Origin of the sequence: Actinomycetospora sp. CA-053990 (genome assembly GCF_050948445.1) — a bacterium.
Lineage (GTDB): Bacteria > Actinomycetota > Actinomycetes > Mycobacteriales > Pseudonocardiaceae > Actinomycetospora > Actinomycetospora callitridis.
The window spans coordinates 2,295,244-2,406,598 of sequence record NZ_CP192043.1; the positions used below are offsets into that span (position 1 = coordinate 2,295,244).

Sequence of the window (111,355 nt, forward strand, 5' to 3'; positions counted from 1 at the left end):
TCGCTCGGCGGTCGACCCGGCGCACGTGCCCTGAGGCGGGTCCTGCTCGTCCTGCTGGTGGCCGCGGGCCTCCTCGTCCCGGGGGTGGCTCTGGCGGACCCCCAGGTCCGCTGCACGCTCGACGACGAACGGCTGGCCGAGACGTCCGGGCTCGTCGCCGAACCCGGGGGCACCTACGAGGTGGTGAACGACAGCGGCAACGCGAGCACCGTGTACGTGCTCGACGACCGCTGCGCCGTGATCGGCGAGCGCGAGGTGCCCGAGCAGGGCCGTGACGTCGAGGACCTGGCCCGCGGCGCCGACGGCACCCTCTGGATCGCCGACATCGGGGACAACGGCCGGCGCCGCAGCTCGGTGGCCGTGCTGCGGCTGGCGCCCGGCGGGGACGAGACCGTCACGCGGTTCACCTACCCCGACGGCGCCCACGACGCCGAGTCCCTGCTCGTGCCCGGCGACGACCGCCCGGTGATCGTCACCAAGGACCTCAGCGGGCGCAGCGGGGTGTACGTGGCCGAGCGGGCACCGGGCGACTCCGAGGAGCCGCAGCCGCTGCGGCGGGCCGGCGAGGTCGTGGTGCCCGGCGAGGCGATCACCAGCGTGGGCTCGGGCACCTACACCGGCGGCGCGATCTCCGCCGACGGCCGGGTCGTCGCGCTGCGCACCTACACCGACGCCTGGCTCTACCCGGCCCCGGGCGGCACCGCGACCGCCGAGGACGTCGTCACAGCGCTGGCGTCGCCGCCGGTGCGGGTCCCGCTCGCCGGCGAGGTCCAGGGCGAGGCGCTGGCCTTCGCGCCGGACGGGACGCTGCTGGCGACGGGGAGACGCCGTCGGGCGAGCGGCCGGCGCCCCTGCTCGCCGTGCCCGGGGCGACCACGCTGGCGACCGAGGGCACCCCGGCCACGTCCGCCGGCAGGCCGGCCCCGGAGCGTGCGGGCCTCCCGGAGCCGCTCACCACCATCGGCGTGGTCGTCGCCGTCGCCCTCGGGGTGTTCGCGCTCGTCGCCGTCGTCGCGGTGGTGCGCCGGCGTCGCTCGCCCTGACGCAGCGAACGGCCTGTTCGCTGCTTCTACGCGCGCGAACTCCCCGTTCGCTCGTCCGGATCCGTGAGCGGGAGGGTGAGCAGCCCCGCCAGCAGCGGGCAGGCGAGCAGGACGGCGAGGGCGACGGTGGTGCCCGCGTGGTCGGCGAGGGCCCCGAGCGCGGGGGACGCGAGGCCGCCGGCGCTCACCGCGAGCCCCAGCGTCACCGACGCGGCGAGGCCCAGGTGGTGCGGCAGGTAGGCCTGCCCGAGGGTCGTGTGCACCGGGACGGGCACCCCGAGCGCCGCACCCAGGAGGCCGGTCGCGACGAGGGCGAGCACCGGGGACGGCGCCAGCAGCGTCGCCGCCAGCAGCGGGAGCGCGGCGACGTACGACCCGCGCAGTACCGCGGTGCGCCCGAAGCGCCTGGTCAGGGCGCTGCTCGTGATCGTCGCGACGGCGCCCGCCCCGGTGAAGATGCCGAGCGTGATCGCCGCGAGCCCGGGGGAGAGGGCGAACCGGATCGTCAGGTGCACCGCGAGGAAGGCGGAGAGCCCGTAGAAGAGCACCGAGCGGGACACGACGACACCGGTCAGCCACCCGAAGCGCGGCCAGTCGTCGCGGCCCGTCGCGGTCGCCGACGCCGCCGGGACCCGACCGGGATCGACCGGGCCCGGACGCCGCCGGGGAACGAGCGCCACGACGGCGGCACCGACGGCCGGGACGGCGAGCAGGGGCGTGGCGCCCAGCCCGAGGCCGCCGACCACCAGGCCGACCGCCGCCGGGCCGACCGCGAACCCCGTGAGCCCGCCGACCGTGAACCAGCCCATCCCGCGGTCGCCCGTGCCCGTCGCGTGCACCGCGCGGGCGGCCTCCGGGTGGTACGCCGCGGTCCCGAGCCCGGAGAGCAGCACGACCGCCCAGGTCGCGACATAGGAGTCGACGATGCCGACGGCGGCGACGCCGCCCGCGGCCGTGAGCAGGCCCGCGACCCGCAGACCGGGCACGCGGATCCGGTCGGCCAGGACGCCGAACAGCGGCTGGGCCACCGACGACAGCACGGTCGCGGCGAGCACGATGCCCCCCGCGCCGGTGAGGTCCCAGCCGCGGGCGGCGACGAGCGCGGGGAGCAGCGCGGGCACCGCTCCTGGTACAGATCGTCGACGCCGTGCTCGACGGCCAGGGCGAGCGCGCGACGGCGCGCCGTCACCGGGCGCCCAGGAGCGTGCGCAGCTCCGCCTCGCAGGCGTCGAGGTAGGCGCGGGTGGCGGTCGCGGCGCCCTCGGGGTCGCGGCGGGCGATGGCGTCGACCAGGGCGTCGTGGTCGTCGGCGGTGTCGACGCCGCTGCCGGGGTCGGCACTCTGGTGGTGGAACGTGGCGTGCACCCCGTCGGCGAGGGCGTCGAAGAGCCGCACGAGCACCGGGTTCTGGGTGGCCGTGACGACGGCGCGGTGCAGGGCGAGGTCGGCGGCGGCCCACTCGCCGACGGCGCCGCAGGTCCGCGCGGCACGCCGGTCGGCGACGGCCGCCTCGATCGCCGCGAGGTCGTCGCCGGTGCGCCGGAGGGCGGCCAGCCGCGCGGCCTCGATCTCGGGGCCGCGCCGGGCCTCGTAGACGTCGAGCGCCTCGCTGCGCTGCAGGCGCAAGGTCCAGGCGCCCGCGCCGGGATCGGCGACGAACGTGCCCCGCCCTTGGGCGACCTCGAGCACCCCGCGGTGGGCCAGCGCCTGCACGGCCTCGCGCACCGTCGAGCGACCGACGTCCAGCTCCACGGCCAGCTCGGTCACGGCCGGGAGACGATGGCCGGGCGGCCACGCGCCGCTGCGGATCGACGCCGTGAGCGCGTCGATCACCTGGTCCACCAGCCCACCCCGTCGCACCGGACGCATGCGCACCCCTCAGGTCATCAGATGACCTGAAGAGTACGGGACGGTCCGGGGTGGCGCCTCAGGGTGCGTGTCAGCCGTAGGGTCGCTGGGTGCGGTACGACCTCCTCGACCTGCGGCTGTTCCGGGCCGTGGTCGCCGAGGGGTCGATCACCGCCGGCGGCGAGCGACTGCACCTCAGCCTCCCGTCGGCCAGCGCACGGATCCGGGCGCTGGAGCACCATGCCGGCGTCGCCCTGCTCGAGCGCGGACGCCGCGGGGTGCGGCCCACGCCGGCCGGCACCGCCCTCGCCCGCCACGCCGGTGAGGTCCTCGACGACCTGGTCCGGCTCGAGGGGCGGTCGCCGGGTACCGGCGGCCGGCCGGGACGCCCCTCGTTCTGCTGGCCGGCAGCTCCCCGATGCGACGCCTGGTGCCCCGGGCGCTGGTCACCTTCCTCGTCGCGTACCCCGACGTCGACGTCGTGACCCGCGAGCGCCGCAGCGCCGACTCGGTCCGCACGCTCGCCGACGGGGAGGCCGACCTGGGGGTGGTCATCGCCGACGCGCGCCACGCCCCGCCCCGGGCGGAGGACCGGCTCGCCGACGATTCGCTGGTGGTCGTGGGCCCGGCCGGTGGCGTGCCGGCCGGCCGCGAGGCGATGACCTTCCGGGAGGTGGCCGAGCACCCGCTCGTCGGGCTCGAACCGGACGCGCCCCTGGCGCGCACGTTCGAGGCGAACCTCGGCGAGCACGCCCCGGCGGCCCGCTACCGCGGCCGCGCCGTCGACCTCGGGACGGTCGTCGACCTGGCCGAGGCCGGGTCGGGCTCGCCGTCGTCCCGCGCCACGTCGTCGACCCCGCGCGGGCGCTCGCGGTGTGTGAGCTCGCGGAACCCTTCGCCCGGCGGACGCTCGTGCTGCAGCGCGGTGCCCGCCCGGGCCCGGGCGTCGACGAGCTCGCCGAGCACCTGCGCCGTGCGGCGCAGCAGCCTCTGCCTCCGACGTAGGCAGGCCTTCGCGATCGCGCATGGTGCGGGGCCGACTGTGGGACGACGCTCGGGGCCATGTCGTCGCGATCCCCGGAACCGAGCCGGTTCGTCCTCGAGCCTGCCGTCCTCGCCGCCGTCCGCGGGGCGCTGCCGGCGCTGCTCGTGCCGGTGGTCGTCCTCAGCGGCCTGGCGGCGTCGCGCGGCGGCTCGGCCGAGCGGTTCTGGGGGCTCGGCGTGTGCGTGGTGGTGCTCCTCGTCGCTGCGGTGCTCGTGGCGGCGGGTGTCCGGCGAGGATGGCGGCCATGCCCGCATCGCGCGCCGGATCCCTCGTCTCCGGACCGGCCCACGGACCACTCCCCGCCCTGCTGCTCGCCATGACGGCGGCCACCGGGCTCGTCGACGCCGTGAGCGTGCTCGGTCTCGGCCGCGTCTTCGTCGCCAACATGACCGGCAACATCGTCTTCCTCGGCTTCGCGGTGGCCGGGGCGCCCGGCTTCGCCCTGGCGGCGTCGCTCGCCGCACTGGGCGGGTTCCTGGTCGGGGCGCTGGCCGGCGGTGCACTCGCGACGTCCCGGGCACACCGGCGGGGCCATCTGCTGCGCGACGCGGCGCTCATCGAGACGGTGCTCCTGCTCGTCTCGGTCGTCCTGCTCGTCGGCGTGAGCGGGACACCGTCCAGCGGGCTCGCCTCGGCGGTCGCCGCGCTCGCCGCCATCGCCCTCGGCCTGCAGAACTCCGCCGTCCGCCGCCTCGCTGTCCCCGACCTCACGACGACGGTGCTCACCATGACCCTCACCGGGATCGCGGCGGACGTGCGCAGCTCGGGGCGGCCCGTGGTCACCCGGCGGGTGCTCTCGGTCGCGATGATGTTCGGCGGCGCGCTGATCGGCGCCGTCCTCGTCCTGCACACCGGGCTCGCGTGGGCGCTCCTGCCGGCCCCGGTGATCCTCCTGCTGATCGTCCTCGTGCTCGCCGTCGTGGTCCGCCGCCCCGCGCCCTGGCAGGAGGGAGCGGCGGGCTGATCGGCGGTCAGGGGCGGCTCAGAGGCGGCGCAGGACCGCCACGACCTTGCCGAGCACCGTGGCGTCCTCGCCCGGGATCGGCTCGAAGTTCACGTTGTGGGGCATCAGCCAGACCCGGCCGTCCTTGCGCTTGAAGGTCTTGACCGTGGCCTCGCCGTCGATCATCGCGGCCACGATCTCGCCGTTGTCGGCGACGGGCTGCTGGCGGACGACCACCCAGTCGCCGTCGGTGATCGCGGCGTCGACCATCGAGTCGCCGGCGACGCGCAGGAGGAACAGCGACCCCTCGCCGACGAGCTCGCGCGGCAGGGGGAAGACGTCCTCGACGGCCTGCTCGGCGAGGATCGGCCCACCGGCGGCGATGCGGCCGACGACGGGCACGAACGTCGGGGCGGGCCGGTCCGCGCGGATCTCCTCGGTGTGGTCGGCCGTGTCGGCGCCCTCGAGCTCCTCCGGCAGGCGCACGTCGAGCGCGCGCGGACGGTTGGGGTCGCGGCGCAGGTAGCCCTTCTTCTCCAGCGTGCGCATCTGGTGCGCGACCGAGGAGGTGGACGTCAGCCCGACCGCGTCGCCGATCTCGCGCACGCTCGGCGGGTAGCCCTGACGCTCGACGTGGTCGCGGATGACCTCGAGGACCTTGCGCTGCCGCGGCGTCAGGCCGGGCGACGCGTCGGCGTCGGCGGGCTCGGGGAACGGGTGCACCCGCGCGGCGACGACGGCGTCGGCCGTGGCCCCCGACTCCTCGGGCCCGCGGGGGCCCTGGGGCGTACGTGCCATGACCGTGTCCTTTCCGATGTCGTGTCCGGCGTCGAACGGACGCCGCGCCCGCGTGGCGGGGTTGCGCTGCGAAGTTAGCGCCGAGGACCGACGGGATCAAACACGTGTTCGAACGACACGCCGGGCGATCCGTCGACGTTGTCGGGGGTCGATGCTAGACATCGCACAGGCGTTCGATCGAACGCGTGTGCGAGGCGAGGAGGTCGACATGTCCGTGGGGACCACCGGTGCGCGGGGCCGTTGCGACGTCGAGGGGTCGGGTCAGGGGACGGGGTCCGCAGGGCTCGGCGGGCCCGTCGGGCGGTCCGCGGCGCGCCCGCAGCCCGCGGGGACGCGCCCGGCGCGCCCCGAGGACGCCCGGGGCGCGGTGCGCCCGGCCGGTCGGCGCGGTCCGGCGGTGCTGCCGCCCGCCCGCCCGCGGGTCGCCGGTGGCGGGGCCACGCCCGCCCGCGCCGCGCGTGCGGTCGAGGCGCCGGTCGCCCCGGCGGTGCTGCGGCGCCGGCGGATCGTCGCCGTCGCGGTCCTCGGTGTCGTGCTGGGGGTGCTGCTCGGCGTGCTCGTCGGGTTCGTGGTGCCGCTCGCCGGGGCCGCTGCTCCGCCCCGTCCGGCACCACGGTCACGGTCGTCGGTGCCGGCGAGTCGCTGTCCGACGTCGCCGGCCGCGTCGCGCCCGGGTCCGACGCGGATGCGGTCGCCGGCCGGATCCGCGAGCTCAACGAGCTCGACGGTTCCGCCCTCACGCCCGGGCGCCCCTCGTCGTGCCGGCCGCCGCGGCCGCGGGGTGAGGCCGGTCGCCGCCGGGCCTCCGTGCGCCCGGCGACCTGCGGCGACGTGCCCCGTCGCCCTCCGGTGGGCCCGGGTGTCCGCGTGATCAGGCCGTCCTCGCGGTCGTCGTCGGTGTCTCCGACGGCCGTCAGCGCGTCCTGATCGCACGCCGACCCGACCATGTCCGGGGGCGCCGCGCCCCGTCATCACCCACTCGGGCACCGGCCGTCCCGCCTCCGCCCGCCCGTCCGAACCCGACGTCCGCTCGGCGCCCGGGGCCGCGTGGGCGGTCCGGGGAGTTGCGTGGCACATCCGCGCGTCGCTACCGTCCCACCCCAACATCTAGTGGTTACATTGGTGTAGTTAGTCCACAGCTTGTGCACACGGTGGTCAGACGCTCCACAGGGTCATCCACCGCACGACGGTGGTCGATCCACGGGTGAGGGCCGTCGATCCACGGATCGGGCCCGGTGATCCCCAGTTCCGTCCCCAGGGACGGGCCGGGGGCCGGGTCCCGGCACGGGGGTTGGGGACAACTCGGCCGGTGGCCGCGCGCGACGAGGGAGGGGGTGTCGGCATGCGGTGTCCGTTCTGCCGGAACACCGACTCCCGCGTCGTCGACTCGCGGGAGGCGGACGAGGGCCAGGTGATCCGGCGCCGCCGGTCGTGCTCGTCGTGCGGCAAGCGCTTCACCACGGTCGAGGAGCCGGTGCTCGCGGTGGTCAAGCGCAGCGGGGTCACCGAGCCCTTCAGTCGGGACAAGGTCGTGCGCGGCGTGGCCCGCGCCTGCCAGGGGCGCCCGGTCGACACCGACGCCCTCGCGCAGCTGGCGCACCGGGTCGAGGAGTCGGTCCGCGCGTCGGGCACCGCCGAGGTGCCCAGCCAGGAGGTCGGCATGGCGATCCTGGGCCCGTTGCGCGAGCTCGACGAGGTCGCCTACTTGCGGTTCGCCAGCGTCTACCGGAACTTCTCGTCGGCGGCCGACTTCGAGGCCGAGATCGCGGACCTGCGCGCCACGCGGGCCGGCGGTGTCGGGGGTCGGGGAGACACTGCCGACGAGGCCGTGGAGACCCCCGGGGGAGCACCGGTGACGACGGAGGACGGGGCGGGAGCAGGGGCCGGCGCACGAGCCGGGGACTAGCGGTCGCACGAACAGGGACGGGTCGGAGCGTGGGGAAGCGCCGCCGGAACGTCGGGGAACGAACAGAGGGATGACATCGATGACCGAGACCGTCGGCACCACGTCCGAGGAGTCGGGCACAGCTGCGCCCCGGCGCGGCCTGACGATCGAGCGTGTCCACACCACCGCGGGGGTCCATCCCTACGACGACGTGGTCTGGGAACGCCGTGACGTGGTGATGACGAACTGGCGCGACGGCTCGGTCAACTTCGAGCAGCGCGGCGTCGAGTTCCCGCAGTCCTGGTCGCTCAACGCGGTCAACATCGTCACCAGCAAGTACTTCCGCGGCGCGCTGGGCACCGAGGGGCGCGAGTCGAGCCTGCGCCAGCTCATCGACCGCGTGGTGGGCACCTACACCGAGGCGGGCACCCGGCACGGGTACTTCGCCACCCCCGCCGACGCCGAGGTGTTCTCCCACGAGCTCACCTGGATGCTGCTGCACCAGTACTTCAGCTTCAACTCGCCGGTGTGGTTCAACGTCGGCACCAGCTCGCCGCAGCAGGTCAGCGCCTGCTTCATCCTCTCGGTCGACGACACCATGGAGTCGATCCTCAACTGGTACCGCGAGGAGGGGCTGATCTTCAAGGGCGGCTCCGGCGCCGGCCTCAACCTCTCGCGCATCCGGTCGTCGAAGGAGCTGCTCTCCTCGGGCGGCACCGCGTCGGGCCCGGTCTCGTTCATGCGGGGTGCCGACGCGTCGGCGGGCACCATCAAGTCCGGCGGCGCCACCCGCCGCGCGGCGAAGATGGTCGTCCTCGACGTCGACCACCCCGACGTCGCCGAGTTCGTCGCCACCAAGCGCGACGAGGAGCGCAAGATCCGCGTGCTGCGCGACGCCGGGTTCGACATGGACCTCGGCGGGTCCGACATCGCCTCGGTGCAGTACCAGAACGCGAACAACTCGGTGCGCGTCTCCGACGAGTTCATGCGCGCGGTGCAGTCCGGCTCGGAGTTCGGCCTGCGGGCGCGGATGACCAACGAGGTGATCGACACCGTCGACGCCAAGCAGCTGTTCCGCAGCATGGCCGAGGCCGCGTGGGAGTGCGCGGACCCGGGCCTGCAGTACGACGACACGATCAACGACTGGCACACCTCGCCGGAGTCGGGCCGCATCACCGCGTCCAACCCGTGCTCGGAGTACCTGCACCTGGACAACTCCAGCTGCAACCTCGCGTCGCTGAACCTCATGAAGTTCCTCGGCGACGACGACACGTTCCGCGTGGACGACTTCGTGCGCTCGGTCGAGCTGGTCATCACCGCGATGGACATCTCGATCTGCTTCGCCGACTTCCCGACGGAGGCGATCGGCGACACCACCCGCGCGTTCCGCCAGCTGGGCATCGGCTACGCCAACCTCGGCGCGCTGCTGATGGCCACCGGCCGGGCCTACGACTCCGAGGGCGGCCGCGCGCTCGCGGCGTCGATCACCTCGCTGATGACCGGCGCGGCCTACCGGCGCTCGGCCGAGCTCGCCGGCGCGGTCGGCCCCTACGAGGGCTACGCCCGCAACGCCGACGCCCACCGCCGGGTCATGCGCAAGCACGCCGCGGCCAACGACGCGATCCGCACGGTGCACCGTGAGGACGCCCGCCTCCGCGACGCGGCCACCCGCGAGTGGCAGCAGGGCCTCGAGGTCGGGGCGCGCGACGGCTGGCGCAACGCCCAGGCCAGCGTGCTCGCCCCCACCGGCACCATCGGCTTCATGATGGACTGCGACACCACCGGGGTGGAGCCGGACTTCTCGCTGGTCAAGTTCAAGAAGCTGGTCGGCGGCGGCTCGATGCAGATCGTCAACCAGACCATCCCGCGCGCGCTCGACCTGCTGGGCTACCAGCCCGAGCAGAGCGAGGCGATCGTCGAGTACATCGCCGAGCACGGCCACGTCATCGACGCCCCGGGCCTGCGCCCCGAGCACTACGAGGTGTTCGACTGCGCGATGGGCACGCGCTCGATCGCCCCGATGGGCCATGTGCGGATGATGGCCGCGGTCCAGCCGTTCATCTCCGGCGCGATCTCCAAGACCGTCAACATGCCCGAGCAGGCGACGGTGGCGGACATCGAGGAGATCTACTTCGAGTCCTGGAAGCTGGGGCTCAAGGCGCTCGCGATCTACCGCGACAACTGCAAGGTCGGCCAGCCGCTGTCCAGCGGCACGTCCGGGAGCAAGAGCTCCGAGTCGACCGCGGTCAAGGAGGTCGCGGCCGCCGACCACCGCCCGGTCCGCCGGCGGCTGCCCAAGAAGCGGCCGAGCCAGACGGTGTCGTTCACCGTCGCCGGTGCCGAGGGCTACATGACCGCCGGCAGCTACCCCGACGACGGTCTCGGCGAGATCTTCGTCAAGATGTCCAAGCAGGGCTCGACGCTGGCCGGCGTCATGGACGCGTTCTCGATGGCCATCTCGATCGCGCTGCAGTACGGCGTCCCGCTGGAGACCTACGTCTCCAAGTTCGTCAACATGCGCTTCGAGCCGGCGGGCATGACCGACGACCCGGACGTCCGCATCGCCACGAGCGTCGTCGACTACCTGTTCCGCCGGGTCGCGCTCGACCACCTGCCCTACGAGAAGCGCGCCCAGCTGGGCATCTTCTCGGCGGACGAGCGCTCGGCCCAGGTTGCGAACACCGACTACGGCACCGGCGCCCCCGCGGCCCCGGCGGCGGACCCGGTGGACGTCGAGTCGCTGCGGACGTCGCTCGACATCTCGACGGAGAAGGCCGAGGCCCCGGACCGCCGCCGGGCCGACGTCTCCGTCGGCAGCTCCACCGAGCTGCTCGAGCTGCAGCAGGGCAAGGCGGCCGACGCGCCGCTCTGCCTCACCTGCGGCACGAAGATGCGGCCCGCCGGCTCCTGCTACGTCTGCGAGGGCTGCGGCTCCACCAGCGGCTGCAGCTAGACCGTCCGCACCAGTCCAGCCCGCTCTCCGGTCCCGCCAGGGGCGCCCGGCCGCAAGGCTGCCGGGCGCCCCTCGCGGCGGGGCCCTCAGCCCGCAGGCACCACGGTCGCCGAGAGGGCGCGGTGGTCGGAGAGCGGCGGGTGGTGGACGCGCGGCGCGGAGGCGACGACGCCCCGGCCGAGCAGGTGGTCGATCTGGCGGCGGGGGAGGTCGGCGGGGAACGTCTCCCCGCGGACGAGGCCCTGGAGCCCGCTGCCGAGGCGGGCCCGCCGGACGCCGAGGTTGAGGTCGCCGGTGACCACCAGCGGCTCCTCGTCGCGCAGCGCGCGCACGAGGTGGCGCAGCTGCACGAGGTTCCAGCCCGGGATGAACGTCAGGTGCGTCGTCACCACCGTCACCGGCCCGTGCGGCCCGACGACGCGGGCGGCGACGGCGACGCGTGGCTCGTCGCGGACGACGACGACGCGGCGCGGGTGCCCGACCACCAGGGGAACGCGGTGGGCGAGCCGCGGCAGGGGCACCACCCGCCAGTCGACCACCGGCAGGCGCGAGAGCAGGGCGATCCCGTAGGCGGGGGAGTCGGCCGTGCCGTCCGGCCCCCACGCGCCCGGGACGCCGTGCAGCGTCGGCGCGAAGCGGTGCTCGACCGCCCCCATGGCCTCCGCCGCGACCGTCGTGAGGTCCGCGCCGCCGGAGCGTGGCTGGGCACGATCGACCTCCTGCAGGCCCAGCACGTCGACGTCGAGGCCGGCGACCGCGGAGGCGAAGCGGTCGAGGTCGACCGGCCCCTCGGCGGTCGCGGCGCCGTGCAGCACGTTCCAGCTCCCCAGTCGCACGGGTCCCAGGTTCCCTGGTTCGACCAACATCACCTCGGGTAGGGGGCCGGAGTGACCGATCCGGACGGTGTGGCGCGCCGCGAGGCCCTCAAACGCGTCGCCGTCTCGCTGCGCGCGGGCGGGCTGCGGTTCGCGCTCGCCGGCGGGTACGCCGCGTGGGCGCTCGGCGGGCCCGAGCCGTCGAACGACGTGGACTTCGTCGTCGCGGAGGCCGACGCGGGGGACGCGATGGCGGCGCTCGCCGAGGCCGGTCTCGAGGTGCGCCGGCCGCCGGAGGACTGGCTGTTCAAGGTCGTCAGCGACGGCGCCCTCGTCGACGTCCTCTTCCGCATCGCCGGGGTGCCGGTCGGCGACGCCATGCTCGGGCGGGCCGTGGAGCAGGAGGTCCTCTCGGTGTCGATGCCGGTGGTCGACGCGACCGACCTGCTCGTCGGCAAGCTCGCCGCGCTCAACGAGCACGCCTCGGACCTGTCCAAGGTGCTGCCGACCGCCCGCGCCCTGCGGGAGAAGATCGACTGGGAGCGCGCCGCGGACGAGACGGCCTGGAACGACATCGCCGTGGCCTGCCTGTTCCTCCTGCGCCGGATCGGGGTGGCTCCTGATGGCGGAGCCCAGAGAGGATGAGCGGGTGTGCGACCTGCGCCGGGTCACCGCCACCCGGTACGTGACCCCGCTGCGCGAGGGCGGGTCGCTGCCGGGGCTGGTGGAGGCCGACGACCTCGGCACCTACGTCGCGAAGTTCACCGGGGCGGGGCAGGGCCCGAAGGCGCTCGTCGCCGAGGTCGTGGCCGGCGAGATCGCCCGGCGCCTCGGGCTGCGGGTGCCCGAGCTCGTCGTCCTCGACGTCGACCCCGTCATCGCCCGCGCGGAGCCCGACTGGGAGGTCCAGGAGCTGCTCGCCCGCAGCGGCGGGCCCAACCTCGGCATGGACTTCCTCCCCGGTGCCCTCGGGTTCGACCCCGTCGCGCACCGCGTCGACGCGCTCGAGGCGTCGCGGGTGCTGTGGTTCGACGCGTTCGTCGAGAACGTCGACCGCTCCTGGCGCAACCCGAACCTCCTGCGCTGGCACCGCGAGATGTGGCTGATCGACCACGGCGCCTGCCTGTACTTCCACCACTCCTGGGCGCGGGCCGCGTCGGTCGTCGCGCGCCCCTACGACCTGGGAGACCACGTCCTCGCCCCCGCCGCGACGGCCCGCGCCGAGGCCGACGCCGAGCTGGCCGAGCGCGTCGACGAGGCGATGCTCACCGACGCGGCCGCTCTCATCCCCGAGGAGTGGCTGGACGACGTGGCGCCCGAGGACTACGTCGAGCACCTGCTCGCCCGGCTCGCGGCGCGCGAAGCGTGGGTGCCGCGATGAGCGAGCGCGACACCTTCGAGTACGCGCTGCTGCGCGTGGTGCCCGACATCGAGCGCGGCGAGCTGGTCAACGTCGGCGTGCTGCTCTACTGCCGGCACCGCGAGCACCTCGCCGTCCGGACGCACCTCGACGCCGACCGTCTGCACGCCCTCGCCCCGTCGGCCGACCTGGAGGCGGTGCGCGACGCGATCGCCGCCTGGGAGGGCGCCGTGCGCGGGGAGGGCCCGGCCGGCGTGCTGTCGGCGGGGGAGCGCTTCCGCTGGCTCATCGCCCCGCGCAGCACCGTCCTGCAACCGGGGCCGGTGCACACGGGGCTGACCGCGGACCCGGACGCGGAGATCGAACGGCTCGTCGCCCGGCTGGTCCGCGCGCCGTCCTGAATCGCTCCGTTGTTTCTCGGGGTGCCCCGACGGGGGACTACCCCCGACGATCGGTCGTGCGCTGCCGTTACGGGAACGGTGGCGCACCCGGCCGCGACGGAGGAGGACACGGTGGCGGACGAGGTCCGGTGGCTGGAGACGGTGGGATCCGGCGACGTCGAGGAGGTCGGGGGCAAGAACGCCTCGCTCGGTGAGCTGATCGGCAACCTCGCCGAGGTGGGCATCCGCGTGCCCGGTGGCTTCGCGACCACGGCGTCGGCGTACCGCTCGTTCCTGGCGGCCAACGGCCTCGACGAGCAGATCGCGACCGTCCTCGGCGAGCTCTCGGACGGGAAGCGCGAGCTCGCGGACGCCGGGGCGGCGATCCGCGGGCTCTTCGACACCGCCGAGTTCCCCGAGGCGACCGCCGACGCGATCCGGTCGGCCTACGCCGAGCTGGGCAAGCGCCACGAGACCGACGACGTCGACGTGGCCGTGCGCTCGAGCGCCACCGCCGAGGACCTGCCCGACGCCAGCTTCGCCGGCCAGCAGGACACGTACCTCAACATCACCGGGGCGGACGCGCTGCTCGCGGCCTGCAAGGACTGCTACGCGTCGCTGTTCACCGACCGCGCCATCAGCTACCGCGTCGAGCAGGGGTTCGAGCACACCGACGTCGCGCTCTCGATCGGCGTGCAGAAGATGGTGCGCTCCGACCTCGGGTCCGCCGGCGTCATGTTCACGATCGACTCCGACACCGGCTTCCCCGACACCGCGATCATCAACGGCGCCTGGGGCCTCGGCGAGAACGTCGTCGGCGGCGAGGTCACCCCGGACCAGTGGACCGTCTACAAGCCGTTCCTCGACCGCGAGGAGCTGACGCCGATCCTCGCCCGCACCGTCGGGGCGAAGGAGCGCAAGCTCGTCTACACCGACTCGGGAGACGAGCCGACCACCAACGTCGACACCGACGACGAGGAGCGCCGCGCGCTCGTCCTCGACGACGACGAGGTGCTCACGCTGGCCCGCTGGGGCGTGACCATCGAGCAGCACTACGAGCGCCCCATGGACGTCGAGTGGGCCAAGGACGGGCGCACCGGCGAGCTGTACGTCGTCCAGGCCCGCCCCGAGACCGTGCAGTCGCGCGCCGGCGCCGGGACGCTCTCGACGTTCCACCTCGACGAGACCGGAGAGGTGCTCGTCTCCGGGCTCGCGATCGGCCAGGCGATCGCCGCGGGCGAGGTCCAGGTGATCGCCTCGGCCGACGACGTGGACTCGTTCGAGGACGGCAAGGTGCTGGTCACCGAGATGACCGACCCGGACTGGGTGCCGATCATGAAGCGCGCCGCCGGCATCGTCACCGACCGCGGCGGCCGCACCTCGCACGCCGCCATCGTCAGCCGCGAGCTCGGGGTGCCCGCCATCGTCGGCACCCAGGACGCCACCGAGCGGCTCGCCGCGGGCCGCGAGGTCACGCTGTCGTGCGTCGAGGGCGACGAGGGGCACGTCTACGACGGGACCCTCGCGTTCTCCGAGCGCGAGCTGGACCTCGAGTCGGTGCCCGGCACGAGCACGCGCGTGATGATGAACATCGGCAGCCCCGCCGCGGCGATGCAGTGGTGGCGACTGCCGGCGCACGGCATCGGGCTCGCGCGCATGGAGTACCTGGTCAACAACGTCATCCAGGCGCACCCGCTGGCGCTGCTGCACCTCGACGACGTGGAGGACGACGACGCGCGGCAGCAGATCGAGGAGCTGACCGCGGGCTGGCCGGACAAGGCCGAGTACTTCGTCGACCACCTCGCCCGCGGGATCGCGACGATCGCCGCGTCGCAGTACCCCGAGCCGGTGGTCGTGCGCCTCTCGGACTTCAAGACCAACGAGTACGCAGGGCTCCTCGGCGGCACGCAGTTCGAGCCCGAGGAGGAGAACCCGATGCTCGGGTGGCGCGGGGCGTCGCGCTACTACAGCGACGACTACAAGGAGGCGTTCGCGCTGGAGTGCCGCGCCCTGGACCGCGTGCGCACGTCCATGGGCTTCTCCAACGTCATCGTCATGGTCCCGTTCTGCCGCACGCCGGAGGAGGCCGACCGCGTCCTGGAGACCATGGCGGAGTTCGGGCTCGAGCGGGGCCGAGACGGCCTGCAGGTCTACGTGATGGCGGAGATCCCGTCGAACATCCTCCAGGCCGACGAGTTCGCCGACCGCTTCGACGGCTTCTCCATCGGCTCGAACGACCTCACCCAGCTCACGCTCGGGATCGGCCGCGACGACGACCGGCTCACGCACCTGTTCGACGAGCGCAGCCCCGCGGTCAAAAAGATGATCACGATGCTGATCGAGGCCGCCCACGCCAAGGACCGCTACGTCGGCATCTGCGGCCAGGGCCCGAGCGACCACCCCGACCTCGCCGAGTTCCTCGTCGAGCAGGGCATCGACTCCATGTCGCTCAACCCCGACAGCGTCCTGACGGTGATCGAGCGCGTCGCGGAGGCGGAGTCGCGGCGGGACGGCTGAGAGATGTCAGCGGCGTGGCGCCGCAGACATCCAGTGTCCGTATCGCCACGCACTCGAGTGCGGGAACGTGGTCCGCATGCTCAAGGTGGTGGCGGCCCTGCTCGTCGCTCTGGCCACCGCGACGGCCTGCGCCGGAGCTCCGGACGTCCAGGTCGCCCCGCAACCCTGCTCGCCCGCCGTCGCGATCACCGGCTTCTCCGACGCCCTCGACGGCGCGACCTACGGCGCCCGGCGGACCTACCCGCTCACCGGGCTCTCCGGGCTGGCGGTCGACCCGGACGGCTCGCTGCTCGCCCTGAGCGACCGCTCGGTGCTGTTCACGCTCGATCCGCGCTCCCGGGAGCCGCGCGCCGCCACCCCGCTGGCGGACGGGGCGGGCGAGGCCCTCGACGCCGAGGCCCTCGCCGTCGACGCCGACGGCACGCGCCTCGTCGCGTCGGAGGCGCCGCCGGCGGTCCTCCGGTTCGACACCGACGGCCGGCTGGTCGGCCGCCTCGACGTTCCCCGGACCTCGCCGCCCGGGCCGCGCGCAACGAGGCCCTCGAAGGCGTCGCCGTCCTCGCCCCCGACCGGGTGGTCGCCGCGATGGAGGGCCCGCTCGCCGGCGACGACCCGGGCGTACGCCGGTTCCCGACCTGGACGGGCGGGGCGCCCGGCCCCGCGTACTCCTACCGACCGGACCCCGGCCTCGACGTCGCGGAGCTCGCGGCCACCGGCGACGGCCGGCTGCTCGTCGTCGAACGGGCCTTCACCCCGGGTGTCGGCAACACCGTGCACCTCGCCCTGGCCGATCCACGCGGTGACGGCACGCTCGCCCGGACGCCGCTCGCCGACCTCGGCGCCTGCCCGGACCTCGGGGCCACGACCCAGCAGGCGCAGGCGAACCCCCTGCTCGACAACGTCGAGGGGATGACGGTGCTCGGGCGCACGCCGGACGGGGCCCTGCGGGTGCTCCTGGTCAGCGACGACAACCAGGATGCCGAGCAGACGACCCGGCTCTACGACCTCGAGGTGCGCCTGCCGCCGGCGTGATCTCCGGAACCCGCCCGTGCGCGTCGGCGCCGAGCGGTGGAGGGTGTCGCCGTGACCGACGATGCTCACCCCGGCCCCATCCGCGCCCTCGTCCTCGGGGGAGGGGGACTCGCCGGCATCGCCTGGGAGGTGGGCGTCCTCGTCGGCCTCGCCGAGGGCGGCGTCGACCTGTCGCTGGCCGACCGCGTCGTCGGCACCTCCGCCGGCTCCGTCGTCGGCACCCTCCTGACCACGGGCGTGGACCTCGCCGCCGTGCACGAGGAGCACCTCAACGGCGCGGCGTCCGACAACCCCGGCCCGCCCGCGACGCTGGACATGGAGGCCCTCGGCGCCCAGCTTGCGGCCGCGATGGACGGCGCCCGCGACGCGGGGGTGATGCGGGCGCGCCTCGGCGCCTGGGCGCTCGCGGCGGACACCCCGCCCGAGTCCGAGCGGCGCGCCATCATCGACGCCCGCCTGCCGGTGAAGGAGTGGCCGAAGACGGACCTGCGGATCTCCGCGGTCGACGCGGAGACCGGGGAGCTGGCGGTGTTCACCCGGGACGCGCGTGTCGACCTGGTCGACGCCGTCGCGGCGAGCTGCGCCGTACCCGGCGTGTGGCCGCCGATGACGGCGGCGAAGCGCCGCTACATCGACGGGGGCGTCGCGTCGGTCGTGCACGTGGCCCGTGCCGACGACGACGGCTTCGAGAACCAGGGCGCGGCCGACCGCGTGCTCGTCGTCGCCCCGCTCGACCCGCCGGCGGGCGGGCCGTTCCCCTCGGTGACCCAGGAGATCGAGCGCCGGCAGGAGAGCCACCCGGACACCGACGCGCTCGCGATCCTCGCCGACGAGACGTCCCTGGCGGCGTTCGGCACCAACGTCCTCGACCCGTCGACCATGCCGGCCTCGGCGCGGGCCGGACGGGCGCAGGGCCGGGCGTGGGCCGACGAGGTCGCCCGGCGCTGGTCGTGAGCGCACCGGTCGCCACCGCGACGACGGCGCGGCGCGGCGGCGCCTTCGCGGCGTTCGCCGTCCTCCTGCTCGCGGCCAACCTCCGTCCCCCCGTCGTCGGGGTCGCGCCGCTGGTGGACCAGGCGCGCGACGACCTCGGCGTCTCGAGCGGCGTCGCCGGTCTGCTGACCAGCCTCCCGGTGCTCTGCTTCGGGCTGCTCGCGCCGATTGCGCCGCGCCTCGCGCGTCGCTGGGGACTCGAGCGCCTGATGGTGGCGGCGCTGCTCGTGCTCACCGCCGGCATCGCGCTGCGCCTGGTGGACGCGCTGGCGGTCATCCTCGTCGGGAGCGTGCTCGTCGGGACGGCCATCGCGGTGGGCAACGTGTCGCTGCCGACGCTGGTCAAGCGCGACTTCCCGCACCGCACCGGCGCGATGACCGGCGCGTACTCGATGGTGCTGACCGGCGGCGGCGCCCTGGCCGCGGCCGTCACCGTCCCCCTGCAGCGGGTCACCGGCCTCGACTGGCGGCTCACGCTCGGCCTCTGGGGGCTGCTCGCGCTCGTGACGCTGGCGGTCTGGGTCCCCCGCGCGCGCCGTCGCACGGTGCCGTCGAGCCCGGTGGGGGAGGCCGCGGCGATGCGACGCGGGCTGCTGCGCGACCCGCTGGCCTGGCAGGTCACGCTGTTCATGGGCCTGCAGTCGCTGCAGTTCTACGCGACGTCGGCGTGGATCCCCACGATCTACACCGACGCCGGGCGCAGCCCCGCCGAGGCCGGGCTGCTGCTCTCGCTGGCCGGGATCGTGGGCCTCGTGTTCTCGGCGACGATGCCGTCGCTGGCGATGCGCCGCCCCAGCCAGAGCGCGCTCGTCACCGTCACCTGCCTGTTCTACGTCGCCGGCTACGCGGGGCTGATCCTCGCGCCGGGCACGCTCCCCGCGCTCTGGATGGTGCTGCTCGGGGTCGCGCAGGGCTCGAACATCGCCCTGGGGCTGCTCCTGATCACCCTGCGCTCCCCGGACACCGCGCACACCGCCGAGCTCTCCGCCATGGCCCAGGGCATCGGCTACACGCTCGCGGCCGTCGGTCCCTTCGGTCTGGGCGCACTCCACGACCTCACCGACGGCTGGACGGTCCCGCTCGTGGTGATGGCGGTGCTCGTGGTGCCGACCATCCTCATGGGTATCGGCGCCGGCCGGGACCGGCACGTGCTCACCCCCTGAGCCCGGTCACTCGATCACGGCGGCCAGCCCGTCGAGCGCCCGCGCGAGCCCGAAGCGCCACGCGCGGTCGGGGTCGCGGGCCGAGCCCTGCGCGGCACCGGCGGCGGTGCCGACCCGGGTGGCGCGGGGGTAGCGCTCGGGGTCGAGCACCTCGGCGAGCACCGGGGCCCGCGCGGCCCACCAGGCGGCGTCGTCGGCCGTTCCGTCGTCGGGCAGCGCCGCGGCGCGGGTGACGTCGAGCAGGAAGGTCAGGGCGGCGTCGCGGTCGACGTCGTCGAGGTCCTCCAGGTCGTCGAAGGCCGCCAGCTCGTGCTCGTACTTCGCAGTCTCGCCGGGGCCCAGCACGGGACGCCGCGGGTCGACGCGCGCCACCCACGGGTGCGCGCGGTAGAGGGCTCGGTTCTCCTCGGCCACCGCCGTGAGGCGCTCGCGCCAGGGGCGGCCCGCGGTGTCCTCGCGCGGCATGGCGGCGTAAGCGGCGTCGACGACGAGGTCGGCGAGCTCGTCGCGCCCGGGGACATAGGTGTAGAGGGTCATCGGGGCGACGCCGAGTGCGGTGGCCAGCGCGCGGACCGTCAGGCGCGCCAGCCCGTCCGCGCCGCCGGCGTCGGCGAGCGCCGTGGCGGCGCGCACGACCGCGTCGAGGTCCAGGCCGCGCCGGGGACCGCGGGTCGCCGTGGGCTGGGTGCGCCACAGGAGCGCGAGCGTGCGGGCGGGGTCGGCGCTCATCGGCGACACCCTCTCATTTTTTCGTGTACAACGTACGGTGTACAGCGTACGGAGAAAGAGGGTCCATGAAGATCAGTGCGTCCGCCGTCTCCCTCAACGTCGCCGATCCCGAGGCCTCGGGGACCTTCCTCGTCGAGCACTTCGGTTTCGAGCAGGCCATGGCCGCCGACGGCTTCGTGTCGCTGGCCCGTGAGGACGCCGGCATGTCCGTCGTCTTCCTGCGCACCGGGCTGGAGTCCCTGCCCTCCGATCAGCGTGACGAGCACGCCGCGGGGCTGATCCTCGCGTTCGTCGTCGACGACCTCGAGGGTGAGCTCGCCCGGCTGGAGTCCGAGGGCGTGGCGATCACCATGCCGCTCACCGTCGAGCCGTGGGGCGAGCGCGCGTTCCAGGTGCGCGACCCCAACCGGGTGATCGTGCAGCTGGTCGACTGGGAGGGCTGACGCCACGTGAGTGATCCGGGTCGCCGGGACGACCCGGCTCATGCACGTGCGGAAGCATGGGGACGTGGAGATCGTCCTGACCGCCGTGCGCCCCGACTCGCCCGACGGGCTGACCGCCCTGCGCGCCTACGCCGGCGAGCTCGCGCGCCGCTGGCCGGAGAAGGCGCCCGAGCCGTCGTGGTCGCAGCAGTTCCTCGCCGACGACCCGCTCGCCCTCGTCCCGCCGGCCGGCGTCCTCGTCGTCGCGAAGCAGGGCGAGCGGGTGGTCGGGTGCGCGGGCCTGCGGTTCGAGGGGGCCGACGTCCCGCCGGGCGCGGGCGAGATCAAGCGCATGTGGGTCGACCCCGAGGTGCGGGGCCAGGGCCTGGCCACGCGCCTGCTGCACCACCTCACCGAGCTCGCCCGCGAGGCCGGGCTGCGCCGCCTGGTGCTCGACACCGCCGACGACCTCCTCGAGGCCCGCGCGCTCTACGCCCGCGAGGGCTTCGTCGAGACCGAGCCCTACAACGCCAACCCCTACGCCGCCCACTGGTACACGCGCGACCTCTGGTGATAGGCGGCCTCAGCCCACCTGCCGCCAGCAGAACTCGAAGACGAGCGCCCACTGGAACGCGCGCTGGGCGTTGTCGGCCGCGCCGCCGTGGCCCCCCTCGATGTTCTCGTAGTACTCGACGTCGTGGCCCTGCTCGCGCATCCGGGCCACGGCCTTGCGGGCGTGGGCGGGGTGGACGCGGTCGTCGCGGGTCGAGGTCGTCACGAGCACCGGCGGGTAGGCCTCGTCGGCGCGCAGGTTCTGGTACGGCGAGTACTGCGCGATCCACGCCCATTCCTCGGGCTTGTCGGGGTCGCCGTACTCGGCCATCCACGACGCCCCGGCCAGGAGCAGGTGGAACCGGCGCATGTCGAACAGCGGCACCATCACCACGATGGCCCCGAACAGCTCCGGGTAGCGGGTGAGCATCACGCCCATGAGCAGGCCGCCGTTGCTGCCGCCGTGGATCGCCAGCTGCGACGCCGTCGTGATCCCGCGCTCGACGAGGTCGCGGGCGACCGCCGCGAAGTCCTCGTACGCGCGGTGGCGGTGCTCGCCGAGCGCCGAGGTGTGCCACGTCGGCCCGTACTCCCCGCCGCCGCGGATGTTCGCGACGACGTAGGTGCCGCCCCGGGCGAGCCAGCCCCGTCCGATGATCCCGCTGTAGCCCGGGGTCAGGGCGATCTCGAAGCCGCCGTAGCCGGTCATGAGCGCGGGGCCCGGGGTGTCGGCGACCCGGCCGACCACGAAGTAGGGCACCCGGGTGCCGTCGTCGGAGGTCGCGAAGAACTGCCGGACCTCGAGGCCGCTCGCGTCGAAGCGCGCGGGCGCCGTGCGCAGGACCTCGGGCTCCGGGTCGGTGTCGGGGCCGAGCTCGCCGCGCAGGAACGTCGAGGGCTGCGTGTAGCCGTCGGTGTCGAGGAAGTACTCGTCGCTCTGGTCGGGGTCGACGCCGATGAGGTCGACGGAGCCGAGGTCGGGCCCGGCGGGCAGCTCGCGGCGCGCCCAGTCCTGGTCGGGGGTGAGCACCTCGAGGCGCGTGACGACGTCGGAGAGGACGGCGAGGACGAGGTGGTTCTTCGTCCAGGCGTGGTAGCTCAGCGAGCGGCTGGGGGTGGGCGCGAAGAGCACCCGCGCCGACCGGTCGCCGGCCAGGTAGGTCTCGAAGTCGAAGCACAGCAGTGAGCCGGCGGCGTGCTCGACGCCCTCCACGGTCCAGGGCGAGCGCGTGCGCACCAGCAGCCAGCGGCGCTCCACGTCGGTGTCGGAGTCCGGCGGCACGTCGAGGAGCACCTGCGTCCCGTCCGGGCGCAGGAGGTACTCCTCGGTCGTGTGGAAGTCCGGGCTGCGCCCGACGAAGTCACGCTCGAAGCCCGGGGTGTGGTCGTGCGAGGCGAACGCCGACACGTCGGTCTCGTCGGCGGTGAACACGACCTCGGCCTCGGCGACGGGCTGACCGCGTCGCCAGCGGCGCATCACCCGCGGGTAGCCCGACGTCGTCTGCGAGCCGGGCCCGAGATCGGTGCCGACGAAGACGGTGTCGGCGTCGATCCAGCCCACCCGGCTCTTCGCCTCCGGCAGCGTGAACCCGTCGGTGACCCAGGTCCTCGAGGCGAGGTCGAACTCGCGCACCACCGTCGCGTCCGCGCCGCCGCGGGAGAGCTGGACGAGGGCGCGGTCGTAGTCGGGGTAGCGGACGGCGGCGCCCGCCCAGACCCAGTTCTCGTCCTCCTCCGCCGCGAGGGCGTCGAGGTCGAGCAGCAGCTCCCAGTCGGGGTCACCGGTGCGGTAGCTCTCGAGCGTGGTGCGTCGCCAGAGCCCGCGGGTGTGCTCGGCGTCCTGCCAGAAGTTGTAGAGCAGCGCGCCCCGGCGTCGCACGTAGGGGATGCGGTCGTCGGCGTCGAGCACCGCGCGCAGACCGTCGCGGAGCTCGGTGAAGCGCTCGCCCCCGGTGAGGACGTCCAGCGACTCGGCGTTGCGCTCCTTCACCCAGGTCAGGGCCTCGTCGCCGGTGACCTCCTCGAGCCAGAGGTAGGGGTCGTCCGGGCCGGCGGTGGTCGCGGGGGAGCTCACCCGACCATCCTCACCCATCGCCGGACCCCGACGCTCGTGGGTGATCGGGTGTTCGCCCACGGAGGACGGGGAGGCGGCCGGCCCGCAGCGGATGGTCCGGGAACCGAAGCATCTCCACGGACGACTCCGTGAGCGCGACGACCGGAGGCCGGCCGCTCACCGCACGTGGCACGACACCTAGTCCTCCCGCCCGTGGCGCAGGAGCTCGCGCCACTCGGCGGCGCTCCAGTGCGCGGGGGCGGTGCCGGCGAGGAAGGTGCGCAGCGCGCGCAGGACCTCGCCGGGATGGGTGTGGAACGGGAAGTGCCCGGCGCCCTCGAACACCTGCAGCTCGCTGCCGGGCATGGCGTCGTGGGCGAGCTGTGCGTGCTCGACCGGGACGATCATGTCGTCGGAACCCCACAGCAGGAGCGTCGGCATCCCCGCGGTGAGGTAGCAGCGGTCGAGCATGGTGACCACCTGGCCGCGCCAGTCGACGACGGCCCGCAGGGTGCGCAGGAACGCGTTGCGGCTGGTGGCGTCGGGGAGGGCGTCGACGAGCCGGAGGAGGTCCTCGGCGTCGCGGCCCAGCGGGTGGTCGAGGCGGATGAGCGCCCACATCACCGCCTCGGTCTGCGTGCGCATGCCGGGCAGCCCCAGCATCCCGAGCACGAGCTGCGCGCCCGGCAGCGAGGCCGCGCGCAGGGCCGGGCTCACGGACTGGGAGACCCCGCCGGCGCCGATGAGCACGATCCGTGCGGTGCGCTCGGGGTACTGGTAGGCGAACTGCATCGCCACGCCCCCGCCGAGCGAGTGTCCGACGAGGGTGGCGCGGTCGACGTCGAGGACGCCGAGCAGGTCGCGCATCCCGTTCGCGTACGCGGCGACCGAGTAGTCACCGCGCGGCTTGTCCGAGCCGCCGTGCCCGAGCAGGTCGGGCGCGAGGACGGTGTGGTCGCGCGCGAGGTCGTCGAGCAGGGGACCCCACGTCGACGAGTCGTCGCCGATCCCGTGGATGAGCAGCAGTACCGGACCGGAGCCGGCCATCCGGAACGCACGGCGGTACCCGTGCACGGTCCGGTACTGCAGGGCCCACCGCTCGCCCGGCACGTCCCGCAGGACGGGGCCGGGCGAGGGGGGTCCGGACGGCGGGCGGCGGAGCAACACGGCCGGTCCTCCGACCTCCTCGGTCTCGTCGTCAGCGGGACCGGAAGCCTAGGGGCGCGGTGTGACGCGAGGTCAACCCCGTGTTGCCGCCACGTGACGGTCACCCGGCCGTGCCCGTCTCGCTCCCGCTCGGGTCGGCGTCGCCGCCCGTGGTGGTCGGCTCGCCCGCCGGCTCGCCGGCGAGGAGCAGGTAGAGCCGGCGACGGGTGTCGTCGAGCAGGCGGACCGCCTCGGTCACCTGCTCCTCACGCCCGACCTGGGCGACCTGCGAGACGGCGCCCATGACGAGGCCGACCGACTCGCGCAACGCGCCGAAGCCGTCCTCGGCCGCGGCGGTGTTCCACACGGCGTCGAGCTCCTCGCGGTGCTCGTCGACGTAGGTGCGGCCGGCGTCGGTCAGGTGGATCACCGACCGGCCCTCGGCCTTCTCGGTGCGCACCAGGCCTTCGTCGGCCAGCTGCGACACCGTCGGGTACACCGAGCCCGGGCTGGGGCGCCAGGCCCCGCCGGAACGCTCGGCGATCTCCTGGATGATCTGGTAGCCGTGCATCGACTCCTCGGCGAGCAGCGCGAGGACCGCCGTGCGCACGTCACCGCGCGCCCGTCGTCCACGGCCGCCGCCGCGCGGGCCGCCGAAGCCGCCCGGACCGCCGAAGCCACCACCCGGTCCGCCACCGGGGCCTCCGAAGCCCCCGGGGCCGCCGAAGCCCGGCCGGCCGAAGGGGCCGCCCGCTTCCCGCGGCGGAACCGCTCGCGGGGATCGCCCGCGTCTCCACCGAACATCGCCGCGCGGGCGAACCCGCCGTGGCGACGCCGCTCGCGGCCGTGGGGGCCCTGTCCACCACGGCTCCGGTGTCCGTGCGGGCCGTGCCCGCGTTCTCCCTCGTCCCGGCGCTCGCCGGGCGTCTCGTGGGTAGTCATGTCGCTCCTCCTTCGTAGTTCGATCGCGACACGTCAACGATATATCGCGACTGTCGTCAGCGCAAGGCGCTCGAGGAGGAGCGGGAGGTCCTAGTGGTCGGCCGCGCGCTCCACCGTGACCGCGAGGGCGGCGAGCAGCTCCTTCGCCGAGTCCAGGCTCAGCTCCACCGCGACCCGGGCGCCCGGGCCCCGGCCGGGGTTGAGGAAGTCGATGTTCACGGTGTGCTCGTCGGGCGCGTGGACGGGGTGGTCGTAGTAGACGGTGGCGGTCTCGAGCGGAAACCAGCCGTCGGGCCCCTTGCCGCTGGACTTCGCCAGCGCGAGCTTCTCGGTGCTGTAGGTGCACATGCGGCTCACGCCCCCAGGTGTCGTGCGAGGAAGGCGCGGATGCGCTCCCAGCCGTCGACGGCGGCAGCGACCCGGTAGCTGGGCCGGTCGACAGAGAAGAACGCGTGCCCGGCGTCGTCGTAGCGGTGGAACTCGTAGGTCTTGCCCGCCTCCCGGAGCAGCTTCTCGAGCTCGTCGACCTGGTCGGGGGAGGGGTGCGCGTCCTCGTTTCCGAAGAGGCCGAGCAGCGGGGCGCGCAGCTCGGGGATGCGGTGACCGAACGGGCTGACCTGCAACGGGAACCCCTCGGGCGGCGCGCCGACGACGAAGGCGCCGTAGCAGTCGACCGCGGCCTGGAGATCGATCTCGATGCCCGCGAGGACGGCCTGGCGCCCGCCGGAGCAGAACCCGATCGCGCCGACCCTCCCGTTGCTCGTGGGCAGCGAGCGCAGCCAGCGCGCGGCGCCGGCGGCGTCGCCGACGAAGCGCTCGTCGGGCACCCCGCCCTGGGCGCGCGCGGTGGCGGCGGCGTCGTCGGGCGCGGCGCCCGGGGCCTCGCGTGTGTAGAGGTTCGGGCAGATCGCGTGGTAGCCCATGGTCGCGAACCGCCGCGTGATCTCCTTGGTCGCGGGGTCGTAGCCGGGCATGTGGTGGATGACGATCATGCCGCCGCGGGGCGTGCCGTCCATCGGCCGCGCGGTGTAGGCCTCGATCTCGTCGTCACCGTGGCCCCGGATGCCGATCGTCTCGGCCAGGACCGCGTCGTGCTGCATGTGAGCTCCGCTCTCGTGGGTGCTTGCCGTCCTACCGCCTCACCGGGTGGCGTGCACGAGGTAGCCGTCGGGCCCACCGGGCGGGGCGAGCGAGGACCGCCCGGACGCGACCGCCACCTCGCCGAACAGGTGCACCTCGCTCGTCCAGCCCCGCCCCGCGACGAGGCCCGCCGGGTCGTCGCTGCCGAACACCCACGGCATCCCGAGGCGGGCGAAGCGCGCGAGCATCGGCGTCGGGGCGAGCAGATCGAGCAGCGCCTGCCCGACGACGTCGATCAGCAGGTGGCTCCCGGGCGCCGAGAGCGCGGTGATCCGGTCGAGCAGCCGGTCGACGTCGTCGGCCGCCAGGTACTGCAGGAGGCCCTCGACGACCCAGCAGACCGGTCGCGCCGGGTCGATGCCCGCGGCGAGCACGTCGTCGTCCCACGCGGTGGTGAGGTCCGCGCCGACCGGCACCCGGGTGGCGTCCGGGGGCGGCGCGGTGGCCAGCAGGTCGGCCTTCAGCGCGAGCAGCTCGGGACGGTCCACCTCGACCAGCAGCGTCGTCGGACCGAGGCCGAGCCGCCAGGCCCGGGTGTCCATCCCGGCCGCGACGAGCACGACCTGGTCGACGCCGGACGCGACGGCCGCGCGGAGCCGGTCGTCGAACCAGCGGGTGCGGACGGGGATGACGTCGCCCGCCTCCGCCTGCGCGAGCATCTCCTCGCCCTGCGCCCCGGCCAGGACGGACGCCAGGGGATCGTCGACCAGACGGTCGGCGCGCCGGGAGTCCCGGGCCCGCGAGGCCGCGGTCAGGCGGGCGGTGGTGGCGACGGGATCGATCCTCGCCGACAGGTCGGGGTGGGTCACGGCGGTGCTCCGCTTCGGGGTCGAGGGTTGCCGGGTCGAGCACTGACCCACCGACCCTGCGGCCGTCCGTCCCGGGAGGTCACGAGTGAGGCCCGCGCCGCGCGATGACGACGTGCGACCCTGGCCCGATGGTGGATTCGGCCGTCCTCGACGAGATCGACCTCCAGATCGTGCACGCGCTCCACCTCGACGGCCGCGTCCCGTTCGCCGACGTGGCCCCGCTCGTCGGGGTCTCCGCGCGGACGCTGACCCGCCGCTACGGGCACCTGCGCTCGACCGGTGCGGTGCGGGTCGTCGGGGTGGCGGACCCCCGGGCGCTCGACCTGATCGACTGGTTGGTGCGGCTGCGCGGCGACCCGGCGGCCTGCCGGCGGACGGCCGACGCCCTGGCCCGGCGTGACGACGTGCGATGGGTCGGCCTCGCGTCCGGCGGCACCGAGGTGACCGCCGTCGTCCGGGTCTCCGCGGGCGTCGCACCCCTGACGCCCACGATGCCCGGGGCCCGCGGTGTCACCGCGGTCACGGCGGTCACGGCCCAGTGCCTGCTGCGCCCGCTCGCCGGGGTCGGCGGCTGGCCGGGTCACCGGCACGCCCTGCCCGAGGACGGGGCGGCCGGCCTCGCCCGTCCGACGCCGCCGCGACCGGCAGCTCGCCGGCTCGACGACCCCGAGCTCCGGCTCCTCGCCGCGCTGGCCCGCGACGGACGCGCCCCCGCGCCGGCGCTGGCGTCGGTCACCGGGTGGTCGGAGTCGTCGGTCCGGCGGCGCCTGGACCGGCTGCGCGACGAAGGCGTGCTGCGGTTCGAGGTGGACGTCGAGCCCCGTGCGGTCGGCATGGGCTGTGAGGCCGTGCTGTGGCTCGGCGTCACGCCCTCGCGGATCCCGCAGGTCGCGAAGGCGCTCGACGAGCACCCGGCCGTCGCCTTCGCCGCGTCGACCTCCGGCGCGACGAACGTGGTCGCCTTCGTGCTCTGCGCCGACATCGACGGCCTCCACGACCTGCTCGTCGGCGGGCTCGGGGTCATGACGGGGATCGACCGCGTGGACACGGCCCCGATCGCCCGGCACGTCAAGCGCGCCGGTGCCCTGGTGCTCCCGCCGGTCGCCGGCAGCGCACCGCTCACCCCCTCGTCACGCATGCGCGAAGGGACGAGAGGGTAGGTCGAACGATAAGGAAGTCGACGTTCCCGTCCCACCCCGGGACGGGGTGGAGCAGGAGGAACACCGGATGGACCTGTCGCGTACTCGAGACATCTTCGAGCGGCCGGGGCCGTTCGCGACGGTCTACCTGGAGGCCGTGCAGGCCGGCGAGAACTCGGACAAGCAGGTCGAGCTGCGCTGGCGTGATCTGTCGAAGCAGCTCCAGCAGGCCGGCGCCGACGACAAGACCCTCGCCGCGTTGGACGAGGAGCTCGGCGGCGAGCGCGCCGGCTCGATCACCGAGGTCGGCCGCGTCCTCGTGGCCTCGGCGGACGGCATCCTCTTCGACGACGAGGTCGAGGCCGTCGACGCGGCGGGCGACATCGCCGTGTGGTCGCCGCTGCCCGAGCTCGGGCGGTACTACCGCAGCCAGACCGGCTCGGTGCGCGTGCTGCTCGCCGTGGTCGACCAGACCGGCGGCGACATCTACCAGGTGATCGCCGACAACAGCGAGGGCGCGCGCGAGCTCTCCGAGGAGACGGTCAAGGGCCAGGCGATCGAGACCGTCCACAAGGCCCGCGGCGGCGGCCCCGGCAACCGGACCCGCCAGAACCGCCACGAGATGGCCTCCTACGAGAACGCGGACGCCGTCGTGAAGGGGCTGCGCAGCGCCGCCTCGCAGTTCCGGCCCGAGGTCATCGTCATCGCCGGCGAGATCCAGGGCCGCTCGTCGGTGCGCCAGGAGCTGACCGGCGACCTCGCCGACATCACCCGCGAGATCGAGGCCGGCAGCCGCGCCGCCGGCGCGTCGGAGAGCGCGCTCGAGGACGCCCTGCTCACCGTCACCGGGGAGATCGCCACCGAGCGCGAGTCGGGCGTGCGCCAGCGCTTCGAGGAGGGCAAGGGCCACGCCAACGCCGTCGAGGGCCTCGAGCCGGTGCTCGAGGCCGCGCGGACCGGCGCGGTCGACACGCTCCTGCTGGTCGACGGCCAGGAGGTGCCCGGCGAGCTCTACGCGGGGTCGTCGCCGGAGGCCATCTCCACCGACCCGGCGAACCTCGCCGAGATCTCCGACACCGAGCCCGTCGCCCGGCCCGCGGAGCAGGTCCTGCTGCGCGCCGTCGGTGCCCTGGGTGGGCAGGTGCAGGTCCTCGGCGGCGGCACGACGCTGCAGGACGGCGTCGGCGCCATCCTTCGGTTCCCGACCGGGAGCTGATCGGGCCCCGAGTACGAAACGAACGCCCTATCGGCGTGTTGAGCACGCCGATAGGGCGTTCGTTGCGTTTCGGGGACGCGCTCAGCCCAGCAGCGCCGCGAGCTCCCGGGCCGCGACGCGGGCGTCGTCGAGCGTGACGTACGGGGCGGCGAAGCCGAAGCGCAGGAGGTCCGGCGGGCGGGCGTCGACGACGACCCCCCGCCCGGCCAGCGCCGCGCACAGGCCCTCGGCGTCCGGGACGCGCACGGCGACGTGCCCGCCCCGACGTCCGTGCTCGCGCGGGGTCACGACCTCGACCCCGGCCGGCAGCGCCTCGAGGAAGGCGTCGCCGAGCGCCAGGGACGCCGCGAGGACGTCGGCGAGGGCGACGCCGTCGAAGACCGACAGCGCGCCGTCGAGGGCGAGCATCGACAGCATCGGCGGTGTGCCGACGCGCAGGCGACCGACGCCGGGCGCCGGGGTCCACGCCTCGGTCATCGCGAAGGGCTCGGCGTGGCCGGTCCAGCCGGTGAGCGGCGGGTCGAGGACGGCGTGGTGGCGGGCGGCGACGGAGATGAACGCGGGCGCGCCCGGGCCGCCGTTGAGGTACTTGTAGGTGCAGCCGACGGCCAGGTCGACGCCGAGGCCGTCGAGGTCGACGGGCAGGACGCCGACGCCGTGCGACAGGTCGGCCACCACCACCGCGCCGGCCGCGTGCGCACGCTCGACGATCGCGGCGAGGTCCCACCGCTCGCCGGTGCGGAAGTCGACGGCGGGCACGGCCACGACGGCGGTGTCGGCGTCCGGGGCCATCGCGTCCGGCGCCGCGGTGACGAGTGTCAGGCCCGTCAGGCGCGCCACGGACGCGGCGAGGTAGCGGTCGGTGGGGAAGTGGCCGGCGTCGGAGAGCAGCACCGAGCGCCCCGGCCGGAGCCGGGACGCGGCGATCAACGCCCCGAAGAGCTGGACCGACGTCGAGTCGCCGACCACCGTCTGCCCGGGTGCGGCGCCGACCAGCGCGCCCACCCGGTCGCCGAGACGCTGCGGCGTCGCCCACCAGCCGCTGTCCTCCCAGCCCGCGACCCCGACCCTCGCCCACTGCTCGTCCACCGCGGCGAGCACCGCGTCCCGCGCGGCGCGGGGCTGGGCGCCCAGGGAGTTGCCGGCGAGGTAGACCGCGTCGCCGCCGTCGGGGGCGCGGGGGAGGACGAACGCGTCGCGCGCGAACCCGGGCTCAGGCGAACTGTTCGAGGGCACGGATCTTGTTCGTGGCGTCGAGGGCGGCGACCTTGTAGGCCTCCGAGAGCGTCGGGAAGTTCAGCACCGCGTCGACGAGGTAGTCGACCGTGCCGCCACAGCCCATGATCGCCTGGCCGATGTGGATGAGCTCGGTGGCCGAGGTCCCGAACACGTGCACGCCGAGCAGCGCGTGGGTGTCGGGGGAGACCAGCAGCTTCAGCATCCCGTAGTCGTCGCCGACGATCTGGCCGCGCGCGAGCTCGCGGTAGCGCGAGATGCCCACCTCGTAGGGGACGGCCTGCTCGGTGAGCTCGGCCTCGGTGGCGCCGCAGTAGCTGACCTCCGGGATGGTGTAGATCCCGAACGGCGAGACCGCGGTCATCGACTGCACGGGCTCGCCGAACGCGTGGTACGCCGCCTGCCGGCCCTGCTCCATCGACGTCGCGGCGAGCGCGGGGAAGCCGATGACGTCGCCGACGGCGTAGATGTGCGGCACCGCGGTGCGGAAGTGCTCGTCGACCTTGAGGCGGCCGCGGTCGTCCACCTCGAGCCCGGCGCGCTCCACCGAGAGCTGGTCGGTGACGCCCTGGCGGCCCGCCGAGTACATGACCGTCTCGGCCGGGATCTTCTTGCCGCTCGCGAGCGTCGTCACGGTGCCGCGCTCGGACACCGCGACGCCGGAGACCTCCTCGCCGAACCGGAAGGTGACCGCGAGGTCGCGCAGGTGGAACTTCAGCGACTCGATGACCTCGGCGTCGCAGAAGTCGAGCATCTGGGGCCGGCGCTCGACGACGGTCACGCGGGTGCCGAGGGCGGCGAACATCGAGGCGTACTCGATGCCGATCACCCCGGCGCCGACGACGACCATGCTGGCCGGGATCTGCTCCATCGCGAGGATGCCGTCGGAGTCGACGACGCGGCGGTCGTCGAACTCGACCTGCGGCGGCCGGGCGGGCCGGGTGCCGGTGGCGACGACGATCTTCGAGGCGGTGACCGTCTGGTGCTCCCCGCGGCGGTCGCCGACCACCTCGACGGCGTGCTCGTCGACGAACCGGGCGGCCCCGCTGAGCAGGTCGACCCGGTTGCGCTGCAGCTGCGCGCGGATCACCTCCTCCTCGCGGCCGATGACGAAGTTGGTGCGCGCGAGCAGGTCCTGGACGGTGATGTCCTGCTTGACCCGGTAGCTCTCGCCGTAGAGCCCGCGCATCGCGTAGCCGGTGAGGTAGAGGACGGCCTCGCGCAGGGTCTTCGACGGGATCGTGCCGGTCTGCGTGCAGACGCCCCCGATCATGCCGCGCCGTTCGACGATCGCGACCCGCTTGCCGAGCTTGGCGGCCGCGATCGCCGCCTTCTGCCCGCCGGGACCCGAGCCGATCACGAGCAGGTCGTAGTCGTGGGACGTCTCGGCGCCCCCGGTTGAACCGTCAGCGACGGCAGCCGTGACGTCAGCGGCTGAGGCGTCCGTCGGGGGTTCCACGGGGTGCACGGCCCCACCCTCGCCGCCGCCGGGGGCCCCGGCAAGCGGATCGCGTGACGGTCGGGAGAACAGGGGTTGTCCACAGGCTCCGGAACCCGATGGATCCGGGGGAACGACCGCTGCGTCCGAACCCGTGTGAGCACCGACCACCGCCGATCCGACGCCCCGCCCGACGCCCCGGGCCCCCTCCGACTCCGCCTGCACGAACCCGGCGAGCTCATCGCTGCCGTCCCGCACCTGCTCGGCTTCCGCCCCGTCGAGTCCGTCGTGATCGTCGCCGTCCACGGTGGCGGACGGCGTCGACGGCTCGGCGTCGTCGCGCGGGCCGACCTGCCCGCCCCCGACGACGTCGAGGCCGTCGTCGAGGGGTGCGCGGCCCGGGTGGTGCCCACCCGGCCCGCCGAGATCGCGGCGATCGTCGTCGCCTCCGGCCCGGACGACGGCGGGCCGCCCCGGCTCGACGTCGCCGACGCCGTCCGCGAGGCGTTCACGCGGCGCGGCGTCGCCGTGCCGTCACGGCTGTGGGTGCCGCAGATCGCCACCGGGGCGCCGTGGCGGTGCTACCCGCCGTGCGACTGCCGGGGCGCGGTCGCCCCCACCGAGGACTCCCCGCTCGCGGCCGCGGCGGCGTGGCTCGGGCAGGTCACCTACGCGTCGCGCGACGAGCTCGAGGCGTCGCTGGCGCCGGCGGGGTCGCACCACCGGATGCCCGAGCTGCTCGCCGCGGAGTTCGAGGCCGCCGCGCTCGACCGGGAGCTGGGCGGGCCGGCGGCCGCGCGCCGGGATCTCGACGCGGTCGTCGCCGCGCGCGGCGAGGTGGCCGCCGGCCGGGTGCTCGGCGACGCGGAGATGGCGCGCGTCGCGGTGGCGCTCACCGACCCGGACGTCCGGGACACCGTGATGGGCTGGGCGCTCGATCCCGATGAGGCGGTCGCGACGGCCGCCGAGCAGCTCTGGACGCTGCTGGTGCGGGCCGTCCCGGCGCCCGAGGTCGCCGAGCCCGCGATCCTGCTGGCCTGCGGGCTCCTCGTGCGCGGCGGCTCGGCGCTCGTGGGGGTGGCGCTCGAGCGGGCGCGCCGCGCCGACCCGGGCCACCGGCTCACCGGGCTCGTCGAGGCCCTGCTCGCGTCGGGCGCCGGGCCGGACGCGGTGCGCACGATCATCCGCGAGGCCAGCGCCGAGTCGGGGGCGCGGCTGAGAGGCCGGACGAGGTGAGGGCTCAGGCCCGCGCGCGGGCGAAGGCCCAGGCGTCGGCGACGATGCCGTCGAGCTCGGTGTGGGTGGGCTTCCAGCCCAGCTCGGCGCGGGCCCGAGCCGACGACGCGACGAGTACGCCCGGGTCGCCGGCGCGCCGCGGCGCCACGCGCGCCGGGATGGCGTGGCCGGTCACCCGACGGCAGGCCTCGATCACCTCGAGCACCGAGAAGCCCTGCCCGTTCCCCAGGTTGCACACGAGGTGCCCGCCCGCCTCGCCGAGCGACCCGGCGTCGCCGCGGGCCAGCAGGTCGAGCGCGAGCACGTGGGCCTCGGCGAGGTCGTCGACGTGGATGTAGTCGCGCACGCAGGTGCCGTCGGGGGTGGGCCAGTCGTCGCCGTAGATCGCGATCTCGTCGCGCTGCCCGAGGGCGACCTGGAGGACCAGGGGGATGAGGTGGGTCTCGACCGTGTGCCGCTCGCCCAGCGCGGCGGTGCCGCCGGTGCCGTGCGCCCCGGCGACGTTGAAGTAGCGCAGGCTCACCGCGCCGAGCGCGCCGCCCGAGGCCGCGGTGTAGTTGCCGATCGCGAGGTCGACGGCGAGCTTCGTCGCGCCGTAGGTGTTGGTCGGGCGCGTCGGCGCGTCCTCGGTGATCGGGGAGCCCTCGGGCTCGCCGTAGGTGGCCGCGCTCGAGGAGAACACCAGCCGCGGCACGTCGTGGCGCCGCAGGGCGTCGAGCAGCGCGACGGTGGTGACGACGTTGCCGTGCCAGTACTTCGCGGGCTTCTCGGCCGACTCGCCCACCAGCGAGCGCGCCGCGCAGTGCACGACGCCGTCGACATCCCCGGCGCCGAGCACCTCGTCGGCGACCTCCGCGACGTCGCCCACCACGAGCCGCGCACCCTCGGGCACCGCGTCCCGGTGCCCGGTCGACAGGTCGTCGACCACCACCACGTCGTTGCCCGCGTCCAGCAGGTACCGGGCGCACACGCTGCCCACGTACCCGGCGCCCCCCGTGACCACCAGCGTCATGACGGCCAGTGTGCCGGGCCCACGTCGTGGGCCCGGCGGGGGGAGGAGCTACTGGGCGCGCACCAGCACGGCGTGGGCCACCAGCGGGTCGACCTGCGCGCTCGAGCCCTTGTGCCCGACCCCCACCGCGTCGCCGAAGCGGGGGATGGCCACGACGTCGACGTCGCTGCCCGGCAGCACGCCGGCGCTCTTGAGGTCCGCCATGAGCTGCTCGTTGAGCTGGATGTGCTCGGCGATGCGGCGCACCTCGACCTTGCCGCCGCCGCCGCGCGCGAACTCGTCGAGCCGCACGAGGCCCGCCTCGTCGGGCGTGGGCGTGCGCGTCGGGGCCGCGGGCTCCTCGCCGTCGCTGTTGCGGAGGGTCTCGAGACCGGGGATCGGGTTGCCGTACGGCGACACCGAGGGCTCGCCGAGCAGCGTGAACAGCTTGCGCTCGACGGCGTCGCTCATGACGTGCTCCCAGCGGCACGCCTCGACGTGCACGTGCTCCCACTCGAGCCCGATGACGTTGACGAGCAGCAGCTCGGCGAGGCGGTGCTTCCGCATGACGGCCACCGCCTTGGCGCGCCCGCCCGGGGTGAGCTCGAGATGGCGGTCGCCCGCGACGTGGACCAGGCCGTCACGCTCCATACGGGCGACGGTCTGGCTGACGGTGGGACCGCTCTGCTCCAGACGCTCGGCGATGCGGGCCCGGAGGGGGACGACCCCTTCCTCCTCGAGCTCGTAGATCGTCCGGAGGTACATCTCGGTGGTGTCGATGAGGTCGTTCATGCACACCCCTTTCCGCTCACCAATAGTACCGACGCTGTCCGACACCGATACGGCGGCGAGGTGGTGCCACAGGGCACGATCGACGCATGGACACCGAGTCGGGTCCCCTGCCCACCCCCGTCGTGCCCGTCGACTGGCTCCGGGACGCCCTCGGGCGCCCCGAGGGACGCCCGGTGGTGCTCGACGTGCGGTGGACGCTGCGGCCGCCGCCCCGCAACGCCAAGGAGCGCAAGGCCGCCGCCCGTGAGGACCCGCCGGGCCTCGTCGAGCACGACGCCGGGCACATCCCCGGCGCCGTCTACGTCGACCTCGACACCGAGCTCGCCGGCCCGCCGGGCCCCGCGGGCCGCCATCCGCTGCCCGACCCCGACGTGCTCGAGGAGACCCTGCAGCGCGCCGGCGCCGTGGACGACTCCGAGATCGTCGTCTACGACGGCGGCGACGGGATGGCGTCGTCGCGGGCCTGGTGGGTGCTGCGCTGGGCGGGCATCCGGCCCGACCGGGTCGCGGTGCTCGACGGCGGCTGGCCGGCGTGGGTGGCCGCGGGCGGCGAGGTCTCCACGGTCGGGGGCGGCGTGCGCCGCCCGGCACCCTGCGCGTCGACGCCGGCGCGATGCCGGTCCTCACCGCGTCCGGCGCGGCCGACGTCGCCTCGGCGCGCGACGCCGTCCTGCTCGACGGGCGCGCCGCCGAGCGCTTCCGGGGCGAGACCGAGCCGATTGACCCGGTCGCGGGCCACGTGCCCGGCGCCGAGAACCTGCCGGCCGCCACCCTCATCGGCGACGACGGCCACTGGCGCGCCGCCGACGACGCGGCGTCGGTGCTGCGCCCGTTGGTCGAGGAGGCGGGGGCGGTCGGCGCCTACTGCGGCTCCGGGGTCAGCGCGGCGATGCTCGTGCTCGGGCTGGAGCACGCCGGCCTGCGGACACCCGGGGATCCCGCCGGGCTCTACGTCGGGAGCTGGTCACACTGGTGCGGGACGGGACGGCCGGTGGAGACCGGCCCCGGTACCGTCGCCACGTGACCAGCTCCGGAGCCCCGACGGTGGACCCGGCCCGCGTGGCCGTGGTGTGGGACGAGAGCCTGCTGGGCTACAAGCTCTCCGAGTCGCACCCGCTGCACCCGGTCCGCCTCGACCTCACGATGCGCCTCGCGCGCTCGCTGGGCGTGCTCGACGGCGTCGACCTGCTGACCCCGACGATGGCGCCCGACGAGGAGCTGCGCCGTGTACACGTGGCCAGCTACCTCGAGGCGGTGCGGGTCGCGCCGGAGCGCGGCGACGACATGGCCCACCAGCTCGGGACGTCCGACAACCCGATCTTCGAGGGCATGCACGAGGCGAGTGCCCTGGCCACCGGGGCCTCGATCGCCGCGGCCCGGGAGATCGCCGAGGGCCGGGCCGACCGCGCGGTCAACATCGCCGGTGGGCTGCACCACGCCATGGCCGACCACGCCTGGGGCTTCTGCGTCTACAACGACTGCGCGGTGGCGATCTCCTGGCTGCTCGACCACGGCTACGACCGGATCGCCTACCTGGACACCGACGTCCACCACGGCGACGGCGTCCAGGCCGCGTTCTACGACGACGACCGCGTGCTGACGATCTCGATGCACCAGCACCCGCGCACGCTGTGGCCCGGTACCGGCTTCGCCTCCGAGCTCGGCAGCGGCCGGGCGTCGGGCACGGCGGTCAACCTCGCGCTGCCGCCCGGCACGCGCGACCAGGGCTGGCTGCGGGCGTTCAGCGCCGTCGTCCCGTCGCTGCTGGGCGCCTTCCGGCCGCAGATCCTCGTCACCCAGTGCGGGGTGGACACCCACCACGAGGACCCGCTGGCCGAGCTGTCGCTCACCGTCGACGGCCACCGCGCGATCTACAGCAGGCTGCGGGAGCTGGCGGCCGAGTACTCGGACGGCAAGTGGCTCGCCCTCGGCGGGGGCGGCTACGGGCTGTTCCGCGCGGTGCCCCGGTCCTGGACCCACCTGCTGGCCACCGTCCTCGACCGCGACGTCGAGCCGCACCGCCCGATCCCCGCGGACTGGACGTCGTACGCCACCGGGAAGACCCGGCGCCCGCTGCCGACGTCGATGACCGAGGACGCCCCCACCGACTTCGAGCGCTGGGGCGGCTTCACCGAGGTCGAGGTCGACCCGTTCCTGCTCGAGACCCGCCGCGCGGTGTTCCCCCTGCACGGCCTGGACCCGGCGGACACCCGCGACTGACACCCCGACGAGGGCGAGGATGACCGAGATCGCCGACCCCGACGCCACGACCGCAGAGGTCCGGGCGGTGCCCGACGCGCCCTATCCCGCGCACTGGGAGGCCGACGTCGTGGCCTCCGACGGCGCGACGGCCCACCTGCGCCCGATCTCGGCCGACGACGCGGACGACGTGATCGCGTTCCACAGCCGGCTGTCGGACCGCACCCGCTACTTCCGGTACTTCAGCCCCTACCCGCACATCCCCGAGCGCGACCTGAAGAACTTCGTCGAGGTCGACCACCACGACCGCGTCGCCCTCGTGCTCTGGCTCGGCCGCGAGATCATCGCCATCGGGCGCTACGTGCGGCTCGCGCAGACCACGGCGGCCGAGGTCGCGTTCGTGGTGCGCGACGACCACCAGGGCCGGGGTCTCGGCTCGATCCTGCTCGAGCACCTCGCCGCGGCCGCCCGCGAGTGCGGGCTCACGCGCTTCGTCGCCGAGGTGCTCACCGAGAACCACCAGATGGTCCGGGTCTTCCGCGACGCCGGGTTCGAGGTCAGCCGTGCGCTCGAGGGCTCGACGCTGCACCTGGAGTTCGACGTCGCGTCGACCTCGCGGGCCCGTGAGGTGCAGCTCGCACGGGAGCAGCGCGCCGAGGCCCGCAGCGTCGCCAACGTGCTCTCGCCGCGCTCGGTGGCCGTCGTGGGCGCCTCGCCGGACGAGACGAAGATCGGCCACGTCGTCCTCGCGAACCTGCTGCGCGGCGGGTTCACCGGCCCCGTCTACCCGGTGCACCCCGAGGCGCGGTCGGTGCGCGGGGTGCGCGCGTACCCGAGCGTCACCGAGATCCCCGACGACGTGGACCTGGCCGTCCTGGCCGTCCCGCCCGACGAGGTCCCGGGCGTCTTCGACGCGTGCCTCGAGAAGGGGGTGCGGGGGCTCGTCGTCATCACCTCGGGATTCGGCGAGACCGGCCCGAGCGGGCTCGCCGCGCAGCGCGAGCTGGTCACCGCCGCCCGGGCGAACGGCATGCGGGTGGTGGGTCCGAGCGCGCTCGGCGTCGTCAACCTCGACGCGGACGTGTCGCTCAACGCCTCGCTCGCGCCGCGGCTGCCCCCGCCGGGCCGGGTGGGCTTCTTCTGCCAGTCCGGGGCGCTCGGCATCCAGATCCTCGCCGCTGCGGCCGAGCGCCGCCTCGGGCTCTCGTCGTTCGTCTCGGCCGGCAACCGCGCCGACCTCTCGGGCAACGACCTCATGCAGTACTGGGACACCGACCCCGACACCGACGTCGTCCTGCTCTACCTCGAGACCTTCGGCAACCCGCGCAAGTTCGCCCGGGTCGCCCGCCGGCTCGCCCGGCAGAAGCCCGTGATCGCGGTGAAGAGCGGGCGCCACGTCGCCGCCGCGCCGGGTCTCGCGGGCAGCGCGCAGCCGATCGACGAGGCCGCCGTGGGCGCGGTGTTCGACCAGTCCGGGGTGATCCGGGTGGACTCGGTCGACGAGCTCTTCGACGCCGCCCAGCTGCTCGCCCACCAGCCCCTGCCACCCGGCCCGCGGATCGGGATCGTCGGCAACTCCACGGCGCTGGGCGTGCTGGCCGCGGACGTCGTGCTCGCCCAGGGCCTGTTCCTCGCCCGGGACCCCGTCGACCTGGGCACGTCCAGCGGCGCCGAGGAGCTGCGCGCGGCGGTGGCCGATCTCCTCGCCGACGACCAGTGCGACGCCCTCGTCGTCGTCTACGTGCCCGCCATCACCACCGACGCCACCGAGCACGCCCGGGCCCTCTTCGATGCCGTGCGCGGCGCGGAGAAGCCGGTGGTCTCGACGTTCCTCGCCTCGGAGGGCGTCCCCGAGGTGCTCACCGTGTACGACGGCGAGCACGGCGGACCGCAGCGCGGCAGCATCCCGTCGTACCCGAGCCCCGAGCGCGCGGTGCTCGCGCTCTCCCGTGCGGTGCGCTACACGCAGTGGCGCTCGCGGCCGGTCGGCGACTTCGTCGTCCCGTCCGGCGTCGACGTCGAGGCGGCGCGCACGCTCGTCGCGGCCATCGAGCCCGGCCCGCGCACCCTGCTCACCGACGAGCAGGCCGACGCGCTGCTGCGCTGTGTCGGGGTGGTCGTGGCGCCGTTCCGCCGGGTGCGCTCGGCCGACGACGCGGTGGCCGTGGCGCGGGAGCTGGGCGGCGCGGTGGTGCTCAAGACCGCCGACCGCGGCTGGCGGCACCGCACCGACCTGCGCGGGGTGCACGTGGGGCTCACCGAGTCCACCGCGATCGCGAGCGCCTACGAGCAGCTCGTCGAGCTCTCGGGCTCCGACGAGGTGTACGTCCAGGTGCAGGCCCCGCCGGGGATCCCGTGCGTGGTCGAGGTGCGCGACGACCCGTCGTTCGGCTCGCTCGTGTCGTTCGGGCTCGCCGGGGTGGTGGGGGAGCTGCTGGGCGACCGCGCCTACCGCGCCACGCCGCTGTCGACGATGGACGCGGCGACACTGGTGCGCGCGCCCCGGGCTGCTCCGCTGCTCGACGGCTACCGCGGCGCCCGCCGGGCGGACCTGCCCGCGCTCGAGGACCTCGTGCTGCGGATCGGTGTGCTCGCCGACGCCGTCCCCGAGATCCGCTCGCTCGTGCTCGACCCGGTGCTCGCCGCCGAGCGCGGGGCGCACGCCACCGGCGTCACGGTGGTGCTCGGCCCGCCGCCGGGTCCCAGCGACGCCGGTCCGCGCCGTCTGCGGTAGCTCGTTCGCGGTCAGAGCACCCGAAAGTGCTCACAATGGCGCGCCACACGGCGGACGGCGGCGTCCTACCGTCGGACGCACCATGCGCCACGCACCCGCGATCCCGACGGCCCTGCGCCTCGGTCTGCTCGCCGCCGTCGTCCTGCTCGCCGCCGGCTGCGGTGAGGCGGGGGAGACGCCCGCACCCCCGACCGCGGCCACGATCCCCACCGGGGCGCCGCCGGTGAACCGCCCGGTCCCGGCGGTCCCGGACCCGCTCGTCGCGACACCGCCCGCGGGCACGACGGTGCTGCCCGTCGAGCGGGTCGACGCCGGGGCGCTGCCGGCGGGGCTGCCGACGCTCGTGTGGACCCGCGGGGACCGCACCGTCGGGGTCTACGGGCGCGCGGGCGGGTGCACGGATGCGCGACTGGAGGTCGTCGAGCAGGGCACGGAGCGTGTCGTCCTGCACGTCGTCCAGTTCACGACCGGCCCCGGGCCGTGCACCCGGGAGGTGCTCTACCCGCCGTTGGAGGTCACCCTCGACGCCCCGTTGGACCGGCGTCCGGTGGTGCTGACCGGGCAGGTGCCCTGAGGGCGGAGATCACCAGGGGCGGGGAACAAGACCCCGGAAAGTCGGAAGACCGGGCCGGCCCCCGACCGTCCCGGTCTCCCGTCGCGAGGCGAGGTCGGGTTGCGACCTGCCGTCGTGGATTTGGCCGAGCCGGTGGACCCCACGTGAGTGGGGTCACACCCGGCCCGTGCACCTCAGACTGCCGTTACTGACGAGTCACCGTCAATGCGCAGTTCGGGCGGCACCGTCCGGAACGATCCCGACACGGTGCGTTCCCGAACGCGCGGTCGGGGCCCGTCGGCCCGCGGCTCAGCTGGCCTCTCAGCTCGCCGCGTAGGCCCTGAGCCGGCTGGCGCGGTCGCCGTCGCGGAGCTTGACCATGACCTCGCGCTCGATCTGGCGCACCCGCTCGCGGGAGAGCCCGAACTGCCGGCCGATCTGGTCGAGCGTGCGCGGCTGGCCGTCGTCCAGGCCGTAGCGCAGCCGGATGACGTTCTGCTCCCGCTCGTCGAGCGTCGCGATGACGCGGCGCATGTCGTCGTGGAGCAGGCCGGAGATGACCGTCGACTCGGCGTCGGTGGCCTCGGCGTCCTCGATGAAGTCCCCGAGCGGGGCCTCCTCCTCGGAGCCGACCGGCATGTCCAGGCTCACCGGGTCGCGGCTGTGGTCGAGGAGGTCCGAGACCTTCTCCACCGCGATGCCCGACTCCTCGGCCAGCTCCTCGTGGGTGGCCTCGCGGCCGAGGGTCTGGTGGAGGTCGCGCTTGATGCGGGCGAGCTTGTTGACCTGCTCGACCAGGTGGACGGGCAGGCGGATGGTGCGGGCCTGGTCGGCCATGCCGCGGGTGATGGCCTGGCGGATCCACCACGTCGCGTACGTCGAGAACTTGAAGCCCTTGGCGTAGTCGAACTTCTCGACGGCACGGATCAGGCCGAGGTTGCCCTCCTGGATGAGGTCCAGCAGCGGCATGCCGCGGCCCGTGTAGCGCTTGGCCAGCGAGACGACCAGGCGCAGGTTCGCCTCGAGCAGGTGCGCGCGGGCCCGACGACCGTCGCGGGCGACGGCCCGGAGGTCGGTGGCGCGCTGCGGGTCGAGGTCCTCGGACTGCTCGAGCAGGTGCGCCGCGTAGACGCCCGCCTCGATGCGGCGCGCCAGGTCCACCTCGTCGGCGGCCGTCAGCAGCGCGGTTTTTCCGATACCGTTGAGGTAGACGCGGACGAGGTCCGCCGCAGGGCCCTGGGCGTCGAGGTCGCTCTCGGCAGACCCGGTCGGCATGGCCGCCTCGGGGCCGGTCTGCGGTGCGAGTGTCGCCGTCATTGCTTCCTCCCTGCGCGGCGCGAAGGTGCTGTGGCGCCGCTACATCTGGTCGAACGCGTCGGGGACGGCGTTCGTTCCCGTACTGGGATACAACAGTGGGGTGCCCGGTGTGGCGTGCCCGACGCATGGCGCGCGCCACCCGCGGGCAACTTCTTCCGGATCTCCATCCGACGGCCGGAGCGCGGCTGCGCTAGGTCTCCACGAGCACCGTGAAGGGGCCGTCGTTGCTTGATACAACGCGCATGTCGGCCCCGAACTTCCCCTCCTCGACGGGCGCTCCGCGCCGGCGTAGCGCCACGACCACCTCGGCGACCGCCGCGCGCGCCACCGCCGGCGGTGCGGCCGCCGACCACGACGGGCGGCGCCCCTTGCGGGTGTCCCCGTAGAGGGTGAACTGGCTGACGACGAGCAGGCCCGCTCCGGTCTCGGCGCAGGAGCGCTCGTCGCCTCTCCCTTCCCCGTCGCTGCGCTCGCCCCTGAGCAGGCGGAGCTCGTGGAGCTTGCGCGCCATGGTCTCCGGGGCCTCGGGACCGTCGTCGCGGTGGACGCCGAGCAGCACGAGAAGCCCGGGGGCGTCGAGCTCGCCGACGACCTCGTCGCCGTCGGGACCCTCCACGGTGACGCGGGCTCGGACCACGCGGCTCACGACGGCGCGCACGTCACCCTCACCCGCACACCAGCATCCCGTGCCGGATCAGGTCCCGGACGACGGGCAGGGTGGCCTCGGCGAGCTCGTCGGCGTCGCGGCCGTGGGCCAGCGCGAGCAGCTCGAGGAGGTCGCGCAGCGGGAGGTACCCGCGGCACCCGGCCAGCAGGGCGGCGCCGAGCTCGTCGACGTCGTGGCGCCACTGCGGGCCGTCGAGGCGCACCAGCGTCGCGGCCACCTCCGACCAGCCCTCGTCGGTGGGGACGAGGCCGCGCTCGAGGGCGACGGTGTCCGGCACCCGGGGCCGCGTGTCGAGCAGCGCGTCACCGGGGTGCCGGGCGAGCCACGCCGTGCGGTCGAGCCACGCCTCGATCTCGGGGCCCAGGGGGTCGTCGTGGGACTGGCGGAGGTCCTCGCAGACGACCGTGCCCTCGACGTCCGGCGCGGTGCGGCGCAGGGTCACGAACCCGAACCCGATCGCGTGGACGCCCTCGCCCGCCAGGAAGTCCAGCCACCGCTCCGAGAGCGCGGTGCCCTCGGGCGAGGCCGGGTCGACGCCCGCGTCGCGCAGCCAGGTGCCGACGTGCAGCGCGGGGTCCGCGACGTCGCGCTGCACCACCCACGCGTCCAGCCCGCCCGGCGCGGCGGCCTCGGCCGCCTCCGCGAGCCAGGTGCGCGGGCGCTCCGTCCAGTCGTCGGAGGTGATCAGCCAGGAGGCGAGCAGCTGGGCGACGCCGCCCTCGGTCAGGAAGCCGGGCAGCCGTCCCACCAGCAGCGCGCTCGCCCCGTCGCCGCCGAGCCCGGAGTCGCGGTAGACGTGGTCCACCTGCGGCGGCCCGGGCACGAACGGCGGGTTGCTGACGATCTGGTCGAACCGGCGCCCGGCCACGGGCTCGAGCCACGGTCCGTCGAGGAGCTCGGCGTCGACCCCGGAGAGCGCGAGCGTCACCCGGGCCATGTGCAGCGCGCGGGTCGAGACGTCCGTCGCCGTCATCCGGCGGGCGTGCCCGGAGCAGTGCAGCACCTGCACCCCGCACCCGGTGCCCAGGTCCAGGAGCGTGTCGACGGGGCGGCGGACCGTCGCGCGCGCCAGCGACAGCGACGCCGCACCGGTGCCCAGCACGTGCTCGCGGTCGGCGGTCCGGCCGCCGGGGTCGACCTCGAGGTCGGAGAGCACCCACCACGGCGCCGCGTCCGGGACGGCCGCGTCGCCGTGCGGGCGCAGGTCCAGCACGGCGGAGACCTGCCCGTCGCGGTCGGCGAGCAGCCCCGCGGACACGGCCTCGTCGACGTCCACCGGCTCCAGCGCCGCCGCCACCTCGTCCCGCGGTACGGGGTCGCCCAGCAGGAACAACCGGATCAGCGTGCCCGCCCCGCCGGTGTCCCGCACCGCCCGACGGGCCGGCGTGGTCTCGCCGCGGTCGAGCGCGGCGCGCGCCGCCGGACCGAGGAGTGCGGCCACACGGTCCACCGTGAACCCCATCCGTACCAATGTGGTGCGTAAGCCACGCCACATTCGGGCATCAGGAACGACGACACCCTCCGTGACAGCGATGTCCGGATCGGGGAGGTCGGGTCGGGGCACGCACGTGATGGTCACACTGCAGCAGCAGTCGATCATCGCCGCCCTGTCCGCGCCCCCTCCGATCGCACCGTTGCCTCGGGCAGGGAAGTGCGTGACGGTACGCACACAGCAAGGGGCACCAGGCGTCGACGGCGCCCACCGGTGCCCGTGACGACGACCGGGAGGCACACGCGGATGTCGGAAGCGACCACCAGCCAGGAGGGGAAGACCTACCCGCCGGACTCGGAGCTGTCGAAGACGGCCAACGTGCGGCCGGAGATGCTCGAGCAGGACCTCCAGGAGTTCTGGAGCGAGCAGGCCAAGGACAAGATCAGCTGGTTCGAGCCCTTCGACACGGTCCTCGACTGGAACCTGCCCTACGCGAAGTGGTTCGTCGGCGGGAAGCTCAACGCCTGCTACAACTGCGTCGATCGGCACGTCGAGAACGGCAAGGGCGACAAGGTGGCCCTGCACGTCGTGCCCGACGACGGCCCGGACTCGTCCGAGGCGCGGGACATAACGTTCTCGCAGCTGCAGGAGCAGGTGGTCAAGTTCGCCAACGGGCTCAAGAAGCTCGGGGTCGGCAAGGGCGTCCCCGTCGGCATCTACATGCAGATGATCCCCGAGGCCGTCGTGGCCATGCTGGCGTGCGCCCGCCTGGGCGCGCCGCACACCGTGGTGTTCGGCGGGTTCAGCGGCAAGGCCGTGGCCGAGCGCTGCAACGACCTCGAGTGCAAGGTCCTCATCACCCAGGACGAGGCGATGCGCGGCGGCAAGTCCGGCGCGCAGAAGACCAACGCCGACGAGGGTCTCGACGCCGGCCCGACCACCGTCGAGAAGGTCGTCGTCGTCAAGCGCTCCGGCGCGGACATCCCGATGGGCGACCGTGACGTCTACCTCGACGACCTCGTCGCGGACGTCTCCGGCGACGCGTCGGACTGCCCGTGCGAGCCGATGGAGTCCGAGGACCTGCTCTTCCTGCTCTACACGTCGGGCTCCACCGGGAAGCCGAAGGGCGTCGTCCACACCACGGGCGGCTACCTCGTCGGAACAGCGACGACCCACAACCTGGTCTTCGACGTCAAGGACGACTCGGTCTACTGGTGCGCGGCCGACATCGGCTGGATCACCGGCCACAGCTACATCGTGTACGGGCCGCTGGCCAACGGGTGCACCTCGGTGCTCTTCGAGGGCGTCCCCGGCTACCCGGACAAGGACGTCTGGTGGCGGACCATCGACAAGTACGGGGTGACGATCCTCTACACCTCGCCGACGGCGATCAAGTCGCACATGAAGGCCGGCGAGCAGCACATCGAGGGTCACGACCTGAGCTCGATCAAGATCCTCGGGAGCGTCGGTGAGCCGATCAACCCGGACGTCTGGGAGTGGTACCGCGAGCACGTCGGCGGCGGCAAGGCGCCGATCATGGACACCTGGTGGCAGACCGAGACGGGGCACATCCTGATCACGCCGCTCCCCGGGATCACCACGTTGAAGCCGGGCATGGCCCAGCAGCCGTTCCCGGGTGTGCGTCCGGAGGTCCGCGACGACGAGGGCAACCAGCTCGGCGTCGAGCAGACCGGCAACCTCGTGCTCACCCAGCCCTGGCCGGGCATGATGCGCACGCTCTACAACGACGACCAGCGCTTCAAGGACACCTACTGGTCGAAGTACTCCGACGCGTACTTCGCCGGCGACGGCGCCAAGTACGACGCCGACGGCGACATCCAGCTCATGGGTCGCATCGACGACGTCGTCAACGTGTCCGGCCACCGTCTCTCGACCTTCGAGGTCGAGAGCGCCCTGGTCGAGCACGCCGACGTCGCCGAGGCCGCCGTCGCGGCGCGCAAGGACGACGACACCGGACAGGCGATCGTCGCCTTCGTGTCGCTCAAGGGCGACAAGGAGGGCACCGAGGAGCTGGAGCAGGCGCTGCGCGAGCAGGTCGCCCAGTCGATCGGCAAGCTCGCCCGTCCCGCGACGGTGATCTTCGCCAGCGACCTCCCGAAGACGCGGTCGGGGAAGATCATGCGGCGGCTCCTCAAGAACCTCGCGGAGGGTGAAGAGCTGGGCGACACGTCCACGCTCGTCGACCCGACCGTCGTGGAGGAGATGCAGAAGCAGATGAACGGCTAGGTGCGCTTCGCGCATGTGAGCACTTCGAGGTGCTCCGGCACCTCGAAGTGCTCACATGCCGGAGGCACACGGCGCTCTCGTTGCAGTCGATGCAGCGGGAGCGCCGTTCGTGCGTCCGGGGCCGGCGCGCGCGGTCGGCACCGAAGATCAGGGGCGCCAGAAGCACCTCGCGCGCGTTCGTGAGGTGGACGGCGCGCCCGTGATCTTCCGGGTAGCCGGGGGAGCGGTCAGCTCACGGCGGGCGGCTGGAGGTCGGCCGCGGGCTGCGGGTCCTGGGTCTCGGGCTCCTGCGGCGGCTCCTCGCGACGCAGCACCGCGAGCTGCTCGGTGATCCGACCCATGATCCGGTCGGTGGCCTCCTGCAGGGCGGTGCGCCCGATCCGTCCCTCGCGCAGGTCGTCGAGCGCGACCGGCGGGCCCGCGAGCACGCGCAGGGTCGCGCGCGGGTAGAGCGTGCCGAACTTCGCGGTCGGCGGGAGCAGGTGGTTGGAGCCCCACTGGGCCACCGGGATCACCGGCGCGCCGGTCTCCAGGGCCATGCGTGCGACGCCGGTGCGCGCCGGGCGGGGCCAGCCGTCGGAGTGCTCGGCGAAGCCGCCCTCGGGGTAGACGACGACGACCTCGCCCTGCCGGACCGCCTCGACCGCTGCGCGGAAGGCCTCGATGCCGGAGGCGCCCCGGTCGACGGGGATGTGCCGACCCCCGCGCAGCGGCGCGCCGACCACCGTCTGGCCCCACAGCTCCTTCATCGCGAGGAAGCGGGGCACGCGGCCCTGGGCCATGCAGTACGAGACCAGGACGATCGGGTCGACGTGCGAGAGGTGGTTCACCGCGAGCAGCGCCCCGCCGGACGCGGGCACCTGGCGCCCGCCGCGGAAGTCCCAGCGCGCCACGGCCATGAGCACCGGCCAGAGCAGGTCGATCGCGAAGCCGTACCAGAAGCCGCGGTCGGTGCGGGGGTAGAGCGCCAGGATCGCGAGCTTGCGCCACAGACGCATCGGCCGCCCCGGACGACGCCGATCGTGGGCCTGGGAGATCCGGCGGAGCCGGTCCTGACGCGCCATGCCGCAGATCATGTCTCCCGTCCTCCGCGGCCGCATGGGTGGAGTCCCCTAGCCGATGTCGTAGCCGGGCCGGAGGAGGAGCTGACCGCCGACGATGAGGGCGACGACGGCGATGAAGATCCACACGAGCGACCACACGAAGTTGGGGATCAGAGTTCTCCCGGCCAGGTTGGCTCCGTCTTGAGACGGTTCCTGCAGAAGGCTGACGTTCTTGACGAGGCCGCCGATGAGGAGAACCCACGCGAGGCCGACGGCGATGGCCGCCTGCAGGGTGTCGGAGCCGGCCAGGAGCAACCAGGTGAACCCGAGAGCGATCAGCGCCGGGATGAGGAACGCGAGACCGTTCTTGGAGAGGGCGACGGCGAGTACGGAGAAGACGATCGACGCCAGGAGGACCGCCCACGGGTTGCCTGCGGCGATGAGCGCCGCCCCCGCCAGGCCCAGGAGCGATGGCGTCGCGTACCCCACGAAGGACCCGATGTTCTTCCTGATCCAGCCACCGACGTTCTTCGGCATCGTTCCGCCGTCGGCGTTGTCCTCGAGCTCCCAGTACTCCGTACCCCGCAGGGTGACGAGGTTGGCGAGCATGTGGCCGCCCTCGTGGGCCAGGGTGTTCACATAGGCGATGACGTAACGCGAGAACAGCACGAGCAGCAGTGCGATGAACCCCGTCCCGAATGCGATCGGTTCCCCCACGATCGGGACGTCGTTCACCGCCAGGTCCACCCCCACCATGGAGTGAATCGCAGCACGTTCCGTATTCGGATCACCCGGACGACACGCCGTCTACACCCGATCGCGACGAGGCAACTGTGACGGATGCGAAGCGGGTGAACCGATCGCCGGTGCCGTCCGATCCATGTGACGTCGCGACGGAGGGAGAACACGGTGGGCGCAGGGGCAGCACAGCGGGTGGCGGGGGCGGTCGGGGCGTTCCTCGAGGGCCCGGTGCCGGTGCGCATCCGGGCGTGGGACGGCAGCGAGGCCGGGGCGGCGCCCGGACCCGGCGTGCCGACGGTGGTGCTGCGCTCGCGGCGGGCGCTGCGTCGGCTCCTGTGGGAGCCGGGTGAGATGGGCCTGGCGCACGCCTACGTCTCGGGCGACCTCGACGTCGACGGTGACCTCGCCGAGGGGCTCTCGGCGATGTGGGCCCTGGTGGAGTCGGGGACGATCACGAAGCGCCGGCCCGGCGCCCGCGAGCTGCCCGGACTCGGCGCGGCAGCCCTGAGACTCGGTCTCCTCGGCAGCAAGCCGGCGCCGCCGCCCGAGGCCATCAAGATCAAGGGCCGGCTGCACAGCAGGCGCCGCGACCGGGCCGTCATCGCCCACCACTACGACGCCGGCAACGCGTTCTACAGCCTGCTGCTCGACGACTCGATGGCCTACTCGTCGGGCTACTGGACGTCGGAGGACAGCACCCTCGAGCAGGCGCAGCGCGACAAGCTCGACCTGGTCTGCCGCAAGCTCGACCTCGCGCCCGGGCGCCGGCTGCTCGACATCGGCTGCGGCTGGGGCTCGCTCGCCGTGCACGCCGCGCGCGAGTTCGGCGCCCAGGTGCGCGCGGTGACGATCTCGCGCGAGCAGCGCGACCAGGTCAACGCCCGGATCCGCGCCGAGGGCCTCGCCGGGCAGGTGCAGGTCGACCTGCTCGACTACCGCGACGTCGCCGAGAAGATCACCGCGGTCGACGGCCCGTTCGACGCCGTGAGCGCGATCGAGATGGGCGAGCACGTCGGCGACGCGCACTACCCGGTCTTCGCCGCGACCCTCCACGGCGCGCTCCGGCCGGGCGGGCGGGCGCTGGTCCAGCAGATGTCGCGCGGGGCGAACGCGCCCGGCGGCGGCGCGTTCATCGAGACCTACGTGACCCCGGACATGGTGATGCGCCCCGTCGGCGACACCCTGACGTTCCTGCAGCGCTCGGGCCTCGAGGTCCGCGACGTCCACGTCATGCGCGAGCACTACGTCCCGACGATCCGGGCCTGGCTCGCGACGCTCGAGGAGCGCTTCGACGAGGCCCTCGGGCTCCTCGGCGAGCGCGGCGCCCGGATGTGGCGCCTCTACCTCGCGGGAGGCGCGCTGGCGTTCGAGGAGAACCGCATGGGCGTCGACCAGATCCTCCTCGCCCGCCCGACCGACCGCGGCCGCAGCGGCATGCCCGCCACCCGCGACGACTGGTCGGTGCGAACGCGGTCGGTCGCGGGTACGACGGACTCGTGAGTCCCGCCTTCGACCTGGCCGCCTTCGGCCTCCTGCTCGCGGCCGCGGTGGCCGGCGTCGTCGTGGTGTTCGCGGCGACGCTGGTCGTCGCGCGCCTCGCCGGGCGGCACAGCGTCGTGGACGTGGCGTGGGGCCTGGGTTTCGTGGTCGTCGCCGTGATCGCGTACGTGACCTCGGGTGTGCTGGGCGTCGGCGACACCGTGGTGCGCACCGTCGTCCTCGCGCTCGTGGCGATCTGGGGCCTTCGCCTGGCGATCTACATCGGCTGGCGCAACCACGGGAAGGGCGAGGACCCGCGCTACGCGGAGATGCTCGGCGACGACCACCCGCCGGGCGCGGTGACCGCGTACGTCCTGCGCAAGGTCTACCTGCCGCAGGCCGGCGTCATGCTCGTCGTCTCCCTCCCGGTGCTGGCCGCGATGGTGCGGGCGTCGACGGTGCTGCCCGTGGTGATCGTCGGCGCGCTGCTGTGGCTGGTCGGGTTCACCTTCGAGTCCGTCGGCGACGCCCAGCTCGCGTCCTTCAAGGCCGACCCGGACAACAAGGGCAAGGTCATGGATTCGGGGCTCTGGCGCTACACCCGCCACCCGAACTACTTCGGCGACGCCTGCGTCTGGTGGGGCGTCTTCGTCGTCGCCGCGGGCCATCCGCTCGCCCTGGTCACCGTCGTCGGGCCGCTGCTGATGACGTACCTGCTCACGTCCGTGACCGGCAAGGAGCTCACCGAGAAGTCGATGTCGCAGCGCCCGGGCTACGACGAGTACGTCCGTCGCACCTCCGGCTTCCTGCCGTTGCCCCCCGGCTCCCGCCCGGCCCGCGCCACCTGAGGGCGGCGCGAGCCGGGTCGGTGTCACGCGCCCTGGCGCTCGCGCAGGGTCGTGAGGGCGTCGTCGGCGTGCAGGTCGAACTTCATCTCACTGCCGATCACCTCGAGCACCGTGCGGTCGGTGTCGATGACGAAGGTCTTGCGCTTCACCGGCAGCGCCGGCAGCCACGACCGCTTCGCGCCGAACTGCTTGGCGACGGCGCCGTCGGGGTCCGAGAGCAGGGGGTAGTCGAAGGAGTTCGCGGTCGAGAACGTGTGCTGCCTCTCCACCGAGTCGGCGCTGATGCCGACCCGCTGGGCCCCCAGCGCGGCGAACTCGGAGGCGAGGTCGCGGAAGTGGCAGCTCTCCTGGGTGCAGCCGCCCGAGGAGGCCAGGGGGTAGAAGAACAGCACCACCGGACCGTCGGCGAGCAGCCCGGACAGCGTCCGGCGGGTGCCGGTGTCGTCGGCGAGCTCGAAGTCGGGGGCGATGTCTCCGGCCTTCATGGGGGTTCCTTCCGCGGGTGGGGATGTGTCGGGACGCGTACGTCCCCGGCGCGCGGGGAGTTCGGCGGCCGTGACACAGGCTCTTCTGCAGCCGATGATGGGGCCGTGGGCACGGTGACCTCGCACCCGGTCGAGCGGCACCTGCTGCGGGCGCGCGACCTGGCCGACCGGGCCTACGCCGAACCCCTCGAGGTGCCCGATCTCGCGCGCGCCGCCGGGCTCAGCACCGCCCACTTCAGCGACCGGTTCGCCGCGGCGTTCGGCGTCACCCCCCACGCCTACCTGCTCACGCGCCGGCTGGAACGGGCCGCGGCGCTGCTGCGCCAGACCGACCACACGGTGGCCCGGATCTGCGCCGAGGTGGGCCTGAGCAGCGTCGGCAGCTTCACCGTCAGCTTCCGGCGCATGTTCGGGCGTACGCCGACCGCCTACCGGAGGGCGTTCCCGCCCGCGCACGACCACGCGCTCGTGCCGGAGTGCGTGACGCGCCTGCACGGACGTCCGCAGAACCGGAGTTCTCGAGAGGACCCGCGCGCCGCGGATCCCTAACGTCGGCGCCGTGCTCGCCATCCACCGCATCAACGTCTGGGTCCACGACCAGCGGGTCGCCCTGGAGTTCTGGACGCGCAAGGTCGGGTTCGAGCTCCGGGCGGACGCGACCTTCCCCGAGCTCGGCGGCTTCCGCTGGCTGACCGTCGGGCCCCCGGGGCAGGCCGATCTGGAGCTCGTCCTGATGGCGGTCCCGGAGCCGCCGGTGCTCCCGCGCGAGCAGACCGAGCTCATCCGCTCGGTGATGTCCCAGGGCCTGGCCGGCGCGATCTTCCTGGCGACCGACGACGTGCGGCGCGACCACGAGCTGCTCACGGCCCGGGGGGTCGAGTTCACCGAGCCCCCCGAGGCGCGGCCCTACGGGATCGACGCCGGGTTCCGCGATCCCTCGGGCAACCAGGTGCGGTTGACCCAGGCCCTCACGGACGGGGCTCCGGCATGAGCACGCCCGAGGCCCTCGTCGCGGCCGAGTTCGCGGCGCTGGCGGACGCGCTCGAGCCGCTCGACTCCGACTGCTGGTCGGCGGACTCGCTGTGCGCGGGGTGGACGGTCGCCCACGTCGTCGCCCACCTGACGATGGCGGCGCGCTACCCGGCCGACCGTTTCGGGGCCGAGCTCGCCGCCGACGGGTACGACTTCACCCGCACCTCCGACCGCCTCGCGGCCGCCGACGCGACGCTGCCGCCCGCCGCGCTGGTCGCGGACCTGCGCAGCGACACGATGGCCTCCTTCGCCCAGCCCGGCGGCGGGATGGCCGGCTCGCTGAGCCACGTGGTGATCCACGGCCTCGACGTGACGGTGCCGCTGGCCCTCGGGCGGGTCGGTGCCGACGAGGCCGCCGCGGCGGTCCTCGATCAGCTCGTCGCCCCGGGCGAGCGCACCGTCTTCGGGGTCGACACGGCGGGTCTCGCCCTGACCGCGACCGACCTCGACCGGACCTACGGGCGGGGGACGCCGGTGGCCGCGAGCGCCGCCGAGCTGATCCTCGCGCTCGCCGGCCGGGAGGGTGGTGCGCGCCTCGGCCGATGAGGTGGCTCCCGGACCGCGTCCCCACGCCGCAGGCCGCAGGATGGAGAGGTGACGCTCCCGCGCCTCGACCGCGTCCGTCCCGCCACACGGCGTCCCGTCACCGGGGCCGTGGTCGTGCTGCACGGCGGGAGCCCGGACAACCGGGAGGCCGCCGACGGCCTGCGGCTGCCCTACCTGCGGATGGTGCCGTTCGCGCGGAGCCTGGCGTCGGCCGGAGCCCGCCGCGGGGTGGACGTCGGCCTGCTGCGCTACCGCTACCGCGGCTGGAACGCCCCCGACCTCGACCCCGTGCAGGACGCGCGCTGGGCCCTGCGCGACCTGCGGCAGCGCCACGGCGACGTCCCGGTCGTGCTGGTCGGGCACTCGATGGGCGGGCGCGCCGCGCTGCGCGTCGGCGGCGACGAGGGCGTGGTCGGTGTCGCCGGGCTGGCGCCGTGGATCGAGCGCGGCGAGCCCTGGGAGCACCTCGCCGGCCAGACGGTGCTGATCGCCCACGGCGACCGCGAGCGCATGACCTCGCCGCAGGCGTCGCGGTGGTTCGCCGGACGCGTAGCGACGATCTCCGATCGCGTCGCCCGCTTCGACGTCCTCGGCGACGGCCACACGATGCTGCGGCGGGCCTCCGCCTGGCACGACCTCGTCACACACTTCGCCCTCGGTGCCCTCGGACTCGAACCGTTCACCGAGCCCGTCGCGAAAGCGATGGCGGCAGGGGATCCGGACGGACTGGAGGTCCCCCTGGAGAATCCGTAGGGATTCGGGTGAGGAGCAGAGTCATGCGGGAGCGGGTCGCGGTCATCGGGGCGGGGGTCTCGGGACTCACCGCGGCCTACCTGCTGCAGCGTCGGTACGACGTCACCCTGTTCGAGGCGGAGGGCCGTCTCGGCGGGCACGCGCACACCCACGAGCTCGACACCGTCGCGGTCGACTCCGGGTTCATCGTCCACAACGACGTCACGTACCCGAACCTGCTGCGACTGTTCGCCGAGCTCGGGGTCGCGACGCAGGACTCCGAGATGAGCATGAGCGTCCGCGACGAGGCCACCGGACTCGAGTACGCCGGCGCCCGCGGGCTCACGGGCCTGTTCGCCCAGCCGCGCAACCTCGCGAACCCCCGCTACCTGCGGATGCTCGGCGAGGTCCTGCGGTTCCACCGCCAGGCCCGCGCGGTGGTGGCCGGGACGTCGCCGCTCGCCGAGGACGTCACCTTCGGCGAGTTCCTCGACGCCGGCGGCTACTCGCCCTACTTCGTCGAGACCTTCGGCCTGCCCGTGGTGTCCGCGGTCTGGTCGTCGGGGCCGGAGCTCTCGCGGCAGTACCCGGCGCGCTACCTGTTCACGTTCCTCGCGAACCACGGGATGCTCTCGATCGGCGGCTCGCACCGCTGGCGCACCGTCGTCGGCGGCTCGCGCACCTACGTCGAGCGCGCCGCGAAGGGCCTGTCGGCGGTGGAGGTGTCGACGCCCGTGCGCGCCGTGGTGCGCTCCGGAGACGAGGTGCGTGTCCGCGACGACGCCGACGTCGAGCGCCGCTTCGACCGCGTCGTCGTCGCCACCCACGCCCCGGACGCGCTGCGCCTGCTCTTCGCGCCGACCGCCGAGCAGGTGTCGGTGCTCGGGGCCTTCCGCTACTCGCCCAACGAGACCGTGCTGCACACCGACACCTCGGTGCTCCCGCGGGCCGAGGGGGCCCGGGCGTCGTGGAACCTGCTGCGCGTGCCGGGGGAGTCGAAGGTGCTGGTCAGCTACGACATGACGCGGCTGATGCGGTTGCCCGGCTCGGAGACCTACGTCGTCACGCTCAACGCGACCGACCGGATCGACCCGAGCACGGTCATCGCCCGCATGGACTACGAGCACCCCGCCTACACCCCGGAGTCGGTCGCGGCCCAGCACCGGCTGCCGGAGCTGAACGACGATCGGCTCGCCTTCGCCGGCGCGTACCACGGCTGGGGCTTCCACGAGGACGGCTGCGCCTCGGGGGTGCGCGCCGCCGCCGCCCTCGGCGTGACGTGGTGAGCTGGCTCTACGAGGCCGAGGTCGGCCACCGGCGACTCGAGAGCCTCGACGACGCCTTCACCCACCGGCTCTACCTGTGGCTCGTCGACCTCGACGACCTGCCCCGGCTGCCGGCTCCGCTGCGGCCGTTCGCGCGGTTCCGGGCCGCCGACCACATCGGGCACCCCGACCGCACGATCCGCGAGAACCTCGATGAGTTCCTCGCCGCGCGGGGGATGGAGCGGCCCGCGCGGGTCCTCATGCTCGCCCACGCCCGGGTGCTCGGCTGGGTGTTCAACCCGATCACGCTCTACTGGTGCCGCGACGCCGCCGGCGCACTCGTCGCCGTCGTCGCCGAGGTGCACAACACCTACGGCGGCCGCCACCACTACCTGCTCGACGTCTCCGACGACCCGGAGGCAGGCCGCGCCCGCGTCGACAAGGACTTCTACGTCTCGCCGTTCTTCCCCGTCGACGGCGAGTACCGGATGCGCGTGCCGGAGCCGGGGGAGACGCTCTCGGCGACGATCGTGCTGCGCCGCGAGGGCGGGACGGCGTTCGTCGCCACGCTGCGCGGCCGGCGGCGGCCCGCCACGGCGCGCAGGGTGCTCGCCGCCGTCCTGCGGCACCCGGCGGTGACGCTGCGCGTGTCGGCGGCCATCCGGCACCGGGGCATCCGGTTGTGGGCGCGCGGCCTGCCGGTGATCGCCCGCCGTCCCGTCGACACCGGGCGCGGGCTCGATCAGCTCGAGTCGACCGGGGCCGGGTCGTCCCGGCACACTGGGCGCCCGTGACCGCTCCGCTCACCATCCGCGTCGCCGAGGCCGCCGACGTGGACTCCCTGCTCGCCCTCGTGCACAGCGCCTACCGGGGTCCGTCGGGCCGCGAGGGCTGGACGTCCGAGGCCGACCTCATCGACGGCCCGCGCACCACCCGCGAACTGCTGGCCGCCGACGTCGCCGACCCGTCGATCTCCGTGCTCGTCGCCGGCGACCTGCTCGGCTGCGCCGCCGTCACGCACGAGGCCGGCGCGTCGACGGCGTCGTTCGGCCTGTTCGCGGTGCGGCCGGGGCTCCAGGGCGGGGGCGTCGGGTCGGCGCTCCTCGCCGCGGCCGAGGACCACGCCCGCGAGCGGGGGGCGACGGTCATGGAGATGCTCGTCATCGACCGCCGCGAGGAGCTCATCGCCTGGTACGAGCGGCGGGGCTACGCGCGGACGGGGGAGAGCCGCCCGTTCCCCTACGGCGCCGAGGGCGTGGGCGAGCCGCGGGACGACGACTTCAGGTTCGCCGTGCTCGCGAAGAATCTGGGACGCTGAGCCGGTGCCCGACCTGACCCTCGCGCAGGACGCCGACGCCGACGCGGTCCTGAGCTCGAACTCGCTCGCGCTGCTCATCGGCATGCTGCTCGACCAGCAGTTCCCGATGGAGCGCGCGTTCGCCTCGCCCGCCCTGCTCACCGAGCGCCTCGGCGGCCCGCTCACGGCCGCCGGGATCGCCGAGTACGACACCGAGGCCCTCGTCGCCGCGTTCACCGGCCCGCCGGCGCTGCACCGCTACCCGCGCTCGATGGCCGAGCGGGTGCAGGCGCTGTGCCGGACGATCGTCGCCGACTGGGGCGGCGAGGTCGAACGCCTCTGGAGCGACGCCACCGACGGCCGCACGGTGCTGGCGAACCTGCAGTCGCTGCCCGGCTTCGGCAAGCAGAAGGCGCAGATCTTCACGGCGCTGCTCGGCAAGCAGTGCGACGTGCGCCCCGAGGGCTGGCGCGAGGCCGCGGGCTCGTACGGCGACGACGGCTCGCGCCGCTCGATCGCCGACGTCGTCGACCCCGTCACGCTCGGCGAGGTGCGCGAGTTCAAGCAGGCGCAGAAGAAGGCGGCCAAGGCCGCGAAGGCCGACGCACCCTCCTGATCACCCCAGGTGGCGCCCGGCGCGTCCAGGGTTGAGTCTGGTGGGTGCGGGCACCCGCGCAAGAGCGGTGCCGAGGAGGCGACGAACGTGAACCGACGTCACGACGACGACGGGCCGATCCTGATCACTCAGGCCCAGGTCTCGTACGACGAGGAGTTCGCGGCGCGCAAGAAGCGCTACTCGCTGATCATGGCGTGCCGCATCCCGTGCCTCATCCTCGCCGGGGTCTTCGGCATCTATTTCCAGTGGCCGTTGGTCGCGGTGGCGTTCATCGTGCTGTCGGTGCCGCTGCCGTGGGTCGCGGTGCTCATCGCGAACGACCGCCCGCCGAAGAAGGCCGAGAAGGCCAACCGCTACCGCAAGAGCCACCGCGCGCTCGACAGCGTCCCCGACGCGCAGATCATCGAGGCCGCCGAGGTGCTCGACCGGCGCGACCAGCGCACCGAGTGGCCCCGCCAGTCCCAGCAGGACGAGCCCGCCCACGAGCCGCCGCGCACGGGCACCGGGGGCTGAGCTCGCCCCGGGCGGGACCGAACGGACGGTGACCCCGCCTCAGACGCCCCGCAGCACCGGGGTGCGCAGGGGCGCCATCTGCGGGGCGCTGCGCGGCAGGGGCGTGACGCCCGGCAGCGGACCCAGCCCGTCCGCGGGAGCCGGGAGGCGCGGCGCGGTCGGGCGCTGCTCCGGCGCAGCCTGGCCGTGACCGGAGGCCGTGTCGCCGTGGACGGCGCCGTCGTGTGCCGTGCTGTGGTGTTCGGCGCCGCCGTGCGCCGGGACCGCGGGCCGCGGCTGGTGGGCGTTCGCGTGGGTGGCGAGGGCGTGCACGAACGTCCGTGAGCGTGGGACCCGGTCGGCGATGTCGGTGGACCCCGCGCCCGCGGCATCCTGCGAGGGACCCTGCACGCAGCGCCGAGCGCTGTTGATGCAGTCCGCGCCCTCCTCGGCGCGGCGCTCGGAGGACAGGTACTCCAGCAGCGCGTGGTCGGTGATCGGGTTGTGGCGCTGCTCGGGGAAGCTGTCGATGGCGAACTGACGGCCGGGCGGCGGGTCCTCGTAGGTCACCGTGATCCGCAGCGCCGGCACGGGGATGAGCTCCTCGTCGCACTCGCCGTCCTCATCGGGGTACCGGATGTGGGTGGCGTGGTCCTCGGAGTCGAGGTCCTGGCCGTTCCAGCAGCTCGGGAAGTCGTAGACCCGCTGCAGCGACGACCCGCCGGGGCACATCGGGTAGAGGTCGGTCATGCGCTGGCCGGACCCTGTGCAGGTGAACTTGGCGTTGCTGCCCTCGCCGCCCTTGGTGGCCGCCTTCGCCGAGCCCGTGACGAGCGCGATGTTGAGCGGCATGGCCTCGGTGCGCCGGGTGCCGTGCCCGTGGAACGTGTAGTCGACCGACGACGGCTCGATGAACGACCCGACGTTGCCGTCGAGGCTGCCCCCGTCGGCCCCGACGTCGGGCCCGACGCCGCGGAGATCCCGCAGCACCGGCCAGAAGATGGGGGAGCGGTCGCCGTTCGTGCACGTCGTCGAGGACTCCTCGAGCGTCTCGTCCTCCGAGGCGAAGTTGGTGCCCTCGTTGCCGGCGTAGTCGTGGGTGTGCTGGGCGCCGTTGCGCACGCCCGGGGCGATGATGAAGTTGTCGGAGTTGTGGTGCGCGCTCATCGCGCAGCGGATGCTGTAGCTGCCGCCGGAGAACACGCCGCCCTCGCCGCGCTGCCCCACCGAGCGGACGTTCTGGATGTTCACGAACTCCTCGGCGCTGGGACGGCCCGCCTTGTCGCGATCGGGGAACTGCTCGGCGTCCTCCCCGCCCGCGCCTCCGCCCTGACCACCGCCGGCCCGGCCCCCGCCGCCCTGCTCCTCGTCCTGCCCGCCCTGCTCCTGATCGGAGCCACCGCCGGAACCCGAGCGCGAGTCCTCCTCGGAGCCGGAGTCACCCGAGTCCGACTCGGAGTCCGAGTCCCCCGAGCCCGAGCCCTCGTCGTCCTCCGCGATCGCGACCAGACCCCCGTGGGATACCAGTGGCGTCCCGGCGCCGGCCGCGACGCCGATGACCAGACCAGCGACGGCGAGCACAGCGAGCAGGAGCACAGGGACGCGGCGCGGACCGCGGGCGGGGCGTTCGAGCGCGTCCCACGGGCTCGCGGGCGTCTCCGCGCCCGCCTCCGCCCGCGCCGGCCCGCCCCGCCGCACCCGGGGCGAGCGCCCCCACCGCGACCCGCTCATGACCCTCCGTCCGACACCCCGGCCTCCGCGTCGCGGACGCTAGCCGCGGCCCGCGCGGCCCGGTGGCGCTTTCGTGGAACTCGTGACCCGGGACCGGACCGGGCCCGACCAGGGGTCGGCACCCGGGGGCGCGGGGTGCGGCCACGGCCCGGTGCCCGGGCGGGCCTGGCCGGCGATCGGCACGGGTCCCGACCGGCGCCCCGTCCCGGCCCGGACCACGGGCGCCGGGCCGGGCGGCATGTCGAGCACGCGCACCGGCCCCGACGCCGGATCGAGCGGGCGTGCACCACCGCGGCGCGCGCCCGCGGGCCGTGGCGGGGCCAGGGGGCGGATCTCGGTGCGCTCGGGGTCGTCGCCGCCGGCGGTCACGAGGGCCGGCGGGCCCCAGCCGTCGCTCCGCGCGGGCCGGACCAGGGGCGGCACCGCCGGGGCGCCCCGCCGCAGGTCGAGCAGGGGCGTCCAGGGCCAGTACTCCTCGAGGCGGCGGCAGCGGGCGCACCCCAGCCCCAGCACGAGGCCGAACACGAGGTGCCCGACGAGCGAGAGGAGCACGGTGGCCGGCGTCAGCGGGAACATCTGCTGCTGCCCGCGCGGGGCGAGGGCCACCGTGGCGACGAGGCCCGTCCACACGGGGAAGACCGCGAACGTCACCGACGCCGCGACGGTGGCGCGCTCGCCCCACCGGCGCAGCCCGGTGGCGGCGACGAGCACGAAGAACGCGACGCCGATGCCGCCGCCATCGCCGACGTAGCGCCACAGGTAGCCCACGACCGCGCCGACCACCGGGGACCCGGCGTCGGCGGCGGCACCGGAGCCGAGGATCCAGGTGCCCACGCGCGGGATGAAGTCGCCCCACCAGCCGAGCAGGTAGACGGTGTCCAGGCGCACCGCGTCGTAGACCAGCGTCGCCAGCACCCCCCACATCGCCCCGGAGAGCAGCAGCCGCTCCTCGCCGGACGGGGAGAACACGCCGAGCAGCAGGGTGACCAGCGTCAGCGGCACCACGAGCAGGCCCGCCGTGACGTTCATCGGGGCGATGCCGAACACGTGCGCGGAGATCGCGAGCAGCGGCAGCGCGGCCACGAGGAGGTGCAGGCCCAGCCGGAGCAGGCGCGCACGGTGCTCGCCGACGAAGACGCGGACGGCCTCGCACCGTGAGCCCGGGCCGTCGGGCAGCTCGTCGGGCGGCACCGCGGACGGCCAGGCGGGCGGACCGACGAACGGGCGCGCGACGCCGGGGCGACCGAGGGGATGGGCCGACCGGGCCGGCTCGGCCATGAGCACTCCTCCTCGATCGGGGACGGGTGCGCTCACCGTGACAGCCCGGTCGGCGGTGTGGGTGCCGTTCGGTGGGATCCGCCCCGGGTGGCCGGGGCCTCGGCGCGACGGGCCTCCCGGCGTGCCCCCACCGTCGGGGTCGTGGGGCATCATGGAGTCCATGAGCCAGACCACCGTGCTTCCCGACACCCGGCCCCAGGGGACCGACCGCACGGGTGACGACGACCCGAAGATGTTCCACTACGTCCGGAAGAACAAGGTCGCCGAGTCGGCGGTCACCGGGTCGATGGTGGTGGCCCTCTGCGGTGAGACCTTCCCGGTCACGCGCTCGCCCAAGCCGGGCTCGCCCGTCTGCCCGGCCTGCAAGGAGATCTTCAGCAAGATGCGTCCCGGCGACGACGGCGAGTAGGTCCCTGGAGGACCTCTCCGACGGCCGCCCGAGCACCGGGCCGCCGTCGTCCCCGTCCGACGTCTGCCCGGAGGGCCCTTGACCACCCGTACGACCGGTAGCCCGACCAGTACGGACACGGCGGCGGCACGGCCGCTGCGCACCTGGCAGCGCCGCGCGCTGACCCGGTACCTCACCGACCGTCCCAAGGACTTCCTGGCGGTCGCGACGCCCGGCGCGGGCAAGACCACCTTCGCCCTGAAGGTGGCGGCCGAGCTGCTCGGCGACCGCTCCGTCGACACCGTCACGATCGTCTGTCCCACCGAGCACCTCAAGCACCAGTGGGCCGAGGCCGCCGGTGCCGCGGGCCTCGCGATCGACCCCGAGTTCTCCAACGCCGTCGGGCGCACCTCGACCGACTTCCGCGGCGTCGCCGTCACGTACGCGCAGGTGGCCGCGCACCCCGTGCTGCACATGAACCGCACCGAGGGCCGGCGCACGCTGGTGATCTTCGACGAGATCCACCACGCGGGCGACGCCAAGTCGTGGGGCGAGGCGACGCGCGAGGCGTTCGCGGGCGCGACGCGCCGCCTGGCGCTGACCGGGACGCCCTTCCGGTCCGACGACAACCCGATCCCGTTCATCGCCTACGAGCCCGACAGCGCCGGCGTGCTGCGCTCGCGCGCCGACCACTCCTACGGCTACGCCGACGCGCTGGCCGACGGGGTCGTCCGCCCGGTCGTCTTCCTCGCGTACTCGGGCCAGGCGAGCTGGCGCACCAGCGCGGGCGAGGAGATGACGGCCCGTCTCGGCGAGCCCCTCACCGCCGAGCAGAACGCCCGCGCCTGGAAGACCGCGCTCGACCCCAAGGGCGAGTGGATGCCGGCCGTCCTCCAGGCCGCCGACACCCGGCTGACGCAGCTGCGCGGCGGGGGCGTCCCCGACGCCGGCGGGCTCGTCATCGCCACCGACCACACCACGGCCAAGGCCTACGCCGCGCTGCTGCGCCGCATCGCGGGCGAGGAGCCGGTCGTCGTGCTCTCGGACGACCCGAAGGCCTCCGGGCGCATCGCGGAGTTCGGGCGCACGAACGAGCGCTGGCTCGTCGCCGTCCGCATGGTGTCCGAGGGCGTCGACGTCCCGCGGCTGGCCGTCGGCGTCTACGCCACCAGCGCCTCGACGCCGCTGTTCTTCGCCCAGGCCGTCGGCCGCTTCGTCCGGTCGCGGCGGCCGGGGGAGACCGCGAGCGTCTTCCTCCCGAGCGTGCCCTCGCTGCTGACGCTGGCCAGCGAGCTGGAGGTGCAGCGCGACCACGTCCTCGGCCAGCCCCACCGGCCGAAGGAGGGCTGGGAGGACGACCTCCTCGAGGCGGCCAACCGCACCGAGGACGAACCGGGCGAGCAGGAGAAGGCGTTCGAGTCGCTGTCCGCCGAGGCGGAGCTCGACCAGCTGATCTACGACGGGTCGTCGTTCGGCACCGCGGCGGGCGCGGGCTCGGCCGAGGAGCAGGACTACCTCGGGCTGCCCGGGCTCCTCGAGCCCGACCAGGTGCGGGCGCTCCTGCGCCGGCGTCAGAGCGAGCAGCTGGACCGCGAGGAGGAGGCGCCCGCCCCCGCGGCGGCGGCCCCGGAGCCGTCCCCGTCGCCGGTCCGCGAGTTCCGCCGCGACGTCGGTGTGGCCGAGCGGCTCAAGGAGCTGCGGCGCGAGCTCAACGCCCTCGTCGCCGCGCACCACCACCGCACGGGCAAGCCGCACGGCGCCATCCACGGCGATCTGCGGAAGTACTGCGGGGGGCCCGCGACGCCCATGGCCTCGCTCGAGCAGATCGAGGAGCGCATCGCCACGCTGCGGTCCTGGCGCTGATCTCTACGCAGAGTGTCTGATCCTTAACCTGTGGTACACATCACACTCCGTGGTGCGTCGGTGCTGTCGCGGTCGTCGCGGTCCGACATCCCGGCGTCATGGTGTTCACCGGAGCGTCACGATGCGCACCATCCCGCCGGCGCCGGGTGGGGCGGGCGCGGAGCGAAGCGACTGGACCGGGAACGCGGACCGGACGCCGGGTTCTCCCGACGACGGATCGGAGCGCATGATCGCGGCCCGGAGCGCAGGTCCGTAGCGGTCGAGGAGCCGCCGCCGGCAGGCGGGAGCACGACCTCCGACCCCGCACACGACGACGGGCGAGGACCCTGAGGTCCTCGCCCGTCGTGGTCTCGATCTGCGGCTGTGGTCTTCTGCGAAGAAGTCGCTGGTCAGCTGGCCGTCATGCGCTCTCACCGGCCTGGACGTCCACCGACAGCTCCTTCAACTTGGCCTCGTGGGCCCGGGCGTGGTGCCCGCAGAAGAGGAGTTCTCCACCGGAGGGCAGTACGGCGCGGACCTTGGCCGCTGCACCGCAGCGGTCGCAACGGTCCGAGGCGGTGAGTTCTGGCCGGGTCAGGGTGCCGGGCATCGTCATCTCCCTCCGTCGGGGTCCGTGACTCTCGTCCCGGGCCCGCGAGATCCGGTCATGCGACCGTCCCTCCACTGTGTCAGACGCTGCCCGCGACCGCTCGTGTTCACGCGCCGCTTTGTCATCCGTCACGAACCGCTCATCGGAGGTGGAGAACCGTTCGTTCCGGGGTAGGGGCGACAACCACCCGTTGGTGAGTCGATCTCGAGCGACGAGTGGTGACGGGGGCCCACGAGCCCCGCCTGCCCCCGCCGGTCACGGCGGGACCGTCGGGGTCGCCCACTAGCCTGTGGCCACCACACCGGGACGGTGACAGGAGACTGCGGTGGCCGACACGGCGGAGCGGGCGCGCGAGCTCGTCGAACAGCTGCGGGGCGTGGGCGTCGCCGGCGTCACCGTGGCGTGGTGCGACAACAACGGCATCCCGCGGTCCCGGACGGTGCCGCTCGCGTCGCTGCCCCAGGTCGCCGAGACCGGCATCGGCGTGAGCACCGTGTTCGCGATCTTCGACACGAACGACGGCATCCAGTACGGCGCGCCGGGCCGCGAGACGCCGTCGGGCGACGTGCGCCTGGTGCCCGACCTCGACCGCCTGACGCCGCTCGCGGGCCAGCCGGGCATGGCGTGGGCCCCGGGCACCCAGGTCGACGTCGACGGCTCGCCGTGGCCGTGGGACCAGCGCTCCCTGCTGGCGGCGACGGTCGACGGGCTCGCCGAGCGCGGCTACACCGCGCTGGTCGGCTACGAGATGGAGTTCGTGGTCTCCGCGCCGAGCCCCGACGGCGCCGTGGTGCCCGCCTACCGCGGTCCGGCGTACAGCCCGCACGGCCTGCTCGAGATCGACGCGTTCGCCACCGACCTCCTGCGCGACGCCGAGGCCAACGGGCTGCGCATCGGCCAGTTCCACGCCGAGTACGGGCCGGGGCAGGTCGAGCTCTCGCTCGGCGCCACCGACCCCGTCCGGGCCGCCGACGAGCAGCTCCTGGCGCGCCAGACCGTCCTGGCCGCCGCTGCGCGCCACGGACTGCGCATCAGCTTCGCGCCGCTGCCGTCGCTGCAGCTCGCGGGCAACGGCTGGCACGTCCACAGCTCGCTGTGGCGCGACGGCGTCAACCTGCTCGCCGGCGGCCCCGAGGGGCCCGGCACGGCCGGCAGCGGCTACATCGCGGGCCTCCTGCGCGACCTGCCGGCGCTCGCGGCCGTCACCGCGCCCTCGGTCGGCTCCATGGCGCGGCTGCGGCCGGGCTTCTTCGCGGGCGCCTACGGCTTCTGGGGCATCGAGAACCGCGAGGCCCCCGTCCGGTACGTCGTCGGCTCCCCGCTGCTGGGTGCCGACCACGCCAACGTCGAGCTCAAGGTCTCCGACGCCTCGGCGAACCCGTACCTCGCCCTCACCGCGCTGCTGACCTCCGGCGTGGCCGGCGTCGAGGAGAACCTCGTCCCGCCGTCCCCGATCGCCGCGGACCCCGGCACCTGGAAGAAGAAGGAGCGGGCCGCCGCGGGCGTCGAGAAGCTGCCGACGACCCAGGCCGACCAGGAGGCCGCGCTCGTCGCGAACCCCCGCATCACCGAGGCCCTGGGTGCCGAACGGCTCGGGGCGTTCCTCGCGGTCCGGCGCGCGGACGCCGCCTGGGCGGCCGAGCGCGAGCCCGAGGACGTCCTCGCCGCCTGGCGCTGGCGCTACTAGACGGACCGCTGCTCCACGGACCCGCTACCGGCCGCGCAGGACGTCCAGGATCGCCTGGTGCGCGGCCGGGCGGGCGATGAGCAGGTCGGGGGAGTACGGGTCGTCGGCGCCGAAGGGCAGCGGCGAGCCGTCGAGGCGGGTGACGCGCACGCCCGCGCCCTCGGCGACCGCGGCCGGCGCCGCGTTGTCCCACTCGTACTGCCCGCCCGAGTGCAGGTAGGCGTCGACGAGGCCGTCGACGACGGCCAGGGTCTTCACGCCCGCCGCGGACATCGCGACCGTCCGCACGGGGAAGGCCGCCGCCAGCCGGCGCAGCTCCATGGGTGGCCGTGAGCGGCTGACGGTGACCGACAGCCCGGCCTCGGGGTCGACGGGTGTGTCGGGCAGCGGCCGGACGGTGGCGGAGTCCGCGAGCTCGCCGCGGGCGGGCAGGGAGACCGCCCCGGCGACCAGCGTGCCGTCCACCACGAGCGCGACGTGCACGCCCCACTCGTCCCCGCCGCGGCCGTAGCCGCTGGAGCCGTCCAACGGGTCGACGATCCACAGCCGGTGCGCTCCGCGGCGCGGCGCGGGGTCCTGGGTGCCCTCCTCGGAGAGCACCGCGTCCTCGGGCCGGTGGCGGGCGAGCGCGCCGATCAGGTAGTCGTGCGCCTCGGCGTCGCCGCGGTACTCCCGCTCGCGGCCCGTCGAGGTGTCGTCGCGCAACGTCATCAGCAGCTCGCCGGTGGTTTCGGCGAGCTGTCGGGCCAGCGCGGCGTCCTCGGCGACGGTGGGCTCGTCACCCGACGCCGACGGACGAGCTCCCCCCTCGGCGTGCTCCCCCGGATGCTGCGTCCCCGGCTCCGGCGGCAGATCCCTCGCGGCACTCACCCCCCGATCCTGCCCGACGCCGCGCGGCGTCACCCGGTGGGGATCAGCCGCCCTCGGCGGCGGTGAGGACACCGGCCAGTTCGTGCAGCACCGCGGCCCGCGCCTCGTCGGACCCCGGGGCCGTGTCGTCGCGCTGGTCGAGCAGGAGGCGGGCGAGGCTCGCGAGGCTGATGACCTGCGCGGCGAACTCCTCGGGCCCGGCCAGCTCGCCGAGGAGGGCGCCGACCGCCGGGAGGTCGTTCGCGTCCATGCCCTGGATCAGGGCCACCGAGCGGCGGTGGATCTCGGCGGGATCGGGGGCGGGCAGGCCGTCGGCGGCGGGATCGGGATGCACGCCGCCAGCATCCCAGCCGTGGGCGGGCGCCCGCGGAGGGCTCAGCCCTTCCCGCGGAACTCCCGCCACTTCTCCTGGCCGGCGTCGAGGACGCCCTTGGTGATCCCCTTCGCCGCGCCCTGGGTGACGCCCTCGGTCATCTTCTTCGGCAGCTCGTCGAGGCCCACACCGCCCTTCGCGTGCAGGTCGAGGCGGTTGGTGGCCTCGGCGAAGCGCAGGTAGGTGTCGACGCTGGCCACGACGATGCGGGCGTCGATCGTGACGATCTCGATGCCCACGAGCGAGATCTTGGCGAAGACGTCGATGACCAGGCCCTTGTCGAGGATCAGGTCGAGGACTTCGGCCAGACCGCCCTGGGGGGAACGACGGACGCCGCCCGACGCCGGGCTCATGGTCACGAGCGGAAGTCTAGGAACCCGGCTCCGACGCGGCCATCGACCGGACGGCCCCGAGATCGCCATCGTGCGGACGATCTCCCCGGGCGCGCAGGACCGCGATCGGGATCGCGACGGCCGCCACGACGAGGGGGACGACGGCCGCCCATCCGATCACCGCGAGCGGGACGACGCCCACGGCGACGAGCCCGACGAGCGTGGCCCGACCCGGCCGCGGGAGCGCCGCCGCGAGGAGGAGCGCCGCTCCGCCGGTGACCGCTGCCGCCGTGGGCAGAGGTGCCGCGGCCGCGGCCATGAGGAACTGGCAGCACCCCAGCGCCCCGAGCAGGATGCGGTACCGGTTCGCGGTCACCGCGCCCGCGGTCGCCCGCCAGCTCCCGGCGACGGCCAGGACGCCGGCCGCCGTCAGCAGCAGAGCGGGCGGCCACGCGAGCACGCCGACGGTGCTCAGGCACAGCAGCCCCGGCCCGGCGAGCCCGAGCGCCACGAGGGCCCGCACGCCCCGGGGGTCGTGCGGGCGCCAGGCCCGGTGGGCGGCCAGGAGGGCGACGGCGGCCAGGACGACGGTCAGCACCCCGAGCGGCACCGGCGCGAGCTTGTTGCCGGTCCACTCGGGGATGTCACGGCCGGACACGACCTGGACGAGCCCGGCGACGGCCAGGAGGACCCCGCCGAGGGCGCCGAGGTGGCCCGCGACGCGTGCGCGGGTCACCGGAGCACGTCCCCGAACGACCGTCGCGGCGTGGGGCGGGCCGGCCGCTCGGGCAGGCCGACGCGGAAGGTGAGCAGCGGCCGCGCGCCCGTGGGCAGGAGAGCGGCGAAGCGCGGCCCCAGGTCCGAGACCGTCCCGGTGGTCGCCTCGCGGTCGAGCCGCTCGGTGATCTGGTTCATGTGCTGGAGGGCGACACCGAGCGACGTCGCCCGCAGGTGGATGCGTTGCAGCAGACGTCCGGCCTCCAGGCGACGGGCACGGGAGTCGTCGTCCTCCGGAACCGTGATCACCCCGTAGGCGGCGGCGGTGGCCGTGTGGACGTCGCGCGTCCGGTCGACCCAGAACCGGTCGCCGTCGACCCGCGACGCGGGTGGCAGCAGCTTGGCGACGCCGAGCTCCAGCGCGCCGAACCCCTGGCCGTCGAGGACGAGCCCGTCGCGGTGCCGCTCCTCCTCGTCGTGGGTGGCGCGGAACCAGGCGAAGTTGTCGATCGACTGCTGCTCGTCCGCGACCAGGGCTTCCGCGGCGTCGACGAGCAGCCGGCCGAGCGCCTCCCGGGGGCCCTGCTCGGCGATCCAGACCACGCTCGGCTCCCCGCCGGACAGCGACGCCAACGTGGACGGCTCGAGCGGCACCGGCCGGTAGGGACCCCGGTGCGTGTGCCGCCGGTCGATCACCCCGGCGAGCGGTTCGGCGCCCGGCGCGGTCGGGACGAGGCCGACGTGCGCGACGCGGTCCCCGTCGCCGTCCGGCAGCAGCGTGACCACCGGCCGCAGACCCTGCGGTGCGCACGCGAGCACCAGGTTCTCCAGCGCGCACCCGAGCCCGACGTCGCGCTCCCGTCCGAAGGGATCGATCGACCCGGTGCCGCGCGCGGGGTCGGCGAGGACGTCGATCGCGTCCGCCGCGACGGCGAAGCGCCAGGGCTGAGTGTTGTGCGGGCTCGCCGCCAGGACGGCGGCGCCGACCAGCCCCGCCGGACCCGGGAGCTCCCGCCAGGCCGTCCAGGGCGCGTAGGCCGGGCCGGACCCGGGGTCGAGCACCGCGCCGTCGTAGGCCCGGTAGCTGAGCACCCCGGTGGCGGCCACGGCGAGCGTGGCGCCCGCCGCACCCAGCACCTGACGCCGGGACAAGCCGGTCGGGGCCATGGGGCCGTCCTCGCGGGGTCGGGGCAGGTACTCACCGAGAACCCTTCCGCGCTCCGGCTGCCGGCGCACCAGCCAACTTCCCGTGAGGAGACGGTCACGCCCGGTGGGCCGCGGGTGCGACGGTCTCCTCCGCGAGCAGGGCCCGGAGCTCGTCGGCGAACACGGACGGGCGGTCGTTGTACGGGAGGTGGGCCCCCGACGTCTCCAGGACGGGCGCGCCGAGCTGGTCGGCGAGCCACCCGGCGCTCCGGGCCAGGTACCGCTGCGGGTCGTCGCGACCCGCGGCCACCGTCACCTCGACGCCGGTCGCCCGGAGCCGGACCGGGTCGGGCCGGTAGCTCGCGACGAGCTCGAGCTCCCCGCCGAAGAACACCTCCGCGTTGGCGAGCAGGCGGGCGACGAGGAGGGGATCAGCACTGTCGAGCTCGCTGGCGGTGGCGACCGACCGCATGAAGAGGTCCATCGCCGCCGGAGGGCCACCGCGCGCCATCCCGTCGCCGATCAGGGACATCAGCTGCGCGCCGATCTCCTCGCCGTCCGGCAGGACCCCGATCAGCGGTGGTTCGTGCAGGACCGCTCGCTCCACCACGAGCGGGTGCCGCTCGACGAGCGTGGCCGTGACGATCGCCCCGAAGCTGGTGCCGACGACGATCGCCGGCGCGAGGCCCAGCTCCCGCAGCAGGGCCGCCGCGTCGTCGGCCTGTTCGGCGAGCGAGGTGGCGTGCCCCGGGGTCGAGGGGCTGCGCGAGTTGCCGCGCCGGTCGTAGGTGACGACGGTGAACGCATCGGCGAGCTCCGCCGCGGTCGCGGTCCAGTAGCCGGCGTCGCCGCCCGCGCCGGCGACGAACAGCAGGGGTGGCCCGTCGCCGGTGATCTCGTAGTGGATGGCGGTGGCGTTCGCGCTGATCAGGGGCATGATCCGACCGTAGGAACGGCGCCGCCGTCGCAGATGGGCGTGACTGCCTATCTTCCGCGCACGGCCCGGGCGACGGCGGCCGCGCGCGAGGGCACGGCGAGCTTGCGGAGCACGGCCGAGACGTGGTGGTTCACGGTGCGCTCGGACACGTGCAGGCGGCCCGCGATCTCGGCGTCCCGGAGCCCCTCGACGAGGAGGGCGAGCACCTCGCGCTCCCGGGCCGTCAGGGGGCCGGTGTCGGCGTCCGTCCGGGACAGGCGCGGGATGCGGCGGGCGCCGAGGGCCCGGAGCCGCCGGGACACGACCCGGCCCAGCGGCAGCGCGCCGAGGTCGCCCGCGATGGCCAGGGCGGCGCGCAGCGACGGTTCCTCGTGCGACTCCGCCAGCGCCAGGGCCCGGTGGTAGGGCAGCCCCAGCGCCCCGAAGCCCTCGGCCGCGCGCCGCCAGCCACCGGCGACGTGGGCGGCCACCCCGGTGTGCTCCCCGTCCGCCTCCGGCGCCCCCAGCACCTGGAGCCACCAGAGCAGCTCCGCGTTCCACCACCCGCCCAGCGCCGTGCCGGCCGTCCTCGCCCAGGCGGTGCGGATCTCGTCGGCCATCCCGTCCGTGGCGCCGGAGAGCCAGGCCGCCTCGGCCCGGGCGGCGGCCACCCCGAGGGTCGCGCTCAGGTCCGGCACGCTCGCGGTCCGGGTGGCCGCGGCGTCGAGGAGGCCGTCGGGGTCCGGCTCCCCCGCCGCAGCCGGATCAGCCCGAGGGTGAGGGCGGTCGTGACGCTCCGGACGGCCGGCGACGTCGCGGTCGTGGTGCGCCAGAGCGATGCGGCGTCCTCGGCCGCCGCGTCCCACTGCCCGCGGTGCATCCGGCTCTGGGCCCGGAAGGCGCGGGCGTAGTCGCCCCAGAACTCGACGCCCCGCTCGGCGCAGAAGGCCTCGGCGGCCTCGGCGCAGGCGTCCACCTCGTCGTGGCGCAGGTACTGGCAGGCGACGCGCACCAGCTGGAACAGGCCGCGGGCGGCGTGGTCGTCGGACCCGGCGGCGACGGCCGCCGCGATGCCCGACCGCATCTGGCCGGTCCCGCCCGGGTCGCCGCTCAACGCGCGGGCGAGTCCGAGGTCGATCGACGCCTGCGCCGCGATCTCCCGCGCGCCGAGCGCCTCGGCCAGGACCAGGGCGCTGTGGCCCCACTCCTGCGCCTCGTCCTGGGACGAGAACGTGGCGAGGTGCTGCGCGACGGTGGCCCGCGCCCGGGCGAGCTCGACGCCGGGCGGCAGCTCCTCGAGCAGAGCCACGGCGGCCCGACCCCGGCGGTCGGCGTCGTCGTTGCGCTGCGACATCCACGCCAGCCGGGCGAGCCAGCACAGCGTGTCGCCCTCGCGGAGACGGTCACCGAGGGCGCGCCAGAGGCGCAGGGCCTCCTCGGCGTCCGCCGTCGCCTCGGCCGTGTGGTCGCCCAGGGCGCGCTCGAGCGAACAACGGACGAGCAGGTCGGCGCGCTCGGCGTCGGCGGCGGGGGGCAGGGCGCGCAGCGCTCGCCCGTACTGGTCCGCCGCCTGCTGGTGGGCGCCGAGGCGGGCCGCCTCGACCGCCGCGCGCTCCGCGTGCCGGCGCGTCGCCGGGCGTGCCCCGGCCGCCTCGGCGTGGTGGGCGAGGGTCGCCGGCGAGGTGTCCGTGTCCTCGAGCACGTCCAGGACCCGTCGGTGCAGGTCGACCCAACGTCCCGGAGGGATCGTGGAGAGCAGCGCCCGGCGCGCCAGCTCGTGCCGGAACGCCACCGTGCTGCCGTCGGCCCCGGGAACGGCGGCGCCGAGGATGCCGGACTCGACGCACCGGTCGAGGGCCCCGGCGCTCACCCCGGCCGCGGCGCGCAGGACGGTGACGTCCACCGGCGGTTCGAGCACCGCGGCGGCCTCGAGCAGGTCACGGGCGGCGCCCGGCAGGCGGGTCACCCGGGTGAGCACGGCGTCGCGCACCGTCGCGGGCACGCGCGGCCCGCCGGTGGCGAGCACCTCGGTGACGAAGAACGGATTGCCGCCGGTGGACGCCCAGAGCTCGTCGACGTCGGCGGTCCCGGCCAGTTGCGCCACGGCCTCCCGGGACAGCGCGGGCAGGTCGAGGCGGCGCACGGCCCGGTGGGAGGCCAGGTCGCCGAGGAGCACGCGCACCGGGTGGTCGGGGCCGATCTCGTCGTCCCGGTAGGTCACGACGACCAGGGCGGGGACCTCGGCCAGCCGTCGCGCGAGGTAGCGGACGAGGTCCACCGTGGCGTCGTCCGCCCAGTGCAGGTCCTCGACGACGAGCACCTGGCCGGGTCGCCGGGACAGTGCGGCGAGGACCGCGCCGAAGACCTCGACCGGGTTGCTGCCGGAGGCGAGGGCGGTCGTCAGCTCGGGGCCGGCCGCGGTGCCGAGGTCGAGCAGCGGGGCGAACGGGCGCGGTGTCGACATCGCCTCGCACGCCCCGCGCCACACCCGGCCCCGCCCGGCGGCGAAGGCGTCGACGAGGCTGGTCTTGCCGATGCCCGCCTCGCCGCGCAGCAGCACCAGCCGGCCCTCGCGCGCGGCCTCGTCGTTCCACGCGCGCAGCTCCCGGAGCGCGTCCGCGCGCTCGAGGAGGGGCGGGGCAGCCACGGGGTGAGCCTGGCCCGCCGACCGGGGTCTGTCACTTGCCCCGCACACGACGACGGCCCCCGAGCCGGAGCTCGGGGGCCGTCGTCGTGAGCGTCTAGTCCAGGTAGTCGCGCAGGACCTGCGAGCGCGACGGGTGGCGCAGCTTCGACATCGTCTTCGACTCGATCTGACGGATGCGCTCGCGCGTCACGCCGTAGACCTGGCCGATCTCGTCGAGGGTGCGCGGCTGGCCGTCGGTGAGGCCGAAGCGCAGGCGGACCACGCCGGCCTCGCGCTCGGAGAGCGTGGCGAGGACGGATTGCAGCTGGTCCTGCAGCAGCGTGAAGGACACCGCGTCGACGGCCACCACGGCCTCGCTGTCCTCGATGAAGTCACCGAGCTGCGAGTCGCCCTCGTCGCCGATCGTCTGGTCGAGCGAGATGGGCTCCCGGGCGTACTGCTGGATCTCCAGCACCTTGTCCGGGGTGATGTCCATTTCCTTGGCCAGCTCTTCAGGAGTGGGCTCGCGCCCGAGGTCCTGGAGCAGCTCACGCTGTATGCGGCCGAGCTTGTTGATGACCTCGACCATGTGCACCGGGATGCGGATGGTGCGGGCCTGGTCGGCCATCGCGCGGGTGATGGCCTGGCGGATCCACCACGTCGCGTAGGTCGAGAACTTGTAGCCCTTGGTGTAGTCGAACTTCTCGACCGCACGGATGAGGCCCAGGTTGCCCTCCTGGATGAGGTCCAGGAACGCCATGCCGCGGCCGGTGTAGCGCTTGGCCAGCGAGACGACGAGGCGGAGGTTCGCCTCGAGCAGGTGGGACTTGGCGCGCTCGCCGTCGCGGACGATCCACCGCAGGTCGCGCCGCATCTGCGTCGCGAGCTCCTGCTGGGCTTCGGCGACCTTGCGCAGCCGCTCGGAGGCGTAGAGGCCGGCCTCGATGCGCTTGGCGAGCTCGACCTCCTCCTCGGCGTTGAGGAGGGCGACCTTGCCGATCTGCTTGAGGTAGGCGCGGACCGAGTCGGCCGACGCGGTGAGCTCGGCGTCCTTGCGCGCCTGGCGCAGCGCCTCGGACTCCTCTTCGTCCCAGACGAAGTCGCCGGACTTCTTGTCCTCCTCCGTGGGCTCCTCGGTCTCGACCTCGGTGGCCTCGACGACCTCGGCCCCGAGCACGACGACGTCCTCGGTGAGCTCCGAGGCGGCGGCCTCGAGCTCGGTGCCCTCGAGGCCCTCGAGGTCGGCGCCCTCGGGCTCGTCGGCGGCGCCGTCGGCGTCCTCCGCACCCTCGGGGGCGTCGGTCTTCGCCGCGCCCTTGCCCTTGGCGGGCGCGGCCTTCTTGGCGCCCTTGGCGGAGCGGGTGGCCTTCTTCGCAGGGGCCGTCGCGGGCGCCTCCGCATCCTCGGGAGTCGCGACCACACCGACCGGGCCCGCAGGGGCCTCGGCGGGGTCGGCGGCGTCGGAGACGCGGCGTCGGGTTGCGGACTTTGCGGCTGCCACAGACGACCTTTCGTGACGAACGGCTGCACGGCGGTGGTATCGACGGGCCGGGCCGCCGGAGGGCCACCCGGAAGGGGGAGGGGCACGCCAAGGTCCCCGTCCCCCGGGTGTACCGCCTCGGCTCAGCATCCATTGTAACGAGCGTCGGGCGAGTCCGTCGCACCTCACAGGTCCGACGGCGGACGAGTCCTCGTCGCGGCCGGTCACGGGATCGATTCCGAGGGTCCTCGCGGGCCGCCCCGGCCCGTGGTCCGGGCGTCGCCGGGCGGCCACCTGCGTGTGGTCGGATGCTCCTCATGGACTCCCCGGTGCACGAGGAGGTGCTCGAGGACCTCGCCGTGACGATCGCCCGCGAGACCGCCGCCCTGGCCCTCACGGTGCGCGAGCGGGCCGTCGCCGACCCCGGCGGGCTGGACACGAAGAGCTCGGCCACCGACGTCGTCACCGAGGGCGACCGGGCCTGCGAGGCCCTGGTCCGGGAGCGCCTGGCCGCCGCCCGTCCCGACGACCTCGTGCTGGGCGAGGAGGGCGGCACCAGCGGCACGCCCGCCCCGGGCCAGGTCCGCTGGATCGTCGATCCCATCGACGGCACCGTGAACTACACCCACGGCCTGCCCTGGTTCTCGGTCTCGATCGGGGCCGAGGTGGACGGGGTCGTGGTCGCCGGCGCGGTGGTGGAACCGGTCTCGGGACGCGTGTGGCGCGCGGCGCGCGGCCACGGCGCCTTCCGCGACGACGAGCCGCTGCGGGCCTCGGCCCTCGAGGACCTGCGCCTCGGCGTGGTCGGGACGGGACTGAACTACGACCCGGCCCGCCGCGGGCGCCAGGCGGCGGTGCTCGCCAGGATCGCCACGTCGATCGGGGACGTGCGTCGCACCGGCTGCGCCTCGCTCGACCTCTGCGCGGTGGCCGCGGGGTGGCTCGACGGCTTCTACGAGCACGGCCTGCAGCCCTGGGACGTCGCGGCCGGGGAGCTGATCGCCGAGGAGGCCGGGGCGGTCGTGCGCCTGCCGGGGCCGGGTGAGGACGGGCTGGGGGACGAGGCGACGCTCGCCGCCCCGCCCGGGATCGTGGCGTCGCTGGTGGCGCTGCTCGCCGCCGAGGGGGCCGGCGGGATCTAGGAGCTGCAGTCGACCGAGCGCAGGGCGGTCAGCGTGGCGTCGTCGGGCGTCGGGGCCGGGGCGCCCGAGCCGTCGGTGGCCGTTTGGCGGCCCAGCGCCCTCAGGGCCTCGGTGACGGGCTGGCCGGGGGAGATGTCGCGGAAGTCGTCGCCCAGCGCCAGGTCGACCTCGCCGCCGGTGCGGCGGTCGGACACGAGCTCGGCGCACGGCACCACGAGGCTCAGCGTGCGCGCGGCCGACGCGCCCTCGGGCCCGTAGCGGATCTGCCCGACGCAGGAGAGGTCCTGTGCCGGGTAGAAGGGGTCGTTGTCGGGCGGGGCCGCCTCGGCGATGCCGAGCTCGCCGAGCTCGGCGGCCGCCAGCTGGGCCTGGCCGCGCTGGCCGGCGCCGTTGAGGACCTTCACGCGCACGTCGCCGGGCGCGGCGGCCTGCTGGTCGTCCAGCGCGTCGGACGCCTGCGGCGCGCCCGCCCCGGCCACCGGCGAGGCGTTGCAGGACGTCACCGAGCCCGCCGTGGAGTTCGTGAACACGATGGTCCAGGTGACGATGCTCGCCACCGCGAGCACGGCCACCAGCACCGTGGCCGGCACCATGTTGCGCCGCCGGTAGACGTCGCGGACGCGTGACGTGCCCGCCTTGAACGTGCCGACCACCGACGCCCCTTCCCGCCCCGACCGCGGCGGGAGACCTCGGCCCGCCGCGTCGGGGCCAGAGTAGTGGTCCCCGTGTGCGGCGGACCCCGGCCGCGGTCCGGCGTGGCGGGGCCGGTGGTGCGGCGGTGGTGAGAGGGGTGTGACCTGCGGGTTGCCGGGTCGTGTCCGTTCCGCCGCGCCGCTGTCACCGGGGTCGGCTGACCGCGCGGGGTCGCGTGGGTTACCCTCCCGCCGCTCCGCAGCCTCTGCGCGGACGTCGCGTTCGTCCGCGCCGGGTCACCCCGGTGAGACCCGGGTCACTTTCCCGGTCCGGCACAAACGGCCGTCCTCCCGCGTTGTGCTGCCGCACGACAGAGATACCTCCGGCAGCAACCGGGCAAGACCGAGGGTGGGAAACCGCATGGCGACCGACTACGACGCCCCGCGCCGCAACGAGACCGACGAGATGGGTGAGGACTCCCTCGAGGAGCTCAAGGCCCGGCGCAACGAAGCGCAGTCCGCTGCCGTCGACGTCGACGAGACCGACACCGCAGAGAGCTTCGAGCTCCCCGGGGCCGACCTCTCCGGCGAGGAACTGACGGTCCGCGTACTGCCCAAGCAGGCTGACGAGTTCACCTGTGGAAGCTGTTTCCTGGTCCATCACCGCAGCCGCCTCGCCGACCAGCGAGGAGGCCTCTTCATCTGCCGCGATTGCGCCGCGTGACCCTCACCTGAGGGCCGCGAGGAGCTCCTGCGGACGACGGGTGGAGATGACCCAGTAAGGGGTGGGGTCGTCCGGGTCGAGCACCTCGATCCGGACGGCAGGCCCCACCCAGGGACGGTGCAGGACGAACGCCTGCGGGTCGAGCTGGGGGCCGAGTGCCTCCCGCTTGGCCTCGCCGGTGACGACGTCGACCCGTCCGACCAGCGACACCGGGAGATGGGCCACGCCGGCGCGCAGCTCGCGCGCCGATTCTCCCGACGGCGTGCCGACCCCGACACGCACGCGGCCCAACCAGATCAGCACGGCCGCCGCCAGCGGCAGCAGGAGCACGTAGGGCAGCCAGGAGCGCACGCCCGGATAGCCCATGTGCAGCTCGGCCGCCATGAGCACCGCGATCAGCAGCGCCGGCGGCCACCACCACCACGGCACCGTCAGGCGCTCGTCGTGGTCGGCCCCGTCCCCGGGGCCCGCGTCGGATCCCGGTGAGGGCCGTGGGGAGCTCACGACACCCAGAGTAGTCTCGCGCGCCGTGGTGCAGGTCGACCTCGTCCGCCTCGATCCCGGGCTCCCCGTGCCGGCGCAGGCCCGTCCCGGCGACGCCGGCACGGATCTCGCAGCCGCCCACGACGTGACCCTCGCTCCCGGCGAGCGCGCCCTCGTGGGCACCGGGCTCGCGATCGTGCTCCCCGAGGGCTACGCGGGCTTCGTCATGCCCCGCTCGGGGCTCGCCGTCCGCGAGGGCATCGGGCTGCTCAACGCACCCGGGACGATCGACGCCGGGTACCGCGGCGAGGTCAAGGTGTGCCTGGTCAACCACGACCCGGCCCGCACGGTGAACGTGCGACGCGGCGACCGCGTCGCCCAGCTCGTCGTCCAGCGGGTGGAGGAGACGGTGTTCCGGGTCCTCGAGGGCGTCGACGACGTCGAGGCCCTGGCCGCGCACGCGCCCTCGGCCCGGGGGGAGGGCGGCTTCGGATCGACCGGGGTCGCCGGCGGGGGACGTCGTACGGAAGGAGACCAGCGGTGAGCGAGGACGTGCGGGGTGGGCGTCACCGGCAGCGCGCGGGGCGGGTGGCCCAGGTCGGCGTCGCCGCCGACCCCGCGGGACGCCGTCACCACCAGCGACAGGGCCCGTGGGACGCCGAGGAGGCGCCGCGCGACGGCCGACTGCGCCTGGACCTCGGCTCGGTGCAGCTGCCCGTGCCGCGGGGTGCCCGTCTCAAGGCCGAGCCCGACCCCTCCGGCCCGCTGCGGGCGGTGCACGCGATGGTCCCCGAGGGTCGGCTGACGGTCAGCGCCTTCGCCGCGCCGCGCACCGGGGGCCTCTGGCCCGAGCTGGTCGAGGAGCTCGCCGCCCAGCTCCAGAAGGAGGGCGCGACGATCCGGCGCGACCGCGGGGAGTGGGGCCGCGAGCTGGTGGCCCGCAACGGCACCACCGTGGCGCGGGTCATCGGCGTCGAGGGACCGCGGTGGATGCTGCGCGGCGTCGGCACCGGGCCGGTCCAGCACGCCCTCAAGCTGCACGGGCTCCTGCGCGAGATGCTCCGCGGCACGGTCGTCGTCCGCTCGTCGGACGCGCTGCCGGTGCGCTCGCTGCTGCCGCTCGACGTGCCCGAGGACGTGCCCGAGGAGTTCGCCGACTCGCTGGTCGAGTCGATGCCCACCAAGCCCCGGCAGATCACCCGGCCCGAGGGTCCGGTGATCCCGATGATGCTGCCGCAGCGGCCCGGGGCGGGCACCTCACCGGGCCGTAGCTGAGCAGGCCGTGACCTGCAGGACACGGGCGACCGATCGCGCACGACAGGACTATTCTCGGTCTCAGTCCGCGGCCGACGGCGCCCGATCGAGGCGTCGTCCGCGGTGACGGCACAGGAGCGGTCATGAGCGCCGAGAGCGGATTCCTGCGACGCATGGTCCGTCGGCTCACCTCCGACGTCGGCGACCTCGATGCGGACGACCTGTCCGCCGAGGCCGTCCGGTCGGGATGCAACCGTGCGTGCGACTCGAGCACGGGCGAGGCGGTGACGGTCAAGGGCCGCCTGCGCTCGGTGGAGATCTGTCCGCGCGGCTCGGTGGCCACGCTCGAGGCCGAGCTCTTCGACGGCACCGACGGCGTCACCCTCGTGTGGTTGGGACGCCGCCGGATCCCGGGCATCGAGCCTGGTCGCACCGTGCGCGCCAGCGGGCGCGTGGCCGTCCGCGACGGGCGGAAGGTCATCTACAACCCGTACTACGAGCTCCAGCGGACGCACTGAGTACCGTGGTCCCACCGGCCGCCGGCCGGTGCGGGACGCCCCGCCCGGGCCGTCCGCCGTCCTCCGGGAGACCGCCATCCGACCCGAGACGCGCCCCTCCGAGCCCCACCCAGCAGCCGGCCCGGCCGACCCGATCGACCCCCCGACGGGTCCCGTGCGCGGCCTCGGCGGCGAACCCGGCGCCCCGCGCCGCGAGGAGCCGGAGACCGAGGCCCTGGGCACGCCGGTGATCCGGGACGAGGTCGACGAGCCGGACCCCGATCCCGGAGCCGACGCCCCCGCGCCGCGCAACCCCACGCTGCTCGACCAGATGGGCGGGATCTCGGGGATCGTGGCCTCCGGCGTGCCGGTGGTCGTGTTCGTCGTGGCCCAGGCCGTCGCCGGCAACCTCGTGGCGTCGATCGTCGCGGCGGTCGCGTCCGCGCTCCTGGTGGCCGGCTGGCGGCTCACGCGCGGCGAGGCCGTCCAGCCCGCCCTGTCCGGCCTGCTCGGCGTCGCGGTCTGCGCGTTCATCGCCTGGCGCACGGGCGAGGCCAAGGGCTTCTTCCTGCTCGGCATCTGGACGAGCCTGATCTACGGCGGCGTCTTCCTGCTGTCGGTGATCGTCCGGCGGCCCCTGGTCGGGGTCATCTGGCACCTCGTCAACGGCGAGGGCCAGGCGTGGCGCCGGGACGTCGCGGTGCGCCGCGCGTTCGACATCGCGTCGCTGGCCTGGGTCGTCGTGTTCGGCGCGCGCTTCGTCGTCCAGCGCTGGCTCTACGACTCCGTCTACGCCGACACCTGGCTGGGCTGGGTCCGCATCGCGATGGGCGTGCCGCTGGCCGCCGTCGCCGCCGCGGTCACGGTGTGGGCGGTCCGGCGCAGCCGGCAGGCGCAGGCACGACCCGGGACCCGCCCCCACTCCCGACGGGCCCGCTAACCCGCCTCCGGCTCGCCCTTGAGGACGCGCTGGATCTCCTCCTCGAGGTCCTCGGCGGCGACGAACATCAGCTCGTCGCCCGGCTCGATCGGGTCGTCGGGCTGGGGGACGATCACGCGGCCGCCGCGCAGGATCGCGACGAGGGCGGCCTCGCGGGGCAGGGGCACCTCGCGCACGGCGCGCCCGGCCAGCGGGGTGTTGGGCGGCAGGGTGACCTCGACGAGGTTGGCCGTGCCCTGGCGCAGCGTCATCAGGCGCACGAGGTCGCCGACGGACACGGCCTCCTCGACCATCGCCGCGAGCATGCGCGGGGTGGACACGGCGACGTCGACGCCCCAGGCGTCGGTGAACAGCCACTCGTTGCGCGGGTCGTTCACGCGGGCCACGACGCGCCGCACGGCGAACTCGGTCTTCGCGAGCAGCGACACGACGAGGTTGACCTTGTCGTCGCCGGTCGCCGCGATGACGACGTCACAGCCCTGCACGCGGGCCTCCTCGAGGGAGGCGAGCTCGCAGGCGTCGGCGTGCACCCACTCGGCCTGCGGGACGGCCTCGGGCTCGACGTGGGTGAGGTCGCGCTCGATGAGCATCACCTCGTGCTCGGCCTCGACGAGCTCGGCGGCGATCGAGCGGCCCACCGCCCCGGCGCCCGCCACGGTCACACGCATCGGTCGTACCTCCCGGGCACACGCACTACTGCTCCGCCCTCTCCGGCGACGCCGCCGCTGCCGCGGTGACCGCGGCGACCGTGCCGCTGACCGCGGCCGTGTACACCACATCCTCCGCCTGCAGGACCGTCTCCGGCGTGGTGAGCACGCCGGTGCCGAACCGGACGATGAAGGCCACGCGGCTGCCCGTGGCCTCCTCGAGCTCGGTGACGGGCCGGCCCGCCCAGTCCTCGTGGAAGTGCACCTGCATGATCGCGACGGTGCCCGACGGGTCGCGCCAGGCCGTGGCCACGCCGTCGGGCAGCAGCATCCGCAGGAAGCGGTCGGTGGTCCACGGCACGGTGGCGACGGTGGGGATGCCGAGGCGCTCGTAGACCGCGGCGCGCTTGGCGTCGTAGATGCGGGCGACGACGTGGGAGACGCCGAAGGTCTCGCGGGCCACACGCGCGGCGATGATGTTCGAGTTGTCCCCGGAGGAGACCGCCGCGAACGCCTCGGCGCGGTGGATGCCCGCGGCGGTCAGCGTCTCGCGGTCGAAGCCGGTGCCCACGACCTCCTGGCCGTGGAAGTCGCTGCCGAGGCGGCGGAACGCCTGGGCGTCGCGGTCGACCACGGCCACGTCGTGGCCCAGCCGCTCCAGGGCCAGCGCGAGGGAGGACCCCACGCGCCCGCAGCCCATCACGACGATGTGCACGCCGCCTCCCCGATCCTCGCTCGGCCGCGCCGGAACATCCCCGGACGGGCGGTGCGCACCGTATCTCCCCGGACGGCGTACCCACCGATGCGCTGGTCGGTGTGGACGCGCCTACGCTCGCCACGTGTCCAAGCTCGCCACGGCGACCAAGCGCCTGCTGCTCGGCCTGCCGTTCCGCAGCGACGAGCTGCAGGGCACGCTGCTGCGCAAGCGGGTCGCCCTGCCCGTGTTCGCCTCCGACGCGCTGTCGTCGGTGGCCTACGCGCCGCAGGAGGTGCTGATCACCCTGTCGCTGGCCGGGCTGGGGGCCTATGCGCTCGCGCCCTGGGTGGGCGTGGCGGTGATCATCGTGCTGGTCACGGTGGTGGTGAGCTACCGCCAGAACGTGCACGCCTACCCGTCGGGCGGCGGCGACTACGAGATCGCGACGGTGAACCTCGGCAAGTACGCCGGGCTGACCGTGGCCAGCGCCCTGCTGGTCGACTACACGCTCACGGTCGCCGTGTCGGTGTCCTCGGCCGCGGACAACCTCGGCGCGCTCGTGCCGTTGGTCGGCGACCACAAGGTGCTCTTCGCGGTCGCGGCCATCGTCATCCTCACCGCCGTCAACCTGCGAGGGGTGCGCGAGTCCGGGGCCGCCTTCGCGATCCCCGTCTACTGCTTCATCGTCTGCATGGTCGGCATGATCGTCGTCGGTGCCCTGCGGCTGGCCTCCGGCGACGCACTGGTCGCCCCGAGCGCCGGGTTCGGGGTGCTCCCCGAGGGCGGCGGCGACTCCACCGACGACCTCACCCAGCTGGCGCTCGTCTTCCTCGTCCTGCGCTCGTTCACCCAGGGCTGCGCGGCCCTGACCGGCGTCGAGGCCATCAGCAACGGGGTGCCGGCGTTCCGCAAGCCCAAGTCGCGCAACGCCGCGACCACTCTGGCGATGCTCGGGCTGATCTCGGTGTTCCTGTTCTCCGGGATGATCGCCCTGGCCCGCGCGTCGGGCGTGGTCATGGCCGAGCGGCCGGGCGACCAGCTCGTCGGCGCCCCGGCCGGCTACCGGCAGGAGACGCTGGTCGCGCAGCTCGCGCGGACGGTGTTCGACGGCTTCCCGCCCGGCTTCTGGGCGGTGACGATCTTCACGGCGCTGATCCTCGTGCTCGCCGCGAACACCGCGTTCAACGGCTTCCCCGTGCTCGGCTCGATCCTCGCCCAGGACCGCTACCTGCCCCGCCAGCTGCACACCCGCGGCGACCGGCTGGCGTTCTCCAACGGCATCCTGTTCCTCGCCTTCTTCGCGGTCGTGCTGGTGGTGGGCTTCAGCGCCGAGGTCACCGCGCTGATCCCGCTCTACACCGTCGGCGTCTTCGTCTCCTTCACCCTGAGCCAGACCGGCATGGTGCGGCACTGGACGCGCCTGCTCGGCACCGAGACGGACGCGACCGAGCGCGGCCGGCTGCGGCGCTCCCGCTGGGTCTCGGGCTTCGGCACGGCGATGACCGGCACGGTGCTGCTCGTCGTGCTGGTGACGAAGTTCGTGGTGGGCGCGTGGATCGCCATCGTCGCCGGGGTCCTCGCCTTCCTCCTGATGCTGTCGATCCGGCGCCACTACGACCGGATCTCCGAGGAGATCGCCGCCCCGGAGGTGATGACCAGCACGCTGCCCAGCCGCAACCACGCGATCGTGCTCGTCTCGCAGCTGCACATGCCGACGCTGCGGGCGGTGGCCTACGCCCGCGCGACCCGCCCGGACGTACTCGAGGCGCTGACGGTCAACGTCGACGACGCCGACACCCGGGCGCTGGTCGCGCAGTGGGAGCGCCGCGACATCCCCGTGCCGCTCAAGGTCGTCGAGTCGCCCTACCGCGAGATCACCAAGCCGATCCTGCAGTACGTCAAGCGCATCCGGACCGACAACCCACGGGACGTGGTCACCGTCTTCATCCCCGAGTACGTGCTCGGGCGCTGGTGGGAGCAGCTGCTCCACAACCAGAGCGCCCTGCGGCTCAAGGGCCGCCTGCTCTTCCAACCCGGGGTGATGGTGGTCAGCGTGCCGTGGCAGCTCGAGTCCTCGAAGCGGGCGGCGGCCCGCCGTCCCCCCGGCGCGCCGGGTTCGGCGCGCCGTGGCTACGAGCCGCCGCCCGGTACGGGCGGCCCTGCGGTCCCGGCCGACGCCGCCCCGGCGCCGCCGCCGAGCCCCGCGACGGCCGGCCGCTCGCCGTCCCGGCGCTCCGCAGGCGGGCGCGACGAGACGCCGGCGCGGCCGCGATGAGCGCGCCCGCCGAGGGGGCCGCCGAGCCCACCGCCGAGCCCGCCGCCGAGCCCGCCGCCGAGCCCGCCGCCGAGCCCGCCGTCACCGACTGGACCGACCAGCTGCTCGAGCTCGACGTCGGGGCGGTCGCGCACGGCGGCCACTGCGTCGCGCGTCACGAGGGCCGGGTGGTCTTCGTGCGCCACGCGTTGCCCGGCGAGCGGGTGCGGGCGGCGGTCACCGAGGACGCCGGCGGCTCGTTCTGCCGCGCCGACGCGGTCGCGGTGCTCGTGGCCTCGCCGCAGCGCGTCGAGCCGCCCTGCCCGTGGGCGGGACCCGGCGGGTGCGGCGGCTGCGACTGGCAGCACGCCGAGCCGGCCCTGCAGCGCGAGCTCAAGGCCGTGGTCGTCGCCGAGCAGCTCTCCCGCCTGGCCGGGATCGAGCGCGAGGTCACCGTCGAGGAGCTGCCCGGCGGGCCCCTGGACTGGCGCACCCGGATGCGGATGGCCGTCACCGACGACGGGCGGCCGGGCCTGCGGGCGCACCGCAGCCACGAGGTGCTCCCCGTCGGCGACTGCCCGATCGCCGCGCCGGGGGCGCTCCTGCCCGTGCTGGAGCGGGAGTGGACGCCGACCGCGGAGGTCGAGATCGTCCGGGACGCCGCGGGCGAGGTGCACGCCGCAGAGCTGTTCGAGGGCGTCCGGCACCCCGCGCTGGGCAGCGGCACCGCCCACGAGCAGGCCGCCGGCCGCGAGTGGGAGCTGCCCGCGGAGGCGTTCTGGCAGGTCCACCCGCACGCCGCGGACGCGGTGGTCGCCGCCGTGCTCGAGGGCGTCGGCGACGTCGCGGCGGGCGCGTGCACCTGGGACCTCTACGGCGGCGCCGGGCTCATCGCGGCCCCGCTGGCCGAGCGCGTCGGGCCGGGGGGTCGGGTGGTGCTCGTCGAGAGCGACCCCGCGGCCACCGCGGCGGCGGGACAGTGCCTCTCCGATCTGCCGGCGGTGCAGGTGGTGCGGGGTCGGGTGGAGAAGGTGCTGGACGGGCTGCCCGGGCCGCCCGCGGTGATCGTCGCCGACCCGCCGCGCAAGGGGCTGGGCCGCGGCCTCGCCGGCCGGCTCGCCGAGCAGGGTGCCGAGCGGATCGTCCTCGTCGCCTGCGACCCCGCGGCGCTCGCCCGCGATGTCGCCGCGATGGCCGAGCACGGCTACCGGTTGGACACGCTGCGTGCGTTCGACGCGTTCCCGATGACCCATCACGTCGAGTGCGTCGCAACCGTGCGCCGGACGTGACGTACTCCGGTAGACAGGGACCGGCGGCGTCGAGGGAGTCACCGGTGAGCGGGAGCCTGAGCGGGAGCCTGGTCAGCGCGGGCCTGGTGCCGGCGGGGCCGGTCAGCTTCCTGGACGGGGTCCGGATGATCGACCACCACTGCCACAGCGTCGTCGACGGTCCGCTGGACCGGGCGGGCTTCGAGGCGCTGCTCACCGAGGGTGCCGCGCCGGCGCCGGGCACGAGCGGCTTCGACTCGGCGCTGGGGTTCTCGGTGCGCCGCTGGTGCGCGCCGGCGCTCGACCTGCCCGCCCACGCGGACCCCGACGACTACCTCGCCCGCCGCGCCGAGCTCGGGCCCGACGAGGTGACCCGCCGGTTCCTCGGCGGGGCCGGGGTGGGCGCGGTGTTCGTCGACCACGGTTTCGCGGCCGGCGGCCTGCTCGCCCCGTCCGCCCTCGGCGCGGCGGCCGGCGCGGCGGTGGGCGAGGTCGTCCGGCTCGAGGCGGTGGCCGAGGCCGTGGCCGACGCGGGCGTCGACGCCGCCGGCTACGGCGACGCCCTCCGGGACGCGGTGGCCGCGCGCACCGACCCCGGCGCGGTGCCCACGCCCGTCGCCACCAAGAGCGTGCTGGCCTACCGCGCGGGCCTCGACGTCGACCCGACCCGCCCGGAGGCCGCGGAGGTCAAGAAGGCGGCCGACGGGTGGCTGCGGCGCCGCGCCGAGACCGGCGAACCCCTGCGCGACCCCGTGCTGCTGCGCCACGGGCTCTGGACCGGCCTGGACACCGGGCTGCCGCTGCAGATGCACACGGGGTTCGGCGACCGGGACGAGGACCTGCACCGCGCCAACCCCGCGCTGCTCGTCGGGCTGGCCCGCCTCGTCGAGCCGCTGGGCGTGCCGCTGATGCTGCTGCACTGCTACCCGTACCACCGGGAGGCGGCGTGGCTCGCGCAGGTGTTCACCGGCGTGCACGTCGACGTCGGCCTGGCCGTGCCCTACGTCGGCCCCCGCGCCGCCACCGTGATCGGGGAGCTGCTCGAGCTCGCGCCCTTCGGGAAGGTCCTCTACTCCTCGGACGCGTTCGGCCTGCCCGAGCTGCACCTGCTGGGGGCGCTGCGCTTCCGGTCGGCGCTGGGTGGTCTATTGGAGCACCTCTGCGCGACGGACGAGCTCGCGCCCGCCGACGCCGAACGGGTGGCCACCATGATCGGGACCGACAACGCGCGCCGGGTCTACGGGCGGATGCCGGCGTGAGTCGGCCCCAGCCCGTGACCCCCCCATCCACGACGCCGCAGCCCGCGACCCCGCCCCGCGTCGCCCCGGCGCTGCACGCCGCGCTCGAGGACGAGCTCGACGCGGCCGTGGCGCTGCGGCACGCGCTGCACCGCGACCCCCGCCTGTCCGGCGACGAGGCCGACAGCCGCGACCTCGTGCTGGGCGCGCTCGCGGACGTGGTGCCGGACGGGCGCACCCCCGACCCGGTGGCCGACACCGGGGCGATGGTGCGCCTCGGGGCCCCGCCGGGGACGGGACGCCGGCGGTGGCCGTGCGCGCCGAGCTCGACGCCCTGCCCGTCGTGGAGCGCACCGGCCTGCCGTTCAGCGCCACCGGCGCCGCCGCGCACGTCTGCGGGCACGACGTCCACGTCGCGGCGCTGGTCGCCGTGGTGCGGGCGATCGGACGGGCGGGCGCCGGCGCGCTGCCCGCGCCGCTGCTCGCGGTCTTCCAGCCGCGCGAGGAGAAGGCCCCGTCGGGCGCGGCGGACGTGGCCGCCGACCCCGCCTTCGTCGCTCACCGGGTGGGGGCGGTGCTCGGGGTGCACGTCCAGCCCGAGCTGCCGCGCGGCACGGTCTCGGTGCGCGGCGGCCCGGTGAACGCCTCGGCCGACGAGATCGAGATCGAGGTGCACGGGCGCGGCGGGCACGGCGGCTACCCCCACCGCACGCGCGACCCCGTGCTCGCCCTCGCCGAGATCGTCGCCGGCGTGCACCACATCGTGTCCCGGCGCGTCGACCCGATGGCCGCCGGCGTGATCACCATCGGGCAGATGACCGCGGGCTCGGCGCCCAACATCGTCCCCGAGACCGCGTCGGCACGCGGCACCGTCCGGGCCCTCGACGCCGACCGCGACGAGATGCTCGCCGCGGTCCGCGACGTCGTGGAGGGCACCGCCACGGCCTACGGGTGCACCGCCACGCTCACCGTGGTGCCGAACGAGCCGGCCGTGGTCAACGACGACGCGCTGGCCCGCACGGTCGCGGCCTCGCTCGGCGGGCGTCGCCGCGAGGACCGGACCGGCGGCAACGGGCACGGCAGCGGCGGTGCCAACGGAGACGGGCACGGGGACGCGGACGCCCCGGGGGAGCCGACCGGCCTGGTGCTCGACACCACGTTCCGATCCTGCGGCGCGGACGACTTCTCGCACTACGGTGACGTGCTGCCGTCGTTGATGCTGTTCGTGGGCACGACCCCGGCCGGGTCCACCCCGGGCGAGGGCCCGGGCCTGCACCACCCCGAGTTCTCGCCCGACGACGCGATGGTCGGCGAGGTGGCCCGCGCGCTCCTCGCCTCGGTCGTCGCCGCGGGCGCGGCGCTCGTGGCCACCACCGCGGAGCCTGCGGACCCGCTGGTCTAACCCGAGGCCGGCCCCAGCCCGACCCCGCTCGTCACCACCCCCGGGACCCGGGGCCGACGAGCCCCCGTGAAGGAGACCCAGGCGTGACCGAGATCCAGGCGTTCTCCCGCGAGTTCCTGCGCGACCCGCTCCACGTCGCCGCGCTGTTCCCCAGCTTCGGCCCCCTCTGCCGCCAGGCCGCGGCACCGCTGCCCGAGACGGGCGACCCGGTGGTGCTCGACCTCGGCGCCGGCACCGGCCAGGTCACCGACGTCATCCAGGAGCGCCTGGGGGGCCGCGGCCGGCACATCGCGGTGGAGTTCAACCCCCGCATGGCCGCCGTCCTCCAGGAGCGGCACCCGAAGGTCGAGGTGATCTGTGACGACGCGAACGCCGTCGTCGAGCGCCTGCTCGCCGAGGGGGTGCGCACCGACCTCACCGTCTCCGGCCTGCCGTGGCTGCTCACCTCGCCGAAGGACCGCACGATCTTCCGCCCGCTGGCCCGGCTCGCCGCCCCGGGCGGCGCGGTGACGCAGCTCGCACACGCCTGGATCCGGTTCTTCCCGGCCGCCAAGCAGGTCCAGCGCAACCTCGAGACGCACTTCGAGGAGGTCGTCGTCACCCGCACGGTGCTGGCGAACATCCCCCCGGCTGTGGTCTACGTCGCCCGGCGGCCGCGAACCTGATGGTCGCGCCGTCGACGACGATTCGGGCGAACTGCGCCGGGTCCGCGCGTCCGTAGACTGGGCGGGCCGTTGACCCCCGGCGGAGCAGAGGTGACCCCGTGACGTTGATGGACCGTGTCCGCACCCCCGCGGACCTGCGCGGTCTCGACGCGGACGAGGTCGTCGCCCTCGCGTCCGAGATCCGCGCGTTCCTCGTCGACCGGGTGTGCCGCACCGGCGGGCACCTCGGGCCGAACCTGGGTGTGGTGGAGCTGACGCTCGCCCTGCACCGGGTCTTCGACTCGCCGCGGGACGCGCTGATCTACGACACGGGCCACCAGAGCTACGTCCACAAGATCCTCACGGGCCGTGCCGACGACTTCGGCGGGCTGCGCCAGGTCGGCGGGCTCTCGGGCTACCCGAGCCGCACCGAGAGCGAGCACGACCTGGTGGAGAACTCCCACGCCTCCACCGCGCTGTCGTGGGCGGACGGCCTCGCGAAGGCCGACGCGCTCACCGGACGCGACCGGTCGGTGGTGGCCGTCGTCGGCGACGGGGCCCTCACCGGCGGGATGTGCTGGGAGGCGCTGAACAACATCGCCGCGGCCCCCGACCGGCCCGTGGTGATCGTCGTCAACGACAACGGGCGCTCGTACTCGCCGACGATCGGCGGGCTGTCGCGCAAGCTGACGGCGCTGCGGCTGCTGCCGCGCTACGAGCAGGCCCTCGAGCACGGCAAGCGCGCCGTGCAGGGCCTGCCGCTGGTCGGGCCCACGTTGTACTCGGCGCTGCACGCCGCGAAGGCCGGGATGAAGGACGCCCTGAGCCCGCAGCCGCTGTTCGCCGACCTCGGCCTGAAGTACCTCGGGCCCGTCGACGGTCACGACGTCGAGGCCATGGAGCACGCCCTGCGGGTGGCCCGCGACTTCGGCGGCCCGGTCGTCGTGCACGCGGTGACCGCGAAGGGCCGCGGGTTCGCGCCCGCCGAGGCCGACGAGGCCGACCTCATGCACTCCCCGGGGCCGCTCGACCCCGAGACCGGGGTGCCGGTCGGGCCCAAGCCCCGGGACTGGACCGCGGTCTTCACCGAGTCGATGCTCGAGCTCGGGCGCGAGCGCTCCGACGTCGTCGCCATCACCGCGGCGATGCAGGGCCCCACCGGGCTGACGCCCTTCGGCGAGGCGTTCCCCGAGCGCCTGTTCGACGTCGGCATCGCCGAGCAGCACGCGATGACCTCGGCGGCCGGGCTCGCCGCGGGCGGCCTGCACCCCGTCGTCGCGATCTACTCGACGTTCCTCAACCGCGCGTTCGACCAGCTGCTCATGGACGTCGCGCTGCACCGCGCGCCCGTGACGATCACGCTCGACCGCGCCGGGGTCACCGGCAGCGACGGCGCCAGCCACAACGGCATGTGGGACCTCTCGATCCTCGGGATCGTGCCCGGCCTGCGGGTCGCCGCGCCCCGGGACGCGGTGACCCTGCGCGAGGAGCTGCGCGAGGCCGTCGGCATCGACGACGGGCCGACCGCCCTGCGCTGGTCGAAGGGCGCGGTCCCCGCCGCGGTGCCCGCGCTGCGCACGCTCGGCCCGGCCGAGGGACCCGGGCGCGTCGACGTCCTCGCCGAGCCCGGCCGTCCCTCGCGCGCCGCCCCGCGGCCAACCGCGGTGGACCGCCTGCCCGACAGCGTCGTGCCCGACGTCCCGGACGTCCTGCTCGTGTGCGTCGGGGCGTTCGGCGAGCTCGGGGTGCAGGCCGCCGAGCGCCTGACCGCGCAGGGGATCGGCGTCACCGTCGTCGACCCGCGCTGGGTCCAGCCCGTGCCCGAGGCGCTCGTGACGCTGGCCGGCGAGCACCGTCTCGTGGTCACCGTCGAGGACGGCGGGCGCCACGGCGGCGTCGGGTCGGCGATCGCCGACGCCCTCGCCTCGGCCGAGGTGGACGTCCCCGTGCGCACGCTCGCCCTCGATCAGGAGTTCCTCGCCCACGCCTCGCGCGGCCAGGTGCTCGCCGGGGCGGGCCTCACCGACGCCGACGTCGCCCGGCGGATCACCGAGTGGGTCTCGGGCCGCGACACGACGCTCGTGCCGGACGCGGACACCGTCGCGCGCTGACCCCGATCCTTCTCGGCGTTGTTTCTCAGGGGCTGCTCAGGAGACCTGTGGCACCGTGGAGATGTGCGAGTACTGATCGTGGAGGACGAGCAGGCCCTGGCCGACGCGCTGGCCCGTGGCCTGCGCCGCGAGGGGATGGCGGTCGACGTCGCGTACGACGGCGACGAGGGCAGCGAGAAGGTCGGCGTGACGCGCTACGACGTCGTCGTGCTCGACCGCGACCTGCCGGGACGCTCCGGTGACGAGCTGTGCGCCGAGATCGTCGGCGACGTCACGCGCGTCATCATGCTGACGGCGAGCGGCGCGCTGCGCGACAAGGTGGAGGGGCTCGCGCTCGGCGCGGACGACTACCTCGCCAAGCCCTTCGACTTCCCGGAGCTCGTGGCGCGTGTCCGCGCCCTCGGCCGGCGCGCCACCCCCGCGGTGCCGCCGGTGCTGCGCTCCGCGGACATCGTGCTCGACCCCGCGAAGCGCACCGTCACCCGCCGCGGCTCGGTGCTCGAGCTCACCCGCAAGGAGTTCGGGGTGCTCGAGGTGCTCATGGCCGCGGGTGGCGCGGTGGTCAGCTCCGAGGAGCTGCTCGAGCGGGTGTGGGACGAGAACGCCGACCCGTTCACCACCACGGTGCGGGTCACGGTGATGACCCTGCGCAAGAAGCTCGGCGAGCCCGGGATCATCGACACCGTCGTCGGCTCGGGCTACCGGGTGCCGGCGGAGTCGCCCGCGGTGGTCTAGGGCGCCCCGAGCCCTTCACGGGGCCGCCTCCGGGCGCCCCGTAGCGTCACGGCCGTGTCCGCCGCCTCGCCCGCCCTGCGCCGGGGACCCGGGCTCCGGGTCCGGCTGACGCTGGTCGCCACCGGCCTGGTCGCCGTCGTGGCCGTGGTGATGGTGTGGCTCGGCTGGATGCTCGTCGGCGAGGTCGCGGCGGGCGTGCCCCAGCTCCCGCCCGACACCCCCGTCACCGTCGACGGCGTGCGGGTGCCGGCGGGGGAGCTGGCCGTCGCGCTGGGGAAGTCCGCCCGCACCGAGGTGCTGCGGGTCGGCTCGATCGCGTTCGCGATGGTCGTCATCGCGGCGGCCCTGGTGTCCTGGGTGCTGGTCCGCCGGGTGCTGCGCCCGCTGCACGAGGTGACCGCCGCCGCGCGCCGGCTCTCGGCGGAGTCGCTCGACGCCCGCATCGGGCTGACCGGCCCCCGCGACGAGGTCGCCGAGCTGGCCGCCACCTTCGACGCCATGCTCGACCGCCTGCAGGCGGCGTTCGACGCGCAGCGCCGCTTCGTCGCCAACGCGAGCCACGAGCTGCGTACCCCGCTCGCGGTGCTGCGCACCGAGGTCGACGTGACCCTCGCCGACCCCGAGGCCGACGTCGCCGAGCTGCGTCGCATGGCCGAGGTGATCCGCGAGGCCACCCGCCGCGCCGAGCACCTCGTCGCCGGCCTGCTGCTGCTCGCGCGCACCGAGGCCGCCGACGCCGTGCCCACCGAGCCCGTCGACCTCGCCGAGACCGTCCCCATCGCGCTCGACGCGGTGCGCGCGGAGGCCCGCGACCGGGGGCTGAAGATACGGACCGACCTGGCCTCCGCCGGGGTCGCCGGCGACGCCGCCCTGCTCGGGCGCATCGCCGGGAACCTCGTCGAGAACGGGGTACGCCACAACGTCGACGGGGGCTGGCTGACCCTGCGCACCGGGGTCGAGGACGGGCACGCGGTGCTCGCCGTGGCGTCGTCGGGCCCGGTGGTCTCCCCGGAGACCGTGGCCGAGCTGTTCGAGCCCTTCCGCCGCGGCGCCGGCCGCACCGGCACCGGCACCGGCCTAGGCCTGTCGATCGTGCGGGCCGTCGCCCACGCGCACGGGGGACGCGCGTCCGCCGAACCCGTCGAGGGCGGGGGGCTCGCGGTCACCGTGGCGTTGCCGCTGGATTCCCGGCCGAACACCTGATTACAGTGTTGCAATGACACCGACGCTGTACGAGTGGGCCGGCGGGACCGAGGCGTTCCGCCGTCTCATCGACGCGTTCTACGACCGGGTCGAGCGCGACGACCTCCTGAGCCCGCTCTTCCCGGGCGGGGTCACCGAGGAGCACCGGGCGCACGTGACCCTCTGGTGGGCCGAGGTGTTCGGTGGCCCGGCGGACTACACGACCTCGCTCGGCGGCTACGAGCGGATGCTCGCCCACCACCGCGACCTCGGCATCACCCCCGACCAGCGCCGGCGGTTCGCCGAGACCATGAGCCGGGCGGCCGACGACGCAGGCCTCCCCGACGATCCCGAGTTCCGCGCCGCCTTCGTCGGCTACGTCGAGTGGGGCACCCGGCTCGCGCTGGCCAACTCGCAGTCCGGTGCCGACGTCGTCGAGCAGGCGCCCGTCCCGCAGTGGGGATGGGGTGTGGCGCCGCCGTACCAGCCGTCCTGAGGCCCGTCCTGGGTCAGGACGGCTCCTCGGCAGGGGCCGGCTGTGCTCTCAGGGCCTCGGCGAGCAGGGGAGCGGCGAGCTCCGCCTGCCACGGCCGGGCGCCCAGGTCGGCGAGGGCCGCACCCACCGCGTCGGCGTCGGCCGTGTCGGCACCGTCGGGGGCTCGGGCGGCGACCAGCACAGACGGCGCACGAGGTCGGGCGTCACGAGGTTCTCGACCGGGGTGCCGGTGCGCTCGGACAGGCCCGCGAGGGCGGCCCGCGCGGCGGCGAGACGTGCCGCGGCGGCCGGGTCCTTGTCGCCCCAGCGGTGCGCGGGCGGCGGGCCGTCGGGCTGCGCGGCGGCGGCGGGCCACTGCGTGCGGTCCAGAGCGCGGGCGCGGGCGATCGCCGACCACCAGCGATCGCCCAGGCGGCGCTGGGCCCGCCCGCGGAACACCGGCATCGCGACGAGCTCCTCACGGCCCGCGGGCTCGCGCAGAGCGGCGTCGACGATCGCGGCGTCCGGCAGCAGGCGGCCGGGGGCGACGTCGCGGGCGGCCGCGAGCTCGTCGCGGGACTCCCACAGCTCGCGGACGACGGCGAGCTGCGCGGGCCGGCGCACCTTGTGCATGCCCGAGGTGCGCCGCCACGGCTCGGCGCGCGGCGGCGGGGGAGGGCGAGGCGCACGGCCTCGAACTCCTGCTCGGCCCAGGCGGTCTTGTGCTGGCGCTCGAGGTCGGCGGCCACCGCGTCGCGGAGCTCGATCAGCAGCTCGACGTCGAGGGCGGCGTAGGTCAGCCAGTCGTCGGGCAGCGGGCGGCGCGACCAGTCGGCGGCGCCGTGGCCCTTCTGCAGCCGCACGCCCAGCAGGTGCTCGGTGAGGGGGCCGAGCCCGACGCGCGGGTAGCCGACGAGGCGCCCGGCGAGCTCGGTGTCGAAGAGGGAGTCGGGGCGCATGCCGACCTCGGCCAGGCACGCGAGGTCCTGGGAGGCGGCGTGCAGCACCCACTCGACGCCGCGCAGGGCGTCGCCGAGCACGGAGAGGTCGCCGCCGCACGCGATGGGGTCGACGAGGAAGGAGCCGGCGCCCTCGCGGCGCAGCTGCACCAGGTAGGCGCGGGCCGAGTAGCGGTAGCCCGAGGCCCGCTCGGCGTCCACCGCGACGGGACCGCTGCCTGCGGCCAGACGTGCGGCGGCGTCCGAGAGCGCCGCGGCGTCCTCGACGAGCGGGGGAACGCCGTCGGCCGGTTCGAGCAGGTCGACGGCCGTGTCCTCGGCGGGTCCCGCGTGGTCCGCCGCCTGGTTCTCGGCCCGGCCGCCTGCATGATCCGGAGCCCCGGCCTGCTCGCTCTGCGAAGTGTTGGCCGTCACGGACGGTGGAGTCTGCCCGCTCCCGGCGTCCGGCGCAGGAACAAGAGTGGATCTCGACGGCGTGTCGGACCCCGTCGGGTCGCCCGGAGCGCGGCCACGGACCCCACCGGCGTTCCCGGCGGGGTCCGTGGACCGGCTGGCCGGGGACGGCCGCTCCGAGGAGGAGCGGGCCGACCCCCGTGCCCTCGCGCTCAGCGGATGACGCCGGCCCGCATGGCCAGCGCGACCATCTGTGCCCGGTCGCCCGTCCCGAGCTTGCGCCCGATGCGGGAGAGGTGGCTCTTGACCGTCAGCGCCGAGAGGCTCAGCGCGTCGCCGATCTCCTTGTTGGACCGCCCGTCGGCGACCAGCTGGAGCACCTCGACCTCACGGGCCGACAGCTCCCGTGGGGTGTTGTCCGTGGCCGGCACACGCGTGCCCGCCGCGAGCAGCGGAGCGACCGAGGGGTCGGCGTAGAGGCCGCCCTCGAGCACTCGCCGCACGCCATCGGTGACGACGCCGGGAGACGCCGACTTGAGCAGGTAGGCCTGGGCGCCGGCCTGGAAGGCCGCACGCACCGCCGACGGGTCGTCGGAGGCCGCCAGCACCACGATCCGGTTCCAGCCCTGCGCGCGGAGCTCGGCGATCAGGTCCAGGCCACTGCCGTCCGGCAGGCCGAGATCCAGGATCGCGAGATCGCACGGCCCGCTGGCCAGTGCTCGGGTGCGGGCCTCGGAGATCGAGGCCGCCTCGTGGACGGTGCCCGCGCCCATCGAGGAGAGCCGCTGCGCGATCGCCTCGCGCAGCAACGGGTGGTCGTCGACCACCAGGACAGAGAACATCTCTTCCCGCGGATGCGGGACCATGGCCGGCGGCAACAAGCCGCTTGCGACGCCGCGAAGGGCCATGCCTGGGCCCACGGTTGCCACGTCGAGTACCTCCTAGAAGTCGGTCTTGCCCCCCGACATTCCGCACCGGGCCCCCGAACCATCGACCGCGCCGCCGATCGGACGAGGAAGTGCGTGCGAGAGAAGATATCCCCCCGGGCGAGTTAACGAGAGCATCAGGGCCAACTTCGCTCGGTGGAGTTTCGTGCGTTACGCGGCCGCGGTCACCCTTTGGAGTGGACAGACGACACGGAATCGTCTCTCGGTAACACTGCGTGTAACTGCAGCTACGGAGAGTGCTGAGTGGCGCCGACCGGCACAGCCCGGCTGCAACCAACGCCCCAACGTGGGCGCGTGACGGGTGGAGCGGGGTCGGGCTGATCGGACGCCTCCCTGTGCATCTCAACGCGAGGGCGCGATGACCTGCAAGGGGTTGCTGAAATTGCGGGAGCGATACCGGTAGTACCGGAAAAATGTCAGCCGGATCGTCCGGCGCGACGCGTTCCGAGTGTCGTCACGCCCTCCGGCGGAAGTCCCGCGGCGATGGCGAGGACACCCGCGAACGCGTCGCCGTGCGCGGTGAGGACGTCCTCGGTGGGCGTCCAGGACGCCCGCAGCTCGAGATCGGTGGCGTGACTCGGGCCACTGATGTCGCCGAAGCGCACCGAGGCCGTCTGGGTCACCGTGCCGCCGAGCGCGGTCCAGGCCGCCCCGGAGTCCTCGAGGGCGCCCGTGAGCCACGACCACGCCACCTCGGGCAGCATCGGGTCGCCGGCGTGCTCGGGGTCGAGCTCGGCGCGCACGAAGGTCACCACGCGCAGCGTGCCGTCCCAGGCGTCCTGGCCCTCGGGGTCGTGCAGCAGGACGAGGCGCCCGGTGACGACGACCTCGGCGTCGTCCACCTCGCCCACGCCCGGCGCGGGCGGGCCCGCGAGGACCTCGGCGCTCCAGGCCGCCGAGTACGGCGCCAGGCGCTGCGGGGGCCGCATCGTCCGCAGCTCGATCTCGGGACGGGTCCGGAGATCGGCGAGGGACTCCACCGCGCGCCGGAACGTCTCGGGGTGGGTGGTGGGCGCCGTCACCTCGACGACAGTAGGCCGAACGGGTTCTTTCCGGCACCTCCCACGCCGAGGGGTCCCGTGCGTCCCTCGTCCACCACCCGACCCGCGCGTCCCACCGACACGGGAGCGAGGGCGTGCCTCGCTGCCTGCGGCGCGGCCGGGGCGGCCCTCGCTCCCGGCGGCGGAGGGCGCCGGGGCCGTGGGACGATGAGGGCACTATGAGCAGCGGGATCGCGGGCACGGCCACCGCAGGCGGCACGCAGAGCGCGGCGGCGCGCCGCCACCTGCCTGACGCCCCGTTCCTCGCGGCCACCCGCCGCGAGCGACCGTCCCGGCACCCCGTGTGGTTCATGCGCCAGGCGGGACGCTCGCTGCCCGAGTACCGCGAGCTCCGCAAGGGCACCGGCATGCTCGAGGCCTGCCTGACCCCCGACCTCGCGTGCGAGATCACGCTGCAGCCCGTCCGCCGCTACGGCGTCGACGCCGCCATCCTCTTCTCCGACATCGTCGTGCCGCTCAAGGCCGCCGGGGTCGGGGTGGACATCGTCGCGGGCACCGGGCCCGTCGTGGAGCAGCCGGTGCGCACGGCGGCCGGCGTCGCCGCCCTGCCGGCGCTGGACGCCGAGGGCGTCGCGCCGGTGGCCGACGCGGTGCGGCTGCTGGTCCGCGAGCTCGGCGACACCCCGCTCATCGGCTTCGCCGGGGCGCCCTTCACCCTCGCGTCCTACCTCGTGGAGGGCGGCCCGAGCCGCAACCACGAGCGCACCAAGGCCCTGATGCACGCCGAGCCGGACACCTGGCACGCGCTGTGCTCCACCCTCGCCGACACGACGCTGACGTTCCTGCGCGCCCAGGTCGACGCCGGCGTCGACGCCGTGCAGCTCTTCGACTCCTGGGCCGGCGCGCTCTCGGAGCGCGACTACCGCGAGCTGGTGCTCCCGCACTCCACCCGCGTGCTGCAGGGGCTGGCCGACACCGGCCTGCCGCGCATCCACTTCGGGGTCGGCACCGGCGAGCTGCTGGGCGCCATGGGCGAGGCCGGCGCCGACGTCGTCGGGGTCGACTGGCGGCTCCCGCTCGACGTCGCCGCCGCCCGTGTGGGGCCGGGCCGGGCGCTGCAGGGCAACCTCGACCCGGCGCTGCTGTTCGCCGGCCGGGACGTCGTCGACCGCGAGGTGCGCCGCATCCTCACCGAGGGCGCCACGGCCGAGGGCCACGTGTTCAACCTCGGCCACGGGGTGCTCCCCGAGACCGATCCGGACGTGCTCGCGCGGGTCGTCGACCTGGTGCACGAGACCCCCGTGCCGTGAGCCGCGTCCTCGTCGTCGGCGGCGGGGTCTCGGGCCTGGCCGCGGCGCACCGCCTGCGCACCCTCCTGGGTGCCGAGGCGGACATCGTCGTCGTCGAGGCCGCGCGCTCGCTGGGCGGCAAGCTCGCGGCCCTGGAGATCGGCGGCCGTCGTGTCGACGCGGGCGCGGAGGCCTTCCTGGCGCGGCGTCCGGAGGCGGCGGCGCGGATCGCCGAGCTCGGCCTCGACGACCAGCTCGTGCACCCGGGCTCCGCGGCGTCCGCGCTGCGCGTCGGCGGCCGCACCGTCGGGCTCCCGCCGCGCACGGTCATGGGCGTGCCCGGGGACCCGGAGGTCGCCGCCGGCGCGCTGTCGCCCGACGGGCTCGCCGCGCTGCGCGCCGACCGTCCCGGCGCCTGGGAGCCGGGCGGCGACGTCGCCGTCGGCGAGCTCGTGCGGGCGCGGCTCGGGGACGAGGTGGCCGACCGTCTCGTCGACCCGCTGCTCGGCGGCGTTTACGCCGGGCGCGCCGACGCGCTCGGGGTGCGCGCGACGGTGCCGGCGCTGGCCGCCGCGCTCGACGCCGACCCCCGCTCGCTGCTCGCCGCCGCGCGCTCGTGCCTGCCCGCGCCCCCGATCGAGGGCGCGCCGCCGATCCCGGTCTTCGGGACGCTCCGCGGCGGCCTCGCCGACCTCCCCGCCACCCTCGCCCTCGCCGCCCGCGCCGAGCTGCGCCTGGGGCGCACGGTCACGGCCCTGGCCCGGACCGCGACGGGCTGGCGCGCCGAGCTCGGCGAGGACGGGCCCCCGATCGAGGCCGACGCCGTGGTGCTCGCCGTCCCGGCCCCGGCCGTGCGGCGCCTGCTCGCCGACCACGCCCCGGCCGCCGCCCGGGCGGCCGGCGAGATCGAGGTCGGGTCCTCCGCGCTCGTGCTGCTCGCTCTGCCCGCGGCGGCCGCGGCGCCGCTCGCCGGACGCTCCGGGGTCCTCGTCGGGGCGGGGGAGCGCCGACCCGACGGCCTGCCCTGGACGATCAAGGCGGCCACCTTCAGCGCGCAGAAGTGGCCGCACCTCGCTCCCACCGAGGACCCCGACGACACCTCCGTGCTGCGCCTCTCGATCGGACGGCACGGCGACGCGGCCTCGACGTCCGCGCTGCGCCGCGACGACGACGACCTGGTCAGCGCCGCCCGCAGCGACCTCGGCGCGCTCACCGGCATCGAGGAGGTGCCGGTCGAGAGCGCGGTGGTGCGCTGGCCGGGCGGCCTGCCCCAGTACGGCGTGGGGCACGTCGAGCGGGTCGCGACGCTCGAGGACGGCGTCGCCGCGATGCCGGGGCTCGCGATCGCGGGCGCGGCCCTGCACGGCGTCGGGGTGCCGGCGTGCCTCGCCACCGCCGACGCCGCGGCCCGGCGGATCGCGGCCCACCTGGCCGCCTCGGTCGACCGCGGGTAGGTCACGGGTCGTGCCCGGGGCCAGACTGCGCCCATGGACGATCTCGCCGGTGCCCTCGGGGCCCGGGACGACGGCACCCTCGACGACGAGGAGCGGACGACCTTCATCGTCGACACGCTCGCGGAGGCGTTCTCCGACCTCATGGCGGCCTCGCCGGCGGCGTTCCGCAACAAGTTCCGCAAGATGGCGGCCGAGCCGTTCGCCTTCTACCGGGGCAGCGCCTGCCTGTACTACGCCGACGTCGCCCGGCTCGAGGACCGGTGGGTCGACGAGCGCACCCGCCGGGTGTGGATCCAGGGCGACCTGCACGCCGAGAACTTCGGCACCTACCTCGACGGCGACGGCGTGCTGGTGTTCGACGTCAACGACTTCGACGAGGCCTACGTCGCGCCCTGGACCTGGGACCTGCGCCGACTCGTCGCCAGCGTCGCGCTCCTGGGCTGGTCCAAGGCGTTCTCCGACACCGACATCGACGCGATGAACACGGCCTACCTGCGGGCCTACCTGGAGGCGGTGCGCTCCTTCTCCGGCGGCTCGGGCGAGCGCGAGTTCGCGCTGACGCGCCGCAACACCGACGGCCCGATCCACGCGGCCCTGCAGCACGCGCGGGAGAGCAGCCGCCGCGGCCTGCTGGACGCGATCACCGAGATCGAGGGCGAGGACCGGATCTTCCGCGACGGGCCGGGTGTGCGGCGCCTCGACGAGGCCGAGCGCGACGAGGTCCTCGGCGCCTACGCCCGCTACCTGGAGACCATCCCGGCCGGCAAGCGGTGGGCGGACACCGCCTACGTCGTCCACGACGTCGTCGGGCGCAGCGGCTTCGGGATCGGCAGCGCCGGGCTCCCGGCCTACAACATCCTCATCGAGGGCCCGAACGAGGCGCTCGACTACGACATCGTGCTGTCGATGAAGCAGGCGGTGCGGGCGGCGCCGAGCCGGGTGGTCGACGACGGCGAGGTCGCGTCCTGGTTCCTGCACCACGGTCACCGGACCGCGCTGTCGCGCCGGGCCCTGCAGGCCCACGCCGACCGCCTGCTCGGCTGGACCGAGCTGGACGGGGTCGGCTACGTCGTCGCCGAGCTCTCGCCCTACGAGGACGACCTCGACTGGGACGACCTCACCGAGCCCCGCGAGCTGCGCGACGTCCTGCACCACCTCGGCCACGCCACCGCGCGGGCGCACTGCGTGTCGGACACCGACGCCGAGCAGGGGCTCGTGGCGGGCCAGGTCGAGGACGCGATCCTCGCCGTCGTGGGCGGGGAGGACGACGCATTCGTCGCCGACCTCGTCGCGTTCGGCCGCGACTACGCCGCCGTGGTGCGCGAGGACCACCGCCGCTTCGTCGAGGCGTTCCGTGCCGACCGTGTGCCCGGCGTCTCCAGCGCGGAGGAGTCGCTGTAGGGGGTGGCACGATGGAGGGCGTGGCACGGCTGAACTACGACGAGCTGAACTCGACCGTCCGGTACGCCATGTGGTCGGTGTTCCGCACCGACCCGGCGCGCCTGCCCGAGGACCGCGCGGCCCTCGGCGAGGAGCTCGCGGGCGTGCTCGAGCAGCAGGAGGGCAAGGGCGTCGCCGTGCGCGGCGTCTACGACCTCGCGGGCATGCGCGCCGACGCCGACTGGATGGTCTGGACGCACGCGCCCGAGATCGAGTCGCTGCAGGCCGCCTACTCGGCGCTGCGGCGCACCGCCCTGGGCCGCGCGTCGACGCCGGTCTGGTCGTCGACGGCGCTGCACCGCCCGGCGGAGTTCAACAAGAGCCACCTGCCGGCGTTCATCGCGGGGGAGGAGCCCAAGGGCTACCTCTGCCTCTACCCGTTCGTCCGCTCGCTGGACTGGTACCTGCTCCCCGACGAGGAGCGTCGCCAGATGCTCGCCGACCACGGCAAGGCCGCCCGCGGCTACGCCGACGTCCGGGCGAACACCGTGCCCGCGTTCGCCCTCGGTGACTACGAGTGGATCCTCGCGTTCGAGTCCGACCAGCTCGACCGCATCGTCGACCTCATGCGCGACCTGCGGGCCACGGAGGCCCGGCGTCACGTGCGCGAGGAGGTCCCGTTCTTCACCGGTCCGCGGGTCTCGCCGGAGCAGTTGGTCACGTCGCTACCGTGACTGTCGAGCCCTGATCGCGAGGGCCGTCCGACTCGTCGGGAATGCCGCACGGCGATCACACTCTGTCCTCACGCACCGCAACGTGTCATATTCTCCACGTGGCGACGGTGGGCTTCCTCCATGTGGCGGCCGCCCACGTCCATGCCGCGCGGCGGCTCCTCGCCGAGCACGCGCCCGGCGTCGTCGACGTCCACCTCGTCGACCGTCACCTGCTCGATCCCACGATGGACCCGTGCAAGCGCATCGCCGCCCGCGTCGGCGAGCTCGTCGGGCGCGACGTCGACGCCGTGGTGTGCACCTGGCCCGCCCTGCTCGGCGACGTGGCCCGCGCGGCGCGCGACCGCGGCATCGCCGCGATCGGCGTCGAGGAGTTCGCGGGGGTGACCGGCGGGGCCGGGATCCCGGGCGGGATGCCCGCCCTCACTCGATGAGGTGCCAGGTGATCAGGTCGTGGATCTCCGCGGCCTGCTGCTCGCCCCGGCAGGTCACCTCGTAGAACGTCCGGCCGATCTGGATCGCGACCGTCCGCGAGAAGATGTTCTCGTCCTCGTTCGACACGTACGCGACCGTCGTGATGCGGCTGTACGGCGCCGTGATGAGCGCCGCGCGGCCGCCGGGGAACGCGGTGTCGAGCAGGATGACGCGGCGGTTCGTGACCCCGCACAGCGCGATGCCGGCGCTCTCACTGGCGTAGACGCCGTCGATGTGCTCCTCGGGCATCAGGCTGTCGCGGATGACGTCGTACTGGACCGTCTCGTCGAAGCGTGGCAACCGCGCCGAGAGCGGGTGGGGCCGGCGCGGGTGGTCGGGCGAGGAGCCCGGACGAACGGGGCGGGTCATCGACGGCAATGGTCCTCTCCTGGACGCGGAGGCGGTGGGCCGTCTCCCGACGCTAATCGTCCGGAGCGGGCACACCGTTGCGCGGGTGGTGTCAGACACCGACAACGAGGCGGAATGCCTCGTTCCGGGGGCGTCGCCTGGTCCGGTCGGACCAACCGTCAGCGGTACTCCAGCAGCAGGTGCTGTCCCCACCGTGCCATCGACAGCGGCCGAACGGCGTCCTGGTGCTCGTCCACCCACTCCCAGACCGCCCGCAGCTCCGCGTCGTGGTCGAACAGGTCGTCGAAGTAGACGAGCGTGCCGGGGCGCAGGTGCGCCTCCAGCCAGTCGAGCACCTCGCGGCTGCTCGAGTACAGGTCGCAGTCGACGTTGACCACCAGCTCGTCGTGCGGGGGCAGCGCGCGGCCCGGGAGGGTCTCGGAGAACCAGCCCGGCACGACCTCGACCCGCGGGTCGGGGATCTCGGGCACGCGTCCGGTGGCGAAGCTCCCGGCCGGGGCGTCGGCGTGCCAGTCGTGGGGGAGACCGTCGAAGCTGTCGAACCCGACGAAGCGGGCGCCGGGCGCGTCGACGTGCTCGCTCCACCACTGCAGCGTGCGGCCCTCGTGGACGCCGAACTCCAGGTAGAGCGGCCGCGGGGAGCGCAGACGCCCGACGATCTCGGTGAACACGTCGAACCGGTCGCCGCGGTTCGGGACGTGGACCTCGAGCTCCCGCATCCAGCTGCCCTGTTCGAGGGCGCCGAGCGCGGTCCGCAGACCGGCGAGGTGTCGTGGGGTGAGCCGGCGGCCGGCGCTGACGAGCAGACGGCGGGGCTGGATCGGGGCCAGGTGGCGGGCGAGGGCCCGCAGCACGCGGCGGGGGCGGTCACGCGTGGTCAGAGCAACGGACATCGGGAGACGACCGTAACGTGCCCGCCGACCCGATCAGGTCAGGCCGTCGACTCAGCCCGTGGACTCCAGGGGCTCGAGGCGCAGGCTCACCGAGTTCATGCAGTAGCGCTGGTCGGTGGGGGTGCCGTAGCCCTCGCCGCTGAACACGTGGCCCAGGTGCGAGTGGCAGGTCGCGCACAGGACCTCGACGCGGGTCATGCCCATCGCGCGGTCCTCGCGCAGGATCACGTTGTCGTCCGCCGAGGGGGCGTAGAACGACGGCCACCCGCAGTGGGAGGCGAACTTGGTGTCGGAGCGGAAGAGCTCGGCGCCGCACGCCCGGCACGAGTAGACGCCCTCGGTGAAGACCTCGTCGTACTCGCCGGTGAAGGGCCGCTCGGTGCCGGCCTGGCGCAGCACCGCGTACTCCTCCGGGCTGAGCTGCTCGCGCCACTCGGCGTCCGACTTGCTGACCTTGGGGGTGCCGATCGATGCGTCACTGCTCATGCATCCAGGTTAAGCGCTCGCGCCAGCGCATGCCGCCGAGTCGAGGGGGAGTCAGGAGTACGTGCTGAGGACGACCTCGAGCGCCTCGAAGATGACGTATCCGGTGCCCAGGAGGACGAGGGTGACCAGGACCACGGCGGCCAGTCGGCGCGCACCGTCCGCGCGGTTGGCCGACTCGGCGAAGTCGCGCACCCCGGCCAGCTGGCCCTCGACGGTGAACGTCGACGGGCTGGCCTTCTCCATGCGGTCGAGGTGCGCAGCGAAGGCGCGCGCCTCGGGATCGTCGGGGTCCAGTCCGATCAGATCGTCGGCGAACCGGCCGGGCGGACCGGCCGTCTCACCGGCGCCGCGACCCCGGAAACGATCTCCGGAGGGACCTTCGGACAGGCTCACCTGGCCACGGTACCCCCCGATCGGGCCGATCAGGCCTACCCTGTCAGGCATGACCACGGACACCTCGGCGTGCACGACGCTCGACGCGCAGCTGTGCTTCGCGTTGCACGACGCCTCGCGTGCGATCTCGGCGTCCTACCGCAAGGGCCTCGCACCACTCGGTCTGACCTACAGCCAGTACGTCGTCCTGCTGGTGCTCTGGGAGCACGGGCCGGTGACGATGGGCAGGCTCTGCCGGGAGCTGCACCTCGACAGTGGCACGCTCTCGCCGCTGCTGCAGCGTCTCGAGGAGCGCGGGCGTGTCGTGCGCCGCCGCCGCCCCGAGGACGAGCGCACCGTCGAGGTGTCCTGCACCCCCGACGGCCAGGCCCTCCGCGACCCGGTGATGGCCGTCCAGCGGCGCGTGCAGGCCGAGACGGGGCTCCCGATCGAGGACCTCATCCGGCTGCGCGGGGAGCTGCAGGTCCTGGCCGACCGGCTGCGCACCGCCGACGAGAGCGGCGTGACCGGCGGGGAGTAGTCCCCTAGCCTTCCGCGGGTGGCGAAGTCCCCGGCGGAGGAGATCGACGTCGACGGCATCGCCGTGCGCGTCAGCAACCCCGACAAGGTCTACTTCCCGGACCGCGGCATCACCAAGCGCCAGGTCGTGGAGCACTACGTCGCGGTGCGCGAGCCGCTGCTCGCCGTGCTCTACGAGCGGCCCACCCATCTGAAGCGCTTCGTCGACGGCGTGACCGGCGAGTTCTTCTACCAGAAGCGCGTGCCCAAGGGTGCTCCGCCGTGGCTCGAGACGGTGGAGGTGCGCTTCCCCAGCGGGCGGCCCGCCGAGGAGATCTGCCCGACGGTCACCGCCGCCCCCGTGTGGGCGGCCAACCTCGGCACCTTCGACTTCCACCCCTGGCCGGTGCGCCGCGGCCGGGTCGACGAGCCCGACGAGCTGCGCATCGACCTCGACCCCCAGCCCGGCACCGACTTCGCCGACGCGGTGCGCGTCGCCGGGGTGCTGCGCGAGGTGCTCGACGACGCCGGCCTGCGGGGCCACCCGAAGACCTCGGGCGGGCGGGGCATCCACGTGATGGTGCCGGTGCGCCCCGAGTGGGACTTCGTCGGCGTCCGGCGCGCGGTCATCGCCCTGGCCCGCGAGGTGTGCCGGCGCATCCCCACCGAGGCCACCGTGGACTGGTGGAAGGAGGAGCGCGGCGAGCGCGTCTTCCTCGACTACAACCAGGCCGCCCGCGACCGCACGATCGCCTCGGCCTGGTCGGTGCGCGGCACCCCCCGGGCGACGGTCTCGATGCCGCTGCGCTGGGATGACCTCGCCGACGTCGACCCCGACGACTTCGACGTCCTCACCGCCGCCGGCGTGCTCGCCGAGCGCGGGGACGCCCACGCAGGGATGCACGACGACCCGCGGGGGCTGGAGACCGTGCTCGAGTGGGTCGAGCGCGACCAGCGCGACCACGACCTGGGCGACCTGCCCTACCCGCCGGAGTACCCCAAGATGCCGGGCGAGCCGAAGCGGGTGCAGCCCAGCAAGGCACGCGCCGACACGACGGGGAAGACGGTCACCTGAGCGCGACCGTCGTGCGGCTCCGGGGACCGTGTCCCCGGGACACGGTCCGGCCGCCCGCTACTCTGCCGCAGGCCCGCACGGGCGTGCCACGGCGGTGAGGGAGCGATGCTGGAGGTCGGGGTCCCCGTTCGGGCACGCGACGTGGCCGCGGCGACGGGCCTGGCGCTGATCCTCGCCGTGGTCTCGTGGCACACCGCGACGAACCTGGGCGGGACGACCGGCGGCGTCGTCTACGCCGTCACGTGCGCCGTCGTGGTCGTCGCGGTCCTGCCCGTCGCGACGCGGGCCGTCTCCCGGGCGCCCGCGTGGGTGCTGCCGACCCTGGTCGCCGTCGCCGTCGCCGTCCTCGTCGCGCTCTTCGTCCTCGGCTTCCCCGCGGCGTACGGGCACGCGATGGGGGTGGGCAGCGACCGGTCCGACGCCCTCGACGTCGCGCTGGCCCGGCTCGCCGACGGCCGCTACCCCTACGAGGGCGTGACCTACCTCGGCAACCCGATCACCCCGCTGCCCGGGGCGCTGCTCATGGCCGCCCCGTTCGCGTGGCTCACCGGCGACGCGGCGTGGCAGAACGTCGCCGGGCTGCTGCTCCTGCTGCCGCTGCTGAACAGCGGCTCGTGGCGCCGCACCGGGCCGACCCTGCTGTGGGCGTGCGTCGCCCTCGGCGGGCTGGAGGTCGTGCGGGAGTTCGTCGTCGGCGACGACCTGGTCACCGGTGCGGTGCCCGCCGTGGCGGCGGCCGCGGGGACCCTCGCCCTCGCCCGGGGCGCGTCGGTCCCGGCGCTCGTGGCAGCGGGGACGGCGCTCGGCATCGCGACCTGCACCCGCCCGCACCTGGCCCTGGTCGTGATGGTGGTGGCCGCGGCGGTCGGGGCGCTCGCGGGGTGGCGACGGGCCGTGCTCGTGGGCGCGACGGCGAGCGCGGTGTGGGCGGTGCTGATCGTCCCGTTCCTGCTCGGCGGCTCGGCACGGTTCTCGCCGTGGCACGTCGCGGCGAAGGTCACGGGGGACCGCGGGCTCACGACCGGGATCGTCGTCGTCGGGCTGGTGGCGGCGGCCCTGCTGCTCGCCGCGCTCGTGCTGGTCCGTCCGTCGACGCCGAGCGCCGTGGGCTGGTTCTGTGCCGCGGTCCTGTTCGCCCCGTCGGTGCTGTCGCTGGCCCGGCGGATCGCGGGCGGACCGGCGGGGGAGCTGGACCTGACCCTCGGCGCCGCGGCGGTGCCCTTCGCCCTGTGGGCGGTGTGCGCCCGTCGTCCCGCCACGGACCCCGCGCCGGACCCGCCGGCGGTCCGGCCCCTCGTCGTGGCGTCGTGACGCCGAGGGTCATGGGGCACGGGACGCGCCGGGTCGCGCTCGCCCTCGGCGCGGGCGTCGCCGCGGCGTCGCTGGTCGTCCTGACCCTCGGGCTCCCGGCGGGCCGGACCTTCGGGGTGGAGGACAACGGCGACGGCTTCCGGCTCTTCTGCGGCCTCGGGATGGTCCCGCGCACCGTGGACCGGATCGCGGCTTGGAAGGGCGGCGTCGTCACGGACTTCGCCGTGGTGACGAGCCCGACGTGCGGCATGTCGACGCCGTCGTCGGCCGCGCTCGTGCTCCGGGCCGCCCTGCTCGGCGGCGACGGCTCGGTGGCGCTCTCCACCGTGGCCTGGTGGTACGCGGCGCTCGTGGGGCTGGTCGTGGCGTCGGCGGCCTGGGCGGCCTCGGCGTCGGGTCCCGGACGCGTCGCGGTGCTGCTCGTCCCGGTGGCCCCGCTGGCCCTCCCGGCGTTCACGCGGTTCTTCGTCTCCACCTACGGCGAGCCCGCGGGGCTCCTCGGCGCCCTCGCGGTGGCGTGCGGGATCGCCGCGCTGCTGGTGACGCGCCCCGGCCAGCGCGCGAGCCGCACCGTCGCGCTGACCCTGACCGCCCTCGGCGGCGCGGTCGCCGCCACGGCGAAGGTGGGCTACCTCCCGGTCCTCGTCGCCGCGGTGGTCGCGTGCGCGGTGGTGACCGTGGGCCACCGGCGGCGGCTCGGGCCCGTGATCGCCCTGGTCACGGTCCTCGCGGTCGCCGTGCCGATCGGCGCCGCCGTGCAGTTCCAGGACCAGGTCTACGGCGGCGCGAACGTCCACGACGTGGTGTTCACGCTCGCGCTGCCCGAGCTCGGTCCCGAGGGCCCCGCCGCGCTCGGCCTGCCGCCCGAGGCCGCGGACGTCGCCGGCGACGGGTTCTTCAACGGGCCGCCGCTCCCGACCGCGGACTGGTGGGTCCGGGCGATCGGCGAGGACGCCGACGCCACCCGCGCCGCCGCCCACGAGGCGCTGGTCCGGGACCCGGGCGCACTGCTGCGGGGGTTCGGGGTCGGGCTGCAGGCCACCACCCGCGCCGACCTGCCCTACCTCGCCGCGGGTCCCGGCGACCCCGCCCGACCCACCGGCCCCGGCGGCGACGTCGGCTGGTCCGGGTCGCAAGGGCCCGCCCTGCGCGCGGTCCTCGACGGCACCCCGTGGCCGGCGTGGCTCCCGACGGCGCTCGTGCTGCTCGCCGTCGCCGCGGCCGGCAGCTCGGTGCTCTGGCGACGCCATGCGCCCGCGGCCGCGCGCTGGTGCCTGGCCGCCGGCCTCGCCGCGGTCACCGCGCTGGGCCTGGTCGCGGCGGCGGTGCTGGGGGACGGCTACTTCGAGGTGTTCAAGCACGTCTGGCTGGCGGCCTACCTGCTCGTCCTGAGCGGGCTGGGCCTGGTCGGTGCCCTCGGCGCGTGGGCGGGCCGGGCGTTCGGCGTGCGGTACCTCCGTCGACCCGGATCGTCGCCCTGATCTGGAAGGGTCCGTGTGCGCGGTCGGGATCCGGGACGTCGACGAGGAGCACCAGATGGACGACATCGACCGGTACCTCCCGCCCTGGACCGCGGACCTCGCCCGCGTCCGGCGACAGACCATCGGCACCCTGCTGGCGCGGACCGCGCTGAAGTACGGGGCGAAGCTCGCGGTGGTGCACCGCGACACCCGCCGGACGTTCGCCGAGCTCGACGCCGACGCCAACCGCGTGGCGAACGCCCTCGCCGAGCGCGGGGTCGTGCGGAACCAGCGCGTGGCGATCTTCTCGCACAACTCCTACGCCTTCGTCGTCGCCTACTTCGCGCTCGCGCGGCTGGGCGCGATCTCGGTGCCGGTGAACTTCAACTTCGTCGCCTCCGAGGTCCGCTACGTGCTGGAGGACAGCGGGTCGACGGCGGCGATCGTCGAGGACGCGCTGGTCGACACGCTCGGGGCGGCCCAGGTGGCCCTGTCCCTCGGGGTGGTGATCGGGCACCGGCCCGGCTGGACGTCGTTCGACCGGCTCCTGGAGCACGACGACGCCACCCCGCCGGACGTCGAGATCGGCGACGACGACCCGGTGCAGCTGCTCTACACGAGCGGCACCACGTCGGCCCCCAAGGGCGCGATCATGACCAACCGCAACCTCATCGCCCAGTACGTCAGCGACATCGTCGACGGCGAGTACCACCGCGACGACGTCGAGCTACACGCGCTGCCGCTCTACCACTGCGCGGCCCTGCACGACTTCCTCACGCCCGACGTCTACCTCGGCGCCACCAGCGTCATCGTCGACGCGGCCGACCCGGAGCTGATCCTGCGCACGGTCGAGGCCGAGGGCATCACGAAGATGTTCTGCCCGCCGACGGTCTGGATCCGCCTGCTGCGTTCGCCGTCGTTCGACCGGCACGACCTGTCGTCGCTGCGCAAGGGCTACTACGGCGCGGCGATCATGCCGGTGGCCGTCCTCGAGGAGCTGGGCCGGCGCCTGCCCGGCGTCCGCCTCTTCAACTACTACGGCCAGACCGAGCTCGCCCCCAACGCCACGGTCCTGTTCCCCGAGGAGCAGATCGCGAAGGCGGGCACCGCCGGACGCCCGAGCCTGAACGTGGAGACCCGGCTGCACGACGAGGACGACCGGCCGGTGCCGGTGGGGCAGGTCGGCGAGATCGTGCACCGCACGCCGCACGTGATGCGCGGGTACTGGGGCAAGCCGGAGGCGACGGCCGAGGTCTTCCGCCACGGCTGGTTCCACAGCGGCGACCTCGGGGTGATGGACGCCGACGGCTACCTCACGATCGTCGACCGCAAGAAGGACATCATCATCACCGGCGGGGAGAACGTCGCGAGCCGCGAGGTGGAGGACGCGATCTACTCCCACCCCGCCGTCAGCGAGGTCGCCGTGTTCGGCGTGAAGCACCCCGAGTGGATCGAGGCGGTCGCCGCCGCCGTGGTGCTGCGCGAGGGGGAGACCGCCGCCGGCACCGAGATCGTCGCCCACGCCCGGGAACGGCTCGCCGGGTTCAAGTCGCCCAAGTACGTCGTGCTGGTCGACGAGCTGCCGAAGAACCCCAGTGGCAAGATCCTCAAGCGCGAGCTGCGGGACACCTACGCCGGGCTGGCGGACGCCGAAACGCCGTAGTTCTCCCGAGGGGTCACGTGTAGTACGGCTTGTGCGGGATGGCCGCGTCGTTGGTCTGCTGCTCGAAGTCGACCCAGATCGCGCCGTCCTCGATCTTGCAGGCGTAGGTCGGGATCGGGTCCACGGCCGGGACGCCGGTGGGGATGCCCGTGTGCAGGTCGAAGCGCGAGTTGTGCGCCGGGCAGATGAGGGAGTCGTCCTCCTGCAGGTAGCCCTCGTTGAGCGGCTGCTGCTGGTGGGTGCAGGTGTTGTGCACGGCCACCGCCTCGTCCTCGTAGAGCCGGACGACGCAGATGGGCTGCCCGCCCATCTGGACGACCATCATGTCGCCCTCGTCGAGCTGGTCGTCGTCCGCCACTGCTTCCCAGGCCATGGTGGTGGTTCCTCTCGGTTCGCGGGTCGGACTCAGTCGGCCGGACGGCGGGACCGCGGCGCCGGGGCGGAGCCGCGGACCTCGATCCAGCCCTTGCGCACGCGCGCGGGCAGGACGGGCTGGGGGTGGTGGGCCGGTCCGCGCACGATGCGTCCGTCGCGGAGGTCGAACACCGAGAAGTGCAGCGGGCAGGTGACGGTGCAGTCGTCGGTCTCGCCGCGGTGCAGCAGCGCACCGGCGTGGCTGCACACGTCGTCGATCGCGTGCACCTCGCCGTCGCGCCGGGCGAGGAGCACGTGCCGGCCCTCGACCTCGACGCCCGTCACGCCGTCGGTGGGCAGGTCCTCCTCGGCGACCGCGCGGACCCACCGGGTCGGTCCGGTGGTCGTGGCCACGCGGTTGACCATCACGGCCCGGCCCTGGACGAGGTGGCCCCCGATGTACGCGGCCACCACGGTGACGCCGAGGCTCGCGGCGCCGAGGGCGCGGCCGGTCGGCCGGTGACCGGAGAGCCGGGCGGCGAGCGACGCGCCCTGGAGGCTGACGCCCGCCACGTTGAGGAGGCCGTGGAACAGCCCGACGCGGCGGTCCTCGCCGTCGCTGACGCTCCAGTCGACCCACCCCGTGGCAGCGGTCGCGGCGGCCGCGGCGAGCCCGGCGGCGCTCAGCGTCGACGACGGGTCGAGCCGGCGACCCCGGGGCGCCACGTCCTGGCCTGCGGAGTCGAGCAGCACGGAGGCGGACCAGAACCCGATCGGGAGGTCGCTGAGCGCGGGGTGCAGCGAGTGCCCGAGCCAGCGCCCGCCGTGCATCAGCTCGAGGACGGGGTTGCTGCGGAAGCGGTCGTAGACGGGGTCGACGACGGCGGTGGCGCGGTCGTTGACCTTCTGCAGCCACGGCCACCGGGTGATCTCGGCCAGGGCGCGCTGGTGCCACGCCGCCGCCGCACCGGAATCCGCCATCCATCGCTCCCGGTGCTCGATGTCGATCTCGCGGTCGCGGACGATCGTCGCACCTCGATGTGATCCACACCATAGGACGTGAGCGTCAGAGGATCTTCTCGCCGAAGAACACCGCGATGTGGTTGCCGTTGTACGCGGGGATCGCGCGGTACCCGGCGTCGGCGAAGAGCGCGCGGCTGTGCCGTTGCTCCTCCCCGGCGTCGAGCCGCACGCGGGCGTAGCCGAGCTCCCGCGCCGCGTCCTCCAGCGCGGCGAGCAGCGCCCGGCCCACTCCGCGCGAGCGGGCGCCGGGCGCCACGTACATCCGCTTGATCTCGGCGACGTCCGGCCCCAGCGGGCGCACCCCGCCGATCGCGACCGCCTCCCCGTCGTCGTACCCGACGAGGAAGCGGCCCCGGGGCGGCGCCATCTCCTCCGGCGTCGTCACCGACCCCGGACGCGCGGAACGCCCGGGGTACTGGGTGTCGAGCAGGGCGTTGAGCTCGGCGAGCAGCTCACGTCCCGGGGAGCGGTCGGAACGCCCGGCCCGGAACTGCGGGGACACGGCTCAGGAGACCCCGAGCTTCTCGGCGGCCATCCGCGTGCCCTCCACGCGGTTGGCGATCTTCTGGAACGCCACGTCGCGGGCGAAGTCGGGCGACCCGTGGTTCGGCTTCTCGTCGATCGAGAAGGGCGAGAACCCGCAGTCGTCGGTGGACCCGAGCTGCTCCTTGGGGATGAAGTCCGCGGCCCGGACGAGACGGCCGGCGACCTCGTCGGCGCTCTCCACCCGCGGGTTGCCCGGATTGATCACGCCGATGTAGGCCATCTGCGTCACGCCGTCGGCGTCGGTGCGCAGGTTCTTCCCGATCGACTCGTACACCGGGTCCTTCTCCCGCTCGCTCGCGAGCTGGATGAGGAAGTAGCCGGCGTTGATCTTGAACATCTCGGGCAGCAGGTTGTTGTAGGGCACGTCGGCGGAGTGCACCGAGTCGCGGTCGCCACCGGGGCAGGTGTGGATGCCGATGGACTTCCGCTCCTCGGCGCTGAAGCGCGCCATCACGCGGTTGTTCAGCTCGATGAAGTGCGGGAGCAGCCCGGCCCCGGTCCAGGGGTTGCGCGGGTCCTCGCGGGTGGCGAGCCGGCCCTCGGTGAAGTCGACGGACACGCGGGCCGCGCCGGCGGCGAAGGCCTGGCGGATGTCCTTCTCGCACTCGTCGATGAGCTTGGCCTCGAAGTCCTCGCGGCTGTAGCCCTCCACCGGCTCCTTGAGCGGGTAGAGCAGTGCGAGCATCGACGGCGCGATCACGGCCTGCTTCATCGGCGCCTTCGCCTTGCCGATCGACTTCTCCAGCGAGTCCGAGGCGTAGTTCTGGTACTCGAACGGGCCCTTCACCAGCTTGGGCAGCTGGCGGCCGTGGCCGTCGGCGAAGATCGCGAAGAACTGGCCGCCCGGGCCGAGCGAGGGCGCCAGGCCGGTGCCGGCGAGCGTGTCGGTGATCGGGTAGGTGGCGAACGAGGACCAGCGCTGCTCGCCGTCGGAGATGATCGGCGCGCCGGTGGCCTCGTAGCGGTCGATGGTGTCCTGGACCGCGGCCTCCTGCTCGGTCTCGAGGGCCGCCTTGTCGATCTTTCCCTCGTCGTAGGCGGCGTAGGCGTCCTGGAGCTTCTGCGGGCGGGGCATCGAGCCGACCGGTTCTGTCGGGATGCCGGTGGCGGTGCGGGGGTCGTAGGTGGCCATGGTGACTGGCTCCGAATCTCTGGTGAATCGGGCGAACACCCGGGACCCGACGCTATGGTGTGGTCCAGATCACGTCAACGCGCGCACATCAGTCCGCCGGACGACCCAGCAACGGACGGACGAGCGCGCGGATCGCGTCCGACGGCGGCAGGCCGAGCTCGGCGCGCAGCAGGGTCCGGAAGCCCTCGAACTGCGTGAGGGCTTCCGCGCCGTTGCCCTCGGCGAGGTGCACCTCGATGACGCGCCGGTGGGCGCTCTCGCGCAGCGGCTCCTGCGCCACCGCCTCGAGCCCGGCGCGCAGGGCGTCGGCGAACCGCCCGGCGACGCACGCCCGCGCGCAGCGGTCCTCGAGCGCGTGCAGGCGCAGCTGGCGGTGACGCTCCCGCTCGACGAGCACCCAGTCGTCGCCCCACCCGGGCAGGAGCTCGCCGCGCGGCATCGGGGCGTCGAACACGCCCCCGTCGTCGTCGGCCGGGGCGTCGTCGTCGAGGGCGTAGAGGTCCACGCCCGCGTCCCGGTGCAGCGACACGTTCGTCGCGTCGGCCTCCACGAGCGCGGCGCGCTGGGAGGCGGGGACCTTCCACAGCGTCGAGCGCAGACGGGTCAGGGCCTGTCGGTCGGTGACGTCCGGCCACAGGGTGCCGGCGAGCTGGTGCCGGCGGACGGGGCGCCGGGCGAGGGCCAGGAACGCGAGGACCCGTTCGGCGGTGGGTGTCAGCCGCACGTCCTCGTCGCCGACCCGGCACGCGAACCGGCCGACGAGATACAGGTGTGCCGCCCGAGGGGGCATCGGCACGTCGAGCGTCATTCGCCGCCGTTCCCGCCGGACCTCCCACAACGGGTCCGGCTGTTCGAGGAAGTG

General features: G+C 74.6%; 112 protein-coding genes and 4 pseudogenes (1 of these 116 cut by a window edge). 65 read left to right on the forward strand and 51 right to left on the reverse strand.

The features are described 5' to 3' along the window. Both hflX and ACQPYN_RS11680 read left to right on the forward strand, forming a co-directional pair. Window positions 1-34, forward strand: the 3' portion of a protein-coding gene (gene hflX, locus ACQPYN_RS11675) for a GTPase HflX (protein WP_433036952.1). The gene continues 1,505 nt to the left of window position 1, outside the view; 34 of the gene's 1,539 nt are visible here — the last part of the coding sequence; the start codon falls outside the window, past its left edge; it ends in the stop codon at window positions 32-34. Between the two features lie 50 nt (window positions 35-84). Next, entirely contained in the window at window positions 85-1,110 is a 1,026-nt protein-coding gene (locus ACQPYN_RS11680) for a hypothetical protein (RefSeq protein WP_433036954.1), read from the forward strand. On the opposite strand, the gene ACQPYN_RS11685 is transcribed toward ACQPYN_RS11680, so the two are convergent. Continuing rightward, window positions 1,070-2,164 (reverse strand): MFS transporter, encoded by a 1,095-nt coding sequence (locus ACQPYN_RS11685; protein WP_433036956.1) that lies wholly within the window; start codon window positions 2,162-2,164, stop codon window positions 1,070-1,072. The two genes, ACQPYN_RS11680 and ACQPYN_RS11685, sit on opposite strands and share 41 nt — an antisense overlap. A gap of 64 nt (window positions 2,165-2,228) precedes the next feature. Further along, window positions 2,229-2,885 carry a FadR/GntR family transcriptional regulator gene (locus ACQPYN_RS11690; protein ID WP_433036958.1) on the reverse strand — a complete coding sequence of 219 codons (657 nt, stop codon included), beginning with the start codon at window positions 2,883-2,885 and terminating at the stop codon, window positions 2,229-2,231. Window positions 2,886-3,001: 116 nt separating this feature from the next. On the opposite strand from ACQPYN_RS11690, the gene ACQPYN_RS11695 reads away from it, so the two are divergent. Further along, on the forward strand, window positions 3,002-3,376 hold the full coding sequence (locus tag ACQPYN_RS11695) for a LysR family transcriptional regulator (protein ID WP_433036960.1): 375 nt from the start codon (window positions 3,002-3,004) through the stop codon (window positions 3,374-3,376). Beyond that, window positions 3,310-3,657, forward strand: a pseudogene (locus ACQPYN_RS11700) (LysR substrate-binding domain-containing protein); the annotation flags it as partial. The gene ACQPYN_RS11695 and the pseudogene ACQPYN_RS11700, both read left to right, overlap by 67 nt. Here ACQPYN_RS11700 and ACQPYN_RS11705 read toward each other — a convergent pair. Next, window positions 3,657-3,857, reverse strand: coding sequence for a hypothetical protein (locus ACQPYN_RS11705; RefSeq protein ID WP_433036962.1), 201 nt, complete (start codon window positions 3,855-3,857; stop codon window positions 3,657-3,659). The pseudogene ACQPYN_RS11700 and the gene ACQPYN_RS11705 overlap by 1 nt on opposite strands. 96 nt (window positions 3,858-3,953) lie before the next feature. Between ACQPYN_RS11705 and ACQPYN_RS11710 the strand changes: the two genes are divergently transcribed. Together ACQPYN_RS11710 and ACQPYN_RS11715 are read left to right on the forward strand one after the other, a co-directional pair. Next, window positions 3,954-4,256 (forward strand): hypothetical protein, encoded by a 303-nt coding sequence (locus tag ACQPYN_RS11710; RefSeq protein ID WP_433036964.1) that lies wholly within the window; start codon window positions 3,954-3,956, stop codon window positions 4,254-4,256. After that, a complete protein-coding gene (locus ACQPYN_RS11715; protein WP_433036966.1) occupies window positions 4,181-4,900 on the forward strand; it encodes a YoaK family protein in 720 nt (239 codons plus the stop codon). The genes ACQPYN_RS11710 and ACQPYN_RS11715 overlap by 76 nt, the downstream gene beginning before the upstream one ends. A gap of 18 nt (window positions 4,901-4,918) precedes the next feature. Here ACQPYN_RS11715 and lexA read toward each other — a convergent pair whose 3' ends face one another. Continuing rightward, window positions 4,919-5,677: a transcriptional repressor LexA gene (gene lexA / locus ACQPYN_RS11720; protein WP_328308958.1), complete on the reverse strand. Its 759-nt coding sequence runs from the start codon at window positions 5,675-5,677 to the stop codon at window positions 4,919-4,921. 1,342 nt (window positions 5,678-7,019) lie between these two features. Between lexA and nrdR the strand changes: the two genes are divergently transcribed. Both nrdR and ACQPYN_RS11730 read left to right on the forward strand, forming a co-directional pair. Next, a complete protein-coding gene (gene nrdR, locus ACQPYN_RS11725) occupies window positions 7,020-7,583 on the forward strand; it encodes a transcriptional regulator NrdR (RefSeq protein WP_433036968.1) in 564 nt (187 codons plus the stop codon). 79 nt (window positions 7,584-7,662) lie between these two features. Continuing rightward, a complete protein-coding gene (locus tag ACQPYN_RS11730; RefSeq protein ID WP_433036970.1) occupies window positions 7,663-10,515 on the forward strand; it encodes a vitamin B12-dependent ribonucleotide reductase in 2,853 nt (950 codons plus the stop codon). Window positions 10,516-10,601: 86 nt separating this feature from the next. On the opposite strand, the gene ACQPYN_RS11735 is transcribed toward ACQPYN_RS11730, so the two are convergent. Further along, window positions 10,602-11,351, reverse strand: a complete 750-nt coding sequence (locus ACQPYN_RS11735) for an endonuclease/exonuclease/phosphatase family protein (RefSeq protein ID WP_433036972.1) — start codon at window positions 11,349-11,351, stop codon at window positions 10,602-10,604. Between the two features lie 51 nt (window positions 11,352-11,402). Between ACQPYN_RS11735 and ACQPYN_RS11740 the strand changes: the two genes are divergently transcribed. The 7 genes and pseudogenes from ACQPYN_RS11740 (at window position 11,403) to ACQPYN_RS11770 (ending at window position 18,775) form a co-directional block, all read left to right on the forward strand. Further along, window positions 11,403-11,975: a hypothetical protein gene (locus ACQPYN_RS11740; RefSeq protein ID WP_433036974.1), complete on the forward strand. Its 573-nt coding sequence runs from the start codon at window positions 11,403-11,405 to the stop codon at window positions 11,973-11,975. Between the two features lie 4 nt (window positions 11,976-11,979). Then, window positions 11,980-12,711: a HipA family kinase gene (locus tag ACQPYN_RS11745; RefSeq protein ID WP_433036976.1), complete on the forward strand. Its 732-nt coding sequence runs from the start codon at window positions 11,980-11,982 to the stop codon at window positions 12,709-12,711. Beyond that, complete coding sequence (locus ACQPYN_RS11750; RefSeq protein ID WP_433036977.1) at window positions 12,708-13,091, forward strand: DUF3037 domain-containing protein; 384 nt, start codon at window positions 12,708-12,710, stop codon at window positions 13,089-13,091. The genes ACQPYN_RS11745 and ACQPYN_RS11750 overlap by 4 nt, the downstream gene beginning before the upstream one ends. Window positions 13,092-13,202: 111 nt before the next feature. Continuing rightward, window positions 13,203-15,587 carry a phosphoenolpyruvate synthase gene (gene ppsA, locus ACQPYN_RS11755; RefSeq protein ID WP_433036979.1) on the forward strand — a complete coding sequence of 795 codons (2,385 nt, stop codon included), beginning with the start codon at window positions 13,203-13,205 and terminating at the stop codon, window positions 15,585-15,587. Window positions 15,588-15,663: 76 nt separating this feature from the next. Then, a pseudogene (locus ACQPYN_RS11760) lies at window positions 15,664-16,619 on the forward strand (esterase-like activity of phytase family protein). Window positions 16,620-16,670: 51 nt separating this feature from the next. Further along, window positions 16,671-17,573 carry a patatin-like phospholipase family protein gene (locus ACQPYN_RS11765; protein ID WP_433036981.1) on the forward strand — a complete coding sequence of 301 codons (903 nt, stop codon included), beginning with the start codon at window positions 16,671-16,673 and terminating at the stop codon, window positions 17,571-17,573. Beyond that, entirely contained in the window at window positions 17,570-18,775 is a 1,206-nt protein-coding gene (locus tag ACQPYN_RS11770) for a CynX/NimT family MFS transporter (RefSeq protein ID WP_433036983.1), read from the forward strand. Before ACQPYN_RS11765 ends, ACQPYN_RS11770 begins: the two co-directional genes overlap by 4 nt. Before the next feature lie 6 nt (window positions 18,776-18,781). Here ACQPYN_RS11770 and ACQPYN_RS11775 read toward each other — a convergent pair whose 3' ends face one another. Beyond that, window positions 18,782-19,504 (reverse strand): TetR/AcrR family transcriptional regulator, encoded by a 723-nt coding sequence (locus ACQPYN_RS11775; RefSeq protein ID WP_433036985.1) that lies wholly within the window; start codon window positions 19,502-19,504, stop codon window positions 18,782-18,784. A gap of 65 nt (window positions 19,505-19,569) precedes the next feature. Between ACQPYN_RS11775 and ACQPYN_RS11780 the strand changes: the two genes are divergently transcribed. Beyond that, window positions 19,570-19,947, forward strand: a complete 378-nt coding sequence (locus tag ACQPYN_RS11780; protein WP_433036987.1) for a VOC family protein — start codon at window positions 19,570-19,572, stop codon at window positions 19,945-19,947. Window positions 19,948-20,011: 64 nt separating this feature from the next. Continuing rightward, window positions 20,012-20,500, forward strand: a complete 489-nt coding sequence (locus tag ACQPYN_RS11785; RefSeq protein ID WP_433036989.1) for a GNAT family N-acetyltransferase — start codon at window positions 20,012-20,014, stop codon at window positions 20,498-20,500. A gap of 9 nt (window positions 20,501-20,509) precedes the next feature. Here the strand turns inward: ACQPYN_RS11785 and ACQPYN_RS11790 are convergent, their stop codons facing one another. From ACQPYN_RS11790 to ACQPYN_RS11815, 6 genes are all read right to left on the reverse strand, one after another. After that, window positions 20,510-22,570 (reverse strand): prolyl oligopeptidase family serine peptidase, encoded by a 2,061-nt coding sequence (locus ACQPYN_RS11790; protein WP_433036991.1) that lies wholly within the window; start codon window positions 22,568-22,570, stop codon window positions 20,510-20,512. Between the two features lie 159 nt (window positions 22,571-22,729). Next, window positions 22,730-23,578, reverse strand: coding sequence for an alpha/beta fold hydrolase (locus ACQPYN_RS11795; protein WP_433038847.1), 849 nt, complete (start codon window positions 23,576-23,578; stop codon window positions 22,730-22,732). A 220-nt stretch (window positions 23,579-23,798) separates the two neighbouring features. Then, window positions 23,799-24,287, reverse strand: a complete 489-nt coding sequence (locus ACQPYN_RS11800; protein ID WP_433036993.1) for a PadR family transcriptional regulator — start codon at window positions 24,285-24,287, stop codon at window positions 23,799-23,801. 422 nt (window positions 24,288-24,709) lie between these two features. Then, a complete protein-coding gene (locus ACQPYN_RS11805; protein WP_433036995.1) occupies window positions 24,710-24,967 on the reverse strand; it encodes a DUF6295 family protein in 258 nt (85 codons plus the stop codon). A gap of 5 nt (window positions 24,968-24,972) precedes the next feature. After that, window positions 24,973-25,719: a dienelactone hydrolase family protein gene (locus ACQPYN_RS11810; protein WP_433036997.1), complete on the reverse strand. Its 747-nt coding sequence runs from the start codon at window positions 25,717-25,719 to the stop codon at window positions 24,973-24,975. Window positions 25,720-25,758: 39 nt separating this feature from the next. Next, window positions 25,759-26,568, reverse strand: a complete 810-nt coding sequence (locus tag ACQPYN_RS11815; RefSeq protein ID WP_433036999.1) for a class I SAM-dependent methyltransferase — start codon at window positions 26,566-26,568, stop codon at window positions 25,759-25,761. Between the two features lie 128 nt (window positions 26,569-26,696). Between ACQPYN_RS11815 and ACQPYN_RS11820 the strand changes: the two genes are divergently transcribed. Further along, complete coding sequence (locus ACQPYN_RS11820; RefSeq protein ID WP_433037001.1) at window positions 26,697-27,728, forward strand: Lrp/AsnC family transcriptional regulator; 1,032 nt, start codon at window positions 26,697-26,699, stop codon at window positions 27,726-27,728. Window positions 27,729-27,795: 67 nt separating this feature from the next. Further along, a complete protein-coding gene (locus ACQPYN_RS11825) occupies window positions 27,796-28,923 on the forward strand; it encodes a hypothetical protein (RefSeq protein WP_433037003.1) in 1,128 nt (375 codons plus the stop codon). A gap of 81 nt (window positions 28,924-29,004) precedes the next feature. On the opposite strand, the gene ACQPYN_RS11830 is transcribed toward ACQPYN_RS11825, so the two are convergent. Both ACQPYN_RS11830 and sthA read right to left on the reverse strand, forming a co-directional pair. After that, window positions 29,005-30,159, reverse strand: coding sequence for an aminotransferase class V-fold PLP-dependent enzyme (locus tag ACQPYN_RS11830; protein ID WP_433037005.1), 1,155 nt, complete (start codon window positions 30,157-30,159; stop codon window positions 29,005-29,007). Next, entirely contained in the window at window positions 30,137-31,519 is a 1,383-nt protein-coding gene (gene sthA / locus ACQPYN_RS11835; protein WP_433037007.1) for a Si-specific NAD(P)(+) transhydrogenase, read from the reverse strand. Before sthA ends, ACQPYN_RS11830 begins: the two co-directional genes overlap by 23 nt. 234 nt (window positions 31,520-31,753) lie before the next feature. Between sthA and ACQPYN_RS11840 the strand changes: the two genes are divergently transcribed. After that, complete coding sequence (locus tag ACQPYN_RS11840) at window positions 31,754-32,833, forward strand: DUF4192 domain-containing protein (protein ID WP_433037009.1); 1,080 nt, start codon at window positions 31,754-31,756, stop codon at window positions 32,831-32,833. Between the two features lie 4 nt (window positions 32,834-32,837). On the opposite strand, the gene galE is transcribed toward ACQPYN_RS11840, so the two are convergent. Both galE and ACQPYN_RS11850 read right to left on the reverse strand, forming a co-directional pair. Beyond that, window positions 32,838-33,845 (reverse strand): UDP-glucose 4-epimerase GalE, encoded by a 1,008-nt coding sequence (gene galE, locus ACQPYN_RS11845; protein ID WP_433037011.1) that lies wholly within the window; start codon window positions 33,843-33,845, stop codon window positions 32,838-32,840. Window positions 33,846-33,893: 48 nt separating this feature from the next. Beyond that, entirely contained in the window at window positions 33,894-34,616 is a 723-nt protein-coding gene (locus ACQPYN_RS11850; RefSeq protein ID WP_328308915.1) for a metal-dependent transcriptional regulator, read from the reverse strand. A gap of 86 nt (window positions 34,617-34,702) precedes the next feature. On the opposite strand from ACQPYN_RS11850, the pseudogene ACQPYN_RS11855 reads away from it, so the two are divergent. Continuing rightward, window positions 34,703-35,098, forward strand: a pseudogene (locus ACQPYN_RS11855) (sulfurtransferase); the annotation flags it as partial. Here ACQPYN_RS11855 and ACQPYN_RS11860 read toward each other — a convergent pair. Then, window positions 35,044-35,178, reverse strand: coding sequence for a hypothetical protein (locus tag ACQPYN_RS11860; protein WP_433037013.1), 135 nt, complete (start codon window positions 35,176-35,178; stop codon window positions 35,044-35,046). The pseudogene ACQPYN_RS11855 and the gene ACQPYN_RS11860 overlap by 55 nt on opposite strands. 51 nt (window positions 35,179-35,229) lie before the next feature. Between ACQPYN_RS11860 and ACQPYN_RS11865 the strand changes: the two genes are divergently transcribed. The 4 genes from ACQPYN_RS11865 (at window position 35,230) to ACQPYN_RS11880 (ending at window position 40,123) form a co-directional block, all read left to right on the forward strand. Continuing rightward, window positions 35,230-35,640, forward strand: a complete 411-nt coding sequence (locus ACQPYN_RS11865; RefSeq protein ID WP_433037015.1) for a sulfurtransferase — start codon at window positions 35,230-35,232, stop codon at window positions 35,638-35,640. After that, a complete protein-coding gene (locus tag ACQPYN_RS11870) occupies window positions 35,637-36,836 on the forward strand; it encodes an acetoin utilization protein AcuC (protein ID WP_433037017.1) in 1,200 nt (399 codons plus the stop codon). The genes ACQPYN_RS11865 and ACQPYN_RS11870 overlap by 4 nt, the downstream gene beginning before the upstream one ends. A 19-nt stretch (window positions 36,837-36,855) precedes the next feature. Beyond that, entirely contained in the window at window positions 36,856-39,549 is a 2,694-nt protein-coding gene (locus ACQPYN_RS11875) for a GNAT family N-acetyltransferase (RefSeq protein WP_433037019.1), read from the forward strand. An 82-nt stretch (window positions 39,550-39,631) separates the two neighbouring features. Further along, window positions 39,632-40,123: a hypothetical protein gene (locus ACQPYN_RS11880; protein ID WP_433037021.1), complete on the forward strand. Its 492-nt coding sequence runs from the start codon at window positions 39,632-39,634 to the stop codon at window positions 40,121-40,123. Between the two features lie 300 nt (window positions 40,124-40,423). On the opposite strand, the gene ACQPYN_RS11885 is transcribed toward ACQPYN_RS11880, so the two are convergent. From ACQPYN_RS11885 to ACQPYN_RS11895, 3 genes are all read right to left on the reverse strand, one after another. Beyond that, the gene (locus ACQPYN_RS11885) at window positions 40,424-41,419 is read right to left on the reverse strand and encodes a sigma-70 family RNA polymerase sigma factor (protein WP_433037023.1); all 996 of its coding nucleotides are present in this window, start codon (window positions 41,417-41,419) and stop codon (window positions 40,424-40,426) included. Between the two features lie 190 nt (window positions 41,420-41,609). Beyond that, window positions 41,610-42,077 carry a D-aminoacyl-tRNA deacylase gene (gene dtd, locus ACQPYN_RS11890; protein WP_433037025.1) on the reverse strand — a complete coding sequence of 156 codons (468 nt, stop codon included), beginning with the start codon at window positions 42,075-42,077 and terminating at the stop codon, window positions 41,610-41,612. Between the two features lie 7 nt (window positions 42,078-42,084). Continuing rightward, window positions 42,085-43,581, reverse strand: coding sequence for a DUF7059 domain-containing protein (locus tag ACQPYN_RS11895; RefSeq protein ID WP_433037027.1), 1,497 nt, complete (start codon window positions 43,579-43,581; stop codon window positions 42,085-42,087). Between the two features lie 243 nt (window positions 43,582-43,824). Between ACQPYN_RS11895 and acs the strand changes: the two genes are divergently transcribed. Next, window positions 43,825-45,765 carry an acetate--CoA ligase gene (gene acs, locus ACQPYN_RS11900; protein ID WP_433037029.1) on the forward strand — a complete coding sequence of 647 codons (1,941 nt, stop codon included), beginning with the start codon at window positions 43,825-43,827 and terminating at the stop codon, window positions 45,763-45,765. 227 nt (window positions 45,766-45,992) lie between these two features. Here acs and ACQPYN_RS11905 read toward each other — a convergent pair whose 3' ends face one another. After that, on the reverse strand, window positions 45,993-46,829 hold the full coding sequence (locus tag ACQPYN_RS11905) for a lysophospholipid acyltransferase family protein (RefSeq protein ID WP_433037031.1): 837 nt from the start codon (window positions 46,827-46,829) through the stop codon (window positions 45,993-45,995). Window positions 46,830-46,877: 48 nt separating this feature from the next. Next, entirely contained in the window at window positions 46,878-47,564 is a 687-nt protein-coding gene (locus ACQPYN_RS11910) for a M50 family metallopeptidase (protein WP_433037033.1), read from the reverse strand. Between the two features lie 153 nt (window positions 47,565-47,717). Between ACQPYN_RS11910 and ACQPYN_RS11915 the strand changes: the two genes are divergently transcribed. Together ACQPYN_RS11915 and ACQPYN_RS11920 are read left to right on the forward strand one after the other, a co-directional pair. Then, a complete protein-coding gene (locus tag ACQPYN_RS11915) occupies window positions 47,718-49,049 on the forward strand; it encodes a class I SAM-dependent methyltransferase (RefSeq protein ID WP_433037035.1) in 1,332 nt (443 codons plus the stop codon). Next, the gene (locus ACQPYN_RS11920) at window positions 49,046-49,876 is read left to right on the forward strand and encodes a DUF1295 domain-containing protein (protein WP_433037037.1); all 831 of its coding nucleotides are present in this window, start codon (window positions 49,046-49,048) and stop codon (window positions 49,874-49,876) included. The genes ACQPYN_RS11915 and ACQPYN_RS11920 overlap by 4 nt, the downstream gene beginning before the upstream one ends. A gap of 23 nt (window positions 49,877-49,899) precedes the next feature. Here ACQPYN_RS11920 and ACQPYN_RS11925 read toward each other — a convergent pair whose 3' ends face one another. Then, window positions 49,900-50,361, reverse strand: a complete 462-nt coding sequence (locus tag ACQPYN_RS11925) for a peroxiredoxin (RefSeq protein ID WP_433037039.1) — start codon at window positions 50,359-50,361, stop codon at window positions 49,900-49,902. A 105-nt stretch (window positions 50,362-50,466) separates the two neighbouring features. Between ACQPYN_RS11925 and ACQPYN_RS11930 the strand changes: the two genes are divergently transcribed. The 9 genes from ACQPYN_RS11930 to ACQPYN_RS11970 all read left to right on the forward strand — a co-directional run bounded on the left by ACQPYN_RS11930 (window position 50,467) and on the right by ACQPYN_RS11970 (window position 56,362). After that, on the forward strand, window positions 50,467-50,910 hold the full coding sequence (locus ACQPYN_RS11930; protein ID WP_433037041.1) for a helix-turn-helix domain-containing protein: 444 nt from the start codon (window positions 50,467-50,469) through the stop codon (window positions 50,908-50,910). A 10-nt stretch (window positions 50,911-50,920) separates the two neighbouring features. Further along, window positions 50,921-51,352, forward strand: coding sequence for a VOC family protein (locus tag ACQPYN_RS11935; protein WP_433037043.1), 432 nt, complete (start codon window positions 50,921-50,923; stop codon window positions 51,350-51,352). Then, window positions 51,349-51,939: a maleylpyruvate isomerase family mycothiol-dependent enzyme gene (locus ACQPYN_RS11940; RefSeq protein WP_433037045.1), complete on the forward strand. Its 591-nt coding sequence runs from the start codon at window positions 51,349-51,351 to the stop codon at window positions 51,937-51,939. Before ACQPYN_RS11935 ends, ACQPYN_RS11940 begins: the two co-directional genes overlap by 4 nt. A 48-nt stretch (window positions 51,940-51,987) precedes the next feature. After that, window positions 51,988-52,692 carry an alpha/beta fold hydrolase gene (locus tag ACQPYN_RS11945; protein ID WP_433037047.1) on the forward strand — a complete coding sequence of 235 codons (705 nt, stop codon included), beginning with the start codon at window positions 51,988-51,990 and terminating at the stop codon, window positions 52,690-52,692. A gap of 23 nt (window positions 52,693-52,715) precedes the next feature. Next, the gene (locus ACQPYN_RS11950) at window positions 52,716-53,957 is read left to right on the forward strand and encodes an NAD(P)/FAD-dependent oxidoreductase (protein ID WP_433037049.1); all 1,242 of its coding nucleotides are present in this window, start codon (window positions 52,716-52,718) and stop codon (window positions 53,955-53,957) included. Continuing rightward, window positions 53,954-54,730: a DUF1365 domain-containing protein gene (locus ACQPYN_RS11955; protein ID WP_433037051.1), complete on the forward strand. Its 777-nt coding sequence runs from the start codon at window positions 53,954-53,956 to the stop codon at window positions 54,728-54,730. Before ACQPYN_RS11950 ends, ACQPYN_RS11955 begins: the two co-directional genes overlap by 4 nt. Continuing rightward, window positions 54,727-55,254 (forward strand): GNAT family N-acetyltransferase, encoded by a 528-nt coding sequence (locus tag ACQPYN_RS11960; protein WP_433037053.1) that lies wholly within the window; start codon window positions 54,727-54,729, stop codon window positions 55,252-55,254. Before ACQPYN_RS11955 ends, ACQPYN_RS11960 begins: the two co-directional genes overlap by 4 nt. Window positions 55,255-55,258: 4 nt before the next feature. Further along, a complete protein-coding gene (locus ACQPYN_RS11965) occupies window positions 55,259-55,849 on the forward strand; it encodes an HhH-GPD-type base excision DNA repair protein (protein ID WP_433037057.1) in 591 nt (196 codons plus the stop codon). An 87-nt stretch (window positions 55,850-55,936) separates the two neighbouring features. Beyond that, the gene (locus ACQPYN_RS11970; protein WP_433037059.1) at window positions 55,937-56,362 is read left to right on the forward strand and encodes a DUF3099 domain-containing protein; all 426 of its coding nucleotides are present in this window, start codon (window positions 55,937-55,939) and stop codon (window positions 56,360-56,362) included. Between the two features lie 39 nt (window positions 56,363-56,401). On the opposite strand, the gene ACQPYN_RS11975 is transcribed toward ACQPYN_RS11970, so the two are convergent. Further along, a complete protein-coding gene (locus tag ACQPYN_RS11975) occupies window positions 56,402-58,072 on the reverse strand; it encodes a DUF1996 domain-containing protein (RefSeq protein WP_433037061.1) in 1,671 nt (556 codons plus the stop codon). A gap of 39 nt (window positions 58,073-58,111) precedes the next feature. Beyond that, a complete protein-coding gene (locus ACQPYN_RS11980) occupies window positions 58,112-59,350 on the reverse strand; it encodes a hypothetical protein (RefSeq protein WP_433037063.1) in 1,239 nt (412 codons plus the stop codon). Between the two features lie 160 nt (window positions 59,351-59,510). Between ACQPYN_RS11980 and ACQPYN_RS11985 the strand changes: the two genes are divergently transcribed. Together ACQPYN_RS11985 and ACQPYN_RS11990 are read left to right on the forward strand one after the other, a co-directional pair. After that, window positions 59,511-59,759 (forward strand): DUF3039 domain-containing protein, encoded by a 249-nt coding sequence (locus ACQPYN_RS11985; protein WP_328308869.1) that lies wholly within the window; start codon window positions 59,511-59,513, stop codon window positions 59,757-59,759. Window positions 59,760-59,837: 78 nt separating this feature from the next. Then, window positions 59,838-61,601: a DEAD/DEAH box helicase gene (locus tag ACQPYN_RS11990; RefSeq protein ID WP_433037065.1), complete on the forward strand. Its 1,764-nt coding sequence runs from the start codon at window positions 59,838-59,840 to the stop codon at window positions 61,599-61,601. A 400-nt stretch (window positions 61,602-62,001) separates the two neighbouring features. Here ACQPYN_RS11990 and ACQPYN_RS11995 read toward each other — a convergent pair whose 3' ends face one another. Further along, the gene (locus ACQPYN_RS11995) at window positions 62,002-62,196 is read right to left on the reverse strand and encodes a DUF7455 domain-containing protein (RefSeq protein ID WP_274189263.1); all 195 of its coding nucleotides are present in this window, start codon (window positions 62,194-62,196) and stop codon (window positions 62,002-62,004) included. Window positions 62,197-62,515: 319 nt separating this feature from the next. On the opposite strand from ACQPYN_RS11995, the gene ACQPYN_RS12000 reads away from it, so the two are divergent. Continuing rightward, the gene (locus ACQPYN_RS12000; protein ID WP_433037067.1) at window positions 62,516-63,877 is read left to right on the forward strand and encodes a glutamine synthetase; all 1,362 of its coding nucleotides are present in this window, start codon (window positions 62,516-62,518) and stop codon (window positions 63,875-63,877) included. Window positions 63,878-63,901: 24 nt separating this feature from the next. Here the strand turns inward: ACQPYN_RS12000 and ACQPYN_RS12005 are convergent, their stop codons facing one another. From ACQPYN_RS12005 to ACQPYN_RS12045, 9 genes are all read right to left on the reverse strand, one after another. Beyond that, window positions 63,902-64,747, reverse strand: a complete 846-nt coding sequence (locus tag ACQPYN_RS12005; RefSeq protein WP_433037069.1) for an inositol monophosphatase family protein — start codon at window positions 64,745-64,747, stop codon at window positions 63,902-63,904. A 43-nt stretch (window positions 64,748-64,790) separates the two neighbouring features. Next, window positions 64,791-65,081 (reverse strand): hypothetical protein, encoded by a 291-nt coding sequence (locus ACQPYN_RS12010; protein ID WP_433037071.1) that lies wholly within the window; start codon window positions 65,079-65,081, stop codon window positions 64,791-64,793. A 41-nt stretch (window positions 65,082-65,122) separates the two neighbouring features. Beyond that, window positions 65,123-65,473 (reverse strand): gas vesicle protein GvpJ, encoded by a 351-nt coding sequence (gvpJ, locus tag ACQPYN_RS12015; protein WP_433038849.1) that lies wholly within the window; start codon window positions 65,471-65,473, stop codon window positions 65,123-65,125. Between the two features lie 16 nt (window positions 65,474-65,489). After that, a complete protein-coding gene (locus ACQPYN_RS12020; RefSeq protein WP_433037073.1) occupies window positions 65,490-66,188 on the reverse strand; it encodes a hypothetical protein in 699 nt (232 codons plus the stop codon). Continuing rightward, entirely contained in the window at window positions 66,185-67,336 is a 1,152-nt protein-coding gene (locus ACQPYN_RS12025) for an Acg family FMN-binding oxidoreductase (protein WP_433037075.1), read from the reverse strand. Before ACQPYN_RS12025 ends, ACQPYN_RS12020 begins: the two co-directional genes overlap by 4 nt. Before the next feature lie 94 nt (window positions 67,337-67,430). Beyond that, entirely contained in the window at window positions 67,431-68,252 is an 822-nt protein-coding gene (locus ACQPYN_RS12030; RefSeq protein ID WP_433037077.1) for an alpha/beta fold hydrolase, read from the reverse strand. Between the two features lie 47 nt (window positions 68,253-68,299). After that, window positions 68,300-68,929 carry a helix-turn-helix transcriptional regulator gene (locus ACQPYN_RS12035; RefSeq protein WP_433037079.1) on the reverse strand — a complete coding sequence of 210 codons (630 nt, stop codon included), beginning with the start codon at window positions 68,927-68,929 and terminating at the stop codon, window positions 68,300-68,302. After that, window positions 68,917-70,878, reverse strand: coding sequence for an ATP-binding protein (locus tag ACQPYN_RS12040; RefSeq protein ID WP_433037081.1), 1,962 nt, complete (start codon window positions 70,876-70,878; stop codon window positions 68,917-68,919). Before ACQPYN_RS12040 ends, ACQPYN_RS12035 begins: the two co-directional genes overlap by 13 nt. A gap of 94 nt (window positions 70,879-70,972) precedes the next feature. Then, window positions 70,973-72,358, reverse strand: coding sequence for an RNA polymerase sigma factor (locus tag ACQPYN_RS12045; protein WP_433037083.1), 1,386 nt, complete (start codon window positions 72,356-72,358; stop codon window positions 70,973-70,975). A gap of 296 nt (window positions 72,359-72,654) precedes the next feature. Between ACQPYN_RS12045 and ACQPYN_RS12050 the strand changes: the two genes are divergently transcribed. After that, the gene (locus ACQPYN_RS12050) at window positions 72,655-73,479 is read left to right on the forward strand and encodes an inositol monophosphatase family protein (protein ID WP_433037085.1); all 825 of its coding nucleotides are present in this window, start codon (window positions 72,655-72,657) and stop codon (window positions 73,477-73,479) included. On the opposite strand, the gene cei is transcribed toward ACQPYN_RS12050, so the two are convergent. Then, window positions 73,476-74,132 carry an envelope integrity protein Cei gene (gene cei / locus ACQPYN_RS12055; protein ID WP_433037087.1) on the reverse strand — a complete coding sequence of 219 codons (657 nt, stop codon included), beginning with the start codon at window positions 74,130-74,132 and terminating at the stop codon, window positions 73,476-73,478. The genes ACQPYN_RS12050 and cei overlap by 4 nt on opposite strands. Window positions 74,133-74,532: 400 nt before the next feature. Between cei and ACQPYN_RS12060 the strand changes: the two genes are divergently transcribed. After that, window positions 74,533-74,835, forward strand: coding sequence for a DUF4193 domain-containing protein (locus ACQPYN_RS12060; RefSeq protein WP_133825164.1), 303 nt, complete (start codon window positions 74,533-74,535; stop codon window positions 74,833-74,835). A 3-nt stretch (window positions 74,836-74,838) separates the two neighbouring features. Here the strand turns inward: ACQPYN_RS12060 and ACQPYN_RS12065 are convergent, their stop codons facing one another. Beyond that, the gene (locus ACQPYN_RS12065; protein WP_433037089.1) at window positions 74,839-75,339 is read right to left on the reverse strand and encodes a DUF3093 domain-containing protein; all 501 of its coding nucleotides are present in this window, start codon (window positions 75,337-75,339) and stop codon (window positions 74,839-74,841) included. Window positions 75,340-75,367: 28 nt separating this feature from the next. Here ACQPYN_RS12065 and dut point away from each other — a divergent pair, with 28 nt between their 5' ends. From dut to ACQPYN_RS12085, 4 genes are all read left to right on the forward strand, one after another. Next, window positions 75,368-75,862 (forward strand): dUTP diphosphatase, encoded by a 495-nt coding sequence (dut, locus tag ACQPYN_RS12070; RefSeq protein WP_433038851.1) that lies wholly within the window; start codon window positions 75,368-75,370, stop codon window positions 75,860-75,862. Then, a complete protein-coding gene (locus ACQPYN_RS12075; RefSeq protein WP_433037091.1) occupies window positions 75,859-76,593 on the forward strand; it encodes a DUF3710 domain-containing protein in 735 nt (244 codons plus the stop codon). Before dut ends, ACQPYN_RS12075 begins: the two co-directional genes overlap by 4 nt. 122 nt (window positions 76,594-76,715) lie before the next feature. Further along, window positions 76,716-77,090 carry an OB-fold nucleic acid binding domain-containing protein gene (locus ACQPYN_RS12080; protein WP_274189274.1) on the forward strand — a complete coding sequence of 125 codons (375 nt, stop codon included), beginning with the start codon at window positions 76,716-76,718 and terminating at the stop codon, window positions 77,088-77,090. A gap of 154 nt (window positions 77,091-77,244) precedes the next feature. Beyond that, window positions 77,245-78,009 (forward strand): DUF3159 domain-containing protein, encoded by a 765-nt coding sequence (locus tag ACQPYN_RS12085; RefSeq protein ID WP_433037093.1) that lies wholly within the window; start codon window positions 77,245-77,247, stop codon window positions 78,007-78,009. Here ACQPYN_RS12085 and ACQPYN_RS12090 read toward each other — a convergent pair. Next, window positions 78,006-78,677, reverse strand: coding sequence for a potassium channel family protein (locus ACQPYN_RS12090; protein ID WP_433037095.1), 672 nt, complete (start codon window positions 78,675-78,677; stop codon window positions 78,006-78,008). The genes ACQPYN_RS12085 and ACQPYN_RS12090 overlap by 4 nt on opposite strands. Before the next feature lie 25 nt (window positions 78,678-78,702). Beyond that, entirely contained in the window at window positions 78,703-79,371 is a 669-nt protein-coding gene (locus ACQPYN_RS12095) for a potassium channel family protein (protein ID WP_433037097.1), read from the reverse strand. 124 nt (window positions 79,372-79,495) lie between these two features. Between ACQPYN_RS12095 and ACQPYN_RS12100 the strand changes: the two genes are divergently transcribed. The 9 genes from ACQPYN_RS12100 (at window position 79,496) to ACQPYN_RS12140 (ending at window position 90,683) form a co-directional block, all read left to right on the forward strand. Next, window positions 79,496-81,628 (forward strand): APC family permease, encoded by a 2,133-nt coding sequence (locus ACQPYN_RS12100; RefSeq protein ID WP_433037099.1) that lies wholly within the window; start codon window positions 79,496-79,498, stop codon window positions 81,626-81,628. Continuing rightward, window positions 81,625-82,896, forward strand: a complete 1,272-nt coding sequence (locus tag ACQPYN_RS12105) for a class I SAM-dependent RNA methyltransferase (RefSeq protein WP_433037101.1) — start codon at window positions 81,625-81,627, stop codon at window positions 82,894-82,896. Before ACQPYN_RS12100 ends, ACQPYN_RS12105 begins: the two co-directional genes overlap by 4 nt. Window positions 82,897-82,940: 44 nt before the next feature. Next, window positions 82,941-84,134 (forward strand): amidohydrolase family protein, encoded by a 1,194-nt coding sequence (locus ACQPYN_RS12110; RefSeq protein WP_433037103.1) that lies wholly within the window; start codon window positions 82,941-82,943, stop codon window positions 84,132-84,134. A 286-nt stretch (window positions 84,135-84,420) separates the two neighbouring features. After that, window positions 84,421-85,515, forward strand: a complete 1,095-nt coding sequence (locus ACQPYN_RS12115; protein ID WP_433037105.1) for a M20 metallopeptidase family protein — start codon at window positions 84,421-84,423, stop codon at window positions 85,513-85,515. Between the two features lie 83 nt (window positions 85,516-85,598). After that, on the forward strand, window positions 85,599-86,180 hold the full coding sequence (locus tag ACQPYN_RS12120; protein WP_433037107.1) for a class I SAM-dependent methyltransferase: 582 nt from the start codon (window positions 85,599-85,601) through the stop codon (window positions 86,178-86,180). Between the two features lie 98 nt (window positions 86,181-86,278). After that, window positions 86,279-88,270, forward strand: coding sequence for a 1-deoxy-D-xylulose-5-phosphate synthase (dxs, locus tag ACQPYN_RS12125; RefSeq protein ID WP_433037109.1), 1,992 nt, complete (start codon window positions 86,279-86,281; stop codon window positions 88,268-88,270). A 63-nt stretch (window positions 88,271-88,333) separates the two neighbouring features. After that, window positions 88,334-89,005, forward strand: a complete 672-nt coding sequence (locus ACQPYN_RS12130) for a response regulator transcription factor (RefSeq protein WP_433037111.1) — start codon at window positions 88,334-88,336, stop codon at window positions 89,003-89,005. A gap of 54 nt (window positions 89,006-89,059) precedes the next feature. Next, window positions 89,060-90,208: a sensor histidine kinase gene (locus ACQPYN_RS12135; protein ID WP_433037113.1), complete on the forward strand. Its 1,149-nt coding sequence runs from the start codon at window positions 89,060-89,062 to the stop codon at window positions 90,206-90,208. Window positions 90,209-90,221: 13 nt separating this feature from the next. Then, a complete protein-coding gene (locus ACQPYN_RS12140; RefSeq protein ID WP_433037115.1) occupies window positions 90,222-90,683 on the forward strand; it encodes a group II truncated hemoglobin in 462 nt (153 codons plus the stop codon). 13 nt (window positions 90,684-90,696) lie between these two features. Here ACQPYN_RS12140 and ACQPYN_RS12145 read toward each other — a convergent pair. The 3 genes and pseudogenes from ACQPYN_RS12145 to ACQPYN_RS12155 all read right to left on the reverse strand — a co-directional run bounded on the left by ACQPYN_RS12145 (window position 90,697) and on the right by ACQPYN_RS12155 (window position 93,983). After that, window positions 90,697-91,921 (reverse strand): annotated as a pseudogene (locus tag ACQPYN_RS12145) (HRDC domain-containing protein). Window positions 91,922-92,226: 305 nt separating this feature from the next. Continuing rightward, window positions 92,227-92,943: a response regulator gene (locus tag ACQPYN_RS12150; protein WP_433037117.1), complete on the reverse strand. Its 717-nt coding sequence runs from the start codon at window positions 92,941-92,943 to the stop codon at window positions 92,227-92,229. A 434-nt stretch (window positions 92,944-93,377) separates the two neighbouring features. Beyond that, window positions 93,378-93,983, reverse strand: coding sequence for a DUF3000 domain-containing protein (locus ACQPYN_RS12155; RefSeq protein WP_433037119.1), 606 nt, complete (start codon window positions 93,981-93,983; stop codon window positions 93,378-93,380). Between the two features lie 197 nt (window positions 93,984-94,180). Here ACQPYN_RS12155 and hemE point away from each other — a divergent pair, with 197 nt between their 5' ends. The 5 genes from hemE (at window position 94,181) to ACQPYN_RS12180 (ending at window position 99,250) form a co-directional block, all read left to right on the forward strand. After that, the gene (hemE, locus tag ACQPYN_RS12160; RefSeq protein WP_433037121.1) at window positions 94,181-95,272 is read left to right on the forward strand and encodes a uroporphyrinogen decarboxylase; all 1,092 of its coding nucleotides are present in this window, start codon (window positions 94,181-94,183) and stop codon (window positions 95,270-95,272) included. After that, window positions 95,269-96,705: a protoporphyrinogen oxidase gene (gene hemG, locus ACQPYN_RS12165; RefSeq protein WP_433037123.1), complete on the forward strand. Its 1,437-nt coding sequence runs from the start codon at window positions 95,269-95,271 to the stop codon at window positions 96,703-96,705. Before hemE ends, hemG begins: the two co-directional genes overlap by 4 nt. A 33-nt stretch (window positions 96,706-96,738) precedes the next feature. After that, a complete protein-coding gene (locus ACQPYN_RS12170) occupies window positions 96,739-98,106 on the forward strand; it encodes a DUF2252 domain-containing protein (RefSeq protein ID WP_433037125.1) in 1,368 nt (455 codons plus the stop codon). A 20-nt stretch (window positions 98,107-98,126) separates the two neighbouring features. Further along, window positions 98,127-98,819: a hydrogen peroxide-dependent heme synthase gene (gene hemQ / locus ACQPYN_RS12175; RefSeq protein ID WP_274189292.1), complete on the forward strand. Its 693-nt coding sequence runs from the start codon at window positions 98,127-98,129 to the stop codon at window positions 98,817-98,819. 98 nt (window positions 98,820-98,917) lie between these two features. Further along, a complete protein-coding gene (locus tag ACQPYN_RS12180; protein ID WP_433037127.1) occupies window positions 98,918-99,250 on the forward strand; it encodes a hypothetical protein in 333 nt (110 codons plus the stop codon). Here the strand turns inward: ACQPYN_RS12180 and ACQPYN_RS12185 are convergent. From ACQPYN_RS12185 to ACQPYN_RS12200, 4 genes are all read right to left on the reverse strand, one after another. After that, window positions 99,240-99,659 carry a PH domain-containing protein gene (locus ACQPYN_RS12185; protein WP_328308809.1) on the reverse strand — a complete coding sequence of 140 codons (420 nt, stop codon included), beginning with the start codon at window positions 99,657-99,659 and terminating at the stop codon, window positions 99,240-99,242. The two genes, ACQPYN_RS12180 and ACQPYN_RS12185, sit on opposite strands and share 11 nt — an antisense overlap. 158 nt (window positions 99,660-99,817) lie before the next feature. Continuing rightward, window positions 99,818-100,552: a class I SAM-dependent methyltransferase gene (locus ACQPYN_RS12190; protein ID WP_433037129.1), complete on the reverse strand. Its 735-nt coding sequence runs from the start codon at window positions 100,550-100,552 to the stop codon at window positions 99,818-99,820. A gap of 51 nt (window positions 100,553-100,603) precedes the next feature. Then, window positions 100,604-101,038, reverse strand: a complete 435-nt coding sequence (gene msrB, locus ACQPYN_RS12195; protein ID WP_433037131.1) for a peptide-methionine (R)-S-oxide reductase MsrB — start codon at window positions 101,036-101,038, stop codon at window positions 100,604-100,606. Window positions 101,039-101,089: 51 nt separating this feature from the next. Next, window positions 101,090-101,341, reverse strand: a complete 252-nt coding sequence (locus ACQPYN_RS12200) for a hypothetical protein (RefSeq protein WP_274189329.1) — start codon at window positions 101,339-101,341, stop codon at window positions 101,090-101,092. A gap of 139 nt (window positions 101,342-101,480) precedes the next feature. Here ACQPYN_RS12200 and ACQPYN_RS12205 point away from each other — a divergent pair, with 139 nt between their 5' ends. The 5 genes from ACQPYN_RS12205 to ACQPYN_RS12225 all read left to right on the forward strand — a co-directional run bounded on the left by ACQPYN_RS12205 (window position 101,481) and on the right by ACQPYN_RS12225 (window position 107,438). After that, the gene (locus ACQPYN_RS12205) at window positions 101,481-101,951 is read left to right on the forward strand and encodes a MarR family winged helix-turn-helix transcriptional regulator (RefSeq protein WP_433037133.1); all 471 of its coding nucleotides are present in this window, start codon (window positions 101,481-101,483) and stop codon (window positions 101,949-101,951) included. A gap of 18 nt (window positions 101,952-101,969) precedes the next feature. Further along, window positions 101,970-103,004 carry a non-homologous end-joining DNA ligase gene (ligD, locus tag ACQPYN_RS12210; protein WP_433037135.1) on the forward strand — a complete coding sequence of 345 codons (1,035 nt, stop codon included), beginning with the start codon at window positions 101,970-101,972 and terminating at the stop codon, window positions 103,002-103,004. A 105-nt stretch (window positions 103,005-103,109) separates the two neighbouring features. After that, window positions 103,110-104,315, forward strand: coding sequence for a hypothetical protein (locus ACQPYN_RS12215; RefSeq protein ID WP_433037137.1), 1,206 nt, complete (start codon window positions 103,110-103,112; stop codon window positions 104,313-104,315). Between the two features lie 11 nt (window positions 104,316-104,326). Then, window positions 104,327-105,796, forward strand: a complete 1,470-nt coding sequence (locus ACQPYN_RS12220; RefSeq protein WP_433037139.1) for a hypothetical protein — start codon at window positions 104,327-104,329, stop codon at window positions 105,794-105,796. A gap of 55 nt (window positions 105,797-105,851) precedes the next feature. Beyond that, window positions 105,852-107,438 carry a fatty acyl-CoA synthetase gene (locus tag ACQPYN_RS12225; RefSeq protein ID WP_433037141.1) on the forward strand — a complete coding sequence of 529 codons (1,587 nt, stop codon included), beginning with the start codon at window positions 105,852-105,854 and terminating at the stop codon, window positions 107,436-107,438. A gap of 13 nt (window positions 107,439-107,451) precedes the next feature. Here the strand turns inward: ACQPYN_RS12225 and ACQPYN_RS12230 are convergent, their stop codons facing one another. From ACQPYN_RS12230 to ACQPYN_RS12250, 5 genes are all read right to left on the reverse strand, one after another. Further along, window positions 107,452-107,811 (reverse strand): Rieske (2Fe-2S) protein, encoded by a 360-nt coding sequence (locus tag ACQPYN_RS12230; protein WP_274193639.1) that lies wholly within the window; start codon window positions 107,809-107,811, stop codon window positions 107,452-107,454. Between the two features lie 32 nt (window positions 107,812-107,843). Then, entirely contained in the window at window positions 107,844-108,773 is a 930-nt protein-coding gene (locus ACQPYN_RS12235) for a Rieske 2Fe-2S domain-containing protein (protein ID WP_433037144.1), read from the reverse strand. 85 nt (window positions 108,774-108,858) lie between these two features. After that, window positions 108,859-109,317 (reverse strand): GNAT family N-acetyltransferase, encoded by a 459-nt coding sequence (locus ACQPYN_RS12240; RefSeq protein WP_433037146.1) that lies wholly within the window; start codon window positions 109,315-109,317, stop codon window positions 108,859-108,861. Window positions 109,318-109,320: 3 nt separating this feature from the next. After that, the gene (locus ACQPYN_RS12245) at window positions 109,321-110,493 is read right to left on the reverse strand and encodes a 5-methyltetrahydropteroyltriglutamate--homocysteine methyltransferase (RefSeq protein WP_433037147.1); all 1,173 of its coding nucleotides are present in this window, start codon (window positions 110,491-110,493) and stop codon (window positions 109,321-109,323) included. 88 nt (window positions 110,494-110,581) lie between these two features. Then, window positions 110,582-111,283, reverse strand: a complete 702-nt coding sequence (locus ACQPYN_RS12250; protein WP_433038853.1) for an AfsR/SARP family transcriptional regulator — start codon at window positions 111,281-111,283, stop codon at window positions 110,582-110,584. Window positions 111,284-111,355 lie beyond the last annotated feature (72 nt).

Bases quoted from the DNA above. Each gene is read 5' to 3' on its own strand.
- ACQPYN_RS12215 (WP_433037137.1), top strand. From the start codon at position 103,110: ATGCTGGAGGTCGGGGTCCCCGTTCGGGCACGCGACGTGGCCGCGGCG.
- nrdR (WP_433036968.1), top strand. From the start codon at position 7,020: ATGCGGTGTCCGTTCTGCCGGAACACCGACTCCCGCGTCGTCGACTCG.
- ACQPYN_RS11910 (WP_433037033.1), bottom strand. From the start codon at position 47,564: ATGGTGGGGGTGGACCTGGCGGTGAACGACGTCCCGATCGTGGGGGAA.
- ACQPYN_RS11790 (WP_433036991.1), bottom strand. From the start codon at position 22,570: ATGGGTGAGGATGGTCGGGTGAGCTCCCCCGCGACCACCGCCGGCCCG.
- ACQPYN_RS11750 (WP_433036977.1), top strand. From the start codon at position 12,708: ATGAGCGAGCGCGACACCTTCGAGTACGCGCTGCTGCGCGTGGTGCCC.
- galE (WP_433037011.1), bottom strand. From the start codon at position 33,845: ATGACGCTGGTGGTCACGGGGGGCGCCGGGTACGTGGGCAGCGTGTGC.
- ACQPYN_RS12220 (WP_433037139.1), top strand. From the start codon at position 104,327: ATGGGGCACGGGACGCGCCGGGTCGCGCTCGCCCTCGGCGCGGGCGTC.
- ACQPYN_RS11895 (WP_433037027.1), bottom strand. From the start codon at position 43,581: ATGTGGCGTGGCTTACGCACCACATTGGTACGGATGGGGTTCACGGTG.
- ACQPYN_RS12190 (WP_433037129.1), bottom strand. From the start codon at position 100,552: ATGTCCGTTGCTCTGACCACGCGTGACCGCCCCCGCCGCGTGCTGCGG.
- ACQPYN_RS11980 (WP_433037063.1), bottom strand. From the start codon at position 59,350: ATGGCCGAGCCGGCCCGGTCGGCCCATCCCCTCGGTCGCCCCGGCGTC.
- ACQPYN_RS11710 (WP_433036964.1), top strand. From the start codon at position 3,954: ATGTCGTCGCGATCCCCGGAACCGAGCCGGTTCGTCCTCGAGCCTGCC.
- ACQPYN_RS11730 (WP_433036970.1), top strand. From the start codon at position 7,663: ATGACCGAGACCGTCGGCACCACGTCCGAGGAGTCGGGCACAGCTGCG.
- ACQPYN_RS11925 (WP_433037039.1), bottom strand. From the start codon at position 50,361: ATGAAGGCCGGAGACATCGCCCCCGACTTCGAGCTCGCCGACGACACC.
- acs (WP_433037029.1), top strand. From the start codon at position 43,825: ATGTCGGAAGCGACCACCAGCCAGGAGGGGAAGACCTACCCGCCGGAC.
- ACQPYN_RS11950 (WP_433037049.1), top strand. From the start codon at position 52,716: ATGCGGGAGCGGGTCGCGGTCATCGGGGCGGGGGTCTCGGGACTCACC.
- ACQPYN_RS12030 (WP_433037077.1), bottom strand. From the start codon at position 68,252: ATGCCCCTGATCAGCGCGAACGCCACCGCCATCCACTACGAGATCACC.
- ACQPYN_RS12205 (WP_433037133.1), top strand. From the start codon at position 101,481: ATGACCACGGACACCTCGGCGTGCACGACGCTCGACGCGCAGCTGTGC.
- ACQPYN_RS11805 (WP_433036995.1), bottom strand. From the start codon at position 24,967: ATGTGCACCTACAGCACCGAGAAGCTCGCGCTGGCGAAGTCCAGCGGC.
- ACQPYN_RS11975 (WP_433037061.1), bottom strand. From the start codon at position 58,072: ATGAGCGGGTCGCGGTGGGGGCGCTCGCCCCGGGTGCGGCGGGGCGGG.
- ACQPYN_RS11795 (WP_433038847.1), bottom strand. From the start codon at position 23,578: ATGGCCGGCTCCGGTCCGGTACTGCTGCTCATCCACGGGATCGGCGAC.
- ACQPYN_RS11820 (WP_433037001.1), top strand. From the start codon at position 26,697: ATGGTGGATTCGGCCGTCCTCGACGAGATCGACCTCCAGATCGTGCAC.
- ACQPYN_RS11775 (WP_433036985.1), bottom strand. From the start codon at position 19,504: ATGAGCGCCGACCCCGCCCGCACGCTCGCGCTCCTGTGGCGCACCCAG.
- ACQPYN_RS12225 (WP_433037141.1), top strand. From the start codon at position 105,852: ATGGACGACATCGACCGGTACCTCCCGCCCTGGACCGCGGACCTCGCC.
- ACQPYN_RS11715 (WP_433036966.1), top strand. From the start codon at position 4,181: ATGCCCGCATCGCGCGCCGGATCCCTCGTCTCCGGACCGGCCCACGGA.
- ACQPYN_RS11810 (WP_433036997.1), bottom strand. From the start codon at position 25,719: ATGCAGCACGACGCGGTCCTGGCCGAGACGATCGGCATCCGGGGCCAC.
- ACQPYN_RS12170 (WP_433037125.1), top strand. From the start codon at position 96,739: ATGGACGATCTCGCCGGTGCCCTCGGGGCCCGGGACGACGGCACCCTC.
- ACQPYN_RS11875 (WP_433037019.1), top strand. From the start codon at position 36,856: ATGACCGAGATCGCCGACCCCGACGCCACGACCGCAGAGGTCCGGGCG.
- ACQPYN_RS11905 (WP_433037031.1), bottom strand. From the start codon at position 46,829: ATGGCGCGTCAGGACCGGCTCCGCCGGATCTCCCAGGCCCACGATCGG.
- lexA (WP_328308958.1), bottom strand. From the start codon at position 5,677: ATGGCACGTACGCCCCAGGGCCCCCGCGGGCCCGAGGAGTCGGGGGCC.
- ACQPYN_RS11825 (WP_433037003.1), top strand. From the start codon at position 27,796: ATGGACCTGTCGCGTACTCGAGACATCTTCGAGCGGCCGGGGCCGTTC.
- ACQPYN_RS11885 (WP_433037023.1), bottom strand. From the start codon at position 41,419: ATGACGGCGACACTCGCACCGCAGACCGGCCCCGAGGCGGCCATGCCG.
- ACQPYN_RS12250 (WP_433038853.1), bottom strand. From the start codon at position 111,283: ATGCCCCCTCGGGCGGCACACCTGTATCTCGTCGGCCGGTTCGCGTGC.
- ACQPYN_RS12025 (WP_433037075.1), bottom strand. From the start codon at position 67,336: ATGGCCCCGACCGGCTTGTCCCGGCGTCAGGTGCTGGGTGCGGCGGGC.
- ACQPYN_RS12140 (WP_433037115.1), top strand. From the start codon at position 90,222: ATGACACCGACGCTGTACGAGTGGGCCGGCGGGACCGAGGCGTTCCGC.
- ACQPYN_RS11850 (WP_328308915.1), bottom strand. From the start codon at position 34,616: ATGAACGACCTCATCGACACCACCGAGATGTACCTCCGGACGATCTAC.
- ACQPYN_RS12060 (WP_133825164.1), top strand. From the start codon at position 74,533: ATGGCGACCGACTACGACGCCCCGCGCCGCAACGAGACCGACGAGATG.
- ACQPYN_RS12185 (WP_328308809.1), bottom strand. From the start codon at position 99,659: ATGACCCGCCCCGTTCGTCCGGGCTCCTCGCCCGACCACCCGCGCCGG.
- ACQPYN_RS12080 (WP_274189274.1), top strand. From the start codon at position 76,716: ATGAGCGCCGAGAGCGGATTCCTGCGACGCATGGTCCGTCGGCTCACC.
- ACQPYN_RS11995 (WP_274189263.1), bottom strand. From the start codon at position 62,196: ATGACGATGCCCGGCACCCTGACCCGGCCAGAACTCACCGCCTCGGAC.
- msrB (WP_433037131.1), bottom strand. From the start codon at position 101,038: ATGAGCAGTGACGCATCGATCGGCACCCCCAAGGTCAGCAAGTCGGAC.
- ACQPYN_RS11865 (WP_433037015.1), top strand. From the start codon at position 35,230: ATGCCGGTCCTCACCGCGTCCGGCGCGGCCGACGTCGCCTCGGCGCGC.
- gvpJ (WP_433038849.1), bottom strand. From the start codon at position 65,473: ATGAGCCCGGCGTCGGGCGGCGTCCGTCGTTCCCCCCAGGGCGGTCTG.
- hemE (WP_433037121.1), top strand. From the start codon at position 94,181: ATGAGCAGCGGGATCGCGGGCACGGCCACCGCAGGCGGCACGCAGAGC.
- ACQPYN_RS11880 (WP_433037021.1), top strand. From the start codon at position 39,632: ATGCGCCACGCACCCGCGATCCCGACGGCCCTGCGCCTCGGTCTGCTC.
- ACQPYN_RS12090 (WP_433037095.1), bottom strand. From the start codon at position 78,677: ATGCGTGTGACCGTGGCGGGCGCCGGGGCGGTGGGCCGCTCGATCGCC.
- ACQPYN_RS12230 (WP_274193639.1), bottom strand. From the start codon at position 107,811: ATGGCCTGGGAAGCAGTGGCGGACGACGACCAGCTCGACGAGGGCGAC.
- ACQPYN_RS11940 (WP_433037045.1), top strand. From the start codon at position 51,349: ATGAGCACGCCCGAGGCCCTCGTCGCGGCCGAGTTCGCGGCGCTGGCG.
- ACQPYN_RS12245 (WP_433037147.1), bottom strand. From the start codon at position 110,493: ATGGCCACCTACGACCCCCGCACCGCCACCGGCATCCCGACAGAACCG.
- ACQPYN_RS12105 (WP_433037101.1), top strand. From the start codon at position 81,625: ATGAGCGCGCCCGCCGAGGGGGCCGCCGAGCCCACCGCCGAGCCCGCC.
- ACQPYN_RS11780 (WP_433036987.1), top strand. From the start codon at position 19,570: ATGAAGATCAGTGCGTCCGCCGTCTCCCTCAACGTCGCCGATCCCGAG.
- ACQPYN_RS12050 (WP_433037085.1), top strand. From the start codon at position 72,655: ATGGACTCCCCGGTGCACGAGGAGGTGCTCGAGGACCTCGCCGTGACG.
- ACQPYN_RS11985 (WP_328308869.1), top strand. From the start codon at position 59,511: ATGAGCCAGACCACCGTGCTTCCCGACACCCGGCCCCAGGGGACCGAC.
- ACQPYN_RS12235 (WP_433037144.1), bottom strand. From the start codon at position 108,773: ATGGCGGATTCCGGTGCGGCGGCGGCGTGGCACCAGCGCGCCCTGGCC.